The organism is Streptomyces sp. NPDC096152, from assembly GCF_044763235.1.
Classification (GTDB): Bacteria; Actinomycetota; Actinomycetes; order Streptomycetales; family Streptomycetaceae; genus Streptomyces.
In genome coordinates, this window is the sequence record NZ_JBIWFW010000002.1 from 870,009 (window position 1) to 984,671 (window position 114,663).

Consider the following 114,663-nt stretch of genomic DNA (forward strand, 5'->3'; position numbering starts at 1 on the left):
ACAGCGGGCTGTGGCGGGAGGAAGGCCGGAGCATCTGTCCCAGCACGTCGTCACCGAGCTGGCCCGATGAACGGCGCCGGCGGACGATGGGCCGCAAAGCGTTGGTGAAGGCGACTTGTCGCCGTGTGCGGAACCGCCGTGCCGGTGTGGGGACCCAGCGCGGCCACACCCAGTGAGAGGGGCGTACGAGCACCTCCCGGGCCACGAAGAGCTGCCAGGCGAAGGGCAGCAGGGCAGGAGCGTCTTCGGAGAAGAGGTAGCGCACTCCGATCTCTGCCAGGACGGGCCGGACCAGGGGCAGAATCTCGACGTCCTGGCCCGTGGGCCACTGGTCGGCAATTCGAGCGGTCCCGGGCGCGATCTCACCGATCCGGGCCGCAACCGCCTGGGGGCGCAGTCCGTGCATGCGGGCGGCGCGAGCGTGCACCCGTTCCTCGGGCATCGGCGCTCCGCCGATCCGTTTCAACGGCGGGAAGAGGGGCGACGACGGCTTGGGGAAGTCCTGCGCGCGGCGCAGGACCGCTTCACACACCCCGGCCGTAGCGGCTACGTAGACACCCGACTCCAGCTGCCATACGTCCCCGCACTCGTCAGCGCCACGGCGCGCGAGTGCCAGCCGGTCGCGGCTCCAGGCCGCGAAGCTGCCTCCGGGCAACCGCGGCGGCTCATTCACTCGGCCCATGGGATCGCCCCTGACTTCTCGTACCGGTCGGCCGATATCGTCGGCAGCGTGGCCAGGAGCCGGCGGGAGCCCGGGGGCGCCCGCCGAGCGGGAAAGTCACACCCTGTCCTAGCCGGTGTGCGTGCCCCAGTCGTGGGCCCCGTACGCACCGTAGTTGCGGGTGAAGGACAACTTGGCGAGCAGCTTGGTGATCATGAGGCTCTCCTCTCGTTTGCCTTCAGCACCATGTGCCGCATGTTCCATTTTTTCGCATATGGCACATGGATACAAGGCGCGTAACTGCGGGCCGGGCCCGCACCCGCCAACGTCGCCCCGGTGTCGGCCGTCAGTGTGGCCCCCGGCCGCGAGGTGTGGCGGCGCCGGGCACCTCAAGACCGGCGGCACCAACGCCCTGAAGGAACGGAACGGCATTCGCGTGAACCGGTCACCCGCACCTCGGGAGGCGGCGGGTTGGTGACCACCGCCGATAGTGGCCGACGACGGCACCGAACCGGCGCCGTCCGCCTACAGACCGGGCGCCCAGTATCCGTTCAGATACCAGAACGCCGCCGAGTACCAGGCCAGGGCGATCACCGTGACGAGCGCGCCACCGGCGAGCGGGAGCGCCCAGCCCGGCGAGCGGCGGTGGCGCACCACGACGACATTGGCGACAAGGGCCCGAGGAAACAGCCGGCGAGCGAGTGCAGCGCCTCGCGGGTTCCGGTCAGGCTGACGCCGTAGGCGATGATGCATTCCTGGGCGATCGGGAGGGAGAGCACGAAGGCGGCCAGACCGATCAGGCGGTGCACGGTGGGCACCGGGTGCGGTGCGGCGCGCAGGCCGGGCAGCTGGCCGTACATCCACAGCGCGAGGAGCAGCTGGATCAGAGTCAGTCCCAGCAGAGCGCTGCCCAGCTGGGCCTTGAGCAGGAAGACGCCGTGGCCGTGCACCCCGAAGCGGCTGCGCCGCTACTCCGGGGTGTGCACCCGCCCTTACCAGATGAGGACGGTCACCGCCAGGGGCAGCAGCAGCCACAGCAGCCCCGGGAGCTGCCGGGGTTCGGTGCGCGAGGCGAGGAATGCCATGTGATCAGCCGCCCCCGCCGTCGGCCTTGCCGCTCCGAGGAGCGCCAGCCCGAGTGGACGCAGAGCGCGGTGGGCCGGTGATCAGAAAGCCCACGAGCGAGGTCACAGCGCCGACGGCCTCGGCGATCGCGCTGCCGGTCCTCTTCGGCCCCCAGAACGGCTCGTACATGTTCGGCAGCGGACCGAGAGCGCCCACGTTCACGTACCCATAGAGCAGCACGGCGCCCAGCGCGGAGACGGACACCAGGAAGGCGAACGCCCACACCGGCCGCCGGCGACCGAGGAGCAGGACCAGCAGCGCGGCCAGGGACGCTAGGGCGGCTTCGAGGCGGAACAACGTTCCCTGGCTGATCTGCTGCCCGACCCGGTCATACGGAGAGGCGAGGCTGGCGTGCACGTAGGCGTCCACGGCCAGTGCGGCCGCAGTCACCACTTGGAGCAGCACCCGGATGACCGTGTGGTGGCGCGGGCGGACGCCGGGTCCGGGAGCCATCGCTACTGCCTGGTCGCGGTCGCGGCGGCGCTGCCGGGGGCCGGTGACGCCGGGCCGTTCCCGCCGACCTGGAGGTGGGTGTCCATGCTGAGTTCACGGTGTTTGTCGATGGAGCACCACAGTTCGTAGCTGCTGGCCTGGAGGGTGACGGTGAGCCGCGCCTGGCGAAACTTCACTCCGTCGCGGGCTGGGCGCGGAGATCCGAAGCAGTGCACGGCCATGTTTGGCGGACCTCCCTTCCGCGACAAGACTGGCCCACGTTCCCGGCCGCGCCAACGCCGACACTCTCCGCGGGCGGGCCATCACCCGATCGGGCCGCCGCGGCCACCATCAGCAGTGAAAGGGCCGCAGCCCGAACTGCGGCCGGTGACCGGCTGCCCCGCGCAGGCGAAAGTCGAATCCGAAGCGGCACGGTGATGTGAAGCGGTTGTTGTACCGATCTTGTTGGGCGCCAGTTCGAGTGCGGTGACTCGGTCGCGTGATCTTCGGCTCCCGCGTGCATGAAGGGAGGGCCTACTGTCCAGCTCGGGATTGTCGAAGTCCCAACGACCTTGATTGCCCGGTCGTGTGATTGCCTCGCTCACCGGTTCGGGAACGCGGGCGACCATCCGGACCGCGAACCGCGGTATCCCTCGGACATGAGCGACCGAGTGGGCGGTCGTGCGAGAGGCGATGCCGGTTCCGGCGTGGATGAACGGCAGGGGCGGTCAGCCGGAGGGCAACTGCCACCGGCAGATGTCGGCCAGGCGTCGGCCACGCGCGTGGCTGTAGGGCTCCGTGCACACCGGCCAGGGTTCGTCCGCCGGCCACAGCAGCGGACCGCCCACGGATCTGTCCGCCACGTCCGGTCGGCCCGGGCGCGGATGGAGCCGGGTGGTGGTGCCACAGTGGGCCGACAGTCCGGGGAACAGCGCCTCGACATCCAGCGGGGGTGGTGGTGTGGTCCTCGATATACACGTGACCTTAGACAGCAGTCGGACGCCATGATGCAGCACCTCCGGAGGCAACAACCTCCACATCAATGAGGCTGCGCCGTCTTGAAGTGGCTGGTCAGCAGGGGTGGTGTGACCCGTTTCGGGCTGCTCGTACTGGTTGCGGGCGGCAGTCTGGGGTGTAGATCCTCCGGCGGGGTGGTGTTGCCGATGAGTCCACCGTCCTCGAACGGTCTACCAGCGACACGACCGTTCTCGACAGGAGTGCCATGTCCACCATCCAGCCAGTGATCATCACTGCCGACCAGGACGTTCTGCTCGGCTTCTACACGAAATTGTTCGGCGCCGAGGAGATCTTCCGGGTGCCGGCGCAAGGCCCGGCCTTCTACGTCGGCTTGCGCATCGGCGACACCGACCTCGGGCTGGTGGCCAAGACGACCCCGGGGACCGGGGTGGCACCGCGGATCCTGCTCAGCATCGGTGTCGACGAAGTCAGTGATGCGGACAACCTGGGCTGCACGGCACCTGCCCCGTACGTCTCAGGGGATCCCGCCTGTGGCGCCGAGACCGCCGGTGGAGTGACCTACCGTTAGGGCTTGATTTGCCGCCGCCATGGGCGCAGGGCTATGTCGGTGGCCTTCTGCAATGACTCGCGGATCGCGGCTGGGTTGGCTCGGTGCTCCGGGTCCTCCATCAGCGTGCTCAGGGCGCCGGTAGCCGCGCCGACGAAGGCGCCGACCAGGGCGGCGGCGCTCACCGCGTCGAGCCGGTCGGGGTAGGCCGCAGCCAGGTGTCGGGCGATCTCGCGCTGGCTCTCCCACTGCAGTTGTAGGGCACGGCCCCGGACCGCGGCCACCTCCATGGTCAGCCGGATTCTCAGGGCGGCGAGCGGGCCGCTCATGTCCTCGCTCTCGTCGTTGGCCTCACGGAGCGCGCGCAGCAGGACATCGGCGGGCTCCTCATCCGGCGAACGGCGGGCGATCGCGTCGACCGCGACGCACACCCTGCGGTCGGTCTCCGGGAACAGCACATCCTCTTTGCTTGGGAAGTAGCTGAAGAAGGTGCGGGTGCCGATCTCAGCGGCGGCCGCAATGTCGGCGATTGTGGTCGCCTCATAGCCCTTCCGCTCGATCAAATCGACAGCGGCGTCGACCAGCGCCTGCCGGGTGCGGGCCCGCTTGCGGTCGCGAAGTGACATGGAGACAGTTTACCGCACGGAATGCTGGATGGCATCCATTGCAATTATGCATTCAGTGCATTTACGCTCAGTGTCATGCGGACGGTACTCATCTCCGGAGCCGGCGTTGCGGGCTCGACCCTCGCCTACTGGCTGGCCCGCGCGGGGTCGCGGCCGACCGTCGTCGAGCGGGCGAACGGGCAGCGTTCGAGCGGCAACCCGGTCGACGTGCGTGGCCCGGCTCTTCCGGTGGTCGAGCAGATGGGGGTGGTCGACGCCCTGCGCGCGGTGGCCACCCAGGCGACCGGCATGCGGTTCGTCCACCCATCTGGTCGACTGAGCCGCCGGATGTCGATGCCCGCCAAGCGCAGTGCGGCCGGCACCCCGGAGGTCGAGGTGCCGCGCGCGGATCTCGCCCGGATTCTGTACGCGGCGGCCTGCGACGACGCCGAGTTCGTTTATGGCGACACCATTACCCGGCTCGACCAGGACGCAGGCGGGGTCGACGTCACCTTTGAGTGTGGCCCGGCCCGTCGGTTCGATCTGGTCGTCGGGGCGGACGGGCTGCACTCTGCGGTGCGCCGACTCGCCTTCGGCCCGGAGGGCGACTTCGTGCGTCATTTCGGCGTCTACGTGGCCACCACACCGCTCGGTGAGCCGCCCGAGGAGTCGCACGACGTGCTGCTCTACAACACGCCGGGCCGGCTCGTGGCGGTGCATCCGGCCCGCGGCAAAGCGGGGGTCGCGTTCATCTTCCGGCATCCCGCTGTCCCGGGCTTCGACCACCGCGACTCTGCCCAGCACCGGCAAATCCTCGCCCAGGCGTATGCAGGGGAGCGTGGCTGGCGGGTGCCCGAGTTGCTGGCCCGGGCCCAGCGGGCGGACGACCTCTACTTCGACGCGGTCAGCAGAGTGGTGCTGCCGTCTTGGTCGGCCGGGCGGGTGGTGTTGCTGGGCGACGCGGCGGCCTCGGTCTCGCTGTTCGGCGACGGTTCGAGCATGGCCATCGCCGGCGCCCGTACGCTGGCCGCCGCCCTCACCGAGGGCGACCATGTCGCCGCATTCAGGCGCTACGAGGCCGAGCACCGGCGCCACACCGATCCCCGAGGGCGCGGCGCCGGTCTAGCGGCGGCAATGCTGATCCCAAAGAGCCGGGCGGGCGTCGCTACCCGCAACGCGCTGGCCAAGCTGCTGCCGACCGGCCGATGATCGCTTCTGCCGCCATCCGCGCGCATGTCGCAGATCAGTTGGCGGACGCGTACTGCAAATGAGTCGACGGAGGACAACCGCTCGGGGCCCTGCTGAGCTGGGTGGCTTCTGCGATCGATCCCCTAATGCATCGGGCTAGGGCGCCGCGCAACGCTCGGCGAGTTCGGCGAGCTGGTTGTCAACGGCGGGGCGAGGGTCACCTTGTCCGGCCGCGCTGAACGCAGCCACTGTCGTCTGTCGCTTCGCCGGGACAGCAGTACAAGGTCTGATACTTCGTCCTGACCGACGCTCTCTTGATAGATCCAACGACTGTGCGGCGATGGTTGGTTCCGGATAGGGATGTGATGTTTCGCCGAGCCCGTCGACCTGTCGCAGCACACCGTGACGGCTCCATACTCCAGGACCTGACGCACCGACGGGCGAAAAAAGGAGCACGGTGAGCGCAGCGGCGACAGCAGGGACCTGGAAGCTCGGGGATCTGGAAGTGAATCGCATCGGCTACGGCGCGATGCGGCTGACGGGTAACGGCATGATGGGGAACTCCGACGGCACGCCGATCGACCGCGATGTCGCCGTCGGGCTGCTGCACAGTGCGTTCGAGCAGGGCGTCAACCACATCGACACGGCCGCCTTCTACTTCTCGCCACTTCGGTCCGCGAACGAGCTCATCAACCGCGCCCTGTCGTCCTGGCACGGCGACGTGGTCGTGGTGACCAAGGTCGGCCCGGGACGCGATCCCTCCGGCGAGTGGATCACCAGGGCCCGCCCTGACCAGTTGCGTGGCCAGGTCGAGGAGAACCTGCGACAGCTTGGCCGGGACTACCTCGACGTGGTGAACCTGCGCGTCAACGGCCCCTTCACGGCCTCGATCGCCGAGCACTTCGGCGCCCTCGCCGAACTGCGCGGAGCCGGACTGATCCGGCACCTCGGTCTCTCGGGTGTCCTGCCCGAGCACGTGACCGAGGCCCAGACGATCGCGCCCGTGGTCTGCGTGCAGAACTCCTACGGCCTGGACTGGCGCCGCGCCGATGAGAGTGGGCTGGTGGACCTGTGCGGGGAGCAGGGCATCGCCTTCGTCCCATTCTTCGCGGTCTCCGGCCTGCGGCGCGAGGCAGCCGCAGGCCAGGAGCAGGACGCCCGCGTCCAGTCCGTCGCCCGCACCCACAATGCGACGCCGGCCCAGGTGCGGCTCGCCTGGACCCTCCACCGCGGTCCGCACGTACTGGCCATTCCCGGCACCACTAACCCGGTACACCTGGCAGAGAACATCGCCGCCGGAGGCCTGCGCCTTACCGAGGAGGAGTTGGCCGTCCTCGACAAGCCGATCAGCCCCGCGACTTCACCGCGAACCCACGGGTGAAACCACTGATATCGGGACAGCAGGCCCGTGGGTTTCCTCTGATACCCCTTCAGCGTGTGCATCACATCGTCGGCCTGTAACGGGCGGTACCGGACCACGGTCATGTGCCGGGGGAGAGGTGGAGTGGCCGAGGTGCCGCGACCGCTGTTGCTGTGAGTGTGTCCACGGCCGTTGCGACCGCTTCGGGGTTGGAGATCATTGTCAGGTGTCGGGCGCCGGGGATGAGTGTCGGGGGTGGTGCGCCGATGCGGCGGGCGGTTTCCTGCGGTGTCTGCCGGGAAAACACAGTGTCCTGGGCGCCGAATACCACCGACTTGGGCAGGCGCACCCCGGCGAGCCGGGCCACCCGGTTGGCGGGCAGACCCGGCACACCTGCGGCCAGCATGTCCCACAGGGCTCTCTCCGCGCCGGGCATCCGCAGCGGGCGCCGCCACTGATCCAGGCCGGCGGCGTCCAGGCGCGGGCAGGCGGGGCCGCACTGTGTGTCGTACACGCGGCGGGTCACCGTGTCGATGCCGAGCCCGAGTCGTAGCAGGCTGGTGCGGTACGGCTCGATCAGCATGTACTTGAAGGCCGGCGGCGGCCCGGCACCCGTGTCGAGGGCGTCGCCGTCGAGGAGCATCACACCTCCCAGCCGGCCTGGGGCCCGCAACGCCGCCTCGGTGACCACGGCGGCTCCGCCGGAGTGCCCCACCAGCAACGGGTGCTCACCCGGACCGACCAGGTGCATGGCGTCCAGGAAGCCCAGGAGCTGCCGGGTGAAATGGTCGACGGTGTACGGGCCGTGGCGCTCGCTGTATCCGTCGCCCGTCAGGTCGAGCGCGTACACGCGGTGGTCGCGGGCGAGCAGCGGGGCAAGGCGCGACCAGGTGTCCACGGACTCGAAGGCACCGTGCACCAGGACGACCGGTGGGCCGCCCGTTCCCCAGGTCTCGTAGCGCGTGCGGATGTCGGCGGCCTGCACGTAAGCGAGCCCGCGCGGCGGCGCGGCACGCCCGACCGTGACGGCGTTGAAGACGAACGAGGCCGCAGTGACGACCACCAGCACGACGGCACAGCCCAGCGCGGCACGCCGCAGCCGGGAGCGGCGTTGCCCGTGTGCGCGCTCGGCAGGCATCGACGGCACAGCGGACGCCGGAGGGGCGCCCCCGTCTTGGTCGCCGTCCCCGGGTTCGGCGCCAACTCGGCGAAGGTTGGCTCTCACAGCCCACAGCATCACCCAGGGCACACCTGCGGTCATCCTGCGAGGGGCGCCATCGTGGCTACTCCGCCGGGTGTACGGGAACCTCACACCGAAAACGACCCGCCGTGGCCCCAGCACACCTGCTCTTGAGGGCGCGTGCTGCGCAGTCACGCGCGGGACGCCCTCCCAGGCTCGATCAGCCTGGCGTTTGGCCCCCGCGGGGCCCGCTGCCTAGGACCGGCGGACCCGGCGTCTGGGAGGGCGCCGACGCGGGGTAAACGGAACGTACGCCTCCGTCTGGACTGATCGGAAGCCTCACTGCTGTGTGTCGTGGCTCACAATCGAGACGCCTTCGGCGACCTCCGTGGACGGTGCGGAGCCCCTTTACGGCATACGCCCGAGTTGCTGGTCGAGTTCGGCGGCGCGCTCGGGACGGTACTCGTGCCGGAGCCGGTAGCGCTCGGTGACATCGCGCGGCAGATCAAGGGCGAGGGCTTGGACTCCGTGCGCCAGGCGCTGCGGGCCTGCCTCGCCCGGATGCCTCAGTGGACCGAGCGCAGCCTGCGGACGCTGGCCGAGGTGCGGTACGCCTCGCACGGGACCATGCGGCCGGAGGCCGTCGCTCTGCGTGAAGCGTTCGACCAGGCGGCGACGGGGCGGACCCCCGCGGCGGCCGATCGCCTCCAGCGGCAGGTGCTGGCGGGCGCGCTGGACGAGAACCAGTTCGTCCTGAAGCCCGTGGGCGGCGTGGCGCCGGCGCAGATCAAGGCGACCGCCGTTCAAGCTCGCGAGGCCGCGGAGTTCCTGTCCGCCGAGTACGGCGACGGCGTCAACCTGGTCCTCGGGGTGAAGGCGATGCTGGAAGAAGTGGTGTGGGGCGATGAGGAACGCTCCGACGTGCCGAGCGGGCCTGGGAGTGGTTGGGCCGCCACCCCGGGTTCGTGAGCACGCAGCCGGAGAAGCTGTATGGCACGGGTCCGGACAACCTCTGGACGCTGGCGGCCGCGCGGCAGGCGGTGATCGAGCTGAAGACCGGGTGTGGCACCGACACGATCGCAAAGAAGGACGTGGACCAACTGGGCGGCAGCATCCGCTGGCTCAACAAGAACAACCCCCAGGTCAAGCCCCTGCCCCTGATGGTGCATCCCAGCCGCGTCTGCGACGCCAAGGCCACCCCGCAGGCGGGGAAGCGCGTGGTGACACCGGCCAGGTGCGAGCTGTCAAGGCAGGCGGTCGTCCAGCACGCCGTCGCGCTCAGGACTTCGTCCGCGACGCGGTGCTCAAGGCTGCCGGCGACCCGTTCCTCAAGGCCCTCGGCCGGTCCCGCGACCGCGTCCCGCAGCTCGCTGAGGTCTTCGCCACGCAGGACACCCGTGCCGTCGACACCAGCACGGCCGGGTGGCCCGACCTCGCGCCCCTTGGCAGCCGTGACCTGCACGATTTCCCGCAGCGCGGTCACGCCGCGTGACCCGGTTCCTCACCCCGCAAGAGCTCCTGCAGATTGCGCAGACCCTCCCGGGGGACCCGGCCTGTCTCGACTTGGGCGTGCTGGACGCCGTCTGCGCCCGCGCCCAGGCCCACTACATGGGCCGCGATGTGTACGCGAGCGACTGGCTCAAGGCCGCGGCCATGCTGGAGAGCATCGGGCTGCATGAGCCGCTGCAAGCGAAGAACGAGTTCTTCGCCTGGCTGGTCGCCGAGACGTTCCTCAACACCAACGGCGTCACGCTGGACTACGAGCCGGAGGAAGCCCTCGCGCTCGTCATGCGCGCCAAGCACAAGGGCGCCCGTGTTCAGGAGATCGCCGCACAGCTGCGCGCCTGGTCCACCGGCTGAGGCCCCGGCCCACGCCCGGGTTTATCAGTCCCTGTTGCAGGGCGCCTCGAACGTGATGACCTGCTCGTTGGCCGCCTCCTCCGCAGCACTCAGCCGCTCGATGTTGTACTTCTCGTCCAGCACGCGGGCCTTCAGCCCGCAGGGCCTGGCCATACGCGCAGGAAACCGCCCCCCACTTGCTGGCACTGCCTTGTAGCCTCCGATCCCCGATTGCGGCCCTCGCAGGGTGGTGCGTGTTCAGTTCGCGCTGGTATGGCGGGCCTTGGCCACAAGTTCGCGGGGCAGTCCCGGTCGTACGACGCGATGCTGCCATGGACGTCTGCCCAGGCCACGACACCTCAGGGGCCGGGATGACGAACGGTGCCCGCGTTCCGGCCGGCGGGCCCAACGGGACCAACGGGACTGACCGAGCTGGTCAAAGGCGGCCAGGCGGACGCATGCGAGGAGGGTCCGCTCAGGTGCCGCGTTCGACGTGCGTGCCGCCAGGTGCCTTCGTACGGTGGTCAGTGCCCGGCTCGGACAGGCAGCTGGGGCATGGCGGTCCCGCGCTCCGCGCACGTGGCGCGGGACCGCCCAACGGCACTCGGGTTCGCCAGAGAGGCCCGAAGAGCGCAAGGCCGTGCAGCTCCTCCGGCCTGCGGTCCGTCTACGCCTTCTACGACTCGGTCGGCGAGGCGACCCGTCGAGCTCCCCAGAGCAGTGGCCCGACCGGATGGCCGCACAGCCCGCCCGAGCGACACGACACGACTGGCTCCGCACCGTAGAGCGGTCTTCCTGACCTCGGGCGCTGCCCCGCGTGACGCGGCAGCCCGGTGCGCGACCACGAGTGGACCGCCCGTCGTTCAGCCCGGACAGGCAGCCCACTCGTGGCCGTGCTCAGTCAGCTCCGCGTGAGGCTGTGCCTCCTCGACGTCAGCCCCGTGTGACATTGCGCCGCTCCACCACATCGAAGCGCAGCCCGCTCGATCCCTCGCTCCTGCCGGTGTCCCGGCGCCTTGAGCGCCACAGGTGGGTCGAGCCGTCGGGCCCGCGGCCGTACTGCCATGTACGCCGCACCTGGACCCCCTCGCGCGCCACGACCTCGTCGTACAGCCGTAGGCGTGGAGAGCGGTGTTCGAGCAACTCGCCGAGGGGCTGGATGAGCTCTCCGGTCTGCTGGTCGCGCAGCGAGGCACGGGCGAGCCAGCGCGAAGGAGGTTGCCCGTCGGGTTCCTCGACCTTCAGGACGAACGGGATCCAGTAGTCGGGCATGGTGGGGGCCAGACGGTAGGCGAGGTCCGGCGCGCCAGGTGGTGGGGGTGTCTGGGCTGCGGCTAGTTCTTCCGCGCGCCGGTGCCAGGTCTCGACGCGGTCGACCGGGCGGCCCGCCGGGCCGGCGATCACGCGTTCGATGCCCCAGACGAGGTTCGCCGGTTCGTCGCGTATGAGTACGACCTCCTCCAGCGGCGGCGACTCGATCGTGGACGGCAGCGCGTCGGCGGCGAACAGCAGGTCGGGGCGGCCGCCGAGATCGAACATCCGGAAGCCGTCGACGGAGTCGGCGAGCGGCGTGACGTCGGTCTGCCTGCCGAAGGTGTCCGTCACGGTGAGGCTCTCGATCCGGCACAGCGCGCCGACCGGTATGCCGTCGAGGGGGATCGTGAACCAGTCGTTCCCGAAGACGGTCGCGAACTCCACGAACAACAGGCGCATCAGATCCGTCGGGCCTGCGTGCACCGCACCGAAGTCGACCGCCGCATCCTCGATCTCCCAGAACCTTGGCGCGGGCATGCCGGGGAAGGAGACGGGCACGGGTACGAGCCCGCGTTCGAAGGGTGCCGGCGGCGCGCCCGTCGGCACGGCCGCGTCGGCGCGCAGTGAGTCGCCGTCATCCACGGACACGGAGTACCAGTCGAGCCGCCGCCCGTCGTACTCCGGTGCGGACAGTGCGACTTCACCCGCCGAGGTCTCGGTGGACAGCGTGAAGCCGTACTCCATACGCGAGGGTGTCCAACTGTCCCCCGCGCCCGTCGCCTGGGTGAACAGCTCGTCCCACCACGCGAACCACTCGACGACCGCCTGGCGGAAGCCGTCGCGGTCGTTGCCGTCGATCGGCGGCTTGTCCGGAATCCGGCCGCCGTTGGCGGGCAGCGCCTGCTGGAGGTCGCGGTAGAGCAACGCGCCGTCGGGCGTGCGCCCGGCCGCCAGATCGAGATGGCGCAGCGTCCCCGCGTCAAGCGTCCGGCGCTCCTGCTCGGTCGGGGGCCGCATGCCCGCCCACTGCACGTACCGGCGACGGTACTTGTCCGCGTCCTCGGGGCGCGAGAGGCGCCGCGACAGCAGGCGCAGCCAGTGCAGGCCCGACTCGGCGGCGAGGCGCCTGTCGTCGAACGTCGAGGTGCCGTCGCGTGGCGGCAGGATCCGCTCGTGCTCCACGAGGGTCTCGAGCGGTACGTGCCCGCTCGGCACGTCGGCGGCAGATGCAGACGTGGATACGGATGCGGAAACGGGGCCCGGGCGCCACCTCGCGATCCTGGACGTCTCGCCCCTGACCTGCGCGTGTATCGGCGATCCTGCGTCCTCGCCGTCGAACTCGCGCATCTGCCACTGGCGGCCGAGCAGCCAGCGGGCGTCGTACACGGCCGCCTCAAGGCCTCGTTGCAGTCCGGCGTCGAGGTCGTCGTCGCGGGCGTGGACCTCCAGGCGCGTCCAGGCGGTGATCGAGCCGCGGTCGCCCACGACAAGCTGGTGCTGTTCGCCCGTTCCCCACCGTGACGTGATCTGGACCTGCTTGACCCCTGAGGCCCGCAGCTCGCGCAGGGAGGGGACCCGGGCTGTGATGAGGTGGTCGTTCCAGTCGAGGACGGTGAGTTCGAGAGCCACCGTGTCGGTGGACTCCGCGTCCTCTCCTTCGTAGACGGCGACGATCTCCGCCCTGCCCTCCTCGCGTGGGCCGAAGGCGTGACCGTTGATGTCGATGGTCGTTTCGGGGGAGGTGCTCGGCGGGCCGATCGACTCGATCACCGGGAGTTCGCCGAGTTCGAACAGCACCGGCTCGCTCTGCCCCCACGGCGTGCGGACTACGACCTCTTTGAAGCCCGCGCCACCGAGCGCGGCGAGGCCCGGGACCGTCGCGGTGACGGCGGTCGGTGTCCACGACACGATCCGCGCCTCGACGGGGGTCGTTCCCGGGGTTGCCAGGGTGAGCGCCGAACCGGGCGTTCCCGGGCGGCCGAAGCCCTGGCCGGTGATGGTGGTCTGTGACCGTTCGAGTTCCGCGGCGGGCGCGAGCGAACCGGCCGTGGGCGGCGCGTCCTCGTGCAGGACGAAGGCGACCGGTGCGGAGGTTCCGCCGGGCGTCTGGACCACCACGTCGAGCGGTCCGCCGGAGCCGATGGTCGCCAGCGGGGGCACGGTGACGTCGATGCTCGTGTTCGTCCACGTGGTGACGGTGCCCTCGACGCTCGCCCCACCGGGGACGCGGAAGTAGACGTACGACTGCGGCGTCGCGCCACCGAACGTACCGGTCAGCCTGACGCTCGCGCCGCCCTTGCCGGACTGCGGCGCGAGCGAGGCGAGCACGGGCGTCGGTGGGGGAGGGGGCGGCGGCGGGGGCTCTGGGGTTGCGTTCATCGGGATCCCTCCGTGGATACCCCGGCCTTCGGGCCGGGGAGGAAACGGATTCCTGTGGAGCAGGGCAGGGAGAGCCGAGTCGCCGCCAGGGCGGTTCGGCGTCTGCGGCCCACCGGCTGACGCCCATGACTCACACGGGAACTGATAGAACGTGGGGTGTGACGCTGCAGGTCAAGCGGGCGTTCAAGTACCGCTTCCACCCCACGGACGAGCAGGCGGCGGAGCTGTCCCGTACGTTCGGCTGCGTCCGCCTCGTCTACAACAAGGCTCTTGAGGAGCGCACCCGGGCTTGGTACGGCGAGCAGCGCCGTGTCTCGTGCGTGGAGTCGTCGGCCGCGCTGACGCAGTGGAAGAAGACCGAGGAACTGGCCTTCCTGACGGAGGTGTCCTGCGTTCCGCTCCAGCAGGCGCTGCGCCACCTTCAGACGGCGTTCGGGAACTTCTTCGCCAAGCGCGCGAAGTACCCGCGCTACAAGAGCCGGAAGAAGTCCCGGGCGTCGGCTGAGTACACCCGCAGCGCCTTCACGTGGCGCGGCGGGAAGCTGACGCTGGCGAAGAAGCAGGCCCTGGATATCCGCTGGTCGCGCCCTCTCCCGGAGGGTGCGCAGCCCTCGACGGTGACGGTGTCCCGTGACAGTGCGGGGCGCTGGTTCGTCTCGGTGCTCGTCGAGGACAGCGTCGTCCCGGCCGCCGCCACGAGCGCGGCCGTCGGCCTGGACGCCGGGATCACCTCCCTGTTGACCCTGTCCACCGGGGAGGAGATCACCAACCCCCGGCACGAGCGCCGTGACCGCGCACGTTTGGCGAAGGAGCAACGGGAGCTGTGGCGGAAGGCGAAGGGCTCCGCCAACAGGGAGAAGGCCCGCCGGAAGGTGGCCCGCGCGCATGCGCGGATCGCCGACCGGCGCCGGGACTTCCTGCACAAACTGTCGACTCGTCTCGTCCGTGAGAATCAAACGGTCGTGATCGAGGACCTCACCGTCCGCAACCTGCTGAAGAACGACCGCCTCGCGCGTGCCATCGCTGACGCATCGTGGACGGACCTGCGCTTGATGCTGTCCTGCAAGTGCGCCTGGTACGGGCGCGAACTCATCGTGATCGACCGCTGGTTCCCGTCCAGCAAGCTGTGCGGGAACTACGGCACGGTCCGCGAGAGACTGCCGCTGAACGTCCGCGAGTGGGCGTGCGAGTGCGGCGCGGTGCATGACCGCGACGTGAACGCGGCACGCAACATCCTGGCCGCCGGGCTGGCGGCGTCTGCCTGTGGAGACGGTGTAAGACCCCAACGGGAGTCCTCCCGGACGAGGCGGTCGTCGGTGAAGCAGGAAACCCAGCGGGCGACTGCTGGAATCCCCCGCCAATAGACGGGGGAGGAGGTCAAGCGTCTCTCATTCCGAGTGGCTGGCCTGCGCCGCCGACGAGGTCCGTGGCGACCGTTGCGCCGGTGCTGTTCATCGCGAGATAGGTGGCCGGCAGGAACTGTCCGGCCTCGTGGAGAGCGTCGAGGTCGACCATCCGCAGCTTCGCCAGGTCGAGCGCCTCGAGGACCGTCGCGCGAAGCGACTCGATCGTCCAGGGCGAACCGGACGCTGGCGGCACCGCGACCAGGATCGCCTGGGGTGCGGTGGCGTTCGGCTGGTCGAAGTGGAACGCGAGGCCCGTCGTGCGTTCCGGGCTGGGAAGCACTTCCGAGAATTCGTCGAACACCGCCCCGCACACTGGCAGGCCGACGGCCGGCGGCTTCCCGGGGATGTGCGCCACGAGGGACACCCTGGCGGTCGGCGGACCGGCCTCGGCGTCGTAGGGCAGCGCCACCCACTGGTCGCCCGCGCGTGCCGGGAACTGGGCCACCTCGAAACGTGACCGATCCACGCCATTGAGGATCTCGTCGCAAACCAACGCGTCCGACAGACGCTGGAACCCGGGCCGTACCCGGCTCAGGCGCTGGAACCACAGCGTGGCGGCGAGCGGGTCGCCGCCCTGGAGGCCGTTGCTGGCGGCGAAGGCGGGGTCGAACTCCCCGGTTGGCGCCGGGGTGATCAGGGGCAGCGCCAGGAACGTCGGCCCGAAGACGCCGCGCAGGGCGGTCAGCGCCCAGTCGCAGCGCTTCTGATCGGTCGCGCCGGCATCCGGCGCCGGCGTCAGTTTGCTCAGCCGCCGGCGAATGTCGGTGTCCACGGCGGACAGTTGAAGCCGCAGCTGCGCGCGGTCGTCGGGCGAGTCGCCGACCGCCGACGACGGAACCGAGCCCGGGATGCCGAAGTACCCGGCCGCGAGCAGGATCGCGCGCAACGTCTCCGCGTCGGTGCCGTCGGCGAGTGCCGTGGTGACCCGGTCGGCTACGGCGGCCAGCGCCGCCCTCGCGGCGCTCGCGCGACCGACGAACTCGACGGTCGCCACGGACGCCTGGCCGCCCTCGGAGGCGGGCAGGGCCAGGTCGGCCGGGGTGAGCGGGCGGGCCTGGGCGATCGCTTCGCGCAGCGTGCTCGCGACCTCGAAGAGCTCGGTCGGCGCGACCGCGCCGTCGCTCTCCGGCTGGTCGACCGGGCGGAGCCGGACGACGGCGTCCGCGGGCACGCCAGGTGGGCGGTTGCGCAGCGCGTGGTAGACGATCCGCTGCTCGAGCTCGGTGCGCTGGGATCCGTCGCTGATCGCCACGGCCTGTACGACGTCGAGCGCCGACAGCCGGGGGGAGATCTGGTCGAGCCGCAGTTGTCCGATCGTCGCGATCGGCGTCGCCTGCGCGCTTGCAGCTGCCGCGCTCGCATTGGCGTCGAAGTAGTCGACGCGGACGCGGACCCGCTTCGGGTCGCCGAGTGCCGAGTCGGCCCAGGCGTTGATCCGCGGCTCGGCCACCGCTGCCGCTTCGAGCCCCGGCTCGAAGGCCCACAGCGGATCGTGGTCGGCCGGGTGCTCCGCCAGCAGGACCGCGAGGCGATGGGTGATGGCGAGTCCGGAGCCCGGCGACTCGACGATCTCCAGGTCCGGTGGCGGCCCGGTGGGGTGGGCGGCGGCGTTCAGCGCGGCGGTGGCCCGCTCGGGATTGCCACACGCGGTCTGGAACACGCCCTCGGCGACGAACGCGTCACCGATCGCGTCGATCAGGTCGTCGAGCCCAGCGAGTTGGGCCTGTACCGCCTCCGCGGACTCCTGTCCCGGCCACCCGTCAGCCAGTTGGCGGTTGTCGCTGATCCAACGGCGTTGCAGCACCAGGCCGTCGACCACGTTGCGGGCGGCGATCGACTCGCTCGGGCCGACGGAGTCGGATGCCGTGTCGGATGCCGCGGCCACCGGTTGCGGGGCGAACGCGCGGAAGTCGTCGATGAATCGCGCCAGGCCGTTCTCCTGAAGAGCCCGCTCGAACCGGTAGCCGAGCAGGGCGCCGAGCGACTGGCCCTGCCGGACCCCGTTCAGGAGCGTCTGGACCAGGCGTACCCGCTCGGAGGTGAGGTCGATGCCGAACGGTTGCCGCCCCTGGTGCTCTCCGTGTGCCAGATGGCCGCCGGCCAGGATCGCCGAGGCCGTCGCGTGGGCAGGCGACGGGGCGTGCAGGTATCCGGCGCTCTCCCGTGAGGCGGCCGCGTCGGGGCGCAGGTCCTCCACGAAGCCGTACCCGGCCAGGTGGACGCCGTCGGCCTGCGAACCGGTCGCGGCGAGGCGCGCCGATGCGAAAGAACCGATCCAGGCGTCGAGCCGGTAGGAGCTGAGGTCGAGGGTCTCGCTCATCAGTCGTTCCAGCTGCGTCGCCGGCAGCCCGGCGAGCTGCCCGATCGCCGTGCGCAGCTCGCCGAGTTCGGCGAGCGCTCCGGACTCGTCGCCCCGGTGCTGGTGGGCGTCGAGGTAGTCGCCCTTGGTGACGCCACTGGAGTGACGGTCTTCGAGGAGGTCCCAGGTGATGCGCTCGCGGGCGGCGTCGAGGTCGTCCTCGATCTGGTCGATGTCGATCAGCTCGGGCTCGCTGCGCCATGGCAGGGCGGGCGCGAGTTCACCGGCGGCGAAGGCGTACTGGATGAGGAGTGCGTGGCGCAGCAGGAGGTAGAGCAGCGGGCGCGGCGTCTGCATGCCGAGTGCCTGGGCGACGTCCTCGTCGCGCAGTGCCCGCCAGGATGGCCGGGGCGTGGCGGCGAGCGCCGCGATGTAGTCCGGCGACAGGTGGTCGTCGGTGCTCGCGCCGACCGCTTCGCCGGGCAGCGGGAAGTAGTTGAGGGCGAATGTGGCGTCCTTCAGGCGGGGCGTCCAGTCGAGCCCGAGCGAGTCCAGGACGGCGCTGCTGGCGCTCTGCTGGGCCGCCCACCACTGGCCGCCCAGCTCCGCGTGCATGAACCGCCAGGCGGCGTCGATGTAGGCCGGGCCGAGGATCGTACGGCCGCGCTGGCTGACCGAGTGCGGCAGCATCGCCAAGGCGCTGAGTAGCGGGTTTTCGTCGGGATCGTCGGGACCGGTCTGCAGCGGGCGGCCCGGGCGCGGGACCGAGGCGAGGGATCGCCGCCAGATGGGGCGGAGCGTGTCGAGGAAGTCGAGCAACGGCCGCAGCACGACGTCGGACTTGTCGGCGCTGTCCGGCGCGGGCATGACGGGCAGGATGCCGTAGGGCTGGTTGCCCACGCGCAGCACCGGCAGCGGTCCGCAGGCGCGCACGTTGTCGATGAAGTGGCGGCGGCCGGCGGTGATGGCGTCCTCGGCCAGGAACGGCGCGCTGCCGTTCGGCATCATGTGTGCGAGGAAGTAGCCCCAAGTCGTCGGCCATAGTGCCGTGTTCATGGCTCGGCGTGCGGTCTCCCCGTCCGCTCCGTCGGCGGCGTGGTCGAGACCGCCGAAGATCTCCGCCGCGCGGCGGGTGAGACCGAGGGCGCGGGCTGCCTGCGCGCCGTAGGAGTCGCTCGGCGGGGCGGCCTGGGTGCCGGGCGGCGGGACATCGGCGCGTGAGTCGAAGGCGGCGGGGCGCTTCTCGGAGTTGTTGGTCGGCGTGCCCTCGGGCAGGATGCCCAGGCCGCGGGTATAGCGGTGTGCGGTCAGGCAGTCGCCCAGCAGTTGGGCGCCGTCGGCTCCGTCGGCGTACCGCGTCCTGACGCCGACGACCGCCAGCCGGGCGAACCCCTGGCGTGCCTTCGGCGGGAGCGGTATCCGCAGCCCCATGCCGGCCTGTTCGGCCGCCGGGAACTCCAGCATCCAGCGCATGCCCTCGTCGACGACCCCCCTGTCGCCCACGCTCGCGGCGGGATCCGGACCGACGGCGAGCCGCTCGGGAACCCGCCGGCCCCAGCCCGTGGCCATTGGCTCGTCGTCGTCAGGGGCGGCGTAGGCGAACGCGAACCAGCGGTCCGGGAGTACGGCGGTGTGCGGGGCACGTGTCCAGGAGTGCGCGCGCTCGCCGGGGCCGTGACCGCTGGAGGCCACACGTACGATCCACTCGGCGCGCGCGGCGCCGAACCGGGCGACGATCCGCCGCCAGTTGGCGTCGCCGGGATCGGCTGCGTACAGCGCGGCTGCCTCGGCCTCGTCGGCGGTCAGTTCCGGCTCGTGCGTGTCGACGTGGATGTCGTCGGGATACACCCGTACGAGCAGTTCCGAGGCGTCGGCGTTGAATCGCGTCTCCAGCCGCACCGGAAGCATCGCCACGGGCAGGTCGCTCACAGTCGCCGGGCCCTCCAGGGCTACGCTCGCCGTGGAGGATCCCCACTCGGTGGTGACCCTCACGGACGCGTCGCCCGCCTTGGTCAGTGCCGGGTCGTGAGGGAGTACGACGTGGATCTCCCGGGTGTTCCAGGACTCGACGGCGAGGCGGATGGGTGCGCCGCCGCTCGGGGTGATCGTCACCGACGAGCCGGGGTCGCCGGGCCCGAACGCCGTACCGGTAAGGGTGATCTCGTCCCCCGCGAAGACGCTGTGCGGGTTCACCGACGTAACGCCGGGTGCCGCCCCGATCGTCAGCCGCGCGGGGTCGCTCGCGCCCCACAGGGTCCGTACGACCAGCGACTTCCCGCCCGGGCCGCCGAGCGCGGAAGCCTCCGGAATCTCACCGCGGATCTCGCTCGGGCTCCAGGACCGGGTGGCCAGCTTCAGTTCCGTGCCGCCGGCGTCCCGCACGAACAGGCCGGACCCCGAGCCGAACGGCGTCAGTCCGAAACCCTTTCCGCGTACGGTCAGCGGCGTTCCGGGCGCGCCGCGGGCCGGGTCGACCCCAGTCAGCGCGGGTCGGTCGGTCTCCAGGACGGTGAACCCGACACGGTTGGAGGTGCCGTCAGCGGTCGCGACGCTCACGTGGGTGTTGCCGCCGGAGCCGAGTGCGGCGGTCTGCGGCACGCGGACCGTGATCCGCGTCGGGTTCCAGGAGGTCACCTCGGCGGAGACCTCGGTGGCCCGGTCGACGCGCAGCCGGAACACGACGCGTGCCGGTCCGCCGGCCTTGGGGCCGAAGTCACTGCCGCCGATCTGGAGCGTGTCTCCGGCATGGCCGGTGTCGGCGCTCAGCGACGAGATGGCCGGTGCGCGCATTTACGATCCCCCTGTCAGGTTGCCGGCGGCGGTCGCCAGCGTCGGAGTGCCGCCGGTGTCGGTCAGCACGAGCCTCGGACGCTCTCCGTCGGCCTGGTCGAGTACGAAGCTCTCCGCCCCGCGGGCGATCGCGTCGGTCACCTCGGCCGCTGTCATCCGCCACGGGTTGCCGGCGGCGTCGACGCCGGCCAGTGCGGTGACGGCGCCCGCGTGCCGCTCGACCGAGGTGACGCGCAGCGCCGGGTCCTGGACGTCGGCGCCGATCATGCGCGAGGCGTACAGCGCGACCCGCACGGGGCGCTGGAACGTGATGGACGCGGTCTGCGCGCCGTCCGCGCCCCAACTGGCGGACGGCGGTGCCGGCGCGGGCGGGGGCACCGCCGCGAACAGGGGCAGCGGCCGCCCCGCGAGCCGGCCGCCAGCGGGTACGTGGGTGAGGGTGTCGTACTCGGCCGATGTGGACGCGGTCATGCCCCAGTGCAGGTCGGCCCAGGTGGCGGGCGTTCCGCCGAAGCGCGTGTCGCCGCCCTCGTCGGGTAGGGCGTCCAGGCCGAAGCGGGCGCCGGCGGGCTGCTCCTGGAGCACGAAGTACCAGCCGGGCCCGCCGTCGTTGCCGCGGGCCTCGTCGATGCCCAGGCCGAATCCGAGGTAGGTCATGTCCGGTTCGAGCCGGCCGCGGAACTCGGGGTAGAGCACGACCGGGGAGCTGTCGATGGTGTCCGCGCGCACGGCGTACACGATCGTGTGGGGGAAGCGCCGGAAGAGCTCGCCGCGGACGAGCAGCACCAGCATGCCGCGGCCGCCGACGCGGGTGGCGTTCTGGCCGAGTTGCCGGTCGGGCGGCCACTCGGCGATCGGGTCGATGTCGAAGCTCGCCTCCGAACCGGCGCCGCGTGTGCTCCAGAACTGGCGGAAGTACGTGGCGCTGTAGTCCGTCGGCAGGTCGCGCCAGCGCAGTTCCTCCGACAGCGCGTGGTTCAGGCCCGCCATGTAGGACTCGATGAAGCGCGGGTTGCCGACCAGGATGCCGACGGTGTCCGGCCGGATGTTCTCGGCGCCGGGCAGCAGCGCGCCGGGGAAGATCTCCCTCAGGGGATCGCTCGCGGGCTGCGGGAAGCTCGGCGCCGCCGCCAGCGGTCGCAGCGGGTCCGGCGGTTGCGGACCGGGTGTCGTGGTCGGTGTCAGGCCGTCGGTCGGCATCAGCGGCAGGACCTGCTGGGCGACCGTGTGCTCCGGGGCGACCGGCCCGGCGCCGTCCTGGAGCGCGCCGGCGACCGCGTCGAGCGCCAGTGTGTCCGCCGCCGAGGACAGCGCGGACAGCGGCCTCGTCACCATCTGCCCCGGCAGTTGCGGGACCAGCTCGAAGAGCGCCTTGGACGCGTCGCGGAACCGCGTGTTGATTCCGGCCAGGCGCAGCCGTGTGCGCTTGCGTTCGGGCGGCAGGTCTCCGCCGTCCGAGCCGTCGTCGATGCGGGCCACGGAAGCGGTCGGTGCGGCCGGATACACGGACGTGTCGCCCCCGAACACGCGTGTCCAGCCGGGCGCGTCCGGTACCTCGGTCTTCGCCCGCCGGAGTTTCGCCGCGCCGATCCGGTCGAATGCGACCGCGCCTTTGGCCGGCTTCAGCGGCACCGTGATCGTGCCGGCCGCGAGCAGCGCCGTGAGCTCGCCGATGTGTCCGGGCGTGCCGTCGGCGGAGGGGAGATGACGGCCGATCGGCCCGTTGGGGCGCACGGCACGGCGGAACGGCGCCGACACCGCGCCCTCGGGGAAGACGCTCGTACGCATACTGCCGCGCAGCGTGGTTGCACTGCTGGGGCGGTGGCTGCCGTCGTGCCGGAGGCGGACGCGGCTGTGCAGCGGCTGGGTGATGCGCAGTACCACGTCGGCGGGCAGCGGCGCGAGCCGCTTCTCCTGCACCGAGGCCGCGACCGACCGGGCGAGCTGCGCGCGCTTGAGCAGGGTGTTGGCGCGTTCGAGGTCGCCCGCCTGGTCCCAGGCGCCGGCCACCAGCTGCTCCTGCTGCTCGGCGACCACCTGGGCACCGAGACCGGCGGCGGCCCGGTGGCGCGGATCGAGGTTGAGCTGCCACAGCCAGCTGTCCGCACCTGCCGGCGACGGCGGCGGTACGACGGCGTTCGACCCGTAGACGGGCGGCGTGACCAACTGGCTTTCGCCGTCTTCGTCGACCAGTTCGATCATCTGCCGCGTGTACGGCTCGCGCGCCTCGTCGGGCCACTCGGTCGGCACCGCCACGGGTGACATGAGCGCGCCCTCGAACCCGAGTTGTGAGCCCGGCACGCCGGCGGGCGGCACCGGCAGCCGCGACCCGGCGGTGGTCAGGTCCATCGGGCGGGTGCCGATCTCCGGCCCGAAGGCGACCGGCTCCAGTCGGCGGGCCAGCGCCTCGAAGTCGCCGTCCGGTCCGGTGGAGAACTCCCAGTGGTCGTACACCGGCAGCTCGAAGGGGCCCGAGTGACCGGCCGGCGGCGGCCAGGCGTCCTCATCGGCCGCGGTCACCTCGACGCCGAGTCCGGCCTGGCGTCCCGCCTCGTACGCCGGGACGACACAGGCGAGGTAGCTCACACCTGGCTCCAGCTTGCGCGGGCACAGGAGCCTGGAGAGTGTCTGCTCCGGGGGCACCTGGGACACGTCCGTCGTGCCGTCACCGGCGACCTGCACGTGGGCCCAGGCCCACGAGTCGGCGAGGGGTGGCAGTTCGCGGAGCACGTCCGCCGGGTCCAGCTCCAGCCAGGGGAGCGGCCGGCGGGGGTCGGCTCTGAGCCCGGCGGCGTCCTTGCGGACTACGGCGAGCACGATCCACGGCCGCAGTCTGGGCCCGCTCGCCTCGGGGCTGAACAGCCACGGATAGTCGGGCAGATCGAACTCTACCGCGGGGAAGTAGTTGGGCTCGAACTGGGCCGTGAGCGGTGGCGGATCCCTGCGGATGATCTGCCGGACGTCGATCCCGAGGACGTCGCCCGGCCCGTACAGGCGCAGCTTCACGTTCACGGAGTCGGCCTGGCCGTTCTTGGTGACGCCGAGGGTGACCGGCAGGACGGCGCGGCCGCCCTCGCTGCCCTGCGGCCCGGCCGGGATGCCGGCGGCCAGACCCTGGCGTGACCAGGAGAAGAACCGGTATCCGGCGGTCATGCGGACATCAACTCCTCGCGGCGCACGATTTGGGTGTCCTTTCGCTCGCGTGCCGCCTCACGGGCGGCGCTGAAGCTGCCGTCGGTGTCGGTCGCGGGCGCCGACAGGTCGGTGACGGGAGCCACCACGTACGACGGGTCGGCCACCTTCGGCTGCTCGGCGTCGACGCTGTACTTGAGCCGTCCGGTCGAGCGTGTCGCGGCGTCCGCCGCGGCGCCCTGCGCGGCTTGCTGCGCGACCGTCGCGTCGTCGGGGCGGAAGGGCGCGCCCCAGGCACGTCCGCCGATGGTGATCGTCTCGAACGTGATCGGGCACGCCGCCCCGGGCCCCGTCGAGTGGGCGTCGCCCGGCGCGGTCAGGCGCGCCCCCGAGGGCATCTGCTCGAAGCCGGGTGCGGCGAGCTTCTCGGCGTCGCTGAGGCCGAGGTACTGGCCGGGGCTGAAGCTGTCGTACACGGGGACGGGATCGTGTTGGGCGCCGGTCGCCGAGACGATCTCGAACCGCGTGAAGTCGGCCGGTGGCGCCGCGCCGAAGCGCGCGATCTCGCGTTGCAGGGGCACGATCCGCTGCGAGACGCGCACCGCGCCGAGCGGGTGCACGATCGCCTCGCCCGCGGCGGGCACCGGCGCCTTCAGGGTCGCCAGCCTGCCGCTGTCCGCGGGCAGTTCGGCAGCCCAGTTGCCGGCGCTCTCCAGGGCGGCCCGCAACTGCGGCCAGATGCTCTCGCGTTGCGCCGACGGCAGTTCACCGGAGTCGCCGAAGGTCGCGTCCACACCGATGGTGACCTTGACGAACAGGATTTTGAAGGTGACCTCGCCCTGGAGGTGCCACGGGTCCGGCCCGGTGAGGTGCGCCCGCAGGTCGATGCCCATCAGCGCCTTCGACCCTCGCTTGAGGGCCAAATAGGCCGCGATGTCGACCTGGAACCCGAACGGCGCGAGGTTCATGAGCGCGTCGAAGCCCATCCCGCCCTCGAGTGCGAACCCGGCGGCGGCCACGCGCACTTCGAGTGCGGCGCCCACCTGCACGGTATTGGCGGTGATGGCCAGGTAGCACTCGGCCCGCAGTCGTGGGTTGTCGCTGTTCGACAGGGCGAGTGTCAGCCGGCGGAGCGACGGGAAGCCGGCGGGCGGTGTGTACGACGGGTGGAATCCGCCGATCGACAGCGCGAAGTCGGGCTGCTCGCCCCAGGAGGCCCTGAGCGCCATGTCTCCCGACAATGCGAAGGGCCCGACCGTGGAGTCGACCAGCGACGCGTCGACCGAGACCTCCCGGCGCCCGAAGTCGAGCACGCCGACGGCGTCGAGCTGGAGCTTGACCACCGCGGTCTCGGGTGTCGGCAGCAGCGCGCGCAGCCGGCCGAGCACGATCAGCCGCAGCGGGGAGGGCAGTTCGAGGATCAGTGCGATCTCGGCTGTCACGAGGGTCGGCGTGCCCCACGCCAACTGGACCATTGGCCCGAACAGATGCCGGTCCCGCGCGGGCGGGAACACCGACTGCAAGGTGCTGATGATCTGCGGCGCCCGGGGTACGGGGTCGTCGCGCATGAACATGATCGAGTCGAGCGCGTGCGTGCGCACACCGGTGCGCAGGGCGTCGACGGCGACCGTGCGGTTGATCCCGAGCAGGCCCCCGATGCCGGTCAGGGTGAAGCCGAAGCCCAGCTGAACGGGCGTGAACCCGGTCGCCTGGACGAGAGCCAGCAGAGAGAAGCCGGACTCTCCGTCGGGCATGCGCGTGGTGAGCAGACCGAAGGCGTTGAGGTTGATCTGGCCGAACTGGAGGTGCAGGACGCCCGCATACTGCTCGCGTTCCTCGTCGAAGAACAAATATCCGCCGCCGGTGACCGGGCCGTCGATCGAGAGACCGGCGCCGTCCGGTGGCTTGAAGCCCAGTTCCAGGCCGACCGGGCCCAGGTTTCCCGGCGAGGGCGTGAGCTTCGTGCGCAGCCCGATGTTCTCGACGCTGGCGTGCAGCGGCCCGAGCTCCAGGCTGCCGCTGGCCCCGGCGGTGAGGCTGATCGCGCCGCTGCCGACGCCGAGGCGCAGCCGGAGCGCGTCCAGCGTGATCGGACCGAGCGTCTGGTGCACCGGGATGGTGAGGTCGAGCTGGCCCGAGCCCTCGAACGACAGGCCGTGCAGCTTGGACCACAGCAGACGCAGGTCGAACTCCGCCGAGAGACCGTCGGGAATGACCGCCTTCAGGAACCCGTCGGCGGAACCGGTGGTCACCTCGAGCCTGCATCCGATGAGACCGGCGCGCACGAAGGCGTCGGGCGGCCTCCCGGCGCCGACCTGCCCGCCCACCTGCGCGTACGCCTCCAGGAAGGAGAGCTGGGTGCCGCCCCCCGCCGAGAGCAGCTGGTGCCGGGAGCCGTTGGGATCGGCCACCTTGAGCCCGATGGCGAGGCTGCCGGTGAGATCCTCGGCCTCGCCCTGGAGCAGTCCGCCGCGCAGCTGCACGCCGGTCGGCCTGACCGCGATGCCGATGCCCTGGGAGAGGTCGATGTCGGTGTCGATCACCAGACTCAGCGGGCCGAAGAGCGGGATCTCCAGTTCCGCGGACCCGCGTACGTACGGCGAGAGTTCGATGCCGGCGTCGGTGCCCTCGGCCGTCGTGGCGCGTAGCCGGTGCAGGGAGAACCCCGCTTCGCCGATCACCCAGCCGTAGCTGTGTAACAGCTCGACGAGCAGTTGGGGTGTCGGCGCCGTGTCGGTCGCGGTCGGCGCGTTCCCGATCTGGGCGTCGATCCTCTCGGGCAGCTCCGAGACGACTCCGCGGCCGCCGAATCCCTGGACCAGCAGGCCCAGGTTCTCCAGCAGCCGGGCGGAGTCGAACTCCGGCCTGCCCCAGCCGTACTCCGCGGCGAGTGCCGTGCCGGGGTCGGTCAGGAGGGCGCCGATCTGCTCGTAGTCGACCACCGCGCGAAAATGTTCCACCTGATAGATGGAGTGGTCGGCCTCGTGGTGCGACTGCGGGAAGATTCCCAGCAGGCGCAGCACCGAGGCCGTGCGCGGCGAAGCCGTCGTGACGCCGGCCACGACGGCGAAGTCCACCAGCCGGCGCGGCAGTTCGTGGACGATGCCGGTCTTCTCGACCCAGTCGCCCGCGGACGACAGGACGCCGGGCAGCGACTGGCTGAAGGTGGTGATCTGGGCGATGAAGTCCTGGACGGCGAGCAGCAGGTCGGCGTAGCGGCCGGCCATCAGGAGTTCGTCCTCGCGCTCCTCGTCCGTCGAAGCGGTGACGATCTTGAGCTTGGTGATGACGTCGCCCGCGTCGAGCGTGACGAGGCTCGCCAGGTCCGTGCCCGGCGGTGTCTCCCAGCCGAGCTGGTTGAGCACGGACTCGACGATCTGCGCGTCCTGCATCGCCGCGGTGGACGCGGCGATGACCTGACCGATGCTCTCGACGGCCTGCTGAAACGTGGTCCGGGTCACGATGCGGTGTCCTCCCACTGGCCGTGCTTCCAGTCGAACCGGCGGAAGTGCTCTCGCACGTTCAGGGCGTCGACCTTGACGCCGGCCCATTTCAGGTATCCCTCGGCCGAGTCGGCGTCATCGGAGATCTTGGTGGTTCCCGGTATCGGCGGATAGGCCAGGACCTTGCCCGGGTGGATCGTGATCTGGCTTGCCGTGAGTCCGGCGAGCTTCGCCTCGGCGCGGGTCCGCCAGAGCTTCAGCCAGTCGCCTCCCGAGGGCGGACTCTGGAGGTCCGCGTGTGTGGGGCTCGCGTAGCCGAGGTGCTCGGCCCACAGGCGCCTTCGGACGTCCCTGACGATCGTCGTCGTCGGTCCGCCGGACACCTGGTCGAACAGGCTCACGTTGACCTCGGTCTCGCGGTTCTCGTGCAGGTCACCCTTGGGTCGCAGCCCGAAGAGCCAGGTGGCGAACCAGTTCGTGTACGGATTCTGGCTGTAGTCGAGGGACGCGCCGTCGAGGTTCGCCGATCCCACGGTGATCCAGTCGTCGTCGATGATGGCGACTTTCGAGTGGATGTAGTTGCGGCAGATCTCCGTCAGGCTCTGCGCCATGGCACCGGACTCGTGGCTCCAGGGGCAGAAGAACCCGACGCGCTGGCGCTCGTCGTCCTCGAGAGAGGAGAGCACCCGGCCGACGTGCTGCGGATGCAGCACGTCGTAGCTGGGAATGTCGACCTTGTTGTTCGTCAGGAAGATCACGCACAGCTCGGTGCGCTCCTTCAGACGCCGGACGATCGCTTCGGCGACGACGTCGTTGGTGAAGTACTGGTTCTCGAAGTAGATGTACTTCTTCGCCGTCTCGATCGCGCGCAGATACGACTCCAGGACCGTCTTCTCACCGTGCGGAGTCGCGGTGTAGCGCGCGTTGCCCGCGAGGCTGCGGACGACCTGGAGGGACGTCGTACCCACGGCCGGCGGTGCCGGCGCGGGCGGCTCCTCGGGAGCGTCGGGGTCGGCCTGGTTCCAGTGCAGCGCGAACGTCTCGTTCAACTGCCCGATCACCGGGCCGCGCAGACGCATGCTGACGTCGTGCGTCGGCACCTTGATCGCACGCGAGTCGATGCAGCTGGAGAAGTCGCCGTGGCGCGCGTCGCCGATCGCATGGGTGGTGCCGTCGTAGTAGTCGGAGACGAAGGGGGAGCCGATCAGGTAGGCGATCTTGTTGTCGATCACGACGAACTTGGCGTGGATGGGAGCGGTCGCCGGAGTGCGCAACGCCCGCACTCTGACGTTGGAAACATCCTTCATCGCGCTGGTGACCTGCGACGCGGTGGTGAACGGCCAGGGGATCGAGAACGCCGTGTGCGCGGTGAGCTGGTTGCATGCCAGCCGCACCTTGACGCCCTTGTCCTGGGCGACCTTCTTCAGCGCGTCCTCGAGACGGCCGCCGGTCGTGGTGACGCCGGTGTCGGGCGTGGGATCGTCGAACGTCATGAAGACCCGTCCGACGTCCAGGAAGAACAGCATCCAGTCGATCGAGTGTTCGGCCTTGAGGACGTCGTCGTACAGCGCCTTCCAGGCGGTGGCGTTGTCGATCAGCGGCTCGACGGCGTTGCCGGTGACCGACTGGGTGAAGGCGCCTGTGGTGGAGACACGGCCTTTCAGATCGGCGGCGGCCACCTGGATCGGCGGCAGCACCAGCTTGGCCTTGACGTCGGAGTAGGGACCGTGGTCGGGACCGAGTTGGCGGCCGACGGAGCTGAAGACGCGGACGACGAGGTCGTCGACACCGCCGTCGTAACCCACCGTGAACGTGCCGTCGACGGCCGTTCGCGCATAGCCGTGGAACGCCTCGCCCTGGGACGAGTACACGTCGGGCATCAGGCGCTCGCCGTGGAGTTCCTGGCGGAATACCCCGACGGCGAGTGCCTCGACGCCGTTGCCCTTCGCGTCGACGATGCGGCCCTCGACCCGCCGGTTCGGACTGCTCACCGGCTCCCACAGCCCCGCCTCGGAAACTGTCGTCCGGTCGAGGTCGAAGCCCGGCGGGTCGTCGATGGAGTACTGCTGGAGCTGCGCGTCCGCGTACCACTTCTTGTGACTCCACGAGGCCGTCTGCCACATCCACGGAATCTGCTTCTTCTCATGGAGGTGCTCGACGGCCTCGTAGCCGCCGTAGACGCCGGTGTTCGCGAGGCCGAAGGTCTCCGTCACGCCGCGGAAGTACTCGTCCACCTGGCCCGGATCGCCGGCGGTGTCGAAGTCGACGGCGAAGTACACGACGGAGTTGTCGGGCGCTCCGAGCTTCCTCAGCTGCTTCTGGGCGGCCTTCGCGTCGTCCACGCCGGCCTGGTAGTCCTCGGACGCGCGACTGCCCGTCGACTCCCACACGAACCCGACGGCGATACCCAGGGCATGTAAAGCCTGCCGCTCTTGGTTGGTCAGCTGCTTCGACGGGTGACCGCTGGTGCTCGGCGAGAGGTAGCGGACCACGAACTCGGCGTTCATCGTCTTGACTTCGGCAGCAGTGTGCCGGTCGCTGTAGTCGACGCCCTCACGATGCGCTGCCGGAGACGGAGCCGGATCCGCAGCGACGACTGTTTCCTGTGCGTGCGTGGCCACGTCACAGGCCCCCCGATCTGTGAAGAAATTGTGCTCTCCGGTGCATCTTGGAGTCGACTACTATTTGTCGTCAACCCAAAGTGAACGCCCCTTTGTGAATGCGTATCTGACACCTGCGCACCCGCGACCCCACCCGTTTCCGAAAGCACAGGGTTACCGGCCCATGCCGCTCAAGGTTGCCGACGGCGGACGGGACGACGTGCACGCCGGGCCGTGCCCGACGGCCTACCCGGCGCAGGAACAGGCTCGCGGCTGGCGTTCTCCCACCCCAGGGCACACCCGCGCCCTCAAGGTGTCCGCAGGGGCGTTGACTTGCGTGGATGCAGTGGAAGCAGAGGAGGCCGGTGTACGGTTTCCAGGGCAACGCGTCGTGCGGCGATACACGCATCGGCGGCGCATCGCGAAGGCGCCCAGGTGATGCCGGTCCGGCCGAGAACGGCCCGCGAAGCGGACCGTACGCCACCGCGTAGCGTTCGCCGTCACGCTGTACGACGCGTGGCCGCTGCCGCTGTGTGCGGCTGAAGTCCATTTCCTGGCGGCCAGCCGGCCCGAGCCTGGGTCCGCGCGCCCCCGCCGCGCAACGGGGGCAAGCCCGCGAGGGCGCCTCGCTCTCGCCCGGCGACCGCAGCAGCCGGCATCAGCTCGTCGAACGTGATCCGGCCGCGGTGTGGAACGTTCTGGCGGACCCGTCACGGTATGCGGACTGGGGCGTCGGGACATCCGAGTCGGCTCCCCGGGCGGGCCGGTGGCCCGAAGTCACCTGCACGGTCAGGATCGGCCCCAAGAGCGTCGACGGGTACACCGTCGTCCGTTGTTTCGAGCACCCCCGGCACCTCGAACTCGAGGCGCACACCGGCCTCGGCGGCCCGCATTGAACCACTCCGCATTTAATGGACCTAGGCACTTTTCAAGTCGTTGGTGGCGCATTAGCCTCCCTCTTGCTGCGTCAACGCGGCGCTACAGCTCGATCACAGGGGGTTAGAACTGTGGCAGTGATCAGCGGCGAGAACAGCGACGACCACGTTGACCCGCCTGGAGGACAGGCTCGTCCACCGCGCTACATGCACACATCGGCGCAACTGGCCGAAGACGGCGTTCTGCATGCGACGACTCGGACCTGGACGGACATCCTCCTCAGCGGCTTCCACGGCTCCGTCAAGGTACTGCTCGTGAATGCCCAGGGTGACTGTGTCGATGTGAGCCCGGTTCACGTCTATGGCGTGGACGGCAAGTGGATCGGCACCCACGACCGGACGGACACGTGGACCGCAAACTTCGACCCGAAGGTAGCAGCGTCCACAGCAAGTCTTAAGTTCGTGCACTCTTGGGACCCTCAGTGGCTTCAGTCCATTCAGAACACCGTGCAGTGGATTGGAGTACTGATCGATATGATCATTAAGGCCATCGTGCAGAGCGGCAAGGGCAACGTCAGCTAGCGGCCCTTTACCCAGGGGCCGCGGGGCCCGGTCTACCTCTGCAAGAGGGCATGGGCAACCAACCTCGAATGTCCCAGCACAAGGACGGAGCGGGCCCGCCCTGCCCCCATGTGGGAAAGGGAGAGCCCGTTTCGCTGTGAATCGCTTGCACGGTTCCGCCTGAGGCCGGCCGCCGGCGAGACCGAGAGCGACTGCTCGCCGGCGGTGATGTCACATCTGGATGTCAAAGCCCCCAGCGTCGGCCCACCGGAGGTCATTTGGCCGGCGGGCCCAGACGGATAGAACCGCCGATATCCGCTTTGTGAGCCTGGTGCGCCCCTGAGCCGTCTGCGTTGATCGCTGCGGACGATGGCTGGCGGCCCCGGCGAGTCACCACTGTGGCCATCCTTTTCTGCCTTGACCGTGACTGACCACTCGTTCCGGCACGGATATGGCACGCGACGACTTGTTCTCCCAAACAGCGGCGCCACGCGCCCTCGTTTACGACCGCGCCCGCGTGCTGGTGTGACGCGAGTGACTGGTCTACCTGATTCGCGCGATCACCGGCTGACCATCGAAGCCAATGCCGCTCTGCGGCAGAACGGACAGGTGAAGACATGGCTGACCTCTGGATGCCCGGTGCCGACAAACACGACATCGGAGACCATGCTCCCACCGACGGGGGCCCTGCCAAGGCCATTGCTCATGTGACCTGGGACCGCAACGCCACCAAGGCCAAGCCCCAAGACCTCGTGCCGTACGCCAACCTCCGCTCGTATTTCTGCGGCGGAGGCAGGGCCGTCGCCCCGCACGTGCTCTGGGACCCGTTCACCGGTCACATGGCGCAGTTCGTCCCGGCCAACTCCCGCTCCAAGTCCCTGGTCGACACCTCCGGGGGCACACGGACCAACCGGGCCGGCTCGGTCGTCCTCCAGATCGAGGCCCTGTTCTTCCCCTACTGCCAGGTGGACGGCAAGGTCTACGAGTCCCTTCAGGACACCCCCGGCAGGGGCTGGGATGAACTGCACGCCTGGGTGAAGTCCTGGGAGGTGCCGGACACCTGGCCCATGGGCAGACCCACCGCTTTCACCAGCCACCGCGACGAGAAGGTCTGGGAGACCAATGCGGGCTGGTACGCCCACGCCCACGTCCCGGAGAACGACCACACCGACCCCGGGACCTGGTTCGCCTTCCCGAAGACCAAGGAGCACTCTGGAGAGGGCGGGGAGTACGAGCCCTTCCCCGGGGCCGCCTGGTTCACCATAGGCCGCCGGAGCCCCGTCGTGGCCCGGATGCACGACCGCCTCGTGGCCGTCGGCTGCAACCAGTACCAGTCCACCCGGGACAAGGACGTCATCGGCTCCGGCGACGTTGCCTCCTACCAGGCGTGGCAGCGCAAGTGTGACTTCACCGGGTCGGCTGCCACTTGGCCTCCAGGGAAGACTACTTGGGACCTGCTTCAGGTCCCGAAGAGCTGACTGGAGCCCCGCACAATCCAAACGGCCGGGAGCCGACAGGCCACCGGGGTCTGTCAAACGAACGGTGTAACCCGCTGCTGCGCTGTCCTGCGCGGCGATCTCCGCGGCGATCGCCGTGCCCGCCTCGGCGGCCGACCACCGTGCGTCCCGGTCGGCTGTTGAGATCAGCCGGGTGCAGTACGACTCCCGGGGCCGCGAGGACCGCTCCAACCGTTCCCTGAACGCGGAGTGGGTGGAGGTCACCAACACCACCCGCCGGGCGGTGAATCTGGACGGCTGGACCCTGTCCGACCGTGACGGCCACACCTGCACCTTCCGCCACTACCGCCTGGACGGGCGTTCCACCGTCCGCGTCCACACGGGTATCGGCCGCGACGCCCGCCACGATGTCTACTGGGACCGCCGCCAGTACGTGTGGAACAACGACTCCGACACCGCCCCCCTGCGCAACGACCACGGCCGCTTCATCGACGACGTCTCCTGGGGTCGGCCCCGGGGCGGCCGCCACTGACCCAGCCCCGCCCGGTGGCAGCCGCCCACCCCGGCCACCGCCGTCCCCCGCAGCGGCCGGGGCCCCGCGGCCCCGGCCGCTCATAGTGTGATCAAGTGCTTCCCGCGGCCGCGGGGATGGTCCGGATGGTCCCCTGCCGATCAACGACGTGACCACCGGGATCAGGTGCTCCCTGCGCCCCCCGGGATGGTCCCTTGGACGGATCATCGAACTCGCGCTGGTCCCGGTGCTCCCCGCCTGCGGGGACGGTCCTTCGCCACCGCACCCGTCTCCCCGTCCTCACAGCGCTCCCTGTGCCGAAGGGCTGCGGTCTGTGCGGGTGGGTCGGGGAGGGTGGCGGGGCTTGGGGCTCTCCTATGGGGTGCGGGTGTCGGCTTCGGCCAGAAGCGCGTGGGCGGCCGCGTTGACCGGCTCGATGGCGCCTTGGTAATCGAAGCGGAACAGGAGTGTTCCGCTGGTCTGGGCCCAGGTGCGTGCTTGGGGGGTGTAGCCGGCGAGGGAGAAGAAGACACCGGTTTTGCCTTCGTGGACGGCAACGCCGTGCAGCTGCTGCACTATGGGCCGGCCGGTGGGCTTGCCTTCCATTTTGACCTGGGCCACGGCGCGGGCGCTGACGACGTCGATACCACCGTCCGCGCCGACAGGCGTAGCTGCCGCGTCGTCGAAGCCGAGGTAGCGCATCCATTCCACAGCGATCAGCTCGGCGTCCCGGGCTTCACGGATCAGCCGCTCCGGCGGCCGCCCCGCCGGCACGGTGGCCTTGCGGCGTGACGAAGCGGCCAGCCTGCGGGCCTCGACCGCCACTCGCAGCACGTGGTTGTTGCTGAAGGCGAAGTAGCGCGCGCCGGAGGCGAGGTAACCGTGCTCGCCGGAGTCCACCTCGGGGTCGTCATCGCGATAGATCACGCCCTTGTCCTTCACCACCAGCGCCTTGTCGGTGATGATGGCAAGCAGCGGGGCCCCGCGAGGAGTGTCCGCCCCCTGGACGATCAGTCCGAGGATCCGCTCGTCGGCGGCAACGTGGGCTCGTGCCAGCTTGGTGAACTGCACCGTGAGCGGCTGTGGGTCCCAGGGGCTGAGCCGTTTCACACAGGCAGCAACCGCATCCTCGACCGTGGAGCCCAGCGGCGGCAGTTCCCGAAGCAGTTGCTCGGCATCCTTTGCGACGTCCCGCACGGGCGGCTGTGCCGCACCCCTTGCGGAGGCATCCCGCTCGACGGCAGCGATGGCACGCCGGTCCGCAGCCGCCAGCCGGGCGCCCGGGGTATTGGCCATGACCGCGACCACGGCCAGCGCTATGAGCGAGAACACCCCGAAGACCGTCCACGAGGTAAAGATCAATCCCGCTATCATACTGACCACCACGGCCGAGCAGCCGATGGCTGGGATGTTCACCGCGGTGCGACTGTCCGGCATGCACTGCCCACCACCCGCCCGCTGATGCCGAGCCAGCCCCTGACGCGTCGCCATCACCTGCTGACCACACAACGGACAAGCCAACTCGGCCATCCGCCCACCCCCGCGTACTCGTTGATCATCTCTCCCCGGCCTGGAGATTAACAGCGCTCCCCACAGCGCCATAGACCTGTGCCGCCCCAAAGACCTCATGCTGCGCACCATCACGGTTGACCACCGTCCTGGTAGGACCGCTCTCGACGCGAACCACCACAACGCACGGAGCCCTGGCGCAGTCCGGATGTCTCCCAACCCACTGAGCACCCCCTGCCCAAACCCGTGAATAGAGCCACTCCGAGGCTGGCAGCATCAGCAGACCGTCTCCAGCACCTGGTCTCGGAGATGGCCGTGAGGCACACGTTCGCTCGTCGCGAGGTGAGGAATGCGCGGACCTCTGCTTGGTTGTCCACGCCTTCGACGGTACGTCCCGCCTGCGCCCCTAGGGATGTACTGGCAGTACACCCCTTGATGGTGTCTGGCTACCTGCGCGAAGAGCCGGTTACCTGGATGGCGTGGTTCTTCCCCGCCCGCCCCGTCACGACGGGCGTGCACCCAGCCCTGCACTCGGCGACGGCCCCGGACCTCCGGCGCCCCACGCCTCGGCACGTAAAGGACCCCCATGCGCGGCGCAGTGCTTCACGCCCCGGGTGACATCCGCTTGGAGCCCCTGGACGACCCCAAGCTCCTCCACCCGACCGACGCGATCGTCCGCACGGCTGTGACCTGCGTGTGCGGCTCCGACCTGTGGCCCTACCGCGGCGCGGAGCCGATCGGCGATCCGCACCCGATGGGCCACGAGTACGTCGGCTTCGTCGAGGAGGTCGGATCCGAGGTCGCCTCCGTCAGGTCGGGCCGGCGGCGCGGTCGGCCTGTGCGCGATGATCGCCGCCAAGGACGAACTGGTCGCCGACGCCCTGCGAGCCGCCTGCCGCACCTGCCGCCCGGCCGGTCCGGTGATCTTCCACTCGGATCGCGGCTGCCAGTACACCAGCCGTGAGTTCGCACTCCTGGCAATGGAGTTCGGCGTCAGGCTCTCGGTCGGCCGCACCAGGTAGAGCTGGGACTACGCGCTGGCCGAGTCGTTCTTCGCCACCCTGTAGAACGAGCTGATCGACGCCCGTTCCTGGCTCAGCCGGGCTGCCGCCCGCATCGCGATATTCGGGTGGATCGAGAACTGGTACAACTTGCGGCGGCTGCACAGCAGTCTCGGATACCGCACACCCGCCGTCTACGAGGCCACCCTCGCGGCCTGACCACCACACCGGTGGTGTCCGTCAAAGCGGAACAAGCTCAGAGCGACATCGGGAGTCGTTCTGGGGCGGGCATCGTGATCAATGTCAGTGACTTTCGTTCGGGTGCTGCGGGGCCGCTTCGTCCGGTTCCAGGCTTGTCTGAACCAGACCATCGTTTTGGCTTGCAGGAGTTGCCTCGGGCCGCTGCTTCGCGTTCGGCTCTTGCTGCCGCGAGTGAACTCTTGACCCTCACGTGACGTCAGCCTGGATAGTCGGTGCCGTGGAGGATCACTGGACCGTGGGACGCGTGGCCGATCTGGCCGGCGTGAGCGTCCGCACGCTGCATCACTATGACGCGATCGGGCTCGTTCGACCCTCGGCGCGGACCGCGGCCGGGTACCGGGCCTATTCGGCGGGCGATGTGGAGCGGCTGCGGGAGGTGTTGGCCTACCGGCGGTTGGGCTTCGGGCTGCGGGAGGTTGCCGAACTGGTCGGTGACCCGTCCACCGACGCGGTCGTACATCTGCGCCGACTGCGCGGCCTGCTCCTGGAGCGGCGTGACCGCGCTGACGCCATGGTGTCGGCCATTGACAGGGAACTTGAGGCACGGGCGAAGGGACTGATGGTGACACCGGAGGAGCAACTGGAGATGCTCGGTGCACGGCTGTACGACGCGATCGGCGGCGCTTACCCCGCGACACGGCGTACCGAGCCGCGGATCGCCGCGCAGATCTGGGACGCGCTCGGCGACGCGCAGACGGTGCTGAACGTCGGGGCCGGCACCGGCTCTTACGAGCCTGCTGATCGCGATGTGACCGCGGTGGAGCCATCGGCGGTCATGCGGGGGCAGAGGCCTGCTGGCTCGGCGCCGTGCGTGGCCGCCGCCGCGGAGAGCTTGCCCTTTGAGGACCAGTCCTTCGACGTCGCGATGGCCGTCTCCACCGTTCACCACTGGGGAGACCCGATAGCGGGGCTGCGCGAGATGCGACGCGTAGCCCGCCGCGTGGTGGTGCTCACGTTCGACACCGACGAGCCCGGATGGCAGGACCGGTTCTGGCTTACCCGCGATTACCTGCCCGAGTTCGCCGCCCTCCTCGCGGAGTTTCCCTCGCTGGTTGGGATGGCCGATGCGATCGGCGCCCGCGCTGAGCCGGTGCCCATCCCGTGGGACTGTGCTGACGGCCTGTTCGAGGCGTACTGGCGTCGACCTCGGGCGTATCTGGAGGAGCACGTGCGCCGTGCGATGTCGGTGTGGACGAGGGTCGGGCCGGAGGCCGAGCAGCGGGCGGTGCGAAGCCTCAGCGACGACCTCGACTCCGGCCGGTGGGCCGAGCGCAACAGCGACCTCGCTGACCTCGACGCGGCAGATCTCGGCCTCCGCCTGCTCGTAGCTTGACCCGCTTCGCAGGTTCAGCGAGCAATAGTCAAGAGAGTTGTGTGGCTCGGATCGTTTCCTTGGCTGCGTCATGCTGGAGACGACGTGTCAGGTCAGTCGTTGAGTGGTTCGACGCGAATGGGATCAGATCCGCCCAGGTAGAGCATGTACCCTGCGTACTCCATGTCCACGTATTGTCGATCACTCTCCATGGCCATTCCAGCGTAATATAGCGATTTACCCCAACCACCCGAGCGGCGGAATGGCTCGCAGGAGACGATCACGTGGTCGCCGATCCGAGGAGCCATCTCTGATCACCTTTGATCCGATGGTGGATGTGGGAGGGGTGCTCATCCTCCGCGCTTACGCGGTCTGCTCTTGGCGCTCGACCAGGATCCCATTCGCCAGCGGGCCTGGGCGGACTTCGCGAGCTTGAACACCATCGCGAGGGCTGTGGCGGGGCTGCCGGCGCCGCGGGTGACCTTGGTGCGGAGCTTGACCGTGGAGAAGGTCGGCTCGCTCGGGTTCGTGGTCCGCGGGTGAACCCAGTGCTCGGCGGGGAAGTCGTAGAACGCCGGCGACTCCTCCCGGTCCTCGGTGATCTTCGCGACGGCCCTGGGGAACTTGGCGCCGTAGGTCTGCGCGAACGCTTCGATCGCCTTCTGGGCGTGTGCGCGGTCCTTTGCGTTGCAGATCTCCTGCATCGCCCTCGTCGCGCCCGGCTGTGCGGGCTTCGGGAGGGAGTTCGTGACGTTGCGGGCCTTGTGGACCCAGCACCGCTGATGCCAGGCGCCCGAGAAGACCTCGGCCAGCGCCTTCCACAGGCCCATCGCCCCGTCGCCGACGACCACCTCGGGATCGCGCATGCCGCGCCTGCCGCAGTCCCGCAGCAGGTCGGCCCACGACTCGGTCGACTCCTACAGCCCCTCGGCCAGCGCGGTCAGCTCCTTGGTGCCGTCCAGGCGCACCAGGACGCAGGAGAGTGCGCCTGTCCAAGCCGGACCTTGGTGCACACCGTCGGCCGCACCGACGTTTTACAGTCCCATCCCGGAGCGCTTCAATGTGCGTGCGGCGAGGCACGGGTAGTAGCCCTGGATAGTCCTGGATCCGTGTGTGCTCTCTTCAGGAGTCGTCGATGGCCGTTCGCCGTGTCATGCCCATCATCCAGTCAGAGGCTGCGAAGGAGAGCCGGGAGTTCTATGGCCTGCTGGGCTTTGAAGAAGTCATGAATCTCGGCTGGATCATGACGCTTGCCTCGCCGACCAGCCCGGCGGCCCAGGTCAGCGTTATGACCGGCGACAAAACCGCCCCGGTTACCCCCGACATGAGCGTCGAAGTCGACGACGTGGAGGCGGCTTACGCGATCGTGCTGGACAGCGGCGCGGAGATCGTTTACCCCTTGCAGGACGAGGAGTGGGGCGTACGGCGGTTCTTCGTCCGCGACCCCAACGGCCGTGTGGTCAACGTTCTGAGTCACCGCTGACGCTTCCGGCGCCACGAGGACGGTGCTGGCTCACAGCCACTCGGTCTGACATCGCAGGAGCCGTTGTCGGTCAGTACTCGTTCCACGGTGATCCGGCCTGGGTGAAGAACGCCTGGGCGCGGGTCCAGAAGGCGGTGGCGGTCTCCTTCTTCTCGTCGGTGAGGATCTCGCTGTAGGCCAGGCGGGAGTGGTCGTCGACGGCGGTGTGCAGGTAGCGGTAGCCGGCCGCAGAGCGCTCCTTGCGGCCGGCTTGCCGGCCGAGGACCTTGTGCCCACCACCACCGGGGATGTTGCCGAGCTTCTTGATGTCGACATGCACCAGTTCGCCGGGCCGGTCGCGCTCGTAGCGGCGTATGACGCGGCCGGTGGCCCGGTCCAGGTGGGCGAGGCGGGCCAGCCCGTAGCGGGCCAGGACGCGGTGCACGGTCGAGGGCACCAGCCGTAGCGGGTGCGCGAGGCGGCCGGTCCCCACCGGCGCAGGACGCGGACCTTGATGATCCGGCGCTCGATGCGGGTCGGGGTGCGGCGCGGGCTGGTGCGCGGACGGCTGGAGCGGTCGACCATGCCCGCCTCGCCGAGCCGGCGGTAACGGTCGGCCCACCGCTGGGCCGTGGTCGGCGACACCTGGAAGCGTTCAGCGGCGCGGCGCAGGCTCCAGTTGCCGTCCACGACACAGCGTGCCAGGCGCAGGCGGCCGGGCTCGGTCAGCGGTGCATTACGGTGTGGCACGAGGGCCTTTCTGTTGCTGGTGCTGATGTCGCAATCCACACCAGGCCAGAAGGCCCTCACCCATTTCAAGATCACATATCAGTGATCGCTGTCGCCAACCTCCGTGGACAGAACAGCTAGGCCGCGCCACTGCTTGAGCAGGCTGAATGATCCGCAAGCAGGCGCCGCGAAAAACGCGGTGACATGGGCCTCTCTCTTCCGTTCCGCCTCCGCCGCCCTCTTCAGGGTTGGGTCGCGGGTGGTGTCCAGGCTGCTTCGGCTGCTTGTGCCGTGGGGTGAGCGGGGAAGACTTGGTCCAGCCCGACGATGCTGAAGACGCGGATCAGGTGGCCGGGGACTGCAGCCAACGCGATGCCGGCCTGGACGGCGAGGGCGTGATTGCGAGCGGCGAGCAGGGCGGTGAGGCCGCTTGAGTCGCAGAAGGTGATGCCGGCCAGGTCGATGACCAGCTGCTGGCCTGCCTGCAGGGTCAGTGCGGGCAGGAGCTCGCGTACCTGGGAGCAGCTGTTGTAGTCGAGTTCTCCGGTCAGTTCCATGACCGGCCCGGCGGCAGTGGTTCGGGTGTGCACGGTGAGCTGAGTCACGGCTGCTCTTCACTGGTGGGTCGGGGCACGTTGATGGCGAGGACGGCGGTGTCGTCGTCGACGCCGGTACCGAAGGTGTCGAGCAGGGCACGGACCGCGGCGATGGCGTTGGACGCGGTGGTGGGCGCCAGGGCTTGGGCGAAGCCGAGGAGGGCTTCGTCTCCGTAGCGGCCGTCGGCGCTGTTCGAAGCCGTGTGGGCTTCGGTAAGGCCGTCGGTGTGAAGCAGTAGGGTGTCGCCGGCCTCGAGGCGGATGGCGGTGGTGGCGATGTGGGCCTCGGGCAGGACGCCGAGGAGCTGTCCGCCGGGGGTGGGAAGGAAGTCGGCGCTTCCGTCGGCGCGCAGGAGCAGCGCCGGGGGATGGCCGCCGCTGGCCAGGGTGATACGGAAGCCGCCTTGATCGGCGTCGGGAGTGAGCAGTCCGAAGATGACGGTGCAGAACCGCGGATCGTGCCCGTTGTATTCGTGATGGAGGACGGTGTTGAGGTTCCTCAGGACGGCGGCCGGGTCCGGGTTGTAGACGGCGGCGGCACGCAGGGTGTAACGGGCCAGGGAGGTGATAGCCGCGGCGGCGGCGCCCTTGCCGCATACGTCACCCAGGAACAGTCCCCACGTCCCGGCGGCGAGAGGGAAGAGGTCGTAGAAGTCGCCGCCGACTTTGTCGGTGGAGGCAATGTGGTAGTGCGCGGCCACGTCCAGTCCAGGCACGTTCACCAGGGTCGGGGGCAGCAGCGTTCGCTGCAGGGTGGCGTTCAGGCGCTTGAGTTCTTCGCGTTCGCGTTCTGCTTGCTTTTGGGTGCGCAGCAGTTCGGTCTCGTAGGCGCGACGGTCGCGGGCGTCGAAGACGGAGGTGCGGATCAGCAGCGGCTGCCCGTCGTTTCCGGTCTTGACCGTAGAGGTCACCAGCACGGGAAGACGACTGGCGTCGGCCGCCTCGAGTTCCAGGGCGATCCCGCTGATCTTGCCCTGCATGCGCAGCAGCGGGCCGAAGTGGGTCTCGTGGTAGAGCCGGCCCCCTGCGGTCAGCAGGTCGGAGAAGGTCTTGCGGCCTACCAGGTCGTCGTGGGTGTAACCGAGCCAGTCCAGAAGTGTCGTGTTGATCTTTGCGATCGTGCCGTCCAGCAGCGTGGAGAGGTAGCCGCACGGCGCGTGCTCGTACAGATCCTCGGCACTGTCCTCCAACTGCGCGCAGAACGCCGTGTGATCGTCACCGGATTGTTCCTCGGGTAGCAAGTGCTCGCCGTTCTCGCCGTCGCCCGACGTGCACATCATAGAGCGGTTTTGACGAAGTCGGTTATCGCGGCAGCCGTTTCCTCTGGTGCGGCGAGTTGGGGGCAGTGTCCGGTCGCGTTCAGGGTGACCAGTCGGCTGCCGGGAATCCGTGACTGCACGAACGCTCCGACTTCCGGGGGTGCTATCGCATCGCGGGAACACTGCGCGACCAAGGTGGGCACGCCCACTTTGGCGAGATCTTCGCGGTTGTCGGACAGGAACGTCACCCGTGCGAAGACGCGGGCGATGTCCGGATCGGTGCGGCAGAAGCTGTTGGTCAGCTCGTCACCCAGTTCCGGACGCTCGGGATTACCCATGATCATCGGGGCCATGGCCCCCGACCATCCCAGATAATTCGCATCCAGCGATTCCAAAAGATCATCGATGTCCTCGGCGCTGAACCCGCCGCGATAGCCGGCGGCCGGATCGTCGACGAAACACGGCGATGGAGCGAGCAGCACCAGACCGGCGAACGCCTCCGGCTCCTGTGCCGCGGCCAGAACGCCCATCATCGCGCTCACCGAGTGCCCCACAAACGTCACCGGGCCGAGGGCCAGCTCACGGCATATCTCCACCACATCCTCGCTATAGCCCTCCAGCGTGGAATAGCGCTCCTTGCTCCACGCCGACAGATCGGAGCGCCCCGCTCCCACGTGGTCGAACAGCACCACTGTGAAGTCGCGTCCCAGGAGCGGCACCACCATCCGCCACATGTTCTGGTCGCACCCAAACCCATGCGCAAGCATGACCACCGGCCCCCCGGAACGGCCGGACACCGTCACATGATTCTTGCGCCGTACAGTCATGCCCTCCATCCTCGCAGATCCCGTCGTTAACAGCTGCAACCGTGTCTGGCCGCACACTCTACGTCGCCGCGAGCGCAGCTGCCTCTCGCCTGACCCGCGCCCAAGGCCCGCGGCGATGGGGTCGGACTGGCAGGCGGAGCCGAAGACCGCCGTGCAAAGTCCAGGATCAGAATCGCATTGCATTTTCTGACCTGGATCGACGAGCAAGAAAAGTCGCTCGACACCCTGTGCCAGGAGGACATCGACCACTGGCTTATCTCCGGCCCCCGCCAGCGATACACCATTCGCTGCTTCCTGGACTGGGCAGTCCGCCGCCGCATCGTCGGCTCGATCACGGTTCCGGCACCCCGCGATGGACACGCCGTGCAATTCATCGATGAAGACCGGTACACCCAGCTGCTCAGGCGCTGCCTCAACGACGTCGACCTCCCGATCGACGTCCGGGTCGCCGGCGCCTTGGGCCTGCTGTTCGGCGTCACTGTCCAACGCGTTCTGCAACTGCAGCTAGAAGACCTCAACCGCGGGAATGACAGCACCGCTCTCAAGCTTGGGGATAAACCCGTCGTGCTCCCACCTCGCCTGGCTCAATTGGTGCTTGAGCTTGCCGAATCGCCTCGCGATCGATCGGCTGTGGGTCGGGCCATTGGCACCACTCAGTTCCTTTTCCCGGGCCGGGTACCTGGCGACCTGCCCATGCATCTGCCTTTGCGAACAAGCTCAACCGGCACGGCATCAGGGTCACGGCAGTCCGCAACACCGCTCGCATCACACTGGCTCTCGATCTCCCCGCTGCAGTCCTCGCTGACCTCTTCGACATGCACATCAACACTGCTGTCCGCTGGGTGCATCGGGCGAAGAGGGACTGGAGCAGCTACATCGCGGCGCGAGCCGAGGACCTCAACCCCAAATTGGCGATACGTCCGGTCCCGGCGCATTGGACAATCGTGCGGTGACTGATGAGAAGCGTTGCCTCACCCTTCGCGTTGTCGTTCCTGATCCCCCCAGAAGGGTGCAAACGTGGAGGTCCGGGCGTTGGTTGATGGTAAAGACATCCTGGCTGACGCATTTACAGCGGGTCCGGGCGTAGATCCCCAGTACCTCTTGGTACCGGACGGCCCTCTCGCTGCTGCGTCTGAACCGCACGAGGTGCTGCTGGCCGAGGCGTCATGCACCGAAGGCTGCTGCGGCGCTCTCTACGTGACCATCCAACGCGAGGGCGACTATGTGCTCTGGGACGAGTGGCGCAATCCCGACGAGGACGAGGTTGACCTGCCTGCCTTCCGCTTTGAGGCTCAGGAGTACCAGAGAGAAGTCGACCGAGCGACCGCGGACCGCAGTTGGGAATGGCCGGCGCGGACCGTTGCACGGCTGCTGGAGAAAGACCTCCGAGAACGCACCGACTGGCTCGCGGGGTGGGAGTGCGAACTCGGCGCCGTGTCCGCCTGGCCCTGGGAACCGGACCAGGTCAACGTCTTCCTCTTCCATCCAGGCCGCTCTGCTATCAGGGAAGACCGTCCATGGCTGCAGTTCCGGATGATCCTCGCCATCTCCAGTGACGACCCGGTAGGCCAAGCTGAACGGCTCGCTGAGCAACTCGTCGCAACTGACCCGCGCCAAGCCGCCGAGGTCTGCGGTGGCTCACCAGAGTTCGCCAGGCAACTCGGCTACTTGTGGCCGCAGCGTCGCAGAGCCTGAGCGTAGGGAATACCGCACGCCAGGAATAAGTGATCTCCGCCAGTACGGAGGATTCCCAGCCGCTCGCGGCCGTGCCATGCCCACTTGGCGACAGCGACCTTCGAGGCGCGGGCGAGGGCCTGGCGGAGGAGCTTGTACGGCTTGGCGGCGACCTGCCCGTCGGGGGAGAGGTAGTAGCCCTCGCTGAGCCGGATCGGGTCGATCGTCTCCAGCGGCACGAACGCGTCGATCTCGATGGCCTTCGCTGTCGGCAGGGGCAGGTTCGCCAGCTCGGCGTCGCTGATGGGGATGACCTGTGTCTTGGAGTACTCGTAGCCCTTGCCGATCTCCGACTGCTGTACCTCTCGGTCCTCCAGCTCGCACATCTTGCGGACGCGGACGCGGCCCATGTCGGCGAGGTGGTACTGGTGGAAACGGATCGAGTGGTCCTCGGTGGCGGACTGAACATGGATCGGCACGGTGACCAGGCCGAACGAGATAGCACCTGACCAGATGGTTCGGGGCATGACCAACCTCCGCAGCAGGCCCCGAGCACAGCCAGCCTACGAGCCACGCCACCCCGTGCATGCGTACAAGCCCCCGACCGGTGATCGGCTGTCGGTCTTCGGGTGCCGGGGGTGGCGGACAGAGACCAGTTCTACGTTGCCGCCCTGGCTGTGCACGCCTTGGGGGACGCCATGAAGATCGTGTGGTCGCTGTTTGCCCTGCTGCTGGGCTGCCTGAGCCTCGGTGGGCTGATGAGCGCGGCCAGACACAGGGACCCGCTCGATCTGCTGCTTGCCATCGGGCTCGGGTGGGCGGCTGTGGGGGTGTGGAGGAGCGCACGGCGTTGAACAGCAGAGTGCCCGTCCCAAGACGGTGGGGGCGGGCACTCAGCCACGCGGCGCCCGCAGGATGCGGCTCATGCTGTCCCGTCGGAGTCCTTCTCCATGGCGACCCGGTCGGCGTGGCCATGTCGACTTCGGTCGTCAGCTTCTGCAGCTTGCCGCTCCAGCTCATGCTGACCTCGTTCTCTCCGTCGCCGGTGGCGCCAGCGGCGCGGGCTGGCGCGGCGTTCACCGGTCAGGCCATCGCCCTGGGCCTACCTCATGCACGCGAGATACCGCAGGGATCTGGGCCGTCAACCCTCCGACATCACGCTTTGCAGGTCAGTAGGCACACCGACGGCCGTGCCGAAACCTCGCACGAGTGGCGCACGGCTGGATGACGGGAACCGGGGCGGCCGCCGCTGACCCAGTGCCTAAAGCAGGCTGAGTGCCTGCATCGCGTCGCGTTCGATGCGCGAGAGCTCGTGGAGGATGGAGCCGGCCTGCGTGAGGTTCTTCGCGTCGCCGGATTCGCCTGCTGCCGCGATGAGTGCGGCCACCTGTGTCCAGAGGGTGGCGGCCTCGGTATACAGGCTGTGGCCGGTGCGCAGGTGGCTGCTGCCGGTCAGCTGGGCGCACTCGGCAAGGAAGTCCCGGTAGAGATTGCGGAACAGAGCACCGCCGGTGCCGGCCCTCTCCATGAGGACGGCAGCCCGTGGCAGGTCCTCCCGCGGATTGTCGCTGCGCTGCAGCCACTTCGGCACTTGCTTGGCGGTCTTTTCGATCCCCCGGTGGCCCAGGTTCGCGATGGGCGGGTTCAAGAAGGCGTCGGCGCAGGTCTTGATCGCGGGGATGATCCGGTCCTGCGGTGTCCTCAGGCTACTGGGCACTTTGATGGTGAAGGAGCGGTGCTTGGCGGTCATGGGGCCGCGCTCGGCCCTGGCCCTGGCCAGGCTGGCGAGACTGGTGGTGACAGCTCCGCCCTGCGGGTCGGTGTCCACCAGGTAGGCGTCCTGTTCGTCGTAGCCGTACATGGCCACGACGTGGCCGCCGAAGTGCACCTTGGTGCTGAAGTAGTCCAGGTGGTAGCTGTCGAGCTGAAGGGCAACCGGCCGGCCGACGTCGATGGGTGTTGCTACGTTCTGCCACGCCCTGCGCGGGGAGGTGGTCTCCTCGACCAGCAGCTCGAGCCCGAGTGCGACGGCCAGGTTCCTGGTGAGCTCGAATGGCTTGACCCGACCTCCCAGGAAGGGAAAGCCCATGCCTTTGCTGTCCCAGTAGATGAAAGAGAGCCCGGAGCTGAGCCCGAACAACATGGGCTCAGACAAGTCGAGCCCCTCGTGCCGTAGCAGCACGCCCAGCGCCGTCGTCTCGCAGTGCTGCATACCGCGGGCCTCGATGTCTTTCACCATGGTCATGCCGCTCATTCTCCTCCCTCACCTGACGCCGACGCCTCAGATGGGCGTACCAAACCACCGCGGATCGCGGCTGCCAGTACACCAGCCGTGAATTCACCCCCCTGGCAATGGAGTTCGGCGTCAGGCTCTCGGCATGCCGCACAGGGCAGTGCTGGGACAACGCCCTGGCCGAGTCGTTCTTCGCCACCCGGAAGAACGAGCTGACCGACGCCCGTCCCTGGCCCAGCCGGGCCGCCGCCCGCACCGCGATATTCGGGTGAATCGAGAGCTGGTACAACTTGCGGCGGCTGCACGGCAGTCTCGGCTACCGCACACCCGCCGTCTACGAGGCCACCCTCGCGGCCTGACCACCACACCGCTGGTGTCCGTCAAAGCGGAACAAGCTCAACGATGAGTTCCAGCCCGGTCCCGGGTCTTCAGGCACATCCACCTTCCGCGCGCGAATTTGGAGGCACCTTGAAGCTCTTGCTTACGTCAGGCGGCGTCACGAACCCAAGCATCCATTCGGCGCTCGTGCAGCTTCTCGGCAAGCCGATCGCCGAGTGCCACGCCCTTTGCGTCCCGACAGCAACAGTGGGGTCACCCGATGTGCGGTCCGACATCGGTGCGGGGCTTCGTAGCCGCCGAGCCCGAGTGGCAGCATCTGTCCGGCCTGGGTTGGGCGTCGCTCGGTGTCCTCGAGCTCACCGTACTGCCCGCCATCCGCGCGGAGCGATGGGTCCCCTGGATCCGGGAGGTTCAGCGCATTCCGTCGGTGCCCCACCATCCCCGCGGGCGCGTGGAGCAGCGATACGGCCTGGACGCACGGCATCCGCTGTCGGGACCATCCCCGGTGCGGGGAGCAGCGGAATGAGACCAGGAGCAGTGTCAGCTCCCGGGGACCATCCCCGCGGGTGCGGGGAGCAGAACTGCGACCGTGGCCCCATCAACGAGCCGCCGGGACCACCCCCGCGGGTGCGGGGAGCAAACTGCGTGGCCTGCAGATTTATGGCGCAGGTGCCGTGGTTTTCATGAGTTTCAAGGAGTCCGGCAAAAGTTCCTTATCGGGCCTTCGGGTTCTGGCTGTCGGTCCGCAGCCGACCAGGCGCAGCGCCAGTGGCAGGTTGCCGCAGAAGCGGACGATGTCCATTGCCGCCTTCATCTCGGCGCGGGTCCGCCGCCGCGCCAACCGATGAGGTCGGCGTGCTGGGCGACGTCGAGTTCGTCCCAGCCCTCAAGGCCCGGCGCATATAAGGAAGACGGCGGAGCAGGCGTACGCCGACCACGAGCCGTTGCACGTGGTCGTACCCCTCCACCGACGGTCATGTCGTGCAGGGAGAAGGCAGACCGCAGCACGTGGCTACCGTGGCCACCGCTGCAAGTACGTCACCGATTGGGTCACCGACAAGACCCGCTGGGGCTCGAACATCGATGCCACCGAATACGCCGCCTTGTCAGAAGCGCTGAACGGCTGCCCTGATGTCCCGGTCACTGTAACGCTGGCCCGGTAGCCGGACGGAGAAATAGGCACCCGGCCAGTACGGTGGGCGAGCCGCGAACGGTGGCCGCTCCGGGTGCCGAGGATTGGGGACTACCTCCAAGGGACTGTCTGGCGCATGACCCTCCCTTCGGGCCTCCTGATCATTTCTGCCGAAGCGGTCGGCGATGCTCTGGATGCTGGGACGGGGGAGGGCTCGTAGCCTGGAGGTGCTCGGGGCCCGGCAGTGGAAGGTGCCTCGCATGCCTCGAACCATCTCCCCGCGCCCTGGCCGCCACCGACCCCTACTTCGGTCCGGCGCCATCTCCTTCGGCCTGGTCACTTCTCTGAATTAGCGCGAGGAGCTTCTAGCGGCTGACAGTGGGGAGCACCGAGCGGATCGTGGCCCTGGTCTCCGTCGCCGACCAGGACGACACCACGCTCGACCAGCAGGCACCTGTGTGTGCGTGAGGCGTGAGGACGGCCATAGGGAGCGGAAGGCAATCAGATGTTCGCCCTCCCTCCCGTAGGCGTTATGTCGCTACCTCCGCGCTGCCTTGCGAGGCGTCTTCCTTGGAATGATGCTTCACAACAGCCCGCCCACGCGTACGGTCTATCTCACGCCATTCCGGCCGCAGTCCAGCCAGATTCGTGGTGAGGAAGTACGCGGCGCCGCAGGCGAACAGCACCGGCACGAGTCCGGCAGCGGTTACCGCCGCCCCTGCGAGCAGCCCGCCGAGAGGGATGCCTGCCCAGGCCAGTGAGTCACCGAGCGCGTTGACCCGGCCCAGCATCCTGCGCGGCACCCGCTCGACGAGGACGGCTCCCAGCACTGGGTTGACGAAGCCGGCACCGAACCCACTGAGGGCGAAGACGGCCAGTACCGCCCCCAACGGGGCATCGAAGGCGAGGATCAGGAACCTCGGTGCCCCGGCCAGCAGGAACCCGGTGAGAACCACCATCCGCCGCCGCAGCCGATGCGCCAGCACCGCGGCGATCAGGCTTCCGCCGACCGCCGCGGCCCCCATCATGCTGCCCATCAGGCCGATCGCGGTCGGCCCGTTGCCGGACTCCCTGGCCCAGACGGGTACGAGCACTGAGGTGATCGCCGCGTCCAGCAGGTTGGTGATGGCGAGCATGACGATGAAGGTGAGCAGCAGCGGCTCGCTGCGCAGGAAGGTGAAGCCCTCGCCGAACCGCCGCCAGTAGCCCGGTCCCGTCTCCCCGGCCGGCGAGGGGGCGTCCTCGGCCGCGTGCCCCATGCCGCGAGGCAGCGCAAGTTTGATGATCATCGATCCGAGGGCGAAGCAGCCCGCGTTGACGGCGAGTCCGGTCAGGGGACCGAGCAGCGCCACCAGGGATCCGCCGACCGCCAGGCCGACGGTGGAGGCGAGCCGCTCGATCACACCGGCCAGACCGGTCGCCCGCTCCAGCGGAACCCGGCCGCGCTCGGCCGCCTCCGGGACCATCACCTCCTTGGCCAGGTCGCCCGGGCCCCGGGCCGCGCCGATCAGCGCGACCAGAACCAGCAGAAGGGGAAAGGGCAGCAGGTTCAGGGCGTGGAGCAGGGGAACCGCGGCGGCGGCGGTCGCGCTGGCCAGATCGGTCGTCCAGGAAACGGCCCGCGGGCCGATCCGGTCCACCAGCGGCCCGGTGAACGCCTTGACCACCACGTAGGGAGTCATCTCCCAGAAGGCGACCAGTCCGGTCTGGGTGGCGCTGCCGGTGGTGACGAGGACGAACCAGGGCAGTGCGACAACGGAGATCCGCGTGCCGGTCAGCGACACGGCCATGGCCGCCAGCACCCCGCCCAGCGGCCGTAAGGACCTCCTGCCGGGTATGCCGCCGGCCCCCGAGGCGTCGTCGGTCATGACGTCGGGCTTCCTTCCTCTTCCTGAGGACCGGAAGGGAGCGACGGCGCGGCAAGCGCATCAAGTTCGGGCAGGATCTGCGTGATCACGGCGACCCGTTCGGCTCCCTCGGGGGCACTTGCCGCCGTCTCCGGCGCGTCTCGCCGGTAGCGCGCGATGACTTCCGCCAACTCCCGGTACAGGGCGGCGGCTTCCTCGGGCGTGAGCCGCAAGGCCCAGTCGCTCATGTCGAAGGTGTTCCGCCATGCGCGGGGCATCGTCTGAAGCCCGTTCAGGGTCTGCTGCGTGCGCAGGGTGTAGATGGCGGCGACGGACTGCTGGTAGGCCAGCGCGGCCTCGGGCTCCCGCTCGACCAGCTCCGGATCGTTGAACCAGGTAGTCCGGTGCATCGAACGCCACCAGCGCTCTCGCGCGTTGCCGCGTTCAGTGTCCTCCTCAACGAAACCGGCCGCGCCGAGCTGCCGGAGGTGGTAGCTGGCCGTACCGGAATTCACCCCCAGCCGCTCCGCGAGGCGGGTGGCCGTCGACGGACCGTACTTCCGCAGCAGCCCGACCAGCTGCACGCGCACCGGATGCGCCAGGGCACGCAGCCCCTTGGCATCCAGGACAACCGCGTCCTCTTCGACGTTCGGGCCATTCGGCCTCTCCACTGCATCAGCCATGCGACACACCGTAGTCCGCAAAGAGTTCTTCGCAAAGAGATGTTCGCGAAGAACCCTTTGCGGTTCAGTTAGCTCTAGGTATCACTGCTCTTATCGTGCGCGGCGGCGCGCGGCCGGATCGGCAACGGAAGAGCAGGTGCCGAGGGACTATCGCTGTGCTGGCATGCCGAGGAGTACCGGCCCTCCTTCGGACGCCGTGTCAATCTGGCTGATCTTGGACTCAGCGCCGGTCAGGCTGATGCGGAGTCCTTCGATCTCGCCCAGCCAGCCTTCCTGTTCTGCCTCAGCAATGCGGTCGATGAGGTTGTCGCGGATCTCGACCAGACGGCCGCGCTGGGCGGGATCAGGGCGAAGAAGGGAGCAGCGGACGCAGGCGTGTTCGTGGATGCAGGCGGTGCCGTAGGCGCGGGCGCAGGTGCCGACGGAGAGCTTGCGGCGTTCGAAGTGGCCGAGGAAGTCCTCCCACTCGGTGTCGGTGGGGGTGCGGCATTCCTCTGCCGGCCGCAGGGCGCGGCGGCGGGTGATGAAGGCGCGATGGGCTTCGATGGTCTCTTCTGGGTAGATCGCGTTGTAGCCCATCGTGGTGTTGATGTTGGCGTGGCCGGCGATGACCTGCGCGATGTGAGGCGGGAGCCGGAGCGGATGGCATCGGTGATGAACAGGCGGCGGAAGTCGTGCGGCGCGAAGACCAGAGGCTGGCCGGTTGAGTCGGTGAGGCCGATGAAGACGAGGACCTCTCCGAGCGCGCTGGGGATGAACTCGCCCGACATGCGGGATCTCTCGCCGCCGCGGTCCCACTGGAACAGCAACGGGGACGGTGGGTTCCAGACGCGTTCCGGAGCCGGAGGCCGAGCCGGGCAAGGTGTTGGATCTGATGGCCGCGCTGAACGAATCCGTAGCCCGGGCCAAGGCATCGCGTGGCAAGCCGGGCGAGGCCGAGGTGCACGAGATACCAAGCCCGAAGAAGCAACCGGTCAAGAAGACCACCGCGAAGAAGACAGCGGCGAAGAAGACATCGGGGCGACGGCCGCGCAGCGCGTAGCCCAGCACGCTGGCAGGGGACTCCGCCTGCCGCACCGGCTGGTGTCTCCCTCTTCCGGGGTCGGTCTCCTTTCCGGTTGTGGGCTTGACCTTGTGGGCTCCGGGTACGTTGCTCGGTCATGGACGACGACGGCCTCTTCGATCTGCAGGCAGCGGACTTCGCTCCGCTGCAGACCACTGGTCCCCGACTGGCGCTGCTGACATTGGAAGAGGCACAGGACCTGCTGCGACTGCTGGTGACCATCGCACAGGAGGCTGGGCCGGTCTCGCCGGAGGCGGACCGTCTGGCGCGGGAGATCGCCGCCCGTATCCCCTCCGAGAACTGACCCGCGCCCGCCCCGGGGCCGAGACGAATCCACCTGCGGACATGGCGAAGGTGCGGCGGGCGGACCGGCCCAGTGACAGGCCCGGCACTCTAATGGTCAGATCTCCCTGTCCTGGTGAGCGCTTGTCGCCCGGGGTGCCGGAATCGGCGGGGTCGGCCGGGTGCAGGCCGGGCAGGGAGGTCAGGACGTCTTCGAGGCTCTGTGCTGCGCCCCAGACGGGCTCAGACGTGTCGAAGAGATCCCCGGCGGGCCGGTCGAGAGAACGGAACGGGCGGACGGAGTCCGGGTCCAGGGGTGGCATGTCGGCGGCGTAGGGCTTGTCGGCGGTGGCAGTGCCGCGTGGGGCGCTGCCACCGCTCTGCGGCCCGGTACGGTGGCGGCGGGCACGGGTCAGGGGACACGGTGCGCAGCAGTCGGGCTGTGGCTCGGGGTGCTGGCGGCCTCCTCGTGACGGCTGCCGCCAGCAGCGAGGCAGATACGCAGACCGCGGCGGCCCCGGCCTCTCGTGCCCTTCGGCCGCTGGCCGCTGGTATGCACTTGACGGGCCTGACAGGCGGCGTCCGTCCTTTTCAGGGCCGGCCTGCGATGTGATGATGTTGCCGCATTTCGGCCGCAGCAGGGGCACAGTGCGGTCCTCGACCGTGGGCTTCAGCAGCTTCGCTCCGGTGGGTGTTGGCGGCCGAGTAGCACCCGGCCACCCGCCCCCTCACCAGCGGCTCCACCACACAACCTCATGGCCTACCGTCCCCGGCGCTCACGCTGGCTACCTCCGGGAACCCGGCACCGAACTGCCCCTTTCAGGCCAGGGATTCGCCCACTGCATCAGCGCGCTGCTCGCCCCGGCGGACCCGCTCGCCATCCGGACAGCCCCCCAGTTGCCGCGGCCCGCACGGCACAGAGCACACCTCAGGCCGGTCGGACGTCGCGAACACTCCCTTGCGCTCGCTCATTTGTTCGGAAAGGTGTGGGGTGACCAGGTGTCAGGCGTGAGGCCCGGCACCGCACATGTTCCGGGGGTTCGTTTGATGAAAAGAGCGTGGTGGCGGCTTGGTCGAGGGGTTCTGACGGCGGGGACAGCGCTCGCGGTGGCGTCGGGGGTTGCGCCGGCGGCGAGCGCGGGCGGCCAGGCGGAATTGCGGATGGAGTCCTATGTCCTGCCCGCAGGGGCGGCCAAGCCGTCTTTGCAGGACTTGCGGAGCGGATCGGGGATGCAGCGCCTTCAGGAATTGGCGGCGCAGGCGGAGCCTGAGGCGCGTCTCCCCCTGGAGACGGTCGGCCCGGCGGCGTCGTATGCGCCGCTGTCGCACAGGGCGTCGGGTGTGGTGCCTGTCTCGCACGGTGCGCTGGCGGGTACGTCGGCGACCGCTCCGGAACCGGCGAGGACGATGACGTTCGACGAGTGCAAGAAGGGCCTGGGTAGCGACAAGTCGTTCTTCGTCAAGTCGCGGTTCGCGGTATGCGACGGCGCGTCGTTTCTGCAGACGTGGGTGCGCAACAACCAGCCGGTCGGCGAGAGCATGTTCAACGTCCGCGTCGTCGGCACGATCGCCAAGAACAGCCGCACGATCGACTTCCGCTACTACTTCACCGACTTCGCCACGACCGGCACCACCGGCGCGGCAACCATGCCGATCACGACCAAGGGCAACATCCCGCAGAGCTGGCCGGCCGGCGCCAAGTACACCCGCGGCGGGCAGATGCCGGGGACGAAGACCTTCACGCAGCTCAAGGCCCAGCGCACCTTCCACGAAACGGTCACCGCAAAGCCCGGGCAGGGCAGCAGAAGCCTGGACGTGCTCTTCGCCGTCTATGAACCGGCCATCAGCTACGCGCCGCCGCCCGGGTGGACCATGACCGGCGGACAGGGAGGCAAGCTGTTCATGCTCGCTCCCCGCTGGGAATCCGCCTCCTACCTGGCCAACTCCACCGGCGGCGGCAACCCGCACAAGAAGGGCGCAGCCACCTTCAGCTACGTCACCGCCCTCGCCCTCAGCGCGAAGCAGGGCGCCGAGGAGCAGGCCGAGGCCGCACACATCCGCCAGGCCTTCCTCGTCCCGCAGGACACCAAGCCCTACATGTCGGCGAAGAAGGTGCCCGGCCAGACGGCGAAAGACCCCCTGCACCGCACAGTCAGCAGTGCCCGCATCGACAAGAACCGCGCCGCCGCGGTCAAGCAGTGCAAACGGTACTGGGGCCCCAACTATGCCAGCGGCGGCAAGGAGTGCGATGAGTACCCCTTCGCCAGCACCTACGAGGGAGCCGCAGAAGCCGAGTACGACCCGGAAGTGAGAAAGTTCAACTTCTCCGTCAAGCCCATCCCGAAGGACGACAACCAGGCCGGCGGCCTCCTCCTGAAGAGCTTCTACGCCAAGAACCGCATCATCGACGGGCTGGACGACGGCTTCATCGTCAAGATCGTCTCCTAACCTGACTTACCTGCGGCGGGGAGCGCAACCAGAACCTGTCGCTCCCGCCGCAGCGAACCTCTTCCTACGCCTTGGCTGGCCAGAACTGGATGAGGTAGCGCTCCACCCCATAACCGGTGCCTTCGCCTTCCGACAAGGCCGCAGCTTCGGCCCGGCCGACGCAGCAGACGCGGACACGCCATGACCCGCCGCAATCCGCCAACGTGATGACATCCTCGGACCGGCCCGTAAGCATGGACCACACGGCGACCTGACCGGACGTCGACTCGAAGTCGGCCTCAGCCTGCTCATCCCAGCCGGCCGCATCCTGCATAGGCGCGGGCCCGTCCCATACCTCGATGTCCACCGTAGCGGTGTGGGTGTGGCCGCCGCTGGTGATGTCCAGCCGCCCGGGATGCGTACTGAGGAAAACGCCGGTGTCGAACTCGTCCGGAAAGGGAACAGGCAGGTCAGCGTCGTCAGACTCCTGCAGCCCGAAAGCGTAATACCCCACATACGCACCCACGCGCTGCTGCCGGACGAGCTGTGCCACGAGCTTCCCCCTCGGTGTTGAGCAGTTGGCATTACCGGGATGGTAAGCCCGCCTCCACACGGCTCCGGGGCTTGACCCGGGATCTTGGACACCCGAGACACTTGGATCTTGAGTCCAGGAGAACGGATGTCCCGTGGTCATGAAGCACTATCCGCCGGAGTTCAAGGCGGACGCGGTCGCGTTGTACGAGTCGCGGCCGGAAGCGACGATCAGGTCGGTCGCCGCTGATCTGGGGGTGAACCCGGAGACGTTGCGGAACTGGGTCCGGGCGGCCGGAGCGAGCCGGCCACGGGGACGCCGGGCGGAAGCGCACGCCGAGCCGCCCACGCCGCTGGAGGCGGAGAACGCGGCCCTGCGCAAGAAGGTCCGCGAGTTGGAGGAGGAACGCGAGATCCTGCGGAAGGCTGCGAAGTATTTCGCCGGGGAGACGCGCTGGTGAACCGCTTCCAGTTCGTCGCCGACCACCAGCGCCGCTACGGCGTGAAGCGGCTGTGCACGATCCTCGGCATCGCCCGCTCCAGCTTCTACTACTGGCGCCGCACCGCCGCGGACCGGGCCGCCCGGCAGGCGGCCGACGCCGCTCTCGCCGCACGGATACGGGCCGTGCACCGCGAGTCGGACGGCACCTACGGCGTCCCCAGGATCACCGCCGAGCTCCGCGAGGACGGCGAACGCATCAACCACAAGCGGATCGCGCGGGTGATGCGAAGCATGGGCCTGGCAGGCGTGCGGCTGCGTCGCAGGCACCGCACCACCATCGCGGACACGGCCGCGGTGAAGGACCCGGATCTGATCGGCCGCGACTTCACCGCGAGCGAGCCGAACACGAAGTACGTCGGCGACATCACCTATCTCCCCGTGGACGGCGGGAAGTTCCTCTACCTGGCCACCGTCATCGACCTCGCCTCACGCCGCCTCGTCGGCTGGGCAATCGCAGATCACATGCGCACTGACCTCGTCATCGACGCCCTGACCGCCGCCGAACGCACCCGCGGCAGCCTCGCCGGAGCGGTCATGCACACCGACCACGGCGCCCAGTACACCAGCCGGGCGTTCGCCGACGCCTGCCGCAGAGTCGGCGTCCGTCAGTCCATGAGCGCGGTCGGCAGCTCGGCCGACAACGCACTTGCCGAGTCCTTCAACGCCACGTTCAAACGCGAGACGCTCCAGGATCGCAAGCATTGGTTCAGCGAGCGCGAAGCCCGCCTCGACGCGTTCCGCTGGCTCAACCGCTACAACACCCGACGCCGTCACTCCCGCCTCGGGCACCGCAGCCCGATCGCTTACGAGACAGCGTCCGAAACAACATCAACTACGCTGGCACCAGCCGCATAACCCGTCTCCAGGACTCGGGGTCAGGGCCCCGCCATGGAGTAACCCGTGCTCTGGATCACCGGGAGGCCTGCGGCCTGGGTCTTGCCGGATAGCACATTGCCCAGGCAGAACACCACGGTTCCCAGGAGCGAGAGGACTATGCCCCGGCCTGTTCCGGAAGCGAGGTCGAGGCCGGTGAGGTCGGGCCAGAACACGATGCCGATGCCCAGCAGGCCCACCGCACCGCCGGCCGGGACTCGTCCAGCGACGGTGCGGCGGAAGAACAGGCGCGCGAATACGGTGTTCACCGGGAGCGACATGGCGAAAATGAGAGAGACGAGTCCTGTGGCGAGGTCCTGCTCGCGAAGTAGAAGCACACGAAGTTGGTGGAGAACATCAGCGCGCCCGTGAGGGCGAACTGTGTGTGGACGCGCGGCGGGTAGCGCAGGGGCAGACCGCGTAAGGCGGCCCATGCCAGCATCACCGCGGCGGCCAGCGCGAACCGGTAGGCGATCGAAGCCGTCGGGTGGACTTCTCCGAGCTGTCCCTTGATCGCCAGCCAGGTGGAACCCCAAATCGCCACCGTCAGTACGTACAGGCCGCCGTTCACATGCATCCTCCGTTCCGGCAGGGCCGCCGACCGCCGGGGACGACGGCCACGGGATCGGGTACTGGTCGGTGTTGCCGCGGAAGGCTGGGCAAGGCCGGCGCGCAGGGGCCGCCTGCCGGGTTCAGTCGTCGGCGACCACGGCGGCCTCGCCGCCGGTTAGCTTCACCAGCTCCGTGAACGTGGTACGGAAGACGGTGTGCGGCATGCCGGCGCCCGCCCAGAGGTGCGGATACTCCTCCAGCGCGGCATCGACCAGCGTGCGCACCGGCCGGGGATGGCCCACCGGCGCCACGCCCCCGACCTCCTGGCCGGTCACCGCCAGGACGAACGCGGGATCGGCGCGGCGGATCCTGCCGCGGCCCACCCCCAGGAGACGGGCCACCAGGCGGGTGTCCACCCGGTGGGCTCCGCTGGTCAGGACGAGCAGGGGCTCCTCGTCGACGGAGAAGACCAGGCTGTTGGCGATCGCTCCCACCGCGCAGCCGAGCTGGGCGGCTGTTGCCGCGGCAGTGGGTGCCGCAGCCGGGAGCTCGACCACGTCGCCGGTCATGCCGTGCTCCCGCAGGACAGCACGCACTCGTCGTACCCTCTCGTGCACAATGACTCCCGTTTCGCAAGGTTGTTGAAGCGACGGCGTGCCTGCCGGGCGAGGCCGTCGCCGGTCACCGGTCCAGGGCTCGCCATTCGGGGGCAAGGACCGCCCAGAGCTGCTTGTCGTAGCGCACGCCCTGGTACGGCCATGCCTCGCGGCGCACCCCCTCCAGCGTCATGCCGAGCCGCTTGGCCACCGCCGAGCTGCGGTCGTTGTCGGCCCGGCAGTGCCATTCGGCCCGGTGCAGCCCCCGAGACGTGAACGCCCAGTCCAGCAACGCGCCGCACGCCTGCGTGACCAGACCGTGGCCCTCGGCGGACGGCTCAAGCCAGCAGCCGATCTCACACGCGCCGGCAGTGGCATCGAACGCGGTGAACATCACGCCGCCGACCAGCAGTTGGTCCCGCCAGATGCCGTACAGGCGGGCACCGTCACCGGCCTGGCGTTCGGCATACCGCGTCAGTGTGGCCCGTGCCCCGCTCACGTCGTCGGTGACGAACGCGGAGCCGACCCAGGGCCGAATGTGCTCGCGGGCCCGGTCCAGATGATCGGCGAATTCCTCGGCATGCCAGACCTCCAGCGGACCGAGGTGAGCACCGTCGCGCAGCGACGCCGAGAACATGCAACCCTCCCCATTCACATAACAAGCGTTACGGCAATGTACCGTGGCAGCATGCCACGCACCAAGGGAGATCACGAGGCCCGCCGACGCGACGTCTCCGCAGCGGTCTGGCAGGTCATGGCCACCCGCGGCTTCGCCGGCCTGACCCTGCGCGCCGTCGCCGCCGAACTCGGCGCGACCACCGGCCTGCTCACGCACTACTTCCCGACCAAACACGCGCTGGTGGAGTACGCCCTCGGCCTGCTCGAACAGCGCACCGCCTCCCGCCCCCGCCGCCACACGGGCGAAGGTCTGGCCGCCCTCAGGGACGCGCTGCTGGACATCCTCCCGCTGACCCCCGAGGCCACCGACAGCAACCGCATCTGGGTCTCCTCCTGGGACACCGCACTCTCCGACCCCACCCTGAGCACCGACTACGCCCGCAAGTACGCGCAAAGCCGGGACCGGCTGAGCGAGCGGGTGGCCGCGGCCCAGGAGCTCGGCGAACTGCCCCCCGGCGACCCCGCCCAGATCGCGGCCGGGGCCCAGGCCTTCATCCTCGGCCTGGTGGTCCAGGCGTTGTTCGACCCGGGAGCGCTCCCGCCCCAGCGGCAGGTCGAGCTCCTGGACGGCTACCTGGCCGCCCTGACCGCCTCGCGCTGATCAACGACGATCACTCGGCGCGGGCCGGCGGTCTCCTCGACGCCCACTGATCACCGGCGCCGTCACCGTGTCCGAGCCCGGCGCGACCAACGGCACGTCGTCGGCACAGTTCCGGCGAGGATTCTCCGTCCCAACGGGATCGGTGGAGGCGCCCATCACAGCGGGCGTCCATACCGTGTGCGTAATCGTCCTCGTGGCAGCCTTGGTCAGCCTCGTACTGGCCGCCTTTCCGCCACGCAACGGCACACGCCACGCTTCGGCAGGGGCAGGGGGCACGGAGTGGCCGGGACGTGTGAGGCGTCGCAGCCTGGATACGCGGTGTGCACGGACACCACGACCCGTCCGGAAGACCCTCCCTGCCATGACCAGCGAAAAACCGCTCGACCCGCACTCGGAGATCACCCTCCGGGTCAACGGCAAACCCCATACCCTGCTCGTCGACCACCGGCGGGTCCTGCTGGACCTGCTCCGCGAGGACCTGGGCCTCACCGGGTCCAAGAAGGGCTGCGACCACGGCCAGTGCGGCGCCTGCACCGTCCTGGTGGACGGGCGCCGCGTCAACGGCTGTCTGCTGCTCGCCGTCACCCTCGACGGCAGCGAGGTCACCACCATCGAGGGCCTCGGCGGCGACGGCGAGGAACCGCACCCCCTCCAGCGGGCCTTCCTGGAACGCGACGCCTTCCAGTGCGGCTACTGCACACCCGGGCAGATCTGCTCCGCCGTGGGCATGATCGCCGAGGCCGCTGCCGGTCACCCGTCCCACGTCACCGACCCGGCGGAGCCCTCCGGCCGGCCCGTGCCGCTGGACGGGACCGAGATCCGCGAGCGGCTCAGCGGCAACCTGTGCCGGTGCGGCGCCTATCCGCGCATCGTCGAGGCGGTGGAGGACGTGATCGGGTGAAAGGCTTCGGATACCTCAGGCCCACCGGCGTCGAGGAGGCCGTCGAGGCCTACGCGGCCCACCCTGGCGCCCACTTCCTCGCCGGCGGCACCAACCTCGTCGACCTCATGAAACTCGGCGTGGAGACCCCTGGCGTCCTCATCGACGTCGGCCGGCTGCCGCTGGACTCGGTCGAGGAACTGCCGGACGGCGCGCTGCGCGTAGGCGCCACCGTCCGCAACAGCGATCTCGCCGCCCACCCGCTGGTCCGCGACCGCTACCCGGTGCTGTCCCAGGCGCTCCTCGCGGGCGCCTCCGGACAGCTCCGCAACGCCGCCACGACAGGCGGCAACCTGCTCCAGCGCACCCGCTGCCCCTACTTCCAGGACCTCGACAAACCCTGCAACAAGCGGCAGCCGGGCAGCGGCTGTGGTGCCCGCGACGGCGTGCACCGCGACCACGCCGTGCTGGGCCACTCCCCGCACTGCATCGCCACCCACCCCTCCGACATGGCCGTCGCCCTGGCGGCCCTCGACGCCCGGGTCGAGCTGTACGGCGCCGAGGGCGGCCGCAGCATCCCGGTGGCCGACTTCCACCGGCTGCCCGGGGTCCGTCCGGAGCGGGACACCGAGATCCGCCCCGGTGAGCTGATCACCGGCGTCCTGCTGCCGGCCGCCCGGGCCGGTGTGCCCTCCGCCTACCGCAAGGCCCGCGACCGTGCCTCGTACGCCTTCGCCCTGGCCTCCGTGGCCGTCGTCCTGCGGGTCGCGGACGGCGTCGTGGACCAGGTGGGGCTCGCCTTCGGCGGCCTCGCCCACCGGCCCTGGCGAGCCCACCACGCGGAGACGGCGCTGCTGGGCGCGGCGGCGACCCCCGAGGCCTTCGAGGGCGCCGTGGCCCTGGAACTGGACCGCGCCGAGCCGTTGCGCGACAACGCCTACAAGGTGCCCCTCGCCCGCAACCTCGCCCTGGACGTCCTGAACCGCCTCGCCCCCGCACCCGCGACGGCCTGACCTCTTCCGGACCCGGCCGACCCCAGGAGAACCGATGGCGAACGCCCCACTGGAGCACGGCGGCCCGCTGCCCGGGACCGATCTGCCGCACGACGATCCGATGGCCGCCACCGGACCGGCCCGGGACGATCCGCGGGCCGGCGCCGCTCTGCCGCACGACGACCTCGTCACCCGCGCCGCCTCCGCCGCCTCGGGTGAGTCCGGCGAGGGCCGGCAGCCCCGTACCGGCGCCCTGGAGCAGGACCCCCACCCCAACCCCCGCACCGGCACCGCCCTCGGGGCGCCCGCCGGGCGGCGGGAAGGGCGGGAGAAGGTCACCGGTAACGCCCGTTACGCCGCCGAGTACCCGGTGCCCGGCCGCGTCCACGCCTGGCCCGTGCCGGCGGCCGTGGCCCGGGGCCGGGTCACCGGCGTGGACACCTCGGCCGCGCTCGCGCTGTCCGGCGTCCTCGCCGTGCTGACCCCCGGCGACGCCCCGCGCCTCGGCGAGACGGACGACGCCACCCTCGCCGTCCTGCAGAACCGCCACGTGCCGCACCGGGGCTGGTGCGTCGCCCTGGCTGTCGCCGAGACCCTGGAGGCGGCCCGCGCCGCCGCCCGGGCCGTCCGCGTCGGCTACGCCACCGAGCACCACGACGTCGTACTCCGCCCCGACCACCCGGACGCCTACGAGCCCGAAGGGGGCGCTCAGCCGGGCCGCCTCGAACACGGCGACCCGTACGGCGCCTTCGCCGCCGCCGACGTCCGCGTGGACACCGAGTACCGGGTGCCGCCCCTGCACAACCACCCCATGGAACCGCACGCGAGCACCGCGCACTGGGACGGCGACCGGCTGACCGTGTACACCTCCAGCCAGGGCAGCACGACCGTCCAGTCCGTGCTCGCCGGTCTCTTCGACCTGCCCGAGGAGCACGTCACCGTGGTGGCCGAGCACGTCGGCGGCGGCTTCGGCTCCAAGGGCACCCCGCGCCCCGACGTCGTCCTCGCCGCCATGGCCGCACGGCACACCGGCCGGCCGGTCACGGTGGCCTACCCCCGCCGGTACATGCCCACCGTCGTCGGCCACCGGGCCCCCACCCTGCACCGGCTGCGCCTCGGCGCCACCGCCGACGGACACCTCACCGCGGTGCTGCACGAGGTCACCACGCACACCTCGCACGTCAGGGAGTACGTGGAGCAGGCCGCGGTGCCGTCCCGCGTCATGTACACCGCCCAGCACCTGCTCAGCTCCCACCGGGTGGTGCCGCTGGACGTCCCCAGCCCGTCCTGGATGCGCGCCCCCGGCGAGGCCCCCGGCATGTACGCCCTGGAGTCGGCGGTCGACGAACTCGCCGGGGCCCTCGGCGTGGACCCCGTCGAGCTGCGGATCCGCAACGAGCCGGAGAGGGAACCCGGCAGCGGCAAGCCGTTCAGCAGCCGGCACCTCGCCGAGTGCCTGCGCGAGGGCGCCCGCCGCTTCGGCTGGGACCGGCGCGACCCGCGCCCGCGCTCCCGGACCGAGGGCCCACTGCTCATCGGCACCGGAGTGGCCGCGGCGACCTACCCGGTCCTGATCCGGCCGTCGACCGCCACGGCCCAGGCCCTGCCCGACGGCACCTTCCTCATCAGGGTGAACGCGGCCGACATCGGCACCGGCGCGCGCACCGTCCTCGCCCAGGTCGCCGCCGATGCCCTCGGCGCGCCCCTGGACCGGGTGCGCACCGAGGTGGGCCGCAGCGACCTGCCCCCGGCGTCGCTGGCCGGCGACTCCTCCGGCACCGCCTCATGGGGCTGGGCCGTGCACGAGGCGTGCGCCGCCCTGGCGGCCCGGCTCGCCGAGCACCCGGGTCCGCTGCCCGCCGAGGGTCTCCTGGTCAGTTCCGACACCGCCGGCCGGGCGGACGCCGACTCCCCGTACGCCCGGCACGCCTTCGGCGCCCACTTCGCCGAGGTCGCCGTCGACACCGTCACCGGCGAGGTACGGGCCCGCAGGATGCTCGGCGTCTTCGCCGCCGGGCGGATCCTCAACGCCCGCACCGCGCGCTCCCAGTTCGTCGGCGGCATGATCATGGGCCTGGGCATGGCCCTGACCGAGGGCAGCACCATGGACGCCCCGTTCGGCGACTTCACCGAGGCCGACCTCGCCTCCTACCACGTGCCCGCCCACGCCGACGTCCCCGGCATCGAGGCCGACTGGATCGAGGAGGACGACCCGCACCTCAACCCCATGGGCAGCAAGGGCATCGGCGAGATCGGCATCGTCGGGACCGCCGCCGCCCTCGGCAACGCCGTCCACCACGCCACCGGCATCCGGTTCCGCGAACTCCCCCTCACCCCGGACCGCGTCCTCACCGGCCTGCTGGCCGAACGGTGACGACCGCGACGAGGGACACCGGAAGGGGAACCGCCCGAGTGCCGGGGCTGCTGTGGGAGTACGAGGGCTACGACCCCGCCGAGGAACGCCTGCGGGAGTCTGTGCACCCTGGGCAACGGCTACTTGGGTGCGGCTCTTCCTCAGTGAGCTGGTGATGCCGTGCGCCGTTGCCGTGCGTGCGCGGACGGCGGATCGTCGTGTTCTGAGAGGTCGTTTTCTCCCGTTGTTTCATCCCGGAATCTGGTGTTTGGTCTGCGGTGTCGGGTCGCGCCAGGAGATGGTGTTCTCGCCAGTAAGGCGGCGGGCCATGAGGTCGGTCATGGCGATGTGGATCATGGCTTCGGAGCGGACGGGCAGGGTCTCGTAGTCGCGGGCCAGCCGACGGTGGAGCATGAGCCAGCCGTAGGTCCGCTCGACCACCCACCGTTTCGGAATCGGGGTGAAGCCCCTGGTACCGGGCTTGCGTTGAATGATTTCCATGTCGATGCCGAGGGCGGCTGCGTGCTCGACGAGGTGCTGGCGGTATCCGCCATCGACCCACACCTTGCGGATGCGGGGATGTTCGGCGGCGACCTGGTCCAGGAGCTGGGTGCCGGCGATGGAGTCCTGCACGCTCGCCGCAGCGACCAGCACGGCGAGGAGAAGGCCGATCGTGTCGGTGACGATGCTCCGCTTCCTGCCCACGATCTTCTTCCCGGCGTCGATGCCCTGGCTGGAGGCGAGCGCGCTGGTGGAGGTTTTCACGCTCTGCGCGTCGATCACGCAGGCCGACGGTTCGGCCTCCCTTCCCTCCTTCTCTCGCAAGAGTTGCCTGAGCAGGCCGTTGAGCTGGGCGAACACGCCTTCTTGCTGCCACCTGGCGAAGTATCCGTAGACCGTGTTCCAGTGCGGGAAGTCATGCGGGAGGTAGCGCCACTGAACCCCGGTGCGGTCCACGTACAAGATCGCGTCCATGATGTCGCGCAGGTCGTGCTCGGGCGGCCGGCCGAAGTCCAGGGCCCGGCCGCGGCGCTCGAAACGCCAGGCCGCCAGGACCGGTTCGATCAACTCCCAGCGGGCATCGGACAGATCACTCGGATACGGGCGTCGCTTCGGCATGCTTCCGGCGTACCGCCGCGAACCGAGTGCGCCCAGTCGCACAGAAACGGCGGGCGAAGCACACAACCCCGAAGACCGGGCATCCTGGGATGAGACAGGATCACGCCCCTTTCCGTCCCATCCGCAACACCCCACGACTCGCCGGCATCGACGATCTCTACGACCCCGCCCGTACCGTCATCCACCACTCGAGGATTCATCCGATAAGCGGGCGACTTAGGTGAAAACGACCTCTCAGTACCTGTTTCTGAGGCCGACATGTTAAGGGCGGCAGGCAAGCCCGGAGGGCGGCGACCGGTCCGGTCGGAAAGGGGCGGCACGCCAAGAAGGCCGCGCAGAGACCAGCTGGCGCCAGCAAGTACTGCCGAAAAGGACAATAGCGATCGAAGTGCTGTGATCCATAAGCTCGTCGAAGTCCCGCCACCACTCCTGCTTTTCCCTGAACCGAGGACGAAGACATGCCTGCAGCGCGACACATGCTTGCCGCAACTGCTCTTGCTGTCATCGGGATTACCGGTGCGGCCGCTCCCGGGTCGGCCCAGGACATGGGCCATCGGGGACTGTCATCCGTAGCGCAGGCCAAGAAGGACCCGTGCGCCCACGCGGCCGAGTCGAAAATCGTCCGCACCTACACTCGGGGACCCAAGATCGGCCCGAAACTCGTTGTCGTCCTGCGCTGCGGCTCTTCCACGTGGGGTTACCGGCACCTGACGAAGAAGGGCCGCTGGTCCACCGCCTTCGACCGCAAGATAGCGAACACCATCCAGTCCGGGGCGATCACCGTCGACTTGCCAGGACAGAGGATCTTCGACGACGTCATCAAGCAGTGCCCTCCGAGGAGCCGGTTCAAGGTCGTGACGAACCCCGGCAAGATGGGCAGGAAGCCCCACATCAACCCGCAGGGTATCGTCACTGCGTACATCAACCCCAACAAGATCGGCGTGGCCTCGAAGAAGTGCTGACAACTCATGAAGACCACCGCACACATCAGTGACCTTCTCACCCCCTTCCTCATGGGACTGCACGACTTCGGGTCCGAAGTTCTCGGCGAGCACGACTGGGTCGAGGTGGTCGGCCTCGAGGCAGCCCCCTACAAGGGCTCGTACATCCTGGAAGTGGAGCTGTACGGGCACGGCCGCACTCGTGGTGTCACGGACATCGGCCCACGCGGTGAGCACTGGAAGGTGCGCTTGGAGTGCAAGGACCACCTGTCGCACGGTTTCTTCCGGTCTCCGCCGGCCTGGGAGGACGTCCGAGCCGCGGGCAACGGGCTGACCCTCCAGCTCAAGCTCTGGTGGGACACCCATCCACCCGGTGGCGGCCGGTCGGCGGACAAACTGGCCTGACCACCGCTGCCTCCGGCGACACGCACGAGGTTTCCCGCGAGCCGCCGGGTGACCGGCGTTGGTGGCCCGGGCGGTCCGTGCGGTGGCCCGGGCGGCCCGTGCGGCGGGGCCGCCGAGGACCCGGACGGGGACGCGCTCGGCGGAGTTCGCGGGGATGGTGGCCACAGCAACCCATGCGGGTCTCTGGCTACCCCGAACAAATCGCCGACAGCGACTTCAGGTGACGGAGGATTGCACTGCGTCCAAGAGGCTGAGCAGGTGCTCTGCTTCGTGGATGAGAGCGGCGCCCGGGGGAGTGGTTGCGAGGGGGCTGGTCCGTTCGATCAGCTGCGCGCCGGGGCAGTTTCGACGCGTCCGTGCCATGGCGGCGGGTCAGGTCGACCATGAGCTGACCGTAGGAAGCCGCCCAGGACCAAGAGGGCGGATGGCCGAGAACGTCCCGGGACTGACCCCCACCGACCACAGGTGCTGCTAACGCGACCCGGAAGATTGCAACGGTGCGGGCGGTCAGGCTCTGGTTGAGGGTTCCGCTGGAGTGAGCGGTGTGGAGGAAGCCCGGGTCGAGCAGCCCGCGTCGTCCCGCATGATCCACCGTGTAGAGTGGCATCACCGACGCGGGGTGGAGCAGCTCGGTAGCTCGCTGGGCTCATAACCCAGAGGTCGCAGGTTCAAATCCTGTCCCCGCTACCAGAAGAAGGGGTCCGTAAGCGCGGGCCCCTTCTGCGTGGGCCCTCCACCTTGATCGTGGACACCTTGACACTGGATCTTGAATTCAGGGAGAGGAGTCCCGAGTGGGGACCTACAAGTACTCGGTGGAGTTCCGGGCCGACGCGGTGTCGCTGGCCCCGTTCGTCGGGCCGGCCCGTCTCACGCATCGCCGCCGAACTCGGCGTGAACCACGAGACGCTGCGGCAGTGGATCAAGACCGCGGAGAACGCCGAGCGTCCCGAGGCACTCGCGGAGTCCACAAAGGACGCGGAGATCGCGGCCTTGCGCAAGCAGGTCCGCGAGCTGGAGATGGAACGTGACATCCTGCGCCGGGCGGCCAAGTATTTTGCGGGCGAGACGAACTGGTGAGCCGCTTCGGGTTCGTTGCCGACCATCGCGACGCCTTCGGCGTGAAGCGGCTGTGCACCGTGCTGAATCTGTCCCGGTCCGGGTTCTACCGGTGGCTGAAGACCGCCCCGGCAGCGAAGAAGGCCGCCGACGCAGCGCTCACCCGGCAAGTACGCAAGGTTCACACAGAGTCCGGGAAGACGTACGGGGCCAAGCGGATCACCGCCGAGCGCCGCGAGGGCGGTGTGATGGTGAACCGCAAGCGTATCGAGCGGCTCATGCGCCAACACGGCATCCAGGGGCGGAGGCTGAAGCGGCGACACCGCACCACGATCCCGGACCCCGCCGCCCAGCGGTGCCCGATCTGCTGCGGCGGAACTTCACCGCGTCCGCCGTCGATCGGGCGTGGGTCGGTGACATCACCTATCTGCCCATCGCCGGCGGGATATCTGGCCACCGTCATCGACGTGTTCTCCCGTCGCCTGCTGGGCTGGTCGATGGCCGATCACGTGCGGGCCGAGCTCGTCACCGACGCGCTCAACGCGGCCGTCCGCACTCGCGGCGGACAGGTGGACGGCGTCATTTTCCACAGCGATCACGGGGCTCAGTACGGTTCCAAGGCGTTCGCCGACGCCTGCCACCAGGCCGGGATCCTCCGATCCATGGGAGCGGTCGGCACCTCCGCGGACAACGCCGCCGCGGAGTCGTTCTTCGCCTCGCTCAAGCGGGAGATCCTTCCCGGCCGACGTGGTTGGCCGACCGAACGAGCCGCCCGGCTCGCAGTCTTCCGTTGGATCGGCTTCTACAACCACCGGCGCAGGCACTCCACGATCGGCTACCTCGCGCCAGTCGCCTTCGAACAGAGATCAACTACGCTGGCCATCGCTGCATGACAACCGGTGTCCACGATCAAGGTGGAAGCCCCAGCCTCATCCATCACGGTGATGTGGACATGCGCTGGCCCCTCCAGGTTCAACATCACCGCCGCCGGACATACCCTTGCCGGATCTCAGTGCGGTGACGGGACCGGCGTATTTAGCGCCAAGATCCCGCACGCCAATATCCACGAACTCGTGTGGAAGTTCTCAGCTGACGATTCGGTGATCTGGCGGATCGTCGTGCCCCAACCACCTGGGAGCTGAACTCGATCTTGCGATGGTCCGTCAGCTGCTGACGGACCCCGTGACCTGCTGGGGCCTTCGGCGACCACGCTTTGGCGGCGGCGTAGTTCAGCGCGTACCTGTCGGACTGCGTGCGGCGCATGGGGGGTGTTCGTCCTCGGCGGGGGCCGTGCATCGTGAACGGGGTCTTTCGCAACCTGATGCGCGTCCTTGCCCTCTTCCTGGAGGGCGGATCGATGTGGCCTTCCCGGCTCAACCGTCCTGTACCGAAGGGGGATCGTTGTTGCGCAACGCAGTTCGGGCCGTGGCCGTCGCCGGTCTTGCCGTAATGCCCTTGCTGGGAGGGGCGGCGGGGGGGTCGGCCGCCGAGGGCGCGATCCCGGCTCCGGGTGGCAGCCCGTCTCCGAAGGTCCGCCTGGAGTACCACGTGGCCCAGAACCTCGCCCTGGAGGCGGGTGACGACATCTCGTTCAGCCTCGACGGGATGCCACCAGGATGGGACAAGGTCACGGTCACCTCCCCGGCCCTGCAGGAGCCGATCACCCTGACTCCCCTGAAGAAGGGGTCGACGCAGTCGGTCCAGGTGGACGCGCCAGGAACAGACCACCGCGTCCGCTCGGGCCTGCGCGCGGGCACCTACCCGGTCACCGCGACGAGCCACGGCCGTACCATCGCCACCGCACAACTCAAGGTCGCGGCCGAGAACTCGGCGCAGATCGACCGGTTCGTCATCGGCCCCCGGGACGCGTCCCCCGGCAGCGGCACGCCGGCCTCCCTCCGGCCGGGCAGTGACGTCCGGGTGGTCCTCACCGACCTGCGGGCCGCACCAGGGGAGAACTCCCTCACCGTCACGTCGCCCATCTTCAGCGGCCCGTTGACGATCAAGACGGACAGCCCGGACAACCCCGGCTGCAAATGCGACGACCCCGGCACGGTCTACGCGGGCCACGGACAGCTGCGAGGCGACGTACTCGACGGCCGCTACACCGTGTCCGTGGTCAGCCACCATGGGCAGCAGACCACGAAGCAGCACGTCACGATCGCCGGCCAGCCCATCGCGGACGGCGGCGGCCCTTCCTGGGCAGTCACCGGTGGCGTCGCGGCCGCGGGGCTGGCCCTCGCCTCCGGCGGCGCGGTCGCGGTACGGCGCCGCCGCTCACGGAAGGCTGCGCCCTCCGCGTAGCGGCGAACCCGGCGGCCGCGGACCGTCAACCCCGGGCGGCTCGAGCGGGCACCAGCGGGCGCGCGTCGAACTGTGCTCCCCGCCTTCCCCGCCTTCCTCGGTTCTTCCTTCATCTTTCCTTCGCTCCCTCCGGCCGCTTCGGTCCGGAGGAGGTTCGTCCATGACTCAGAAAGCATTCCTTGCATATCTCACACAGACGAATATCGCGCCTCGTGATCCTCGCGGCCGGAACTGCTCTGCTCCTGACCGGAGGGGGAAGCCTCGCCCAGGCGCAGGCCAAGGTTCAGCACGCCACATCGGCGCCCCACCTGTCCCCGGCGACGGTGCCGTCCGCCGGACCGTCCCCCGAAACGTCAGCCACACCGTCCGGTGAACCCGCGCCCCCGGCCTCTGCCAGCCCCTCGACCGGGACCGGCGCCGGGGAGCCCTCGGTCTCACCCTCGGCGAGCGCGAGCGGGTCCGCCGCGACCGAGACCGGCGACGACGACTTTTCGGACGAGGACGCCATCCGCTTCTGGACGCCTGAACGCATGGCCTCGGCCACCGACCCGGCGCGGCCCGCGCAGCAGTCGGACCCGAGCGCCAAAGCCCGGTTGCGGCGGGCGGCTCCGGCCGGTCCCGGCGTGGCGGCCGACATGCCGACCGCGGAGCACATCCTCGGCCTTCCGTCCGTCGGGACGATCTTCACCTACGACACGGACCCGACCACCCAGCGGATGCACGCGCACCATTGCACCGCCAGCGTGGTGGAGAGCCCCGGGCACAATCTGATCCTGACCGCGGGGCACTGCGACGGGGGCAAGGCCGTCTTCGTCCCCATGTACGCCGCCGAACAGACGCTGGACAAGCAGACCTTCGGCTTCTACCGGGTCGCCAAGTTCTTCACCGACAACCGGTACGTGCACAACAGCAAGAAGCCCATCTCCGACCTGGACTTCTCCTTCGGTCGGCTCGAGCCCTCGAAGAGCGGCAAGCAGGCGCAGGACGTGGTGGGTGCGAACACGCTGGTGCGCACGCCGGGTTACCTGAACAAGGTCACGATGCTGGGCTATCCCTCCAGCCACGACCCCGAGGACCACCCGGTGCGGTGCCCCACGCAGACGGAGGCGCTGCCCGGCTTCTACCAGATCCAGGCCAAGTGCCGTGGCATGTGGGGCGGTGTCTCCGGCGGCCCGTGGTTCTCCCGGGTCGACTGGAAGAAGGGCACGGGCGAGATCATCGGAAACGTCGGCGGCTACAACGGCGGCGGCAACGACGACAACGTCGACTGGCTCACCTACAGCCCCATGCACGGCGACTGGTTCTTCCGCCTGTACGACGAAGCGAAGAACAACCAGGTCGTCGCGCACGGGAGCACCTACGACCAGCCGCCGCTGCCGTACTTCATGGGCGGCGGTGATACCTGGTCCCACGCCAAGCTGCTGGCCTCGGGCGAGTACACCGGCGACGGTAAGGGCGACCTGATCGTGGTCTGGACCGACGGCGAGATCACCCTGTACACCGGCGACGGCAACGGCGGCTTCACCGGCGAGCGCCGGCTGGCCGCGCCGCACGGCATCTTCCAGAACGCCAAGTCCATCACCGGTGGGGACTTCTCCGGCGGCAACGGTTCGGACCTGCTCGTGGTGTTCGACTCCGGCGAGGTCAGGCTCTTCCCCGACGTCGGCACCAAGGGCGTGGAGGGCGGGATCAAACTGGCCGACGCCGGTTCCATCTGGAGCCACGCCGACCAGATCATCGGCGGTAGCTTCGGCACCGCGAAGTACGTCACCGACCTGCTGGTGCGCTGGAGCGACGGCGAGGTCACCGACTACACCGCCGTCGGCGACAAGGGTTTCGGCACCGAACACCGGCTGGAGAAGCCGAAGAGCGCCTGGACGGACGCCACCCTGGTGACCGCAGGCGACTTTACCGGCGGCAACAACTGGGACACCCTGGTGCGCTGGTCCGACGGACACGTCTCCCAGTTCCAGGAGACCGGTCCCGGCGGCGTCGGCACCGAGATCCGGATGGCTCCGGCCGGCAGCATCTGGTCCCACGACTCGGCGATGACAGCGGGCAGCTACGACTCCAACGGCTGGCCGGACGACCTCGTCGTCCGCTGGTCCGACGGCGAGACCACCATGTACACACACACCGGCGCCACCTTCGGCACCGAACACATGCTCGTCGCCCCGAAGTAACCACCCCATAACCTGTCCCACAGCCCAGGCGGATCCGGGTGACCGAACCCACCGCGCCACCCGGATCCCCCTGCAGGGCTACCCCCGGCGACTCGTTCGCCCACGGTTATGTCCAGCGCATTCCGATGGCGGAGAGCTGCTCGACGCGTTCGGGGGTGAGCCTGGCGGCCCGGGAGCGTTGGTTGCTGATCCATGCACCGAGCCGGAGCTGCCGCTCCTCCTGGTGCTCGCCGACGATCGTCTCGATGTGTTTCCTCGGTACGCGCAGGTGTCCTTCGCGCTGGTAGTACTGCTTGGCGGCCTGATAGTTCATCGCCCACTTGTCCGCCTGCGTACGGCGCGGCTTGGGTTTCTCGTCTTCGGCCGCGGGTGTGATCCCGAGGATGTGCTCACGCATCCACTGCTGGACGCCTGTGAGCTTGTCCCAGCCGAGCCGCTGGGTGCGTACCCACCGGCCGAGGTCTTCGCCCTTGTGCACAACGTCACCTGGCGACGTGGGCAGTGTGCCGCCGGCCTCCAGGTGCTGCCGGACGAGGTGGAAGGCGCGCTGCCATTCCACTGGCCAGGTGGGGCACCACGAGGGGTCGATGTCCTCGAGCTGTTCGCGCCGCTCCTCCGACAAGGCGCCGACCGTCGACTGAACTGGCAGGCCGTCGGCGCGCCGCTGCTCGATCTCCTGCGCCCGCCGTGCGGCGGCGCGGGCGTTCTTCAGCCAGATGCCCACCCGGTACCCCTGGTGGGTGGCATCTGTCGGTGCCAGGAGGTGGCCCGCCTCAGCTGCCCACCCACGGGCGGCGGCCAGGCCCTCCTCCCACGCGACGTCGAAGTGTGACCAGACCATGCCGAGCTTTTCCAGCTGCGCGGCGCGGTCGGCGTCCATGTCGCCGGGGTCTGTCAAATGAAAGATCGTGTAAGTCCGTGACGTGACAGGTTGGTCGGGGGCTCGTCGTGGGTCCCCTGGCCTCCGGATCGGACGGACATGAGTGAGAAGGAGAATCCGGCGGTCGAGCCGGATGAGCTGGAGGACGAGGTCGTCGAGCGGTTGATGGACCGTGCCGATGCCTCAGGGACCGCCCTGCTGGGTGAGGGCGGGCTGTTGACGGAGGTGACCCGGGCCGTGCTGGAGCGGGCCCTGGAAGCCGAGATGACCGGCCACCTGGGTTACGAGAAACACGATCCTGCTGGCCGCGGGTCGGGCAACAGCCGCAACGGCACCTCGCCCAAGACAGTGCTGACCGATGCCGGAGCGGTGACGGTCGCCGTTCCCCGCGACCGCAACGGAGCGTTCGATCCGAAGATCTTGCCGAAGGGTGCCCGGCGCCTGGCGGGCTTCAACGAGCGGAGGCACCGACGACGCCCGCGTACGTCACCTCACCCTCGCCCTGCCCCCACAGCACGCCGCCCGCCTCCTCCAGGCCCAGGAGGCCATGCCGGTTGGGTAGACCGGCGCAGCGGGCAGGACCGCGTCCGTGTCCTCGGCGGCCCCGGCCACGGCGGCCGCGTCGGTGACGTCACCCGCCACCGTCTGCGGGGCATCCGACGTCACTCCGAGGGGACGCAAGGCCTGTTCCGCCCGGCCCGGGTCGCGGACCGGGCGGTCGTACGTGTGCCCGGTGCCGGACCGAGGCGGTCACGGGGGTGAGCGCCCGGGAAGGCGGTGCCGCCTGTCACGCATACGGGCATGCCTGCCTGCTTTCGTCGAGTCTGGAGGCGCGGTCACGGCCGGGAGGACATCAGCTCCCTGTGGATGTCCTCGAGCCCGCGAGCCCTGGTCTCGGGTCCGACGCGCAGGAAGACCAGGGCCGCCAGGAGCAAGGGCACCGCGCCGATGGCGGCGGTCGTGCCGATGGAGGGGACGGTCGCGGCCGCGACGGTGAGCGAGAGGATCAGTACGCCGCCGATTTTGGTCATGCCGGCCGCAAACCCTGTGCCGCGTGAGCGCACGAGTGTGGGGTACACCTCGGCGGCGTAACCCGCCATCACGGCCACGACGGAGCTGACTCCGGACAGGGGCACCACGAGGAGTATGGAGAGCAGCAGGTGGTCCTCGGCCAGGGCATCGCCCGCCAGGATGAAGCCGATGAGTGTGAGTCCCGTGATGCCGGACACCGTGACGAGGGTTTTCCGGCTGCCCCAGACGCCGTACATCCACGCGGCGAGCACGGTCAGGGGCAGGCCGATGAGCGCGCTGTTGCGGACGACGTAGTCCGAGTTCACTTCCGAGTAGCCCAGATGCTGCAGGTTGGTGGGCACCCATAGTTGGAAGCCGAAGGTCATCAGGCCGGCACCGAGGCCGAGGATGGTGATCGCGACGGTGGGCCACAGAAGAGGGCGGCGCAGCAGTGTCAGGTAGCTGCCGCGGTCGACCGCTTCGCGGACCGCGCTCTCCTGCTCGTCGCTCTCCTCGGCGACCGCGCCGTAGCGTGCGAGGACTTCTTCGGCGTCCTCGCGGCGGCCACGGGCCAGGAGGAACCGCGGTGATTCGGGGATCCACCGGTTCAGGGCGATGAAGAGCAGTCCGGTCGGCAGGCCGAGCAGCCAGAGGATCCGCCAGCTGTAGGTCGGGGTGAGCTCAGCGGCGAGCCAGCTGGTGATGACGTACGCGCCTGCGATGTCGCCGCCGATGAGCACCATCAGCCACCCTCGGTGCCGGGCCGGTACGGTCTCGGCGAGCAGGGTGAACGTGATGGGGAGCATGCCGCCGGCGCCGATGCCCATGAGCATGCACATCACCAGATTCCAGATGAACCCCGGCATCGCGCCGCAGATGGAGGTGGTCACGAAGAGCATGCCGGCGAAGAGCAGGGACGCCCGGCGCCCGATTCGGTCTCCCAGCCATCCCCAGAGCAAGGAACCGATCACCGTGCCGGTGATGCCGGCCAGCGGCAGCCAGGACACGGGGATGTGCCCGTGCGGGTTCATGGGCGACTTCAGGCCGTACTCCTGTGCGACCCCGGGGGCGACGAAGGACAGGGTGGTCGGCTTCATCACGTCGATCGTCACGGCGATCGCCAGGACGATCAGGAGTGCCACGTGCTGGCTCCTGATCGGCGCGTCGTCGAGGGTGCGGATCCGGATGCGCGCGGAACTGCGCCGGATCTCCTTCCCGTTGCGGGGCACGAGGCCGTACAGCACCGCGAGCAGTCCTGCGCCGATCAGCACCATCCCGACGATCATCGGTGTGTCGGGCCGCATGCCGTTCATGTGGTAGCCCATGCTCCGGGCGCTCACATACATGGGCAGGTGCAGCAGGACCCCTGCGGTGCAGGCGAGAGTGCCGGTCCAGAAGGCCAGCGGGTGCTCGAAGCCCCGGTTGACGGTGCTGCGGGCGGGGGCTCCTCGTGCGGTGCCGGACACGAACACGGGCATCCTCCAGTCACGTACCGGTGGGCTGGTGGAGCCGAGATCGTCGGCGCCGCTGTCATCGTCTGGCAACGGATGGGGTGATGGCTTCTCACAGATTGCTCCGTGCGCTTCTTTTCGCAACCCTGTCCGGTCTGTCTGCGAGAGCCGTCTGCGTGCGCGGGCCGAGGGATCGCCGCTGTCCACCGAACGGCACGCCGGGACCGCTCGCGGCCGTCACCGGCGCGAGCCGCGACTGCGGCCCGCCAGATCGCGGCCGCACGGCTCACGGCAGGAGCCGGGTCGTCGCGGTCGCCCGCACTGCCGGTGCGTTCGGGGAACTATGTGCCGAACCGGGCCACGGATTCATCCCCGTGGCCGCAGGCACGGCGCCCCGTCGCTGCAGCCCGGACGTGAGGGAGCCGTACTTCGCCTCGCATCGACCGGACACCTCACCGAGCGCACCGCGGACGGGACGACCCCCACCCGGCGAGAAACACATCGGGAGGTAATACGTGCTTCGCTCACGTTGAACGCCCTCTGGGAAGCCGTCCGCATTCCGTTCAGCGGTTTTGACCAGTCGAACGATGAGTTTCTGCGGGCGGCAGGGTCAGTACGGGCATGACTGCACTGAACATGCCGCCGGTCGTCTCCCGCACGGAGTGGCTGGCCGCGATCGACACCCTGCGCGGCCGGGAGAAGGCGCACACCAGAGAGGGCGACGCGATCGCCGCCGCGCGGCGACGGCTGCCCATGACCGAAGTGGACCCATCGACTCCGCTCGTCGGAGGCAGCGGAGCCGTCCCCCTGCTCGACGTCTTCGAGGGGCGCACCCAGCTGTTCGTGTCGTATCACATGTGGCACGACGGCCGCCCCGCCGCCGACCAGTGCGAGGGCTGTACCTTCTTCACCGGCCAGGTCCGCGAACTGTCCTATCTGCACCAGCGTGACGTCACCTTCGCCGTCTTCTGCCAGGGCCCCTTCGAGGAGTCCGACCGATACCGCCGCTTCATGGGCTGGGACATGCCCTGGTACTCCGTACCCGCCGAGTCCCACGAACGGCTCGTCGCCGGGCGCCACTTCGGGATGAAGGCGTGCTACCTCCGCGACGGCGACCGCGTCTACGAGACGTACTGGACCATCGGCCGCGGCGTCGAACCCATGGCGCCCTCCTACGGCATCCTCGACATGACCGTCCACGGACGGCAGGAGACCTGGGAGGACTCCCCGCCGGGCTGGCCGCAGCCGTACGAGATCCTCGGCCAGCAGTTCCGCAAGGACGGACGGCCGACCGCGCAATGGGCTCGGATCGCCGCCGGGCACGACGACGACATCCTCGGCGGACAGGCCGGCACGGGCGGCCCGGGCCGCTGCTGTTCCTGAAGCCGCAGCGGATGGCGAAGCGGCGACAGGCCACCCTCGCCGACGGGGTGACCGGCCATCGCGGCTGTGACATGCACGGTCCGGCGGGCAGGAACGGCGGCGGGCCCCGCAACGGCAAGCGGTCCGGGGCGAGCGACGTCGGCCCGGTCGGGGTCGCGGGTCCCCGGGACCGTCGGGGCGGCCTCGAGTGGCAGATCGCCAGGAAGTGACAGCGTCGCCACCGGCGTCGATCCCCCCCCCACTTCACCGGGACCTGCCCCGACACGCACCCGGCGATCGTGCGGCTCTGGGAGAACTCCTGGGACGGTTCCCGCCGTTCCTGCGTCTTCGACGCCGAGATCCGCCGGGTCGTCCGCACGGCCGACGCGACCGGGTCCGCACCGCCCGCATCCGCCGGGCGGTGCGGACCCGCGGCCGCTTCCCATCCGAAGCAGCCGCGTTGAGATCCGTCTACCTCAAAGTCATGCGCCCGGACCCGGCCGGCACCGGCCGCGCGCGGCGGACCAGCCGTGGGAAGCGAGGCCTCCAGGCACGGGCATCGTCTTCGGCGGAGGCCTCTCAGCAGCCCGCATCGGACTCACCCGCCACCCCGGTCACCTCGTTGAGCCGACAGTTGCCGGTTCGGCGGGGCGATCGCTGCTGTCCTGGCGGCTCCGGGCCGGCGGTGACGCGGACTGCCGGAGCCGCCCGTCTCGTTTCTCGCGGCATAGAAGGATTAGGGACGTCATCAGGCGTTATGCCGTGGAGAGCGAGGTTCCAGCTGCGCTGGAAGAGCGTGGTTGTGTTGATGTTGGCGGTGGGGCGGAGGTGTTGGGTGCCGTTGAGGAGGAGAGTGATGAGGGTGGTGACGTCGTCGGGATGAGTGGTGCTGTTGAGGTGGCCGTTTTGGTGGGCATCGTGGGTGAGGCGGGTGGCTGCGGGGAGCCATAGATATGTCCAGTTGGTGCGGGCGCGTTCGTGGGAGAGGCGTACGGCGCAGCGGACAAGTGGGTCGCTTTCGAGTAATTGGCTGAGTGCGGTGACGAGGTCGGTGAGGCTCTGGAGGGGGGGTGCGGTTTGCGTGTTGATGCGTTGTACGACGGTGCGGGTGGTGTTCCAGCCGTCTTCTTCGATGGCGTCCGCGAGGTCGGCTTTGCTGGAGAAGTGGAAAGTGAGCGCGCCCATGGAGATGTCGGCTGTCTTGCAGATCTGAGACAGGGAGGCGCCGTGGAAGCCGTCTGCGTTGAACGCGTGGGCGGCGGCTTTAATCAGGAGTGTGCGAGTGCGCAGTGCCCTCGCCTGCTTGGCCATCTACTCTCCGTATCTGCCCGGTTTTTGCGTAGAGATCAGACTGGTGGGCCCGGGGGGTCGGGGCAAGCCGGAGTTGGCTGAGTAGTACGGCGGAATCCCTATGAGGGACATGTGTGCTGAACGCGTGGCGAAGCAGACCGGACGGGACATGGAGGGGGGTGAAAAAAAGAGGGCGCCCGCTATTCTTTTCAGGTGTTCGCCCGTCACCCGGCCGACAGGGGAGTTGCGCTGTGCTTACGTCTCGATCGCTACGGCTGCGGGCCTCGTCCTTTGACTTCGCGGAACAGGTTTTCGGCCATCTGCCGCGTGCTGACCAGCGCCGTTGGGCCCATGCCTACCTGGTGGCACTTCTGCGTACGCCGGGGAAGAAGTCGGTGCGCCGGCTTGCTCGGTCCCTGTCCGATTCGGCCACGGCGGCGCAGTCGTTGCATCAGTTCGTCAATGCCAGCCCCTGGCCGTGGGAGCCGGTGTACCGGAAGCTGATGCGGTGGGCGGAGCAATGCACGGTTCCTCGTGCGTGGACTGTCGACGTGGCGGTACTGCGTAAGCGGGGGGAGCATTCTTGTGGTGTCCACCGGCGTTTCATCCCGGGCACCGGGCGATCGGTCAACTGTCAGATAGGCATTGGGGCCTTTTTGGCCACGGACCATGATGCGCTGCCGGTGGGCTGGCGGCTGTTGCTGCCCAGGATCTGGATCGAGGATCCTCAACGCCGTTCCCGCACGCGTATTCCGCAGGACGCTGCTACGCGGAGTCTTGAGGGGAGTGCCCTGGACCTCATCCGGGCGATGGGGGACCGGACTCAGCTGGCCGAGGTGCCGGTGGTCGCCGATCTGAGTATGCATTGCGGGAGCAGTACGCTGGCGCGTGGGTTAAGTCTGCAGGGGCGGGATTTTGTCATCGGGGTGCCGGCGAGTCTGCCGGTGGTCGCGAGCCGGCAGCTGCGGGCCCAGCACCAGGACGGCAGTGGAGAGCCGGCGGTCATGGATGCGGGCAAGCTCTTTGACCCCGTCCACAGTGAGCGCACGGGCCTGGACGTGCACACCTCGCGCGAGGGGCGGGGGAACTCTCCGCTCATCCAGTCCAGCATCGTGCGTCTTGCGGGGCGGGGAGCGGATCTGGCCGCCCAGCGGAGTTACCGGCTGCTCGGCATCCATTCCCACCGGTCTGGCCGGCCGCTGAATCTATGGCTGACCAGTATGGTGAACCGGCGTCTTGACGAGGTCGTGGAGCTGACACAGTTGCAGACACGGTCGGTGCAGACCCTCGAGCGGCTCGAACAGGACTACGGACTGCTCGACTTCGAGGGCCGCTCGTATCCGGGCTGGCATCACCACATGGCGCTGATGTCCGCTGCCTACATGCACCGCCGGCTCAACCTGCCGGATTCCTGAACGCCCCCGAGGTACCGGCCGCGGGCGGGGCCGACGAGGCGGCCCCGCCCTGCAGGCGTGTTCGGCGAACCATGATCACCCGGACCGTGCCCACACCCCTTCCCGGCCTCACCACTGGAACATGACGCGACGTCACAGACGAGTGGCGTCAGCCGGCGGGATCCGCTGCACGCCGTGCCCCGACCGAGAAGGACTGCTCCGGTCCCCTCACCGAGTCCCCGCAGAACCCGGAACGGGGCTCCGTCGGCGTCCCGTTCGCCATGCTCCGCGCCAGTGACCCCTGCGAGCCGAGAACCCCACGCATCGCTCGACGAAGGACACAAACGCCCCCGCAGGGCAGCCGACCTCGCTACGCCGCCGTGCGCCGCGCGGCCTCGCCGCCCGGCAACGCGAGCAGCACCGGCGGATCCAGCGGATCCACGGCGCGCAGAACGATGTCGACGGGCATCACCCGCATCCCGGCATGCACGGTGACCGGGCCGTGGCGGCCGACAGCCAGGCTCTCGGGAGCGCTCCCTGCGCGCCCCGCGGGAGCGGACGGGGCCCCGTAGGGGACGGAATGAGCCAGCACATGCCAGGTCCCGGGAGGCACGTCGTCGAGCTGGAAAGGACCGGGGCCGTCCATCACGACATACCGCACCGGCAGACCCTGGGGTATGGAGCTGGGGAACAGCCCGACAAAGACCTGCCCCAGAGCCCGGTCCCCGGGCAATACCACGCGGCCGCGAAGCGGCGCCAGATGCGGCGAATCGGGGCCCGACCCGGGGGCGGTGAGCAGTTCCACCACCCTTCCGCCCAACTCCCGGAACTTGCTGGGTGGAACACCTACACAGGCCTTGAAACGTGAACTAAAGGTACCGATACTGCAATAGCCCACATGACTGCTCACATCGGCCACGCTCAGATCCGTGCTGACCAGAAGACGCTTGGCCTCCTGCAGTCGCAGAGCGGACAGAAACCGGCGTGGAGAAGTGCCTGTGACACTCCGGAACACGCGCGTGAAATGAAATTTGCTGAACATGGCTGTACGCGCCATGTCATCGATCGTCAGCTCCTGGCCCAGATTGACATACATTTCCTCGATTACCCGGAGAATGGCCTTTTCGACGGAGGTGGAACTCATGGGTTTCCCTTCAGAACTCTCGGGCCGGGACGAGGGATTGGAGAGCACATATTTCTCACTTGTTGCGAGAGGACCGCCGGTCGGACAGCTCCTCAGCGAATCGACGCCACGTGTCCGAACATTTCATCGCGATGTCCGTGACGGCCTCGACGTCATGGGCGGGTATGGCATTGATACGCCTGCGCCATGCCTCGTCGGTGAAGAAATGAGCGTGCAGCCAGCGGATGAATTCACGGCCCGACTCGGAATGCCGCAGGGACGGATCGCCGGCCAGCACACGCAACGTCTCCAGTGCTCCCCGCGCCGTGGCCGACCTCGGCCGGCGGGCCGACGGCTGCCTGCCCTCCTGCGGCACCGGTGCCTGCAGACCCCTGTCGCCGGCCCGGCCCGCCGCGGCATCACTTTGCGGCGGCGCCCCCGGTGGGGGAACCGGCTCCTCACCCCGCAGCAGCCGCTGCCGCACATCATGGGCGGTCCCCAGCGACAGTCCGGTCTCCTGAGCCACGGCTCGCAGCGGCATGCCCGGCCGACTGGTCATCAGTTCCGCAGCACGCCGGCGCTCCGCCGTGCGGTCCAGGGGATGCGCCCTGCCATCCCGTCCCACACGGACGTTCGGCTGCGGATTCTCCACAGCTGAACGGCGCCGCACGTCGGCCACCGTCTTCGCATCCAGGCCGGTGTACACGGCGATACTCCGGTCGGACATGGCAGGGAACGACACCAGAATCCGCTCCGCCGCCGCCCGCCGATCCGCAATCGACAGCGGCAGACCATGGGCAATGTTGCGGGCGACCGACTGGATGAAGGCCTCGTCCTCCGGACCGTCGAAGAACTGGGCGTCTATGAGCTCGACCCCCAGTGACGATGCCGCCCGAAGACGATGCATTCCATCGATCACTCTCATGGTCGGCCGGTGGACCAGTATCGGCGGCAGCGACTCGAATACTTCGGCGAGCCTCTGAGCATGCGCCTCGTCAATTCCATTGAGACGCGGCGTGTCCGCCGGCGCAAGGCTGATGATCCGTACAGGCTGCGTGAAATGTGCCGGTAGGTCCATGACTCTTCCGGAAGAGCTGTTCAAGGACGCTCCATACAGAAGTAGCGAATTCGAATCCTGCATGCGGGACATGGCGCTGTGGTGAGATCGACGACTGCGATGGGAGGGGGGTGACGTGAAACCGCCTGGAAGCCTACAGGGCAACTGGTTGGTAATAAGAGTTCGGCCAGGAGATGCGGAGACTCTGGCTAGTTTCTACCGTAAACTACCTCAACCGCTTGAACAGATACACCCGTTGCTTGAACCCGCCGGGCCGACCTAGCGTTCTTATCGTTCGCAGAGTTCCGGCACGTACGAGGGAGAAAGAAGTTGAATGGCGAAGCAGCCGGGGACGATCTGGCCGAATACCGCACACTGACCCTCGAGGCTTACGCAGACACCATCGTTCCGGGCGAAAAGCGCGGACCGGGGGACCGGTCGGTCGCAGGCGCCGCCCCCGGAGGCGGCGCCGTCGCGGCCGGCGCCCTGGAACTGCTGCACTGGGACGCCACCGGCATCTCCGGCGATCTGGACACGCTGGCGGACCTGCTCAACGACCACGCCCGGCGCTACGCCGCACACGCGAGTATCGAACCCGACACCTCCGTGCCCCCCTTCGTGGCCCTGGAGTTCGCCGACCGTGTCGCCCTGGTGCAGCAGCTGACCCGCCCCGGCCACCCGGAGAAGGACCTGTGGGTCCTGCTCGCCCTCTTCTCCAACATGGCCTACGACTCCGCCGCACACCGGAACACCGCCGAGGCGCTCGCCGAGGGCCACCCGGGTCTGACGGCCCTGGGAATCCCGCGGCCCGACACGGACGGATTGTGGCGCTTCAAGGTCCCCGGCTACGGCCGGGAACTCGCTCGCCTCCACCCCGACACCACGCCCTCAGGGAGCCCGGCATGAGCACCAGCACCGAACACACCGACGTCCTGGTGGTCGGAAGCGGCTTCGGCGGGGCGATAACGGCCTACCACCTGGCCGCCGGCGGAGCCAAGGTCACCGTCCTGGAACGTGGCCCCTGGCTCAAGAACACCGACTTCGAGCACGACTACAAGCTCGGCTCCTCCTACACCCGGGCCTTCGACTTCGTGGTCGGCGACGGAATGAGCGTGCTCGGCGGCAACTGCGTGGGCGGCGGCAGCGTCGTGTACTTCGCCGCGATGCCTCGCGCCCCGCGCTTCGTCTTCGAACGCCACGGCAGCATCGGACGGCGCATGTGGCCCGCAGCGCTCAGCCGGGACACCCTCGAGCCCTGGTACGACCGGGTGGCCGAGTCCATCTCGATCAGCAAGCAGGAGTGGAGCGACGTCAGCTACGCCGGCGGACTGTGGGCCGCCGCCTGCCACCACGCCGGCCGCACCGCCAACCCGCTGCCCACCGCGGTGGACAGCACTTCTTGCGTCAACTGCAACTGGATGATGGCCGGCTGCCGGTTCGACGCCAAGCAGTCCCTGCTGCTCAACTACCTCCCCGCCGCCCTCGCCCACGGCGCCCACATCCGGCCCCTGCACGAAGTCCAGCACATCGCCCGGAACCACGACGGCTCCTACCGGGTCCACTACAACGTCATCGACGACGAGGACTATCGCATCCACACCGGCGGCGGCACCATCGACGCGAAGATCGTCGTCCTCGCGGCCGGCGCCGGCGCCACCCCCGTCATCCTCCAGCGCAGCGAGCCCGCGCTCGGCCAGATGCCGCACGCCGTCGGACGCTACTTCTCCGGCAACGGCGAACGCCTCAACACCGCCGTCATCGACGAGAAGAAAGCCGCCGAACTGCTCGGCCTGGATCACACCGGCACCCCCGCCTACGCCGCCAACCACATCGGCAAGGGCCCCACCGTCGCCAGCTGGGACCGCCTGGACGGATCGCTGCCCGAATACTCCCGCTACTCACTGGAGCAGCTGTACTTCCCGCCCGGCCTGGGCACCATCCTCGCCCAGGCACCCGACGCCACCGGGCCGACCTGGTTCGGCCCGGAGAAGAAGCAGCTCCTCCAGCGGTGGACCTCCTGGCTGACGATCTTCACCATGATCGAGGACGACAACGAAGGCGTCTTCGGGCCGCCGCCGGCCACCGGCAACGCCCACCGCATCTCCCAGCAGATGCTCGGCCGGGGAAACCTCCGATACGACCCCACCGCCAACACCCTCGGCGCCTGGGCCCAGTCCGACGCCGAGGTCAAGGAGATCCTGGAGAAGGACGGGCTGGCCAAGGTCATGCCCTGGACGAACGATCTGGTCGGTGCCTACACCGTCCACCCGCTCGCCTCCTGCCGGATGGGAGACGACGCCCGCACCTCAGCCCTGGACGACCGCAACGAACTGCGCGGCCACCCCGGAATCTTCGTCACCGACGGCTCCGCCGTACCCGGTGCCCTGACCGTCAACCCGGCCATGACCATCGCCGCTCTCGCAGAGCGCGCTATCCCCGGCATCGTGCAAGCGGCACAGCGCAGAGGAGTTCCCGTCGACTACGGCGCCCCGGCCCCCGACGGATCCCGCAGCGCCCGCGACAACGCCATGACCCAGCTTCCCACCCTGCTCGGCGCCGACTCGTAGGCGACCGACGGGCAGACCCGCAACACCGGCCACGACCCTCCAGGCCCGCCCCGCAACCCGCCCGGTCGACGACCGCGGAGAGCACTGCGGAGCGGACCAGGCCGGCCAACCCCGGCGAGTTGCTTTACGAGACCAGCCACCACGGCAGCAAAGGACAAGGATCACGAGCGACTACGTCGAGTATGGCCCCACGGCCGGCTTCGAGGAGACCGGCCTTGTCGACGTCTCCTGCCTCAACCACCCGTGCCGACAGGGCCGCTGCCGCGAACTGCTCCGCACACAGACGGCCCTCGCCGCACCCGCCGGGGCCCAGGACGACCTCAAGCTGTTCACCCTGAAGGTGATCTCGGCGCATTCTTCCCCGGGATCACCCCCTTCGACGAGCTGTCGATCCGTGCGGCCGGCCGAGCCGCGCCCGGCCCGGCTGGAATTCACCATCGACCACGTAAAGGCGGCCCAGGACGGCACCGAGACTGTGGGCGCCCGCGGACCCCCCGCATGCGCGGACCGACACCGCCACCGTCCCTTCCCCCATCCCCGACGCGCCGGCCCTGGCACTGGAACCCTGCGCCGCACAGGTCCGGACGATCGCCGGCCGGGCCGCACCACCTCGCTTTCTCGTCATCGCCCGCACTCCCGCACGCCGGGGCAGGCGCGTCAGCCCGACGCACCGTCCACCCCGGCCCACCCGGTGGGCCGCATCCGGCATCACGCCCCGACCCGGCCCACAGCACATCCGACCCCGCCAGCCCAACCGAGGAGAACCAAGCCATGGCCACCCTGCAGGACACCCTCAAGGACCTGTCCGCCGACACCGAGGAGATCGCCCGCCTGGTGGCGAGCCTGGACGCTCCCGCCTGGCAGACTCCCACCCCGGCCCCCGGCTGGACCATCGCCGACCAGATCGCCCATCTGACGTTCATCTTCCGGCTGGCGAAGACCGCCGCCGCCGACCCGCAGACCTTCGCCTCCATCGCCGCGGGAGCCGCCCACGACTTCAACGGCGCCGTCAACGCCGCTCTCCAGCAGTTCAACGACATACCCCCGCAGCAGCTGCTGGCCGCCTACCGGGCCGAGGGCGAGGCCTGCGTGCACGCCCTGGCCGCCGTCCCCGAGGGCCAGCTGGTGCCGTGGCTGGTCAACCCGCTTCCCCCCGTCGTGCTCGCCTGCGCCGGCATCATGGAGCTCTTCGGCCACGGACAGGACATCGCCGATGCGCTCGGCGCCCGCAGGGAGCCCACCGACCGGCTGCGCCACCTGGCCGAGTTCGCCTTCCTCACCCGCGACTTCGGCTACCAGGCCCGTGGCATGACGGCCCCCTCCGAGCCGTTCCGCTTCGAACTCACCGCACCCTCCGGGGAGATCTGGCGTATCGGCCCGGACGACGCCACGCAGACAGTGAGCGGCCCCGCCCACGACTTCTGCCTGCTGGTCACCCGCCGCCGGCACCGCGACGACCTGGCGCTGTCCGCCACCGGACGGGACGCGGACCAGTGGCTCGACATCGCGCAGGCCTACCGCGGTCCCGCGGGGGAGGGCAGGATGCCCGGGCAGTTCGCAGACCACCGCGCATGAGCCGAGCATCTACCGGCCGCCCGACGCGGCAGCCCAGAAGCCCTCCAGGAGCAGATCATGACCCCTGTCGCACTGCACGGCGTCACCGTGATCGGCTGCGGACTGATCGGCACCTCGATCGCCCTGGCCCTGACCCGCGCAGGAGTACAGGTCTCGCTCACCGATCACGAGGACGACGTCCTGGACCGAGCCTGGCGCATGGGAGCCGGAACACCCCTGGCCCACGACCAACGACCCGCCGACCTCGTGGTGATCGCAACCCAGGCGTCCGCAGCCGTCGACACCCTCTACGAAGCCCAGGCCCGCGGCCTCGGCCACTCCTACACCGACATCGCGGGCTCCAAGCGGGAAATCTGGCAGGAGGCCGAACTGCGCGCCTGCGACCTGTGGGGCTACCTGCCGGGACATCCCGTCGTGGGTCCCGACCTCCGCCACCCGGACGCGGCACGGGCGGACCTGTTCGCCGAACGGCCCTGGATCCTGTGCCCCTATCCCCTCGTGGAACCGGCCGCGCTGGCCGCGGCGGACGAACTCGTCTCCCTCTGCGGCGGGCGCCGCCGTGACATGACACTCACCGAGCACGACCGGTTCAGCGCAGCACAGCGCCGACCGACCCACTCCGGCCCGCGTCGCCGGCACCGGCCGCCGGCCGGCGCGCCGCGACGCGGGCCCTCACACTGAGCCGACCCACCGGCCCACCACGACCCACGGCCCACCCCCCGCACGACACACCGAGCCTGCCGCCTGCGTCCTGCCCGTCGTCCGCTCCACACCCAAGGGCCCCGGTCAACGACCGGGGCCCTTGGGTGTGGACACACGGCACGTGCGGCCCGGGACCCGCAAGCCGGGCCGACGGGACCGGCACGGGGAACGCGCGCCCGGGCCCCGGCGGGGCCGCCACCGTCACAACCGGTAGGTGACGCCGGTCAGCTCCTGCGACTCCCGCCACAGACGGCGCTGTATCCGCCCGTCCAGCGCCACCCGCCCCGGCCGGACCACCCCCGGGTGCCCCTTTGTCCCGGTCAGCCCGAGCGGGCCGTAGTACTCCCCGCCGCGAACGGCCGGATCCGTCGCCGCCCGCAGACCGGGCAGCGCGCCCATCCGGGCCGGCTGCAGGAACAGGGGCCCGAACAGTGCACCGAACCTGCGGACCCCGCCCGGGATCTCCCGCCCCAGGCCGGTCGCGGCCAGCCCGGGGTGAGCGGCGACCGCGAGGATGCCGGCACCGGCCTGCTCCAGCCTGCGCTGCAACTCGAGAGTGAACATCAGGTTGGCCAGCTTGGAGCGGCTGTAGGCACCGAATCGGCTGTAGCGGCGGCCGGGCCGGGCCGGCGCGGCACCGATACGGCCCAGCCGGTGCAGGTGACTGCTGACCGTCACCACGCGCGCACCAGGAGCCGCCCGCAACGCATCCAGCAGCAGGCCGGTGAGGGCGAAGTGCCCCAGATGATTCACGCCGAACTGCAGCTCATGACCCTCATCGGTGAGCGACTCGGGCGTCCACATCACACCGGCGTTGTTGATCAGCAGATCGATCCGCGGCCACTGGTGCCGCAGCTCCTTGGCAGCCGTGCGCACCGAGACCAGACTGGCCAGGTCGAGCGGCTGCACGGACAGACCGGCCCCCGGCACCTCCGACCTGATCCGCTCCGCCGCGGCGCGCCCCCTGTCCGCATCCCGCACGGCCAGCACGACATGCGCACCCAGCTGCGCCAGCGCGCGCGCCGCCTCGAAGCCGATACCGGAGGTGGCACCGGTCACCACCGCTGTGCGGCCACTCTGGTCCGGTGCGTCGGCAACCGTCCAGTACGTCCTGGAACCCATCGGATCTCTCCTTTTCCCGCGGCCGGGGCACGCCCGCGCCGCAGCACTTTGGCCGCAGCCGTCTCAGGCGGGCGAGGCCCGCGGGAGATGGCCCTGCGCCACGATCTGCAACGCCGCCGCCGGGTCGGTCGGCACCGCCTCCACCACATCGCGGCCGCCGGTCAACCGGGCTGCGGCAAAGGCGCTGTGGGAGGCCGGGCAGAACTCCGTGCCGGTCAGCTCCGACACATACGCCGCGATCAGCTCACGCTCGCCGCGACCCAGCGACGACGGCGCGTGCGGCAGCACGCCGGCGGGCCGGCTCGCCGGTGTCGGGGCGGACGGGTCGGAAGAGCGCAGATTGCCCGGGAGGCCGTTGCCGGGTTCGACGTGCACCATCTCGCACTCCCTTCATCGACGGGACAAGGCGGCCTGCGGCGACAGCAGCTCCTGCACGAGAGCGAGAGGCGGTCTCTCGATCAGATAGAAATGGCCCCCGCCGACCGCACGGCTGCCGTAGGCACCGCGGGTCTGCCGTGACCAGGCGGTGGCGTCGTCCCGGCTGACCAGCGGATCGCTGTCCGCCACGATGGATGTGATCGGACAGTCCAGCGGCGCGCCGGGCCGGCAGGTGTACTCCCAGCAGATACGCAAGTCCGCCGCGACGTACGGGAAGAACAGCTTCAGCAGGACGGGATGGGCCAGCAACTCCGGGTCCGTACCGCCCAGGCTGACCAGAGCCGCCGCCAGCGCATCCTCGGACAGATCGCCCCGGACACCGAACGCATCGCCGGGCGCCATCTGGGTCTGCGGGGCATGAGCGCTGGAGACGATGAGATGGCTCACCGGGACGCCGTCCCGTTCCAGCAGCCGCGCGGTCTCGAAGGCGACCCAGGCGCCCATGCTGTGCCCGAACAGAGTGACCGGCCGGTCCGCAAGAGCACCGATCGCCCGCGCCGCCCCTGCTGCCAGTTCCGCCACACCGGTGGCATACGGCTCCGCCGCACGCTCGGCACGCCCCGGATAGCAGACGGCATGCACTTCTGTGCCGGCGAACGCAGTAGCCCAGGACCGGAAGACCGACGCCGATCCTCCCGCGTGCGGGAAGCACACCAGGTGCCGTGCCGCGCCGGGCAGTGGCGACATGCAGTTCAGCCAGGTCATCCCTGTTCCCCTCTTCCCCTCACCCACGCCTGCGACGCATCGCGTCGTGACTCTTCGAGGCGGCGGACAGCGCATCACGTTCCTGCCCGCCGAAAGTAGAAGGGCCGCTCGCCTCTGGCAAAGACCCCACTCCACTCAGGCGACTTGTCCAGGTCGACGCGTCCGGCGGCGCACTGCCGGCCGGCCCGGAGCATGGGCGAAGACGTCGGCCCCCTGCGAGGCCCCCGCCGTTTCGGATGTGCGGGCGTGTCACCGTGGTGCAGATCCTCGTGCGTCAAGGCCCGGTGTGGGCGAGCAGAGCTGTATCGGGCAACACCGCCTCTACTGAGGCGACTTGCCGGTATCGAGCCGTGGGCGGCTTCTGGCTGCCCGAACGCAGCACGGGCGAAGATGTCCGTCTCCGGCCGGGGTGTCACGGTGGGGGAGCCCGGGCTGCAGGCTGTGGCTGCTGCGACCGGATCCGGAGAACCCCGGGTACGGACACGTCGCCGGAGTGAACCCGAAAGGGACTCGGAATGGACATGCACATCGCCAGGCAGCCGTCACTTCAGAGAACTCAGGATGCACCCATGGAGCAAGGCTGCCCGTTCGCCCTCGATCCCACCGGCCGGGACATACATGGCGAAGCCGCCCTACTGCGTTCCCAGGGCCCCGCCGTCCGGGTGGAGCTGCCCGGGGGCGTCCTCGCCTGGTCACTGAACAGCCATGAAGTGATCAAGAAGGTGCTTGGTGACCCGCGGGTCACCAAGAGCGCCCGCAGTCACTGGCCCGCCTTCAGCAACGGCGAGATACCGCCTGACTGGGAACTGATCAGCTGGGTCGCGATGGACAACATGGTCACGGCCTACGGCAGGAACCACATCCGCCTGCGCAGGTTGGTGGGGAAGGCCTTCAGCCCGCGCAGGACCGAGGCCTTCAGACCCCGCGTGGAGGAGCTGACCGACCAGCTCCTGGACGCGCTGGAAGAGGCCGGCCCGGGCGAGGCGGTGGATCTGCGGGCACGGTTCGCCTATCCGCTGCCGGCCCGGTTGGTGGCGGACCTCATCGGTATGCCGGAGGAGGCCCGCGCCCGGACAGCCAAGGTGATCGACGCGATGGTGGACACCACCGTCACCCCCGATCAGGCCCAGGCGATCCTGGCGGGCTGGCGCGGAGCGATGGCCGAACTGATCGCGGACAAGCGCAAGGAACCGGCCGAAGACATCACCAGCGACCTGGTCACTGCCCGGGATGAAGACGGCTCCAGTCTCTCCGAGGAAGAACTGACCGACACGATCTTCGCGATTCTCGGTGCCGGCTCCGAGACCACGATCAACTTCTTCGACAATGCCATCACCGCGCTGCTCAGCGATCCGGCGCAGCTGGAACTGGTCCGCTCGGGCCAGGCGACCTGGGACGATGTGATCGATGAGACCCTGCGGGTGGAGTCACCGCTGGCGCATCTGCCGCTGCGGTATGCCGCACAGGACATCGAGCTCGACGGGGTGACCATTCCCAAGGGAGACCCGATCCTGGTCAACTACAGTGCGGTGGGCCGGGACCCGGAGCTGCACAGCCAGGTGCCCGACGTGTTCGACGTCCGCCGTGCCAGCAAGGAACACCTCTCCTTCGGCTACGGCCCGCACTACTGCCTGGGCGCCGGCATCGCACGTCTGGTGGCGAAGACCGGCCTGTCCCGGCTGTTTAACCGGTTCCCCGGCCTTGCGCTGGCGGTGCCGCGCGATGAGCTGCAGCCGCTGCCGACGTTCATCATGAACGGCCACCGCAGTCTCCCGGTGCGGCTCACCACGCCCGCGCAGAGTGAGCCTGCGGCGGCGGGACAGAAATAGGTCCGTGGCAGGCGGACACAGCAGAGCCCTGGGGGCGGTGCCGGAGCACCCGCCCCCAGGGCTCTGCCCGTACCGGCCTCTACGCGGTGAGGGCGGCCTGTTTCGCTCCGCGCAGCACCCGGTACACCATGCGAGGACTCATGAGGGCCTGAGGCGGTTCGACAAAACCCGCCACCTTCATGAAGGTGCTGGTGACACTGCTGTCCTGCGTCGCGGCGGCCTGCAGCTTCGCCATATACACGCCGCCCATTCGCACCTTGGCCGTTCTGCGCCCTTCGACCTCCGGGTAGCCTAGGTCGCCGCCGGCGGAGAAGTCCCACGCCACGTCAATCACGGCGGCGATGTCCCGGAGGAACCGCAAGGGGACGGGCGTGCCCCGGCGCAGATGGTCGCGCAGGACCAGGGCCTCCAGCGTGGCGACGGTCATTCCCTGCCCGTAGACGGGGTTGAAGCTGCACACCGCGTCACCCAGCACCAGCAGCCGGTCCGGGAAGCGCGCCATGCGTTCGTAACGCCGCCTGACACTCGCGGGATAGCGGAACGCCACTCCCTCGCCCACCGGTTCGGCGTCCGCGATGACCTCGTGCACATCCGGGACCGGCAGGGTCCGGGTCCAGGCACGGAAGCCCTCGAGGTCGGTCGGCGCACGGTCGCCCAGGACCCCGGTGAGGGAGAGCACACACAGGCCGTCCTCGATCCGGGAGAAGAAGGCCCCGCGCGGATGGGACGGCGAGGAGACCGGGTTGATCGAGAGGTCCCCCCGCAGAATCGACTCGTCCGGCAGCCGGAAGCGCCGGGTGGTGTAGCTGAGGTCGATGTGGATGCGGTCCTCCGCCGGCCGCCCGTACCCGAACTCTTCCAGCCACACCGGGGTGCGCGAGCCGCGGCCCGTGGCGTCGACCACGAGGTCCGCCTCCAGCGTGTACGGCTCACCGCCTTCGCCCTGCTGCACCCGCACCCCGGTGACCCGGCTGTGCGCCTCGTCGGTGACCAGCGCGGCGATGTCGTGCCGCTCCAGTATCTTGACCCCGGCCAGCTCCTGGACCCGCGCGCGGACACGACTCTCCAGCAGCGGCCGGGAGCCCGATATGCAGATCAGTCCGGTGGTGGCCGGGCGGAGCCGGCGCCCGTTGAAGTACCACCTCAGTTCGCCCAGATCACCGGTGGGTATCCCGGCGTCGATCGCGTCCTGGGTGAATCCCGGGAACAGCTCCTCCAGGATCTGCTGGCCCCGGGCCAGCAGCCCGTGCACGTGCCGCCCCTGCGGGACTCCACGGCGCGGACCGCTTGCGCCCAGCCCGTCACGTTCCACGATCAGGACTTCCTGGTACGCCTCGGCCAGGACCCGCGCAGCGAGCAGCCCGGCCATGCTCGCCCCGAGTACTACCGCACGGTTGCCCACCTGAACGGCCATACTGCTTCCCTCCTCGAGGACGCGGCCGGTCAGGCAGCGTCGCGCGGGCTGTTCTGGTAGGCGGCGAGTGACCACGCGCCCTCGTGCTTGACGGCCACCCAGGAGGCGTTGACCGCCCGCTCGGCGCTGACCTCGCTCTCGCCCGGGGCGAGGACGCCGCCCTCGGTGATGAGGACAGCGACCCCCTCGCTCAGGAAGCGGATGCTGACAGGCGTACCGGTGACGCGGGTCCCCCGGTAGGGGCCTTCGAACGCGGCGGCCAGGAAGGACCGGATGGCGTCACGGCCCCTCTCGAAGACACCGGGCAGGATCAGCGTCCCGTCCGGGGTGAACACCGAGGCGAAGGCATCGGCGTCGTGAGCAGCCCAGGCAGCGACGACGCGCTGGGGCAGCTCGGCGACAGCAGCCTTGTCCTCGCCGGTGGGGACGACGGCTGACGGGGAGGAGGTCGATGCAGTCATGAGGATGCGTACTCCTTGGGATGACGGGCCGGCCGGGAACGACGGTCCGGCCGGCCCGGGGGTCAAAGGCCGCGGACCGGTCAGAGGTAGAGGGTGTCGGGCTCCTGACCGCACAGGACCCGGCCGTAGAGCTCGCTGTTGGTGTCCGGGTTCATCAGCGCGTGCAGGTTGACGGCCTGGATGTCCCGTGCAATGCGCTGCATGGGAGCATCGCTGTAGACCGACGAGCCGCCGCTGGCACCTGCGAGGACGGTGACCGCCTCCTTGGCCAGCCGGCAGACCGCGCCCATGTCGGCGCGCGCCCGGGCACGCTCCTCCAGCGTCCACTCCGAGCCCGTTTCGCTCTTGCCGTCCACCAGCGAGGCCAGACGGTGGGCGTGGAACTCCGCCTGGTCCGTCTTGAGGACGGCTTCGGCGACCTGATGGTGCGTCAGAGGCGCCTCGGCCTGCCGGCCGTAGCCGGTGTAGGTGATGCCGCGGTGCGGCATCCGCTCGAAGAAGGCGTCCCTGGCCGCACGTGCCAGCCCGAGCGCAGTGCCGACCGAGGAGGCCGAGGCGACGGGCAGAAGGGGGGCGCGGTAGATCGGGGTGTCGGCGTTCAGCGGGGACGCGTGCTGCCCCTGCAGCACGGCTCCCAGCGGCATCACCCGTTCCTGCGGAACGAACAGGTCTTGGGCGACCGTACTGACGCTGCCGGTGCCGCGCAGGCCGAAGGTGTGCCAGTCGTCGACGATCTGCAGGTCCGAGACCGGAACCAGCGCCATGATCGGCTGTGGCGGCCCGTCGGCCTCCTGGACGACGGCCACGATCTCCTGCCACTGGCTGTGCAGGGCGCCGCTGACAAAGCTCCACTTGCCGTTGACCACCACACCGCCGTCAGCCGGGACGGCCAGTGCCGACGGGCTAAGCGTGCCGCAGATGCGGACATCGGGGGTGGAGAACACCTCCTCCTGCACGTGCTCGGGGAACAGGCACGTCATCCAGGTGGGAATCCAGTACACCGAGGCCGTCCACGCCGCCGCCCCGTCCGCCCGGCCCAGCTCGGCCGCGACATCCACCAGGGTGCGGGTGTCGGCCTCGTACCCGCCGTAGCGCGCAGGCACCCGCATCCTGAAGATGCCCGCATCCGCCAGAGCCTCGATCGTCTCCTCACGCAGCCGCCGGTCCTGTTCCGACTGCTCCGCGTGTTTCTTCAGCACCGGCGCCAGATCCTTCGCACGCTGCACCAACTGCGCGCGGGTCGGGGCCTCGGCAACTCGCATCATGTCCTCCCGGGACGTCACGCCTGAGAAAGGGCTCGCCTCTTCGTCGTCTTCCTGGCTGCCCGACCGTCACATCGACGGCCGCATCCAGGCACCTTCTGGATTGCCGAACTGGAGGCCCGGGAGCCCGCACAGGGGCACTGCGCTGCGCCCGGGGCCCTGCACAGCGGAGCAACCGAGCAACCGGCGAAAAATCCCCCAGAACCGTGGGGGCCTGGTGCCGCAGCGCCTGAGCACGTCGGCCGTGGTCGAAGCGCGGCCGTGGGGAAGGGCGCCTTCCCGCGGCCTGGGGCTGCCCGCAGGCCGGCACCGAACGCAGCAACCTGGAGGATGCTCCGCCCCGGTGCGCCTGCCAGGGTCGGGCATCCGAACCGTCAGCCTCCACCGATCATGCGGGAGTTAAAGTCAAATGTCTGAAAGGCGCGCGTTCGCCCCTGTGTACACGGTGGCGGGGCTCCTCGGACGCCATCTGTGGGCCACGGCACTCAGCGTGGTCGCAGCGCTGGCGCTCGTCCTGCTCCTCCCTGTTCCCGGGTTCCCGGCCTCGTCCCGCAGCGCCTCCCCCCAAGGGCCGGCTGCTTTCGACCCGTCGTTCACCCACGGAACCGTTCCGGTGGAGGGCGGCACCATCCACTATGTCCGCGGAGGGGACGGCCCGCCCCTCGTTCTTCTCCACGGCTGGGCGGAGACCTGGTGGGAGTGGCGCAAGGTTATGCCCGCACTGGCTGAGGACCGCACCGTGATCGCCGTGGACCTTCCCGGCCTGGGTGACTCCAGTCACCCCTCCGGCGGCTACGACAAGAAGACCACGGCGGCCCGGGTGCGCGAGGCTGTGCACAAGCTGGGATTCGACAAGGTCGAACTCCTCAGCCATGACATCGGCGCTGAGGTTGCATATCGCTATGCACGCGATTTCCCCGGCGAGGTGACCCGCCTCGCCGTGACGGAGACCATGCTCGCTGGTTACGGTGTCGAGGAGTCCTACTCGAAGACCTGGCACTACCGGTTCCTCGCCTCGCCGGCCCCCTTCCCCGAGAAGATCGTGGACAACGCCGATGTGAAACCGTTCTTCAACTACTTCTACGACGGTATCGCCTATCACCCCGAAGCCATCGGACGGGAAGAGTACTTCCGGAAGAACGCGGACCCGGCCGATCGCTCGTCCGGCTACGACTACTACCGGGCGATCCCCCAGGACGCGGAGGACAACCGGAGCAACATCAGCGCGGAGCGGCTGGCCATGCCCGTCATGGCGATAGGCGGAGAATACCTTTTCGGAGAACGAGTGGGGCAGGAGTTCGCCCGGGTCGCGGACGACGTCCGGACCGTTGTGGCACCGGACGCCGGACACTACGTACCGGAAGAGAACCCGAAGTTCGTGGTCGACTGCGCGCGCCTGTTCTTCAAAATCACCGGACACAAGCCGAGCACGACGAGCTCCCAGCTTGAACACTGCGCCCCGTAGAGGGTGCTCCGGTCTCCGGCCCGGAAAGACATCAGGGCCGGGGACAGGTGCTCTACCGGTCATGCGCCAGAAATGCACCGGATCCCCTTCCGTGATTCACCGTGGGGGACCGGTCCGCTGCCGGCGACCGCACCGGATAAAAGTCAGGAACAGATCCTCCCGGACGTAGTCGGACACCTTCCAGTTTGCTGCAGAACCGGGAAGTGCTTGCCGCATGGCGAGACGGTCAGAAAAATCAGGCCACGACAGTCGGCCCTATAGCCGGGAACTTCCGCCGCTTTTCCGGAGGTTGTCTCCCTTCCGGCTGGTCCGCGGCATTCTTTCGTCAGGGGCGACCGGTGTCGCCGTACGGACAGTGCAGAGCAGAGAGGTCACTCGTGTCTCAGACCCTGAACACATCCGAACCCGCGGGCCCGGAGTCTCCCGACATCGAATCAGCTCAGCCGAACGGCCGCCGGCGCAACATCTGGACGCTGGTTTTCTCCCTGATAGCACTGTGGTTCATCAACCACTCCCTGCCCGTCTATCTCAGCCTGGACCCCAACCAGGCGCGGATCCCCCACCTGCGGCGGGACATCCCCTGGCACTATCCGCTGCTGGTGGCGCATGTCTTCTCCGGAACCGTGGCCCTGGTGACCGTATGCCTGCAGGTGTGGCCCTGGCTGCGCCGGAATCATCCGGCCGTCCACCGGTGGTCCGGCCGAATCTACGTGTTCGCCGGGGCGCTCCCCTCCGGACTGCTGGCCCTGGCCATCATGCCGTTCTCGGCCGGCCCGGCCGGCAACACGGTGGCCGCGGTCGCCTGGCTGGCCACGACCGTCGCGGGCCTGCGAACGGCCCGTCAGCGTCGATACCGTGAGCACCGGCGCTGGATGGCATACAGCTTCGCGCTGACCATGCAGATCATATGGGGCCGGGTCCTGCTCCTCTACGTGCTGCCGCAGTTCGAGTACAACTTCGCCGATCCCGCCAAGCTCAACCTCGCCCTGGAAACAGCAACCTGGATCGGATTCGTGATCAACTTGCTGCTGGCCCAGTGGTGGCTGGAGCGGACGGCCCGGGATACGACGCGGCGGTAAGAGGAAGTACAGGCAGCGCTCCTTCCACAGAACGGACCCCAGGGTATGCGCCCCTTTCGCGTAGAAGTGCCGCAGGAAGACCTTGACGACCTGAAGCGCAGGCTAGCCGAAACCCGCTGGCCCTCCGAGCTCCCGGACACCGGGTGGACCCGGGGAGTTCCCCGTTCCTATCTGCGGGAGCTGGCCGAATACTGGCGTACGGAGTACGACTGGCGAACGGCAGAGAAGCAGCTCAATGCCTTCCCTCAGTACATGACCGTGATCGACGGCGCAGACATCCACTTCCTGCACGTACGGTCCCCGGAACCCGATGCGCTGCCGCTGATCCTCACCCACGGATGGCCGGGTTCCGTCGCGGAGTTCATGGATGTGATCGGCCCGCTGACGGATCCCCGCACTCACGGCGGAGACCCGGGCCAGGCCTTTCATCTGGTCATCCCCTCGCTGCCCGGATTCGGCTTCTCAGGCGCCGTCCGGGAGAGCGGATGGAACGTCCACCGCATCGCCCTGGCCTGGGCAGAACTCATGAACCGCCTGGGCTACGGCCGTTACCTTGCCCAGGGAGGAGACGCGGGCTCACCCATTTCCCTCGAACTTGGACGGGTCGCACCGGACCGGGTGATCGGCGTTCATGTGAACATGCTCATCGCGCCGCCCGCCGGCTCCCCCGAAGAGCTCAACGCCCTGACGGAATCCGATCAGTCCCGGCTTCTCGGCTTCTCCCGGTTCGATGCAGAACTCTCGGGCTACATGAAGATCATGTCCACCCGCCCGCAAACCCTGGCGTATGCCCTGCATGATTCTCCGGTCGGCCAACTCGCCTGGATCGCCGAGAAATTCTACGAATGGACCGACTCTCACAGCGTCCCCGAAGACGCTGTGGACCGTGACCGCCTCCTCACCAACGTCTCCATCTACTGGCTGACGCGTACCGCAGCCTCCTCCGCAGGGTTCTACTACGAAGGTGCAGAGGAACGGCAGACAATGCCAGAACCCGTTCCCGTGCCGGTGGGAGTGGCGGTGTTCCCGCACGACATCTTCCTGCCGGTCCGGCGCTTCGCGGACCGCTTCCTGCCCCACATCTCTCACTGGAGCGAGTTCGACCGCGGCGGTCACTTCGCCGCCATGGAACAGCCCGACCTCCTCGTCCGGGACATCCGCTCCTTCGCCCGTCCGCTCAGGACGTCAGCCGCCACCCTCGAGAGCCGCTGACCGCCGGCGCAGGGCAGGCTGCCCCCAGCGACCTCAGGGGGCCGAGCCACCTGCCCAGCCCCCGGGCGGCCACCCCGCGAACCGGGCGGGCAGCCCTGCCCGACAGGAATCACCGTGCCAGGGAGACGGCAGTGCGCATCGACGTTCAAGGACAGGCCAGGATCGCACATGCGACCCTGACGGAAGCGCTGGAACGGGACTGGCACGACCCCGCACACGACATCGACATCGTCAGGGTCCGACTGGCCGACCTGGAGCCACGCACGGAGCTGGAAGCCGCCGGCTTCCTCGTCAAACCGTCGTGGATCAACTGGATGGCACCCCTCACCGATTCAGCGGCCGCCTTCCAGCAACGCCTGTCGACCAAGGAACGCAAGAGCCACCGCTACGCCGCCCGGACAGCCGAGAAGAGCGGCATCGAACTCCACGTCCTGCCCAGCGTCGGGGAAGAGGACGTGCACACCTTCCTCGACCTCTACGACCAACGGATCGCCGCCATGTCCAGCGGCGTGAACTACGCCAGGAGACAAGAACGCCACCTGCTGCGCCACCTGGACACCCTCCTGGGCGTGTTCGCGCACGCCGACGGTGTACTGGTCGGAGGCTGTCTCGGCCGGCTGCGGCCCGACCAGTCCCTCGTCCACCTGCAGTTCTCCGCGGTGACCGACACGGCCCGGCAGAGCATGCTCGCCCGACTCATGTACATGGCGGCGTTCGACGCAGCACGAGAACGCGGCTACACCTGGGCCTCACTCGGCAACGACCCCTCGCTGCTCGGACACACGGCCCAGCCCGGCCTCTTCGGATTCAAGGCTCGCCTGGGCTTCGTGCCGATCCCCACACAGACGTTGCCCCCCAAGGTCACCGGGGACGAGGCGGAACTCGTCGTACGCATGCGGGCACTGGCCAAGCCCTCCCTGTCGATCGCCTATCACGGACACCAGCCCGCCCCGAGCCAGGAGGGACTGCCGGCCTCGCTGCCTCTCCGCGCGGTCCTTTATTCGGCCGAGCCGGACCCACCTCAGCCCGTCTGGCTGCCGAGTTCCCCCCTCCCACTCGAGTACCGCCTCGTCGACGCACTTACCGAACGACAACGGCAGCCGCCGGCCACGACGAGCATGCCTCGTGACCCGCGCTCCTGACATCCCGCACGCCCGGCCCGCCTGAGGCCGCGCACTTCGCGGAGAGCCTCCTTCAGGACCGCGCGTGCGGCCCCGGCCCCCACCCCAACACCACAACACCACAACACCTGGGCTCACTGCCCCAGGTGTGAACGACAATGGGCCCAGGTGCTCCGCCCGGGCCCGCAAAACGGCCTCTCGGTCCTCGCGAGCCTGATCCTCGTCCGCCGCCGACTCCCCGCGCCATCACCTCTCGGGAGTTGGCTGACATGCCGTCAGGCGGCCACCGAGGCAGACGGCGGCTGCGAGCGCCGCCCACGAGGTGAGCTCGATCAGGGACTGATCCGAGGGATACCGCATCCGCACAGCGGCCACGTCCTCGGCCATCACTTGGTAGGGCGCGAACGCCGTCAGCAGCGCGAGCCGGGCAACAGCCCGATCCGGTGACGGCAGTTCGGACAGCACATCCTCCAGCCACGCGCGGCTCGGCCCCACCGGCAGCCCGTCCCAGACCGCAAGGCGCGCACGTACCAGCCCCCGTACCTGCTCGGGCAGCCACAGGGCCGCACCGTCCACGGCCGCCGCGGCCCGGCCGAGCGCCTCGGCCACCACCGGATTCGGTTCGGCCCATTCCAGACCGGCGGGCAGCGGCGCCGCCGGCAGCAGCCTCAGGGAGCGACCAGGGACCACAGGCCCCCGCTCGCGGGGACGCATGGCCCGCGCCACCGTCCGCATGATCGGCGCTCGCAGGAAGGAGGGAGTGCGCCGGGGCATCGGCGAGTCCGCAAGATAGATACTCACCATGCGGTTGAGGTAATGGAACGTGACGGCCACACCGAGCAGCTCCGGAGCCTCCTGCGCGGAGAACGGCGCCCCAGCGGCATGCGGCCTCTGACCGCTGCCCCCGGCACTCTGCGCCCAGGCGGCCAGCGCGGCGTCGTCAGGGGACGACTGCAGCACGGCGTGGGCCGCCTGGTGGACGTCGACGCAGTAGGGACAGGCGTTGGCCCGTGACACACCGGCAGCGACCGACTCGCGTGCCGCCCGGCGGGTGATCCCGTCGGCCAGCAGGGTCTCCCTCAGCAGCAGCCACGCCGCGGCGAGCGCAGCGGGAGCCGGGGAGTGCAGAGCCAGCGGAGGCGCCAGCACACCGAAGTCCCGTTGGGCCTGGGCGTACACCTCGGCGACCGCCCCGCGCGCCTGTGCAGGTGGTACCACCTGCACATACCTCACCTGCTTGCGCGCACGGCGGAGCACTGTCCGCACAGCCATCCTCATCGCTCAGCCTCCCGGGCAGCGGCTGCCCGCCCCCCGTGGGGCGATCCTGGCTGCCTCGCAGCCTGCCAACCACCCGCCTCCCGGGTCATCTTCCGCCGTGCCTCCCCCTCCCGCCCGGCCAAAGAGGCACGGCCGAAGATGCGCACCGCCCACACCGGTTGAACGCTGGATGGCCGCCACCCCCCTCACACAGAACCACTCGCAGCTCCGGAGCACGGAGACATGGAGATCCCCATCCCAGGAGGTGCCGTGTCAACTGATCGGTCCGCAGGACACAGGCGAGCGGGACTGACCGCGACACTGCGCAGCACCCTGCGCGAAGCGGCGCAGGAGTCCGCGCTGACCGGACGACCGAACGCAGCGGCCCTTTCCGGCCTGCGGGAATCAGGACTGCTGGCCACGGCCGTCCCAAAGGAATACGGCGGCCTGGGAGGCAGCGCACCCGAGGTGAACCGGGTCGTCGAGCAACTCGCCGTGGCCAACCCGTCCATCGCGATCATCGCCTATCAGCACTGCTCCGTTGCCCTGCGGATCGCCGTCTGGGGCACACCGGCCCAGAAGGCCGGCCTGCTGCCCCGCCTCGCCGACGGCAGCTGCCTCGCCGCCTCAGCATGGAGCGAAGCCGCCTCAAGACCCGGCACCCGCCACGCGGACAGCACCGCCGTCCAGGGCGGCGACGGCCACTGGACGCTGCAGGGCGTGAAAGCCTTCACCACGGCCGCCTGCCTGGCCGACCTGTACCTGGTGCTCGTGCACACCCCACCTCCCACGACCGCGGCCGGGACCGGCCGACGCGAACCGCGGACCTTCTTCCTCCTGCCCAGCAGCACACCGGGGCTCTACCCGGAGCTGAGCCTGGACCTCGCCGGCATGCGAGGCTCCGCCACCGGCGTCGTCTCGCTGCGCCACTGCTCCGCGCCGGACACCTGCCGCCTCGGTCCGCCCGGCGACGCACAGGCGATCATCGCAGAGGGCCGCGCAACCGGGGCGACACTGGGTGCCGTGGCCGTCGGCATCGCGCAGGCCGCGATGGACTATGCCGTACAACACGCCACCCACAGCGGCCTCTTGGCACGTCAGCTCGTACGGCACCGTCTGACCGACCTGGCCACCCGGCTGGAGGCCGCCCGAGGAATCGTCGAACGGGCCGGGGCCTGCACCGCGCCACGCCCAGAACTGACGACGCTGCACAGCAAGCTCTTCGCGTCCACAACAGCAGAGGAGTTGTGCCTCGAGGCGGCCCGTCTGCTGGGCTCGTCGGGCTACCAGTCCGGAGCCGTTCTCCCCCGACTGCTGGCAGACGCCCGCGGAGTGTCCCTGATGGGGCCGTCCAACGAGCTGTGCCGGCAACTGCTCGCCCTGTCCTGGCTGAACAAAGACGGCCCGAAGCCCACCGCGTGACCCCTCCGGTCGACAGCATTCCGGCCCGGCGCAGCACACCTCTCCCACCAGGCAACGCGCCCCGAAAACGGGGCCGGCCGCGCTCCTGCCGTTCTCCCGCTCGCCGCGTCGGCCAGGCGGCTTCTTCCGGCGTGCGCAGGCGCCCTGAAGTCGGCCCCGAATCCACAACCCGGAAGGTGCGGCAGCCGCAGGCACGGTGCCACGGTGGGGGCACCGTATGAGCGGCCCCGGCCGGCGAGCGCCGCCCGCAGGCACCGCTCCCCGGCCACATCAGCCCGCCCCCGAGGGAGCAGACATGAACCCGCACACCGCCAGTCGCAGCGACCAGATCCCCGCCGCGGACAAGGCCGCCGTTGCGGCCCTGCCCCAGCGCATCGTCGACGCCTGGGCGGCCTACGACTCCGACGCCTTCGCCGAGGTGTTCACCGCCGACGGCACACTTGTCCTGCCGGGCGTGTTCGAGAAAGGCCGCGCCGCCATCCGTGCCTTCGCCAAGACCGCGTTCAGCGGCCCCTACCAGGGCACCCGTGTCACAGGAACCCCGATCGACCTCCGCTTCCTGAACACCGAGGCGGCCATCCTCCTCACCCGCGGAGGCATCCTGGCCCCCGGGGAGACAGAGCCCGCGGCCGAGCGGGCGGTGCACGCCTCTTGGACCGCCGTGAAACAGGACGGCGAATGGCGGCTGGCCGCCTACCAGAACAGCCCCCGTCACGCCACCGCCTGAGGGGCCGCCAGCCACATTCTGCGCCGGCACACGCTTCGTACCGCCGACACGCACGGCAGATCCACAGGCCGAACGGCGCGCGCCGATCAGGTCACAGGCGATGCGGAGAGCCGCGCGCCGCAACAGGCCCCCCTCCTCTGAGGGGGGCACACATTCGGGATACGGCAGCACGGTGCACGTACCAGCCCCACACATCCACTGGGCCCACCCCCGGCGAGCACAGGTCCCGCCGACCGGGCCTGCGCGCTGCGCATTCGTCCCCGTCCCCATCGAGGCCCTCCAGGAAACGAACCCTGCAGACCGACCGCCACGACGCGACGGCAGCCTCGGCCTCAACGGCCGAACCGCCCCGTTCTGCATCGGCATTCTGCAACGGCCCTGCCCCACGCCGCCGCACCCTGATCGCGATCACCCGTGCCCTTGCAGGCTTCCTGCTGACGGTGGTGTGGTCGGCCGAAGTTCGTCGACCAGATCATCGGCCGCACCATCGAATCCGGCCTGATGGGGTACGACCCGCAGGGTGCCCCCATCTCCGGGGTGCTGGCGGGCATCGGCTATGCGCTGGCCACCGGTGTCGCCGGCAGCCTCACCGCCTGCAACATCGCCGTCGTCAGCGCGATCGCACCGCTTGCCGGCCAGCCTTCCTCCCAACGCGGTCCTCTCGTCCAGATGTTGCGGCCCATGGCCTGGCCGGCCGCCGGGGCAGTGGCCGTGTCGGCCGTCTACGGCGGGATCGCTGAGGCGACCGGAAACGGCATGCCGCAGTTCGGCCTTGGCAACTCCGCCGGGTCCCCACCGTCCGGCCGCATGATCCAGGCGATGGTGACCTTCGGTCTGATCGGCGCGGTGAGGACATGGCTGCGGCCGGCCTCACTTCGTCCGGGACCCGCCTGCCCGCCTGGCCGCCCGGCACCCGCAAGCCCCGCTGCTGCTGATCGGCGCCATGATCGGAGCCTTCCTCGTGGGGCGGCCCTTCCCTCTGTTCCGCCAGCTGTTCCACCACGCGGCACAGAGCGGGAACATCCTCTATGGAGCCGCAGCTTTCAGCCTGCAGGCGATCGGCAACATGCTGATCATGTCGCTGCTCTACGTGCTGGTCTTCGCGGTGACAGGCAACCGGCTGCACCGGTGGATCGCATGCAGGCCAAGCCGGTGGTCCGCCGTCGCGGCGGCGGCGTTCCTCGTGACCGGCGTGCTCCTGCTTCTGTACTGGGACGTACGCATCCTTGCCCGCTTCGATCTCATCTGGTACCCGATGGCGCCCTGCGCCTGAAGCCGACCCGCGGCCCCTCACTGCCCCACCCGGGCCGACCGCCTGTTCCTGATGCGACCATGCCGTCAGGACACCGGCCCTCAGAAGGCGTTGTGCGTGCCTGCCCGGCGTGGTTGGATCCCCTGGTGAAGCTTCTGCTGACGTCGGGCGGCCTGCGCAACGAGACCTTGCGGGACGCGCTGCGGGACATGCTGGGAAAGCCGTTCGGAGCGGCGAACATCGTGTACCTCCCCACGGCGGCCGTCGCCGAGCCCGGAGACCACGGGTGGTTCGTCGCCAACATGAACCAGCTGCACGCCCTGGGCTGGCGGGAGTTCGACATCCTGGAGCTGAACGGCCTGCCGCGGCAGACGGTGCTCGACCGGCTGCTCCACGCCGACGTCGTCTACGCCGAGGGGGGCAACCACTACCACCTCGCGCGCAGCATCACCGGCAACGGCCTGGCCGCCGGCATCCTGGAAGCGCTTCAGAGCCGTGTCTACGTGGGACTCAGCGCCGGGTCCATGATCTTCAGCCGGAATCTCACCGAGCACTCGGCCGACGTCATCGGGGATACCGCAGACCTGCATCGGCTCGGCGCGGTGACCGTTCGGCCGCCCTTCGGTCTTTTCGACTGGTATGTGAAGCCACACCTGTACTCGCCAGGTTTCCCGGAGCGGGACGACGCCTGGGCCGATCGCATCGTCGCCCGGGCGGACTTCCCGATCTACTTCATCGACGACGAGACGGCTGTCCGCGTCAGCGACGACAAGGTGGACGTCATCTCCGAGGGCCGGTGGCGGTTCCACCCATGACACCACACGCCAAGCGGCACCTCACCAGCTCTCCCTGAAGGCGGCACCACAACCGCAGCGGCCACACACCGCGGAGACCAGGACGCCCGAGGCAACCGCCCGCCTCCCGCAACACCCGCGCGGACTCCTCCCGCACGCCCTCCCCAGTAGAGCCGATCACGGCACACCGACCCCCAAGGCGCGCGAGTCCCCGCCGGCCCAGATCGGGACATCACCGCCCCCGGCACCCCACGGGTGATCGATCCCAGGCTGCGGACGTCAGGCCACCACGGCCTCCGCGTCGGTCTCAATGGCGAACGTGCGGGCTGCCCGCAGACAGGTCTGGACGAGTTCTGCGGCGGTGTCCGCACCGAGCACCAGGTCGAAATACCACTCGGACGGGCTCGACAGCCGGGCCCGGTCACCGATCTGCCGGTGCCGGTGCCACGTGATTGTCCCGGGGAAGGCTAGGAGCTCGGCGTCGGACGGCGCGCCGGTGATGATCCCGGGCGCGGTCGGCCGAATGTGGATCGCCCCGACGTGCGGCCACGCCCGGTGCAGCGGCGCAGCGTCCTCGCCCAGCACGGTGTCGGCGAGCAGGGACCAGGTGGAACGACCGTGATAGGCGCCGATCATGTGCTGCATCCAGCCGCCGCCGGCACGCGAGGCGATCTCGGAGAAGACCAGTTGCCGGTCCGGCCGCTCGAACACCTCAAGATGCGTCGGCCCGTCGTGGATACCGAGCGCCGCATTGACCCGCGCGTGCATCTCCCGCAGCCGCGCGTACAGGTCCGGATGCTCCTCAGGCGCCACGATCACCGATCCGTCGAGCGCGCCCTCCAGGACCGTCATCCGCCGTCGCAGATAGCGCTGCACCACGAAGGTCAGCGCCTTCCCGCCGGACCAGACGGCGTCGACGCACAGATCCTCGCCCGGCACGAACTCCTCGACGATCAGCTGGCGGGACCGCTGGGCCGGGTCGAACGTCAGCCCGCTCGCCGCCGCACCCAGCCCTGCGGCGTCCACCTTCACGGTGGAGCTGGCGCCGAAACCCGCCGCCGGTTTGACGATCAGCGGCGAGGTCAGTTCGCCCGCGACTGAGGCCACGGCGGCCTCGTCCCCGGCGTCCGCCAGCGACCGGAACTGCGTTACGGGCACGCCGGCCTCCCGGACCAGCTGCTTCATCAGCCGCTTGTCCCGGTGCGCGACATGATGCCTCGGGTCGGCCGGAGCGTCGTCGAGCAGCAGGCGCAGGTAGCCGGCGCCGAACTGGCTCAGCTCGTTCTGGTTGCATACCCGGACGACCGGCGGACAGGTCAGCCGCAGGTCGACGGCGACGGCGGACAGTTCGGCCAGCGAGTCGAAGCTGCCGACGGTGTAGACCTTCTGGCACCGCGCGAGCAGCTGCTGGTCCGGCGACTCGTACACGATGTCGGCACGTTCCAGGACCACGCAGACATCGACGTGGCGGCTGGTGCGTGCGGGGTGGTCCAGCAGTGCGGCAAGCAGCTCCGGCTGGTACCTGCACACGACGACGGTGCAGGGGCCGGTGTGGTCAGGACGCCTGACGGTCATCGGCCGTCTCCTCCAGGTGCAGCAGTTCCTTGATCCCTCGACGGTCGGCTTTGCCCCCGGGGAGCAGCGGCAGGGCCGGCAGCGCCAGCACGCGGTCCGGCATGTCCGGGCCGAGGGCGTTGCGCAGCGGGCGACGCAGTGCGGCGGCGGCGGCCGGATCGGGTCCCTCGACAACCAGGACGACGTCGCCGCTCGTCGTCAGCTGGACGCAGCACGCCGACCGGACCCCGGGCAGGCCGGCCGCGGCCGCCTCGATGGAGGCGATGTCCACGAACACGCCCCTGCGTTTGACGAGCGAGTCCAACCGACCGACGATCACCAGGTTTGCCGTGCCGTCCAGCAGGCCGCGGTCCTGGGTGCGGAAACGAGTCACGCCGCCGGTGCAAAGCAGGCGGTTCCGGTCGTCGGCGGAGCAGGTGTCCGGCAGATACCCCAGCGAGCCGTCCGGTGTGGTGATGACGACCTGCTGAGCGTCCGTCGGTGATCCCGCCGGCGCGACGGGTTCGAGGCCTAGCACGGCGCCGGGCAGCGGGCGGCCGACCGGCTGCAGGCCGGGATCGCAGTCGGCGGGGACGTTGTAGTGGAACTTGGCGAGCGTGGTCTCCGACGGTCCGTAGAGGTTGACGACCGCCGTGGACGGTGCGGCAGACCGCCACCGCTGCACATGCCGCCCGTACAGCGGTTCACCGGCGAACAGTGTGCAGCGCAGCGAATCGACCGTGGTCGACGGGGCGGCGGCGAGCCAACGCGCGCTCAGGCTCGGCACCGCGTGCAGCACCTCGACGGCGCTGCCTGCGAGCCAGGGAAGCACCGCGGCCGGGGTGGCACGGACGGTCGGTGCGGCGATGTGCAGTTCGCCGCCGCAGCACAGCGGAAGCAGCAGGTCGCGGTAGACCACGTCGAACGACGGGGAGGTCAGCATCGCCACCCGGCTACCGGGCCCCAGCCCCAGCGCGTTGATCTCCCAGTCGATGAAGGCCAGCAGCCCGGCGGCCCGGCCGATGATGCCCTTCGGGGTTCCCTGGCTGCCGGAGGAGAACACCACGTAGCCGGCGCCGGCCGGCAGGATGCGCCGGTCGGGCCCTGCGATCGGCTCGGCCTCGCCGCTCTCCGGCCGCAGCACGGCCGACGGCCGGGCCGCCGCCAGGACCGCGTCGACCCGAGCCGCCGGCTGCTGTACGTCGACGAGCAGGGGCACCAGCCCGGCGGCCCGGGCGCCGAGGAAGGCCGCAGGCCAGCTCGCCCCGCTGCCGGCGAGGACCGCGATCAGCGCCCCGGGCGGCAGCACGAGCGCTGCGCACCGCTCCTGCCACCGACCCACCTGACACCACAGCTCCCGATAGGTGAACCGCTCGGTCGCGGTGACCACCGCGGTGTGTTCGGGGTACCGCGCGGCGGTGCGCTCGACCCGGTCCACGACCGGGCACGCTGTGGTCCTGTCCACGGCGTTACCGGCCGCCGGCGTCGTTGATGCGCTGGACCAGGAGGGCGGCCAGTTCGGCGAGTGAGGTGATGTCGAAGACGTCCACGATCGTGCAGTCGACGCCGAGTTCCTCCTCGAGGATGCTGGCCATCTCCACTGCGGCGATCGAGTCGAAACCGGCGGAGACCGGGTCGAGGGTCTCGTCGACGTCCTCGTGGTGGACGCGCCGGGCGGCGGCGAGTACCGCGGCGAGTACCTGCTGGCTGAGGTCGTTGCCCGTGGCGGTTTCCACTAGTTGTCCTTCCAGGTCTGATCAGGGGTGTGGGTGATGCGCAGGATCAGGTCGCGGAAGTCGTTGATCCAGCGATCGGCGGTGCCGGCCTCGAGCCGATCGGGGGAGTACTCGAGCTGACTGCGCAGCCCGCCGGACGGAAGCTCCCACATACCCCAGATGCACCAGCCGCCCCGTTCGAGTGGCATTTCCTGCCGGAAGGCGACCCGATCGACTCCGTCGGCGAACTGGATTTCCTCATTCGCCGGCTTGTGAGCGGAGTAATTGAAGAAGGTCGGCATGTTCTTCGCCTTCCCGAACGGCTCCATGAAATCGGGCACTTCTTGTCCGAGGATGCAACTCGGCAGCGCATGACGGTATGCCTCCAGGCACGTGCTCCGCGCGCGGAGCAGGACGTCCCGGAAGGTCCTGCAACCGCCGAGGTCGATCCGCAGCGGCAGCGTGTCGACGAAGATGCCGACCGTGTCCTGGAAGGCCGGATTGTCGCGGGGGGCCCTGAGGGTCATCAGCGTCACGTCGGTCTCGCCGGAGATCCGGGCGGCCAGCATCGCGCCGGCCGCGGCCAGAACGTGCCAGGTGGAGCAGCGCTCCTCGCGTGCACGTGCGCGGACCTCGCTCATCTCCTGCGGACCGAAGTCGAAGGTGGCGCTGCCGTACGGGGCGCCGCCGGCTCCGACGATGCCGTCGGGATGGTCGGCCGGCGGCGCGAAGACCTGGGAACCGGCGAGCCGGCCGGCCCAGTACTCCCGGTCCGTCCCGGCCTTCGCACCGCTCAGCCGCTCCTGCTGCCACAGGGCGTACTCGCCGTACTGGCGCACCGGCGGCAGCTCGGGCGCCGTCCCGGCTGTCCGGGCCCGGTAGAAGGCGGCCAGGTCGCGCCGGAGCAGATGCGTGGACCACGCGTCACCGGCGAGGTGGTGGCTCAGGATGGTCAGCACCGCGTCACGGTCGTCGAACCGGTACAGCGCTGCCCGCACCAGCGGCGTCTCGAACCTCGACATGGTCTCGGCGTAGAGCGTGGTGAGCAGTTCCTCGGCGACCTCGTCGCGCGACTTGCCCGCTCCCGCGCCCAGTTGGTGCTCGGTGAACGGCACCGGGGCCGGTTGCAGCACCGTCTGGTACCCGGCGTCGCCGTCCCCGCAGCCGCACGTCATCACGGTCCGCAGCGATTCGTGCCGGGCCACCACGTCATCCAGCGCGCCCTGCAGAGCTGCGGAGTCCACGCTGCCCCTGATCCGCAAGGCCATGGGCATGACGAACCTGGCCATGTCCTTTCCGCCCGGTTCGCTGATGCAGCACGATGTCAACTGGGCGGAGAGCGGATACCGGATGGATCCCTCAGTTTCTCGCATCTGGCCAACTACCTTCTTCAGCCGCGTTCGAACACGACCGGAGCGTGTCAACGCCGTTGAGTAGTAACGTTTACGCGAATACGTCTCATTGAGCTGCACGGTGCATGCGATGCCGAAGTTATGTCCCGGCTGGTGAAGCGGACAACTTTCAGATTGCTGACGGCCCGCGCCGGCGGATCCCGCAGCGCGCCGCCCTGACCTGTGATATCCGCTCCCCGCGACGAAGCGCCCCCACGACCGCGTGATCGGTCCGCGGGAAAGAACGGCCGGCGCCTGCCGACAAGAGACAACAAGCGCCGGAGGGGCCACCCGACGCCCCCTCCCGCCCCGGCCCGGCGCAGCAGAGCACGTGGGAAGAAGACCCCCTCTTCAACGGGCACTATGGTGTCTGCCTGTATCAACCCGATTCACCATGGCCCGCAGTAACGGGCAGGCGGCCGGCAGGATGTTGTCACGTTCGGATCAGCGCCATGGTGCGGCGTGCTGCCCGCAGATGCTACCGGCGCCATTGATCACAGAAGGCGGACATGTCCACATTAAACCCAATGGCCTTCGTCAAGTCCCTCTTCCCTGAATCGGGCATTGAGCGCACCTACGTCACATCGACATTCATCGGCACGATCGGCGCCGGAATCCTCCTGCCGATCAGCATCCTGTACTTCACCCGCATAGTCGGCCTCCCGGCGGCCGAGGTCGGGCTGGCCTTCACCGTCTCCGGCCTGCTGGCCATACCGGCCTCGATCCCCGCCGGCGCACTCGCCGACCGAGTCGGCCCACGCCGCGTGATGACAGCAGCCCTTGCCGCACTGGGCGTTGTCGGTGTCGCCTACCTCTTCGTCCAGAACTTCTGGACACTGCTCGCCGTCCAGACCCTCATGGGCTTCAGCCTCGCAGCCTATTTCCCGTCCGCCGGCGCACTCCTCCGCCGCGTCGGTGGTGAGCGCACCGTCACCATCCGATCCCAGACCAGGGCTGTGACCAACCTGGGAGTGGCACTCGGCTCCCTGATCGCCGGTATCGGCATCGAGATCGGCACCCCGACCGCTTACCGCATTCTGGCCGTCACCTTCAGCGCCGCCCAGGTGACGGCACTCTTGCTGCTGTTCCGACTGCCGAACTACCAGCCCCTGCCCCGCCCCTCTCAGGACGCACCGCACACTGGCGAGACCGGCACCGTCACCACACCGGCACCGAAACGGATCGCGCTGCGGGACAAGGCCTTCGTCGCCTACGCACTCGTCGGCGGCGCCATGGCCGTGCAGAACATGATCATGGAAATCATGGTCCCGGTATGGATCGTGGGCCACACCCACGCACCGGCCTGGTCCGTCACCGTGGCCTTCGTCCTCAACACGGCACTCGTCGTACTGCTCCAGGTAAGGCTCGGCGACAAGGTTCAGACGATCACCGACGGCGGAACGGCACTGCGCCGGGCCGGCATCGCCCTCCTCCTCGGGTGCGTCGCCCTCAGCCTCATGACCGACCTGCCCGCCTGGGCCGCGCTCCTGCTGCTGATCGTCGGCATGGTCTTGCTCACCCTGGGCGAAATCTGGTACGTGTCCGGCACCTTCGCCTTCGAATACGGACTCCCCCCCGCCTACGCTCAAGGCCAATACCAAGGATTCTCCTCCGCCGCATCAGCAGCAGCCAAAGCCGTCGCCCCAGCCCTGCTGCTCGGCTTCGCACTGAGCCACGGCCGCATCGGCTGGCTCGGACTCGGCGCGCTCCTGCTCCTGCTCGGCCTCGCCGGCCCCGCCATCGCCGGCTGGGGGGTACGCACCCGGCCGGCCACCACGACCACCGAACCCGTGACAGCCGAAACCTCAACCCCCACTCCTTCACCCGCCGACGACCCTGTCTGAGCCTGGCTCTGTCGGGAACCTCGGAGTATTCCGGTACGCCAGCATGATCGGCAGGTTCGCGGGCTGTTTCGAAGACCTGTGGGGCCCTCGAGGCGCCCGTCGTCCCTCCGTCCCCGTCCCGGTGAGCAGTCCAGGCTCCGACAGCGCGGGGCGCGCGTGCGAGCGGACCCGGACGACACGACGGCGAGACGGTACGAGACCGTCTCGCCGGACGTGGAACGACGAGGACTTCGCCGAGCGGTACCCGCGCCACGGGCGCCTGGGCCTCTCGCCTGCCCCGCTTTCCACCTTGAGCGTGCTGCAGTTCCTGGGCCCCTCCGGCGACCGGCAGGCAGCCGAGGCGGTGCGCTGCCGTGCAGACGTCGAATACGCCCTCGCGCCGGCCCGGCCCGAGCAGGCCGGGCTCGTGCGCGAACGCACCGCCCGGCGCACCGGTTCCACGCATGTCCTGTCCGCAGTATGCGACCCGACCCGGCTGGAGCTGATCACCGAGGCGGTACGGACCGAGCCGGAAGAGATCGCCGGAGCACGGCGGCGTTGCGTACGACGTCCGCGGAGTCGAACTCGGAGTAGCCCAGGCGGCCCGGCTCGGCGGGCACCCACCGCAGGAATCCGCATGTGGTCAGCCCGATGCCGATGCTCCACGGCCGTGACGGCCGGGGCGGAGCCGCAGTTGCCTTACGCCGAACAGTGCATGGATGCACCGGCGTTGCCCCGGGACGGGGGCGCGACCGTGTCCGCGTCGCCGGGTACGACGACGGCTCCGTAGCGGGTCGTGATCGCCTGGTCCCGGCGAAGATGGATGCCCGGCGGGCAGCGCGGTCACCGAGCCGGCCCCACAGCCACGATCCCAGGCCCGTGCCGATGGCCCCGGCGAGCGGCAGCCAGGTGATCGACACCGTCCGGGGCTGCCGGGGACCGCAGTCCGTCGTCGTGTGTGGAAGGGACGTTCTCGACCCGCCCGTGCCGATAGCACTGCAGCGGGTTCGATCGGCCGCCCGCGAGGAGGACCTCGTGCCGGCCGCTGGCGGCCGGCCGGGTGCGGTGGGAGGAACCCCGTCGCACCCGGCGCATCACCGCGCCGTCCGGACCGTCACCTCCAGCCCGCCGCGCATCCCGAGCGACAGCATCGGCTCCGGGACCACTTGAAGGCCGGGCACCTTCTCCAGGCGCAGCTCCCGGCACAGCAGTGCCACGGTGAACACGGCCTCCATCAGCCCCAGACTGCTGCCGACGCACACCCGCGGGCCCGCGCCGAACGGGATGTGGGCGTACCGCGGGCGGTCGCCCCGCTTCCCGGGCGCGAACCGCTCGGGCCGGAACTGCCCCGGAGCGTCCCAGAAGTCCGGGTGCCGGTGCAGGGTGTAAGGGCTGATCAGGACGTCCGCGCCGGCCGGGACACGGTAGCCGCCGATCTCGTCGGCGGCCTGCGCCTGCCGGGGCAGGATCCACACCGGCGGATACAGCCGCATGGTCTCCTCGACCACCATGGTCGTGTAGGTCAGCAGGCGCAGATCCTCGTAGCGGGGGAGCCGGTCGCCCAGTACCTCCACCGCCTCCTGGTGCAACCGCTCCCGGACCTCGGGGTGACGGTCCATCAGGTAGCAGGCCCAGCCGAGGGTGGAAGCGGTGGTCTCATGGCCCGCCAGCAGCAAGGTGATCAGCTCATCCCGCAGTCGCCGCTCACCGGTTCGCGGGTCGGCCTCCGAACGCACCGAGGCGATCAACCGCGAGAGGGCGTCGTCCCCCTCCTCGATCCCGCCGCGCGCGACACGCTGCGCCGCCAACCGCTCGACCACTTGCTGCAGACGGGTACGGGCCCGCCGGAAGCGCATCTGGTGGGGCAACGGGATCCACATCGGCACCGCGCCCATGGTGACCATCTCGAACATGGCCTGTTCCTGGACCGCCTCGAAGGCATGGCCGAGGTCGCCGAACTCCTCCAGGCCGGTGTCGAGCAGCGTGCGGCCCAGCACGCCCAGCGTCAATCCCGTCAGTTCCCGCGTCAGGTTCACCGGCCCGCGCCCCTCGTACCCGCGCAGCCGCTCGACCAGCGCCGCGGCCTCCTCGGCCACGGCTGCCGCCTGCTGGGCGATCCGCCGGTGCTGGAAGGCGGGCTGGATCACCTTGCGCTGCCGGTGCCAGAGTTCGCCCTCGCTGGTCAGCAGGCCGTCCCCGAGGGCGCGCCGGGCCTGGGCCAGGCCGATGCCCTTGTGGTAGTTGGCGGCGTTGTCCGCGAGCACGTGCTTGGCGTGGTCGGGATGGTTGAAGAAGTACAGCGTCTTCGGGCCGAGGGAGAGCCGCACCGCGTCGCCGTAGCCGGCGGCGGCCGTCATCATCGCCAGGCGGTCCCTGGCCAGCTGCCGCATCAGGGACGGCACTGCGCGCAGCGGCGGCGACGGGGGAACCCGCGGGGCCGCGCCGGTCAGGCCGGTCACCGGTGCTCCGTCACGGCGGCGATCCGCTCGGCGATGGCCTGCCGCCACACTTCGTACGCCGGCAGGGATCCCGTCCCTGTCGCCCGCGGGCGGACCTCCTGGGTGATGCGGGCGGCCTCGTCCGGCTCCAGGCCGCACAGGAGCCGGGTGGCCGACGCGGTGTGCGGCACCATCAGCCCGGCGCGCAGCCGCGCCTCCGCGGCGAAAGCGCTGCCCTGTGCCAGCGCGCCCCGATGGGGTCCCGCCTGATCGCGCAGCGCCGTCAGCTCTTCCTCGTCGCAGCCGCCGGCGTACGTGGCGGCGAGGCCCACGCCGCTGTAGAGGTCCGCGTGGCGCGTCTTGGGGAACTTCGCGATCGTCGTGGCGACGAGGCCGGGGTCGGTACCGCACACGAACCACAGGGCACGACCGATGCCCTGGTCGATGGCGCGTCCGGTGTAGTTGGGGAAGTCGTGGGCGGGCCACGGAAACCGCTCGTCCCGGTACTGCTGGTGCACATACCGGTCGGTGTGGAAGTACGCCTGGTGGAAGCCGTACCCGTCGAGCACCAGCCAGCGCAGCAGGGGGTCGAGCACGTCGACGTTCGCCCAGCGGAACCGCGGCAGCCGGCCCATGGACCAGCCGATGCCGACGTACACCATGTAGATGTGCGCACCGCCGCGGCCGGCCAGCAGGCGCTCGACGCCGTCCCTCTTCCAGCCGGGCATCCCGTCGAGGACGCCGTACGCCATGCCCGCGCCCTCGTAGGCGAAGCCGCGGAACCGCTCCGGTATCGCCTCCAGGTGCGCTTCGGCCTCGTCCGTGGTGCGGGCGGCCATGGCGTGGCCGTACCCCTCCAGGAACCGGCTGCCTATCGTCTCGAGCAATTGTCGGGCCTCGGGCGTCTTCCTGTGGAAGCCGCGGGTCTCCAGCAGGGTCTCGGTCACGCTGGGCGTCAGCAACCGGCGACGCAGCCTGCCCATGGTGCTCGGCATGGATTTCCCTTTCCTATCGGCTGTTTTCCTGGCGTGTGGGCCGAGGTGTCATCGGGGGACGGACCCTTCGGGCAGGAAGTGGGCTTGGATGGCACGCCGCCATTGCTCGTAGGCCGGGACCGGGCCCGCCTGCCCCTCCGCGACGGCGCTGTCGTCGGCGAGGGCGACCGCGGCCTCGACCGAAAGGCCTGTCAGCACCCGCGCGGCGACGGCCGTGTGCTCGGGCACGTAGCCCGCCAGGTCGCGGGCACGGATCGCGAACACCGCCCCCTGGGCCAGCTCCGGCAGATGCTGATCGGCCAGACGCCGCAGCGTGCCGAACGTGTCCGCCCCGCAGCCGCCGGCGAAGGCGGAGGCGAGCCCGGCACCGCTCCACAGGTCCGGCCGCCGGTGCTCGGCGAAGCCGCGAATGGCCGCGTCGACCCGCTCGGGCCGGGCGCCGTGGATGAACCACAGGGCACGGCCGATGCCCTGGTCGACGGCACGAGGAAAGTAGGCGGGCGCGCCCTGCCACGGATAACTCGCGGGAACCCGCTGCTCGTCCACCCAGCGGCGGGTATGGAAATAGGCCAGGTCGAAGCCGTAGCCGTCCACCGCGAGCCAGCTCATCACCGGGTGGAAGGGCTGCCCGGTGAGGTCGGGCAGCACCTTCCTCCACATGGCGCGAGGCAGCCGTGCCATGGCGAAGCCGATGCCGATGTAGGCGAGGAGGACGTGCGGGCGGCCCGGGCCGTTCAGCAGCTCCCGGGTCCGGTGGCCGCGGCCCATCACGTCCAGGATGGTGAACGCCATGGTGGCGCCCTCGTAGCCGAAGCCGCGTTGTTCGGGATCCAGAAGATCCAGGCGATGCGCGACGCCGTGGGTGTCGTGTGCCTCCATGGCCCACTCGAAGCCGCACACGACGGCGCGCGGGACGTCCTCCAGCCGGGTGGCGGGATCGTTTGCGGGCAGCGGTGCGAAGCCGCGCCGGGCGAACGACACTTCGGTCAGGTCGGGGGCCAGCAGCACGCGCCGCAGCGCTCTCAACGTCCTCGCCACGTTCCCCTCCACGAATGACTCGACGGCCAGACCATCATCGCCACGGCGGGGCGGTCGGTGCTTCTCTGCGGTTGCCCCTGCCGGCGGGTGGTGCATCGACAGCACGGCCGGAGAAGTGGCCGACCCCTGCCTCCCCCCAGACTGGGCCCCGCGACAAAGCCGCCCGCAGAGAGGAACGAGGCATGACCCAGCACAGCGACGTCCTCAGCGATCTGGTGGCCGAGGGCAACGCCCTCGACGCCTTGCTCGCCGATGGCGGCGAGACCGAGTGGGCACGGCCCACTCCGGCCGAGGGATGGTCGGTCCGGCACCAGGTCGCCCACCTGATCATGGTGTTCGGCCTGGCCGAGAAGGCGGCGGAGGACCCCGCCGGGTTCAAGGCGTTCCTCGCCGGAATCACGACCTTCGGCGAGGCCGTCCAGAACGGGCTGAAGCCGTATCTGCCCCTGGAGGGCGCGCAGTTGATCGAGACCTGGCGGACCCAGCGGGCGGCGACCGAGCGGGCGCTGAATCGGGTGCCCCAGGAGCGGCTGGTGCCGTGGCTGGTCCGGCCGATTCCGGCGGCGGTGCTGGCGGCTGTCGGGATCATGGAGATGTTCGCGCACGGCCAGGACATCGCCGACGCGCTCGAAGTCGAGCGCCAGTACACCGACCGAGTTCGGCATGTCGCCGAATACACCTGTCTCACCTGGGAGTTCGGCTACGAGTCGCATGGTCTGCCGCGGCCCCGCAAGGGATTGCGCTTCGAACTGACGGCACCCTCGGGCCAGACGTGGACGCTCGGCGCTCTCGACGCGGAGCAGCAGATCACCGGCCCCGCCGTCGACCTCTGCCTGCTGGCCACCCGGCGCCGGCACCGCGACGACCTCGCGCTCACCGCGTCCGGTCCGGACGCCGACCAGTGGCTCGACATCGCCCAGGCCTACCGCGGCCCGACCGGACCCGGGCGCAGGCCGGGCCAGTTCGCGCGGGCCGGACGCTGATCAGCGCCCGCGTGCCGCCCGGTCGGTGGCACCTGAGCCCGGGTGCCACGAACCGGCCCGCCCTCCAGGTCACAGCGCACCTGAGGGAAACCCGCCGAGCGGCGCCGGTACCGGCCCCGCGGTCGCCGGACGATTCATCACCAGCCAGGAATGACCGCCGGCCGGAGCCCGTATCCGGAACGGCCGAACCTTAGTCGAACGCCGCGAGTTCCATGCTCCCGTCACATTCCGGTGAGTCTCGAAAATTCATCTCCCGCCGACACCTCCAGGGCATCTCATCGGACCCGGCAGGCCAGTGAACAAGGTTTTCTCGAAGATTGCCGAGTCACGCTCGAGAATTCTCGCGACGACGTGGGCCGTGACGCTTCTTCGAGCTTGCCGACTGCCCTGAAGTGCGAATACATCGGCTAGCAAGTCGGGAGATGCCGGTTGCGCGGTGATCCCGGATCGTATCTGAAGAATGCAATCCCATGATTCACACGCCGATCCTGACCACCACAAGAGAGAGAGGAGCACCGTGGCATATAGCCAGCGGATTCGCAGACTGGTGCCGGGGCTGGTGACGGTTCTCATCGTGGCGTCCCTGTTCTTCGCAACCCGGGCAGCAGTCGCCGCTCCTGACGGTACAAAGGTGGCCGCCGCCTACCGGTTCAAGGAAATGCCCATCGCCATGCCGCCGGGCTACGACGAGCTGCCCAAGCGCACCGTGCGTACCGTCAACCCCGCCTACGAGAAGATCCGCTCCTGGATCTCGTCGGTGGGCGCGAGCATCGCCATCAACGACGTCACCGGCCACGGCCGGGCGTCCGGCATGTGCATCGTGGACACCCGCACCGACCAGGTGACGGTGACGTACACGCCCACGGCACGTCAGGCCGACCGCTTCACGCCGTTCCTCCTCGACGCCGCGCCGCTCCCCGTGGACCGCAC

Annotated in this window: 95 protein-coding genes, 1 tRNA gene and 8 pseudogenes (2 of these 104 running past the window's edge); 54 read left to right on the forward strand and 50 right to left on the reverse strand. The window is 69.5% G+C overall.

Going from position 1 to position 114,663, the window contains the following annotated elements:
- From ACIQ9G_RS09605 to ACIQ9G_RS09630, 6 genes and pseudogenes are all read right to left on the reverse strand, one after another.
- Window positions 1-682 carry the 5' portion of a cytochrome P450 gene (locus tag ACIQ9G_RS09605; protein ID WP_403607729.1) on the reverse strand. The gene continues 620 nt to the left of window position 1, outside the view, so the window shows 682 of its 1,302 coding nt (coding positions 1-682); it begins with the start codon at window positions 680-682; its stop codon lies beyond the left edge, outside the window.
- A gap of 504 nt (window positions 683-1,186) precedes the next feature.
- On the reverse strand, window positions 1,187-1,414 hold the full coding sequence (locus ACIQ9G_RS09610; protein ID WP_403607730.1) for a DUF6529 family protein: 228 nt from the start codon (window positions 1,412-1,414) through the stop codon (window positions 1,187-1,189).
- Window positions 1,402-1,611, reverse strand: a pseudogene (locus tag ACIQ9G_RS09615) (DUF6529 family protein); the annotation flags it as partial. The gene ACIQ9G_RS09610 and the pseudogene ACIQ9G_RS09615, both read right to left, overlap by 13 nt.
- Before the next feature lie 139 nt (window positions 1,612-1,750).
- Entirely contained in the window at window positions 1,751-2,239 is a 489-nt protein-coding gene (locus ACIQ9G_RS09620; RefSeq protein ID WP_403607732.1) for a hypothetical protein, read from the reverse strand.
- A gap of 2 nt (window positions 2,240-2,241) precedes the next feature.
- Window positions 2,242-2,415, reverse strand: coding sequence for a hypothetical protein (locus tag ACIQ9G_RS09625; RefSeq protein ID WP_403607734.1), 174 nt, complete (start codon window positions 2,413-2,415; stop codon window positions 2,242-2,244).
- A gap of 558 nt (window positions 2,416-2,973) precedes the next feature.
- A pseudogene (locus ACIQ9G_RS09630) lies at window positions 2,974-3,192 on the reverse strand (hypothetical protein); the annotation flags it as partial.
- A gap of 248 nt (window positions 3,193-3,440) precedes the next feature.
- Between ACIQ9G_RS09630 and ACIQ9G_RS09635 the strand changes: the two are divergent.
- Window positions 3,441-3,764 carry a VOC family protein gene (locus tag ACIQ9G_RS09635; RefSeq protein WP_403607735.1) on the forward strand — a complete coding sequence of 108 codons (324 nt, stop codon included), beginning with the start codon at window positions 3,441-3,443 and terminating at the stop codon, window positions 3,762-3,764.
- Here ACIQ9G_RS09635 and ACIQ9G_RS09640 read toward each other — a convergent pair.
- Complete coding sequence (locus ACIQ9G_RS09640) at window positions 3,761-4,369, reverse strand: TetR family transcriptional regulator (protein ID WP_403607737.1); 609 nt, start codon at window positions 4,367-4,369, stop codon at window positions 3,761-3,763. The two genes, ACIQ9G_RS09635 and ACIQ9G_RS09640, sit on opposite strands and share 4 nt — an antisense overlap.
- Before the next feature lie 75 nt (window positions 4,370-4,444).
- Between ACIQ9G_RS09640 and ACIQ9G_RS09645 the strand changes: the two genes are divergently transcribed.
- A complete protein-coding gene (locus tag ACIQ9G_RS09645; protein ID WP_403607739.1) occupies window positions 4,445-5,557 on the forward strand; it encodes an FAD-dependent monooxygenase in 1,113 nt (370 codons plus the stop codon).
- Between the two features lie 436 nt (window positions 5,558-5,993).
- Window positions 5,994-6,917 (forward strand): oxidoreductase, encoded by a 924-nt coding sequence (locus ACIQ9G_RS09650; RefSeq protein ID WP_403607741.1) that lies wholly within the window; start codon window positions 5,994-5,996, stop codon window positions 6,915-6,917.
- Window positions 6,918-7,017: 100 nt separating this feature from the next.
- On the opposite strand, the gene ACIQ9G_RS09655 is transcribed toward ACIQ9G_RS09650, so the two are convergent.
- On the reverse strand, window positions 7,018-8,034 hold the full coding sequence (locus tag ACIQ9G_RS09655) for an alpha/beta fold hydrolase (protein WP_403607743.1): 1,017 nt from the start codon (window positions 8,032-8,034) through the stop codon (window positions 7,018-7,020).
- A gap of 507 nt (window positions 8,035-8,541) precedes the next feature.
- On the opposite strand from ACIQ9G_RS09655, the gene ACIQ9G_RS09660 reads away from it, so the two are divergent.
- The 3 genes from ACIQ9G_RS09660 to ACIQ9G_RS09670 all read left to right on the forward strand — a co-directional run bounded on the left by ACIQ9G_RS09660 (window position 8,542) and on the right by ACIQ9G_RS09670 (window position 9,936).
- Entirely contained in the window at window positions 8,542-9,045 is a 504-nt protein-coding gene (locus ACIQ9G_RS09660) for a hypothetical protein (protein WP_403607745.1), read from the forward strand.
- A 265-nt stretch (window positions 9,046-9,310) separates the two neighbouring features.
- Window positions 9,311-9,568, forward strand: a complete 258-nt coding sequence (locus ACIQ9G_RS09665; protein WP_403607746.1) for a hypothetical protein — start codon at window positions 9,311-9,313, stop codon at window positions 9,566-9,568.
- Window positions 9,565-9,936, forward strand: a complete 372-nt coding sequence (locus tag ACIQ9G_RS09670) for a type II toxin-antitoxin system death-on-curing family toxin (RefSeq protein WP_403607748.1) — start codon at window positions 9,565-9,567, stop codon at window positions 9,934-9,936. Before ACIQ9G_RS09665 ends, ACIQ9G_RS09670 begins: the two co-directional genes overlap by 4 nt.
- A gap of 24 nt (window positions 9,937-9,960) precedes the next feature.
- Here ACIQ9G_RS09670 and ACIQ9G_RS09675 read toward each other — a convergent pair whose 3' ends face one another.
- Together ACIQ9G_RS09675 and ACIQ9G_RS09680 are read right to left on the reverse strand one after the other, a co-directional pair.
- Entirely contained in the window at window positions 9,961-10,089 is a 129-nt protein-coding gene (locus tag ACIQ9G_RS09675; protein WP_403607749.1) for a hypothetical protein, read from the reverse strand.
- 759 nt (window positions 10,090-10,848) lie between these two features.
- Entirely contained in the window at window positions 10,849-13,548 is a 2,700-nt protein-coding gene (locus tag ACIQ9G_RS09680) for a hypothetical protein (RefSeq protein ID WP_403607750.1), read from the reverse strand.
- A 158-nt stretch (window positions 13,549-13,706) separates the two neighbouring features.
- On the opposite strand from ACIQ9G_RS09680, the gene ACIQ9G_RS09685 reads away from it, so the two are divergent.
- Window positions 13,707-14,912: an RNA-guided endonuclease InsQ/TnpB family protein gene (locus ACIQ9G_RS09685; RefSeq protein ID WP_403607751.1), complete on the forward strand. Its 1,206-nt coding sequence runs from the start codon at window positions 13,707-13,709 to the stop codon at window positions 14,910-14,912.
- 13 nt (window positions 14,913-14,925) lie between these two features.
- On the opposite strand, the gene ACIQ9G_RS09690 is transcribed toward ACIQ9G_RS09685, so the two are convergent.
- From ACIQ9G_RS09690 to ACIQ9G_RS09705, 4 genes are read right to left on the reverse strand one after another with little or no spacing between them, the layout of a single operon-like run.
- Entirely contained in the window at window positions 14,926-20,043 is a 5,118-nt protein-coding gene (locus ACIQ9G_RS09690) for a hypothetical protein (protein ID WP_403607752.1), read from the reverse strand.
- A complete protein-coding gene (locus ACIQ9G_RS09695) occupies window positions 20,044-23,196 on the reverse strand; it encodes a hypothetical protein (protein ID WP_403607753.1) in 3,153 nt (1,050 codons plus the stop codon). It lies immediately after the preceding gene.
- Entirely contained in the window at window positions 23,193-26,636 is a 3,444-nt protein-coding gene (locus tag ACIQ9G_RS09700; protein WP_403607754.1) for a DUF6603 domain-containing protein, read from the reverse strand. Before ACIQ9G_RS09700 ends, ACIQ9G_RS09695 begins: the two co-directional genes overlap by 4 nt.
- Window positions 26,633-29,125: a glycoside hydrolase domain-containing protein gene (locus tag ACIQ9G_RS09705; RefSeq protein ID WP_403607755.1), complete on the reverse strand. Its 2,493-nt coding sequence runs from the start codon at window positions 29,123-29,125 to the stop codon at window positions 26,633-26,635. The genes ACIQ9G_RS09700 and ACIQ9G_RS09705 overlap by 4 nt, the downstream gene beginning before the upstream one ends.
- Before the next feature lie 1,106 nt (window positions 29,126-30,231).
- Here ACIQ9G_RS09705 and ACIQ9G_RS09710 point away from each other — a divergent pair.
- From ACIQ9G_RS09710 to ACIQ9G_RS09720, 3 genes are all read left to right on the forward strand, one after another.
- Entirely contained in the window at window positions 30,232-30,675 is a 444-nt protein-coding gene (locus ACIQ9G_RS09710; RefSeq protein ID WP_403607757.1) for a hypothetical protein, read from the forward strand.
- Between the two features lie 596 nt (window positions 30,676-31,271).
- Entirely contained in the window at window positions 31,272-32,132 is an 861-nt protein-coding gene (locus ACIQ9G_RS09715; protein WP_403607759.1) for a peptidoglycan-binding protein, read from the forward strand.
- An 82-nt stretch (window positions 32,133-32,214) separates the two neighbouring features.
- On the forward strand, window positions 32,215-32,643 hold the full coding sequence (locus tag ACIQ9G_RS09720) for a lamin tail domain-containing protein (RefSeq protein WP_403607950.1): 429 nt from the start codon (window positions 32,215-32,217) through the stop codon (window positions 32,641-32,643).
- Window positions 32,644-32,997: 354 nt separating this feature from the next.
- Here ACIQ9G_RS09720 and ACIQ9G_RS09725 read toward each other — a convergent pair whose 3' ends face one another.
- Complete coding sequence (locus tag ACIQ9G_RS09725; protein WP_403607760.1) at window positions 32,998-34,152, reverse strand: restriction endonuclease; 1,155 nt, start codon at window positions 34,150-34,152, stop codon at window positions 32,998-33,000.
- A 565-nt stretch (window positions 34,153-34,717) separates the two neighbouring features.
- On the opposite strand from ACIQ9G_RS09725, the pseudogene ACIQ9G_RS09730 reads away from it, so the two are divergent.
- The 4 genes and pseudogenes from ACIQ9G_RS09730 to ACIQ9G_RS09745 all read left to right on the forward strand — a co-directional run.
- Window positions 34,718-34,954: pseudogene (locus ACIQ9G_RS09730) on the forward strand (alcohol dehydrogenase catalytic domain-containing protein); the annotation flags it as partial.
- Window positions 34,955-34,976: 22 nt separating this feature from the next.
- The gene (locus ACIQ9G_RS09735; protein ID WP_403607762.1) at window positions 34,977-35,153 is read left to right on the forward strand and encodes a DDE-type integrase/transposase/recombinase; all 177 of its coding nucleotides are present in this window, start codon (window positions 34,977-34,979) and stop codon (window positions 35,151-35,153) included.
- 99 nt (window positions 35,154-35,252) lie between these two features.
- Entirely contained in the window at window positions 35,253-35,351 is a 99-nt protein-coding gene (locus tag ACIQ9G_RS09740; RefSeq protein WP_403607952.1) for a hypothetical protein, read from the forward strand.
- 277 nt (window positions 35,352-35,628) lie between these two features.
- Window positions 35,629-36,726, forward strand: coding sequence for a methyltransferase domain-containing protein (locus ACIQ9G_RS09745; protein WP_403607953.1), 1,098 nt, complete (start codon window positions 35,629-35,631; stop codon window positions 36,724-36,726).
- A gap of 329 nt (window positions 36,727-37,055) precedes the next feature.
- Here the strand turns inward: ACIQ9G_RS09745 and ACIQ9G_RS09750 are convergent.
- A pseudogene (locus ACIQ9G_RS09750) lies at window positions 37,056-37,610 on the reverse strand (transposase); the annotation flags it as partial.
- Window positions 37,611-37,840: 230 nt separating this feature from the next.
- Between ACIQ9G_RS09750 and ACIQ9G_RS09755 the strand changes: the two are divergent.
- Window positions 37,841-38,188: a VOC family protein gene (locus ACIQ9G_RS09755; RefSeq protein ID WP_403607764.1), complete on the forward strand. Its 348-nt coding sequence runs from the start codon at window positions 37,841-37,843 to the stop codon at window positions 38,186-38,188.
- A 53-nt stretch (window positions 38,189-38,241) separates the two neighbouring features.
- Here ACIQ9G_RS09755 and ACIQ9G_RS09760 read toward each other — a convergent pair.
- The 4 genes and pseudogenes from ACIQ9G_RS09760 to ACIQ9G_RS09775 all read right to left on the reverse strand — a co-directional run.
- Window positions 38,242-38,917 (reverse strand): annotated as a pseudogene (locus ACIQ9G_RS09760) (IS481 family transposase); the annotation flags it as partial.
- 221 nt (window positions 38,918-39,138) lie between these two features.
- Window positions 39,139-39,501, reverse strand: coding sequence for an STAS domain-containing protein (locus tag ACIQ9G_RS09765; RefSeq protein ID WP_403607765.1), 363 nt, complete (start codon window positions 39,499-39,501; stop codon window positions 39,139-39,141).
- Window positions 39,498-40,769 carry a PP2C family protein-serine/threonine phosphatase gene (locus ACIQ9G_RS09770; RefSeq protein ID WP_403607954.1) on the reverse strand — a complete coding sequence of 424 codons (1,272 nt, stop codon included), beginning with the start codon at window positions 40,767-40,769 and terminating at the stop codon, window positions 39,498-39,500. Before ACIQ9G_RS09770 ends, ACIQ9G_RS09765 begins: the two co-directional genes overlap by 4 nt.
- Window positions 40,769-41,578 (reverse strand): alpha/beta fold hydrolase, encoded by an 810-nt coding sequence (locus tag ACIQ9G_RS09775; RefSeq protein ID WP_403607956.1) that lies wholly within the window; start codon window positions 41,576-41,578, stop codon window positions 40,769-40,771. The genes ACIQ9G_RS09770 and ACIQ9G_RS09775 overlap by 1 nt, the downstream gene beginning before the upstream one ends.
- A 1,017-nt stretch (window positions 41,579-42,595) precedes the next feature.
- Here ACIQ9G_RS09775 and ACIQ9G_RS09780 point away from each other — a divergent pair.
- Window positions 42,596-43,273 carry a hypothetical protein gene (locus ACIQ9G_RS09780; protein WP_403607766.1) on the forward strand — a complete coding sequence of 226 codons (678 nt, stop codon included), beginning with the start codon at window positions 42,596-42,598 and terminating at the stop codon, window positions 43,271-43,273.
- A gap of 20 nt (window positions 43,274-43,293) precedes the next feature.
- Here ACIQ9G_RS09780 and ACIQ9G_RS09785 read toward each other — a convergent pair.
- Window positions 43,294-43,779 (reverse strand): annotated as a pseudogene (locus ACIQ9G_RS09785) (Ku protein); the annotation flags it as partial.
- Between the two features lie 111 nt (window positions 43,780-43,890).
- On the opposite strand from ACIQ9G_RS09785, the gene ACIQ9G_RS09790 reads away from it, so the two are divergent.
- The gene (locus ACIQ9G_RS09790) at window positions 43,891-44,106 is read left to right on the forward strand and encodes a hypothetical protein (RefSeq protein WP_403607768.1); all 216 of its coding nucleotides are present in this window, start codon (window positions 43,891-43,893) and stop codon (window positions 44,104-44,106) included.
- Between the two features lie 407 nt (window positions 44,107-44,513).
- Here ACIQ9G_RS09790 and ACIQ9G_RS09795 read toward each other — a convergent pair whose 3' ends face one another.
- A complete protein-coding gene (locus tag ACIQ9G_RS09795) occupies window positions 44,514-45,497 on the reverse strand; it encodes a BtrH N-terminal domain-containing protein (RefSeq protein ID WP_403607957.1) in 984 nt (327 codons plus the stop codon).
- 107 nt (window positions 45,498-45,604) lie between these two features.
- Here ACIQ9G_RS09795 and ACIQ9G_RS09800 point away from each other — a divergent pair, with 107 nt between their 5' ends.
- A complete protein-coding gene (locus tag ACIQ9G_RS09800; protein WP_403607770.1) occupies window positions 45,605-45,757 on the forward strand; it encodes an integrase core domain-containing protein in 153 nt (50 codons plus the stop codon).
- Window positions 45,758-47,486: 1,729 nt separating this feature from the next.
- Here ACIQ9G_RS09800 and ACIQ9G_RS09805 read toward each other — a convergent pair.
- The 3 genes from ACIQ9G_RS09805 to ACIQ9G_RS09815 form a co-directional block, all read right to left on the reverse strand.
- A complete protein-coding gene (locus ACIQ9G_RS09805; RefSeq protein ID WP_403607772.1) occupies window positions 47,487-48,824 on the reverse strand; it encodes an MFS transporter in 1,338 nt (445 codons plus the stop codon).
- On the reverse strand, window positions 48,821-49,486 hold the full coding sequence (locus tag ACIQ9G_RS09810; RefSeq protein WP_403607774.1) for an ArsR/SmtB family transcription factor: 666 nt from the start codon (window positions 49,484-49,486) through the stop codon (window positions 48,821-48,823). Before ACIQ9G_RS09810 ends, ACIQ9G_RS09805 begins: the two co-directional genes overlap by 4 nt.
- A 147-nt stretch (window positions 49,487-49,633) precedes the next feature.
- On the reverse strand, window positions 49,634-50,065 hold the full coding sequence (locus ACIQ9G_RS09815; RefSeq protein WP_403607776.1) for an integrase: 432 nt from the start codon (window positions 50,063-50,065) through the stop codon (window positions 49,634-49,636).
- Window positions 50,066-50,360: 295 nt separating this feature from the next.
- Between ACIQ9G_RS09815 and ACIQ9G_RS09820 the strand changes: the two genes are divergently transcribed.
- The 3 genes from ACIQ9G_RS09820 (at window position 50,361) to ACIQ9G_RS09830 (ending at window position 53,279) form a co-directional block, all read left to right on the forward strand.
- Complete coding sequence (locus ACIQ9G_RS09820) at window positions 50,361-50,528, forward strand: hypothetical protein (RefSeq protein WP_403607777.1); 168 nt, start codon at window positions 50,361-50,363, stop codon at window positions 50,526-50,528.
- Between the two features lie 118 nt (window positions 50,529-50,646).
- Entirely contained in the window at window positions 50,647-50,853 is a 207-nt protein-coding gene (locus ACIQ9G_RS09825) for a DUF6417 family protein (protein WP_403607779.1), read from the forward strand.
- Between the two features lie 1,139 nt (window positions 50,854-51,992).
- Entirely contained in the window at window positions 51,993-53,279 is a 1,287-nt protein-coding gene (locus tag ACIQ9G_RS09830) for a NucA/NucB deoxyribonuclease domain-containing protein (protein WP_403607781.1), read from the forward strand.
- 64 nt (window positions 53,280-53,343) lie between these two features.
- Here the strand turns inward: ACIQ9G_RS09830 and ACIQ9G_RS09835 are convergent, their stop codons facing one another.
- Window positions 53,344-53,811: a hypothetical protein gene (locus tag ACIQ9G_RS09835; RefSeq protein ID WP_403607782.1), complete on the reverse strand. Its 468-nt coding sequence runs from the start codon at window positions 53,809-53,811 to the stop codon at window positions 53,344-53,346.
- Between the two features lie 133 nt (window positions 53,812-53,944).
- On the opposite strand from ACIQ9G_RS09835, the gene ACIQ9G_RS09840 reads away from it, so the two are divergent.
- Window positions 53,945-55,146 (forward strand): IS3 family transposase gene (locus ACIQ9G_RS09840; protein WP_403607784.1). Its coding sequence is split into 2 segments (ribosomal slippage): window positions 53,945-54,230 and window positions 54,230-55,146, totalling 1,203 coding nucleotides; the frame shifts between segments, so codons are not numbered across the junction.
- Between the two features lie 20 nt (window positions 55,147-55,166).
- On the opposite strand, the gene ACIQ9G_RS09845 is transcribed toward ACIQ9G_RS09840, so the two are convergent.
- From ACIQ9G_RS09845 to ACIQ9G_RS09860, 4 genes are all read right to left on the reverse strand, one after another.
- Complete coding sequence (locus ACIQ9G_RS09845; protein ID WP_403607785.1) at window positions 55,167-55,445, reverse strand: hypothetical protein; 279 nt, start codon at window positions 55,443-55,445, stop codon at window positions 55,167-55,169.
- A complete protein-coding gene (locus tag ACIQ9G_RS09850; RefSeq protein WP_403607787.1) occupies window positions 55,430-55,741 on the reverse strand; it encodes an EamA family transporter in 312 nt (103 codons plus the stop codon). The genes ACIQ9G_RS09845 and ACIQ9G_RS09850 overlap by 16 nt, the downstream gene beginning before the upstream one ends.
- Window positions 55,742-55,856: 115 nt before the next feature.
- Window positions 55,857-56,285 (reverse strand): YbaK/EbsC family protein, encoded by a 429-nt coding sequence (locus tag ACIQ9G_RS09855; RefSeq protein WP_403607788.1) that lies wholly within the window; start codon window positions 56,283-56,285, stop codon window positions 55,857-55,859.
- A gap of 112 nt (window positions 56,286-56,397) precedes the next feature.
- The gene (locus ACIQ9G_RS09860) at window positions 56,398-56,949 is read right to left on the reverse strand and encodes a GNAT family N-acetyltransferase (protein WP_403607789.1); all 552 of its coding nucleotides are present in this window, start codon (window positions 56,947-56,949) and stop codon (window positions 56,398-56,400) included.
- A 51-nt stretch (window positions 56,950-57,000) separates the two neighbouring features.
- Here ACIQ9G_RS09860 and ACIQ9G_RS09865 point away from each other — a divergent pair, with 51 nt between their 5' ends.
- The 4 genes from ACIQ9G_RS09865 to ACIQ9G_RS09880 all read left to right on the forward strand — a co-directional run bounded on the left by ACIQ9G_RS09865 (window position 57,001) and on the right by ACIQ9G_RS09880 (window position 61,837).
- Window positions 57,001-57,591: a TetR/AcrR family transcriptional regulator gene (locus ACIQ9G_RS09865; RefSeq protein WP_403607790.1), complete on the forward strand. Its 591-nt coding sequence runs from the start codon at window positions 57,001-57,003 to the stop codon at window positions 57,589-57,591.
- 361 nt (window positions 57,592-57,952) lie between these two features.
- Window positions 57,953-58,492, forward strand: coding sequence for a 2Fe-2S iron-sulfur cluster-binding protein (locus ACIQ9G_RS09870; RefSeq protein ID WP_359553583.1), 540 nt, complete (start codon window positions 57,953-57,955; stop codon window positions 58,490-58,492).
- Window positions 58,489-59,484, forward strand: a complete 996-nt coding sequence (locus tag ACIQ9G_RS09875; RefSeq protein WP_403607792.1) for an FAD binding domain-containing protein — start codon at window positions 58,489-58,491, stop codon at window positions 59,482-59,484. Before ACIQ9G_RS09870 ends, ACIQ9G_RS09875 begins: the two co-directional genes overlap by 4 nt.
- Window positions 59,485-59,518: 34 nt before the next feature.
- Entirely contained in the window at window positions 59,519-61,837 is a 2,319-nt protein-coding gene (locus ACIQ9G_RS09880) for a xanthine dehydrogenase family protein molybdopterin-binding subunit (RefSeq protein ID WP_403607794.1), read from the forward strand.
- Window positions 61,838-62,065: 228 nt separating this feature from the next.
- Here the strand turns inward: ACIQ9G_RS09880 and ACIQ9G_RS09885 are convergent, their stop codons facing one another.
- The gene (locus ACIQ9G_RS09885; RefSeq protein WP_403607796.1) at window positions 62,066-62,935 is read right to left on the reverse strand and encodes an IS5 family transposase; all 870 of its coding nucleotides are present in this window, start codon (window positions 62,933-62,935) and stop codon (window positions 62,066-62,068) included.
- Window positions 62,936-63,393: 458 nt separating this feature from the next.
- Here ACIQ9G_RS09885 and ACIQ9G_RS09890 point away from each other — a divergent pair, with 458 nt between their 5' ends.
- From ACIQ9G_RS09890 to ACIQ9G_RS09920, 7 genes are all read left to right on the forward strand, one after another.
- Window positions 63,394-63,897: a hypothetical protein gene (locus ACIQ9G_RS09890; protein WP_392196250.1), complete on the forward strand. Its 504-nt coding sequence runs from the start codon at window positions 63,394-63,396 to the stop codon at window positions 63,895-63,897.
- A gap of 6 nt (window positions 63,898-63,903) precedes the next feature.
- Window positions 63,904-64,281 (forward strand): hypothetical protein, encoded by a 378-nt coding sequence (locus ACIQ9G_RS09895; protein ID WP_392196251.1) that lies wholly within the window; start codon window positions 63,904-63,906, stop codon window positions 64,279-64,281.
- Window positions 64,282-64,894: 613 nt separating this feature from the next.
- Window positions 64,895-64,971 (forward strand) — tRNA-Met (locus ACIQ9G_RS09900).
- A 201-nt stretch (window positions 64,972-65,172) separates the two neighbouring features.
- The gene (locus ACIQ9G_RS09905; protein WP_403607797.1) at window positions 65,173-65,358 is read left to right on the forward strand and encodes a hypothetical protein; all 186 of its coding nucleotides are present in this window, start codon (window positions 65,173-65,175) and stop codon (window positions 65,356-65,358) included.
- Entirely contained in the window at window positions 65,355-66,230 is an 876-nt protein-coding gene (locus tag ACIQ9G_RS09910; RefSeq protein WP_403607799.1) for an IS3 family transposase, read from the forward strand. The genes ACIQ9G_RS09905 and ACIQ9G_RS09910 overlap by 4 nt, the downstream gene beginning before the upstream one ends.
- Before the next feature lie 655 nt (window positions 66,231-66,885).
- On the forward strand, window positions 66,886-67,641 hold the full coding sequence (locus ACIQ9G_RS09915) for a hypothetical protein (protein WP_403607801.1): 756 nt from the start codon (window positions 66,886-66,888) through the stop codon (window positions 67,639-67,641).
- A 530-nt stretch (window positions 67,642-68,171) separates the two neighbouring features.
- Window positions 68,172-69,824, forward strand: a complete 1,653-nt coding sequence (locus ACIQ9G_RS09920; RefSeq protein WP_403607803.1) for a trypsin-like serine peptidase — start codon at window positions 68,172-68,174, stop codon at window positions 69,822-69,824.
- A 106-nt stretch (window positions 69,825-69,930) separates the two neighbouring features.
- Here ACIQ9G_RS09920 and ACIQ9G_RS09925 read toward each other — a convergent pair whose 3' ends face one another.
- On the reverse strand, window positions 69,931-70,704 hold the full coding sequence (locus tag ACIQ9G_RS09925) for a helicase associated domain-containing protein (protein WP_403607804.1): 774 nt from the start codon (window positions 70,702-70,704) through the stop codon (window positions 69,931-69,933).
- 165 nt (window positions 70,705-70,869) lie between these two features.
- Here ACIQ9G_RS09925 and ACIQ9G_RS09930 point away from each other — a divergent pair.
- Together ACIQ9G_RS09930 and ACIQ9G_RS09935 are read left to right on the forward strand one after the other, a co-directional pair.
- A pseudogene (locus ACIQ9G_RS09930) lies at window positions 70,870-71,148 on the forward strand (transposase); the annotation flags it as partial.
- Window positions 71,149-71,164: 16 nt separating this feature from the next.
- Window positions 71,165-71,251, forward strand: a pseudogene (locus tag ACIQ9G_RS09935) (XRE family transcriptional regulator); the annotation flags it as partial.
- Between the two features lie 289 nt (window positions 71,252-71,540).
- On the opposite strand, the gene ACIQ9G_RS09940 reads toward ACIQ9G_RS09935, so the two are convergent.
- Window positions 71,541-73,181, reverse strand: a complete 1,641-nt coding sequence (locus ACIQ9G_RS09940; RefSeq protein WP_403607806.1) for an MFS transporter — start codon at window positions 73,179-73,181, stop codon at window positions 71,541-71,543.
- 606 nt (window positions 73,182-73,787) lie between these two features.
- Between ACIQ9G_RS09940 and ACIQ9G_RS09945 the strand changes: the two genes are divergently transcribed.
- Together ACIQ9G_RS09945 and ACIQ9G_RS09950 are read left to right on the forward strand one after the other, a co-directional pair.
- The gene (locus ACIQ9G_RS09945; protein WP_403607807.1) at window positions 73,788-74,549 is read left to right on the forward strand and encodes a DUF899 family protein; all 762 of its coding nucleotides are present in this window, start codon (window positions 73,788-73,790) and stop codon (window positions 74,547-74,549) included.
- Window positions 74,550-74,560: 11 nt separating this feature from the next.
- Window positions 74,561-74,758, forward strand: coding sequence for a hypothetical protein (locus ACIQ9G_RS09950; protein ID WP_403607809.1), 198 nt, complete (start codon window positions 74,561-74,563; stop codon window positions 74,756-74,758).
- A gap of 349 nt (window positions 74,759-75,107) precedes the next feature.
- Here ACIQ9G_RS09950 and ACIQ9G_RS09955 read toward each other — a convergent pair whose 3' ends face one another.
- Window positions 75,108-75,839 (reverse strand): TetR family transcriptional regulator, encoded by a 732-nt coding sequence (locus ACIQ9G_RS09955; RefSeq protein ID WP_403607811.1) that lies wholly within the window; start codon window positions 75,837-75,839, stop codon window positions 75,108-75,110.
- Between the two features lie 230 nt (window positions 75,840-76,069).
- Between ACIQ9G_RS09955 and ACIQ9G_RS09960 the strand changes: the two genes are divergently transcribed.
- Window positions 76,070-77,233: an IS701 family transposase gene (locus tag ACIQ9G_RS09960; RefSeq protein ID WP_403607812.1), complete on the forward strand. Its 1,164-nt coding sequence runs from the start codon at window positions 76,070-76,072 to the stop codon at window positions 77,231-77,233.
- A gap of 349 nt (window positions 77,234-77,582) precedes the next feature.
- On the opposite strand, the gene ACIQ9G_RS09965 is transcribed toward ACIQ9G_RS09960, so the two are convergent.
- Together ACIQ9G_RS09965 and ACIQ9G_RS09970 are read right to left on the reverse strand one after the other, a co-directional pair.
- A complete protein-coding gene (locus ACIQ9G_RS09965; RefSeq protein ID WP_403607814.1) occupies window positions 77,583-78,356 on the reverse strand; it encodes a helix-turn-helix transcriptional regulator in 774 nt (257 codons plus the stop codon).
- A 55-nt stretch (window positions 78,357-78,411) separates the two neighbouring features.
- Window positions 78,412-79,437, reverse strand: a complete 1,026-nt coding sequence (locus ACIQ9G_RS09970) for a ParB N-terminal domain-containing protein (RefSeq protein WP_403607815.1) — start codon at window positions 79,435-79,437, stop codon at window positions 78,412-78,414.
- A 285-nt stretch (window positions 79,438-79,722) separates the two neighbouring features.
- Between ACIQ9G_RS09970 and ACIQ9G_RS09975 the strand changes: the two genes are divergently transcribed.
- From ACIQ9G_RS09975 to ACIQ9G_RS09990, 4 genes are all read left to right on the forward strand, one after another.
- Entirely contained in the window at window positions 79,723-80,298 is a 576-nt protein-coding gene (locus ACIQ9G_RS09975) for a DUF5987 family protein (RefSeq protein WP_403607816.1), read from the forward strand.
- Entirely contained in the window at window positions 80,295-81,959 is a 1,665-nt protein-coding gene (locus ACIQ9G_RS09980) for an FAD-dependent oxidoreductase (RefSeq protein ID WP_403607818.1), read from the forward strand. The genes ACIQ9G_RS09975 and ACIQ9G_RS09980 overlap by 4 nt, the downstream gene beginning before the upstream one ends.
- A 771-nt stretch (window positions 81,960-82,730) precedes the next feature.
- Window positions 82,731-83,534, forward strand: a complete 804-nt coding sequence (locus ACIQ9G_RS09985) for a TIGR03084 family metal-binding protein (RefSeq protein ID WP_403607819.1) — start codon at window positions 82,731-82,733, stop codon at window positions 83,532-83,534.
- Between the two features lie 57 nt (window positions 83,535-83,591).
- Window positions 83,592-84,215, forward strand: coding sequence for a prephenate dehydrogenase/arogenate dehydrogenase family protein (locus ACIQ9G_RS09990; protein WP_403607821.1), 624 nt, complete (start codon window positions 83,592-83,594; stop codon window positions 84,213-84,215).
- A gap of 222 nt (window positions 84,216-84,437) precedes the next feature.
- Here ACIQ9G_RS09990 and ACIQ9G_RS09995 read toward each other — a convergent pair whose 3' ends face one another.
- From ACIQ9G_RS09995 to ACIQ9G_RS10005, 3 genes are all read right to left on the reverse strand, one after another.
- Entirely contained in the window at window positions 84,438-85,358 is a 921-nt protein-coding gene (locus tag ACIQ9G_RS09995; protein ID WP_403607823.1) for an oxidoreductase, read from the reverse strand.
- 63 nt (window positions 85,359-85,421) lie between these two features.
- On the reverse strand, window positions 85,422-85,736 hold the full coding sequence (locus tag ACIQ9G_RS10000; RefSeq protein WP_403607825.1) for a hypothetical protein: 315 nt from the start codon (window positions 85,734-85,736) through the stop codon (window positions 85,422-85,424).
- 12 nt (window positions 85,737-85,748) lie between these two features.
- Window positions 85,749-86,501, reverse strand: coding sequence for a thioesterase II family protein (locus ACIQ9G_RS10005; protein ID WP_403607826.1), 753 nt, complete (start codon window positions 86,499-86,501; stop codon window positions 85,749-85,751).
- Window positions 86,502-87,070: 569 nt separating this feature from the next.
- Between ACIQ9G_RS10005 and ACIQ9G_RS10010 the strand changes: the two genes are divergently transcribed.
- Entirely contained in the window at window positions 87,071-88,330 is a 1,260-nt protein-coding gene (locus ACIQ9G_RS10010; RefSeq protein WP_403607959.1) for a cytochrome P450, read from the forward strand.
- Between the two features lie 79 nt (window positions 88,331-88,409).
- Here ACIQ9G_RS10010 and ACIQ9G_RS10015 read toward each other — a convergent pair whose 3' ends face one another.
- The 3 genes from ACIQ9G_RS10015 to ACIQ9G_RS10025 all read right to left on the reverse strand — a co-directional run bounded on the left by ACIQ9G_RS10015 (window position 88,410) and on the right by ACIQ9G_RS10025 (window position 91,467).
- A complete protein-coding gene (locus ACIQ9G_RS10015) occupies window positions 88,410-89,744 on the reverse strand; it encodes an FAD-dependent oxidoreductase (protein ID WP_403607828.1) in 1,335 nt (444 codons plus the stop codon).
- Window positions 89,745-89,773: 29 nt separating this feature from the next.
- Complete coding sequence (locus ACIQ9G_RS10020; protein ID WP_403607830.1) at window positions 89,774-90,205, reverse strand: SgcJ/EcaC family oxidoreductase; 432 nt, start codon at window positions 90,203-90,205, stop codon at window positions 89,774-89,776.
- A gap of 80 nt (window positions 90,206-90,285) precedes the next feature.
- Window positions 90,286-91,467, reverse strand: coding sequence for an acyl-CoA dehydrogenase family protein (locus ACIQ9G_RS10025; protein WP_403607961.1), 1,182 nt, complete (start codon window positions 91,465-91,467; stop codon window positions 90,286-90,288).
- Window positions 91,468-91,957: 490 nt separating this feature from the next.
- On the opposite strand from ACIQ9G_RS10025, the gene ACIQ9G_RS10030 reads away from it, so the two are divergent.
- The 4 genes from ACIQ9G_RS10030 (at window position 91,958) to ACIQ9G_RS10045 (ending at window position 96,365) form a co-directional block, all read left to right on the forward strand.
- Complete coding sequence (locus tag ACIQ9G_RS10030; protein WP_403607832.1) at window positions 91,958-92,932, forward strand: alpha/beta fold hydrolase; 975 nt, start codon at window positions 91,958-91,960, stop codon at window positions 92,930-92,932.
- A gap of 377 nt (window positions 92,933-93,309) precedes the next feature.
- Window positions 93,310-94,011 (forward strand): DUF2306 domain-containing protein, encoded by a 702-nt coding sequence (locus tag ACIQ9G_RS10035; protein WP_403607834.1) that lies wholly within the window; start codon window positions 93,310-93,312, stop codon window positions 94,009-94,011.
- 45 nt (window positions 94,012-94,056) lie between these two features.
- The gene (locus ACIQ9G_RS10040) at window positions 94,057-95,223 is read left to right on the forward strand and encodes an epoxide hydrolase family protein (protein WP_403607836.1); all 1,167 of its coding nucleotides are present in this window, start codon (window positions 94,057-94,059) and stop codon (window positions 95,221-95,223) included.
- A 131-nt stretch (window positions 95,224-95,354) separates the two neighbouring features.
- Entirely contained in the window at window positions 95,355-96,365 is a 1,011-nt protein-coding gene (locus tag ACIQ9G_RS10045) for a GNAT family N-acetyltransferase (RefSeq protein ID WP_403607838.1), read from the forward strand.
- Window positions 96,366-96,590: 225 nt separating this feature from the next.
- On the opposite strand, the gene ACIQ9G_RS10050 is transcribed toward ACIQ9G_RS10045, so the two are convergent.
- On the reverse strand, window positions 96,591-97,568 hold the full coding sequence (locus ACIQ9G_RS10050; protein ID WP_403607839.1) for a carboxymuconolactone decarboxylase family protein: 978 nt from the start codon (window positions 97,566-97,568) through the stop codon (window positions 96,591-96,593).
- Window positions 97,569-97,871: 303 nt separating this feature from the next.
- Here ACIQ9G_RS10050 and ACIQ9G_RS10055 point away from each other — a divergent pair, with 303 nt between their 5' ends.
- The 4 genes from ACIQ9G_RS10055 (at window position 97,872) to ACIQ9G_RS10070 (ending at window position 101,817) form a co-directional block, all read left to right on the forward strand.
- Window positions 97,872-99,023, forward strand: a complete 1,152-nt coding sequence (locus tag ACIQ9G_RS10055; RefSeq protein WP_403607841.1) for an acyl-CoA dehydrogenase family protein — start codon at window positions 97,872-97,874, stop codon at window positions 99,021-99,023.
- A gap of 295 nt (window positions 99,024-99,318) precedes the next feature.
- Window positions 99,319-99,750, forward strand: coding sequence for an SgcJ/EcaC family oxidoreductase (locus ACIQ9G_RS10060; RefSeq protein WP_403607843.1), 432 nt, complete (start codon window positions 99,319-99,321; stop codon window positions 99,748-99,750).
- A 943-nt stretch (window positions 99,751-100,693) separates the two neighbouring features.
- The gene (locus tag ACIQ9G_RS10065; protein WP_403607845.1) at window positions 100,694-101,023 is read left to right on the forward strand and encodes a hypothetical protein; all 330 of its coding nucleotides are present in this window, start codon (window positions 100,694-100,696) and stop codon (window positions 101,021-101,023) included.
- A 125-nt stretch (window positions 101,024-101,148) separates the two neighbouring features.
- Complete coding sequence (locus tag ACIQ9G_RS10070) at window positions 101,149-101,817, forward strand: Type 1 glutamine amidotransferase-like domain-containing protein (protein ID WP_403607846.1); 669 nt, start codon at window positions 101,149-101,151, stop codon at window positions 101,815-101,817.
- Between the two features lie 258 nt (window positions 101,818-102,075).
- On the opposite strand, the gene ACIQ9G_RS10075 is transcribed toward ACIQ9G_RS10070, so the two are convergent.
- The 4 genes from ACIQ9G_RS10075 to ACIQ9G_RS10090 are packed head-to-tail and all read right to left on the reverse strand — an operon-like array spanning window position 102,076 to window position 106,537.
- A complete protein-coding gene (locus ACIQ9G_RS10075; RefSeq protein ID WP_403607848.1) occupies window positions 102,076-103,371 on the reverse strand; it encodes an acetyl-CoA carboxylase biotin carboxylase subunit family protein in 1,296 nt (431 codons plus the stop codon).
- Window positions 103,352-104,815: an AMP-binding protein gene (locus ACIQ9G_RS10080; protein WP_403607849.1), complete on the reverse strand. Its 1,464-nt coding sequence runs from the start codon at window positions 104,813-104,815 to the stop codon at window positions 103,352-103,354. The genes ACIQ9G_RS10075 and ACIQ9G_RS10080 overlap by 20 nt, the downstream gene beginning before the upstream one ends.
- A gap of 4 nt (window positions 104,816-104,819) precedes the next feature.
- Complete coding sequence (locus tag ACIQ9G_RS10085; protein WP_403607851.1) at window positions 104,820-105,086, reverse strand: acyl carrier protein; 267 nt, start codon at window positions 105,084-105,086, stop codon at window positions 104,820-104,822.
- Window positions 105,086-106,537, reverse strand: coding sequence for a condensation domain-containing protein (locus tag ACIQ9G_RS10090; protein WP_403607853.1), 1,452 nt, complete (start codon window positions 106,535-106,537; stop codon window positions 105,086-105,088). Before ACIQ9G_RS10090 ends, ACIQ9G_RS10085 begins: the two co-directional genes overlap by 1 nt.
- Before the next feature lie 446 nt (window positions 106,538-106,983).
- Between ACIQ9G_RS10090 and ACIQ9G_RS10095 the strand changes: the two genes are divergently transcribed.
- Entirely contained in the window at window positions 106,984-108,300 is a 1,317-nt protein-coding gene (locus ACIQ9G_RS10095; protein ID WP_403607855.1) for an MFS transporter, read from the forward strand.
- A gap of 1,073 nt (window positions 108,301-109,373) precedes the next feature.
- On the opposite strand, the gene ACIQ9G_RS10100 is transcribed toward ACIQ9G_RS10095, so the two are convergent.
- The 3 genes from ACIQ9G_RS10100 to ACIQ9G_RS10110 form a co-directional block, all read right to left on the reverse strand.
- Window positions 109,374-110,669 (reverse strand): cytochrome P450, encoded by a 1,296-nt coding sequence (locus ACIQ9G_RS10100; RefSeq protein WP_403607963.1) that lies wholly within the window; start codon window positions 110,667-110,669, stop codon window positions 109,374-109,376.
- Window positions 110,670-110,734: 65 nt separating this feature from the next.
- Entirely contained in the window at window positions 110,735-111,712 is a 978-nt protein-coding gene (locus ACIQ9G_RS10105) for a DUF1702 family protein (protein WP_403607856.1), read from the reverse strand.
- A 48-nt stretch (window positions 111,713-111,760) separates the two neighbouring features.
- Window positions 111,761-112,750: a DUF1702 family protein gene (locus ACIQ9G_RS10110; RefSeq protein ID WP_403607858.1), complete on the reverse strand. Its 990-nt coding sequence runs from the start codon at window positions 112,748-112,750 to the stop codon at window positions 111,761-111,763.
- 182 nt (window positions 112,751-112,932) lie between these two features.
- Here ACIQ9G_RS10110 and ACIQ9G_RS10115 point away from each other — a divergent pair, with 182 nt between their 5' ends.
- Both ACIQ9G_RS10115 and ACIQ9G_RS10120 read left to right on the forward strand, forming a co-directional pair.
- A complete protein-coding gene (locus tag ACIQ9G_RS10115) occupies window positions 112,933-113,733 on the forward strand; it encodes a TIGR03084 family metal-binding protein (RefSeq protein ID WP_403607859.1) in 801 nt (266 codons plus the stop codon).
- Window positions 113,734-114,250: 517 nt separating this feature from the next.
- A protein-coding gene (locus tag ACIQ9G_RS10120) for a CRTAC1 family protein (RefSeq protein ID WP_403607860.1) crosses the window boundary here: on the forward strand, window positions 114,251-114,663 show its start. The gene runs 1,576 nt beyond the window's last position; 413 of the gene's 1,989 nt are visible here — the first part of the coding sequence; the start codon lies at window positions 114,251-114,253; its stop codon lies off the right edge, out of view.

What these genes read in the sequence shown, in the direction of transcription:
- ACIQ9G_RS09725 (WP_403607760.1), bottom strand. Translation starts at nt 34,152, where the DNA reads ATGGCCGAGTTGGCTTGTCCGTTGTGTGGTCAGCAGGTGATGGCGACG.
- ACIQ9G_RS09820 (WP_403607777.1), top strand. Translation starts at nt 50,361, where the DNA reads ATGGCCGCGCTGAACGAATCCGTAGCCCGGGCCAAGGCATCGCGTGGC.
- ACIQ9G_RS09705 (WP_403607755.1), bottom strand. Translation starts at nt 29,125, where the DNA reads ATGAACGCCGAGTTCGTGGTCCGCTACCTCTCGCCGAGCACCAGCGGT.
- ACIQ9G_RS10115 (WP_403607859.1), top strand. Translation starts at nt 112,933, where the DNA reads ATGACCCAGCACAGCGACGTCCTCAGCGATCTGGTGGCCGAGGGCAAC.
- ACIQ9G_RS09895 (WP_392196251.1), top strand. Translation starts at nt 63,904, where the DNA reads ATGAAGACCACCGCACACATCAGTGACCTTCTCACCCCCTTCCTCATG.
- ACIQ9G_RS09920 (WP_403607803.1), top strand. Translation starts at nt 68,172, where the DNA reads ATGGCCTCGGCCACCGACCCGGCGCGGCCCGCGCAGCAGTCGGACCCG.
- ACIQ9G_RS09870 (WP_359553583.1), top strand. Translation starts at nt 57,953, where the DNA reads ATGACCAGCGAAAAACCGCTCGACCCGCACTCGGAGATCACCCTCCGG.
- ACIQ9G_RS09865 (WP_403607790.1), top strand. Translation starts at nt 57,001, where the DNA reads ATGCCACGCACCAAGGGAGATCACGAGGCCCGCCGACGCGACGTCTCC.
- ACIQ9G_RS09810 (WP_403607774.1), bottom strand. Translation starts at nt 49,486, where the DNA reads ATGGCTGATGCAGTGGAGAGGCCGAATGGCCCGAACGTCGAAGAGGAC.
- ACIQ9G_RS09635 (WP_403607735.1), top strand. Translation starts at nt 3,441, where the DNA reads ATGTCCACCATCCAGCCAGTGATCATCACTGCCGACCAGGACGTTCTG.
- ACIQ9G_RS09735 (WP_403607762.1), top strand. Translation starts at nt 34,977, where the DNA reads ATGATCGCCGCCAAGGACGAACTGGTCGCCGACGCCCTGCGAGCCGCC.
- ACIQ9G_RS09995 (WP_403607823.1), bottom strand. Translation starts at nt 85,358, where the DNA reads ATGGGTTCCAGGACGTACTGGACGGTTGCCGACGCACCGGACCAGAGT.
- ACIQ9G_RS10065 (WP_403607845.1), top strand. Translation starts at nt 100,694, where the DNA reads ATGATCGGAGCCTTCCTCGTGGGGCGGCCCTTCCCTCTGTTCCGCCAG.
- ACIQ9G_RS10095 (WP_403607855.1), top strand. Translation starts at nt 106,984, where the DNA reads ATGGCCTTCGTCAAGTCCCTCTTCCCTGAATCGGGCATTGAGCGCACC.
- ACIQ9G_RS09610 (WP_403607730.1), bottom strand. Translation starts at nt 1,414, where the DNA reads ATGCATCATCGCCTACGGCGTCAGCCTGACCGGAACCCGCGAGGCGCT.
- ACIQ9G_RS10025 (WP_403607961.1), bottom strand. Translation starts at nt 91,467, where the DNA reads ATGCGAGTTGCCGAGGCCCCGACCCGCGCGCAGTTGGTGCAGCGTGCG.
- ACIQ9G_RS09645 (WP_403607739.1), top strand. Translation starts at nt 4,445, where the DNA reads ATGCGGACGGTACTCATCTCCGGAGCCGGCGTTGCGGGCTCGACCCTC.
- ACIQ9G_RS09815 (WP_403607776.1), bottom strand. Translation starts at nt 50,065, where the DNA reads ATGGGCTACAACGCGATCTACCCAGAAGAGACCATCGAAGCCCATCGC.
- ACIQ9G_RS09860 (WP_403607789.1), bottom strand. Translation starts at nt 56,949, where the DNA reads ATGTTCTCGGCGTCGCTGCGCGACGGTGCTCACCTCGGTCCGCTGGAG.
- ACIQ9G_RS09640 (WP_403607737.1), bottom strand. Translation starts at nt 4,369, where the DNA reads ATGTCACTTCGCGACCGCAAGCGGGCCCGCACCCGGCAGGCGCTGGTC.
- ACIQ9G_RS09945 (WP_403607807.1), top strand. Translation starts at nt 73,788, where the DNA reads ATGACTGCACTGAACATGCCGCCGGTCGTCTCCCGCACGGAGTGGCTG.
- ACIQ9G_RS09925 (WP_403607804.1), bottom strand. Translation starts at nt 70,704, where the DNA reads ATGGACGCCGACCGCGCCGCGCAGCTGGAAAAGCTCGGCATGGTCTGG.
- ACIQ9G_RS10100 (WP_403607963.1), bottom strand. Translation starts at nt 110,669, where the DNA reads ATGCGGCAGCTGGCCAGGGACCGCCTGGCGATGATGACGGCCGCCGCC.
- ACIQ9G_RS09880 (WP_403607794.1), top strand. Translation starts at nt 59,519, where the DNA reads ATGGCGAACGCCCCACTGGAGCACGGCGGCCCGCTGCCCGGGACCGAT.
- ACIQ9G_RS09845 (WP_403607785.1), bottom strand. Translation starts at nt 55,445, where the DNA reads ATGTCGCTCCCGGTGAACACCGTATTCGCGCGCCTGTTCTTCCGCCGC.
- ACIQ9G_RS10060 (WP_403607843.1), top strand. Translation starts at nt 99,319, where the DNA reads ATGAACCCGCACACCGCCAGTCGCAGCGACCAGATCCCCGCCGCGGAC.
- ACIQ9G_RS09655 (WP_403607743.1), bottom strand. Translation starts at nt 8,034, where the DNA reads ATGCCTGCCGAGCGCGCACACGGGCAACGCCGCTCCCGGCTGCGGCGT.
- ACIQ9G_RS09855 (WP_403607788.1), bottom strand. Translation starts at nt 56,285, where the DNA reads ATGACCGGCGACGTGGTCGAGCTCCCGGCTGCGGCACCCACTGCCGCG.
- ACIQ9G_RS09680 (WP_403607750.1), bottom strand. Translation starts at nt 13,548, where the DNA reads ATGAACGCAACCCCAGAGCCCCCGCCGCCGCCCCCTCCCCCACCGACG.
- ACIQ9G_RS10000 (WP_403607825.1), bottom strand. Translation starts at nt 85,736, where the DNA reads ATGGTGCACGTCGAACCCGGCAACGGCCTCCCGGGCAATCTGCGCTCT.
- ACIQ9G_RS09675 (WP_403607749.1), bottom strand. Translation starts at nt 10,089, where the DNA reads ATGGCCAGGCCCTGCGGGCTGAAGGCCCGCGTGCTGGACGAGAAGTAC.
- ACIQ9G_RS09755 (WP_403607764.1), top strand. Translation starts at nt 37,841, where the DNA reads ATGGCCGTTCGCCGTGTCATGCCCATCATCCAGTCAGAGGCTGCGAAG.
- ACIQ9G_RS09800 (WP_403607770.1), top strand. Translation starts at nt 45,605, where the DNA reads ATGGAGTTCGGCGTCAGGCTCTCGGCATGCCGCACAGGGCAGTGCTGG.
- ACIQ9G_RS10015 (WP_403607828.1), bottom strand. Translation starts at nt 89,744, where the DNA reads ATGGCCGTTCAGGTGGGCAACCGTGCGGTAGTACTCGGGGCGAGCATG.
- ACIQ9G_RS09620 (WP_403607732.1), bottom strand. Translation starts at nt 2,239, where the DNA reads ATGGCTCCCGGACCCGGCGTCCGCCCGCGCCACCACACGGTCATCCGG.
- ACIQ9G_RS09850 (WP_403607787.1), bottom strand. Translation starts at nt 55,741, where the DNA reads ATGCATGTGAACGGCGGCCTGTACGTACTGACGGTGGCGATTTGGGGT.
- ACIQ9G_RS09795 (WP_403607957.1), bottom strand. Translation starts at nt 45,497, where the DNA reads ATGACCATGGTGAAAGACATCGAGGCCCGCGGTATGCAGCACTGCGAG.
- ACIQ9G_RS10105 (WP_403607856.1), bottom strand. Translation starts at nt 111,712, where the DNA reads ATGCCGAGCACCATGGGCAGGCTGCGTCGCCGGTTGCTGACGCCCAGC.
- ACIQ9G_RS09715 (WP_403607759.1), top strand. Translation starts at nt 31,272, where the DNA reads ATGGCTGACCTCTGGATGCCCGGTGCCGACAAACACGACATCGGAGAC.
- ACIQ9G_RS10010 (WP_403607959.1), top strand. Translation starts at nt 87,071, where the DNA reads ATGGAGCAAGGCTGCCCGTTCGCCCTCGATCCCACCGGCCGGGACATA.
- ACIQ9G_RS10075 (WP_403607848.1), bottom strand. Translation starts at nt 103,371, where the DNA reads ATGACCGTCAGGCGTCCTGACCACACCGGCCCCTGCACCGTCGTCGTG.
- ACIQ9G_RS09885 (WP_403607796.1), bottom strand. Translation starts at nt 62,935, where the DNA reads ATGCCGAAGCGACGCCCGTATCCGAGTGATCTGTCCGATGCCCGCTGG.
- ACIQ9G_RS09830 (WP_403607781.1), top strand. Translation starts at nt 51,993, where the DNA reads ATGGAGTCCTATGTCCTGCCCGCAGGGGCGGCCAAGCCGTCTTTGCAG.
- ACIQ9G_RS09690 (WP_403607752.1), bottom strand. Translation starts at nt 20,043, where the DNA reads ATGCGCGCACCGGCCATCTCGTCGCTGAGCGCCGACACCGGCCATGCC.
- ACIQ9G_RS09965 (WP_403607814.1), bottom strand. Translation starts at nt 78,356, where the DNA reads ATGAGTTCCACCTCCGTCGAAAAGGCCATTCTCCGGGTAATCGAGGAA.
- ACIQ9G_RS09805 (WP_403607772.1), bottom strand. Translation starts at nt 48,824, where the DNA reads ATGACCGACGACGCCTCGGGGGCCGGCGGCATACCCGGCAGGAGGTCC.
- ACIQ9G_RS09955 (WP_403607811.1), bottom strand. Translation starts at nt 75,839, where the DNA reads ATGGCCAAGCAGGCGAGGGCACTGCGCACTCGCACACTCCTGATTAAA.
- ACIQ9G_RS10040 (WP_403607836.1), top strand. Translation starts at nt 94,057, where the DNA reads ATGCGCCCCTTTCGCGTAGAAGTGCCGCAGGAAGACCTTGACGACCTG.
- ACIQ9G_RS10020 (WP_403607830.1), bottom strand. Translation starts at nt 90,205, where the DNA reads ATGACTGCATCGACCTCCTCCCCGTCAGCCGTCGTCCCCACCGGCGAG.
- ACIQ9G_RS09950 (WP_403607809.1), top strand. Translation starts at nt 74,561, where the DNA reads ATGGCGAAGCGGCGACAGGCCACCCTCGCCGACGGGGTGACCGGCCAT.
- ACIQ9G_RS09775 (WP_403607956.1), bottom strand. Translation starts at nt 41,578, where the DNA reads ATGACTGTACGGCGCAAGAATCATGTGACGGTGTCCGGCCGTTCCGGG.
- ACIQ9G_RS09770 (WP_403607954.1), bottom strand. Translation starts at nt 40,769, where the DNA reads ATGTGCACGTCGGGCGACGGCGAGAACGGCGAGCACTTGCTACCCGAG.
- ACIQ9G_RS09990 (WP_403607821.1), top strand. Translation starts at nt 83,592, where the DNA reads ATGACCCCTGTCGCACTGCACGGCGTCACCGTGATCGGCTGCGGACTG.
- ACIQ9G_RS09985 (WP_403607819.1), top strand. Translation starts at nt 82,731, where the DNA reads ATGGCCACCCTGCAGGACACCCTCAAGGACCTGTCCGCCGACACCGAG.
- ACIQ9G_RS10005 (WP_403607826.1), bottom strand. Translation starts at nt 86,501, where the DNA reads ATGACCTGGCTGAACTGCATGTCGCCACTGCCCGGCGCGGCACGGCAC.
- ACIQ9G_RS09825 (WP_403607779.1), top strand. Translation starts at nt 50,647, where the DNA reads ATGGACGACGACGGCCTCTTCGATCTGCAGGCAGCGGACTTCGCTCCG.
- ACIQ9G_RS09890 (WP_392196250.1), top strand. Translation starts at nt 63,394, where the DNA reads ATGCCTGCAGCGCGACACATGCTTGCCGCAACTGCTCTTGCTGTCATC.
- ACIQ9G_RS09980 (WP_403607818.1), top strand. Translation starts at nt 80,295, where the DNA reads ATGAGCACCAGCACCGAACACACCGACGTCCTGGTGGTCGGAAGCGGC.
- ACIQ9G_RS09695 (WP_403607753.1), bottom strand. Translation starts at nt 23,196, where the DNA reads ATGACCGCCGGATACCGGTTCTTCTCCTGGTCACGCCAGGGTCTGGCC.